111 protein-coding genes and 1 other RNA gene (1 of these 112 running past the window's edge) are annotated in these 115343 nt (G+C 43.6%); 36 read left to right on the forward strand and 76 right to left on the reverse strand.

Features of this window, described 5'->3' with window-relative positions; genetic code table 11:
• Positions 1-82: 82 nt before the first annotated feature.
• The 17 genes from A3774_RS01850 to ffh all read right to left on the reverse strand — a co-directional run bounded on the left by A3774_RS01850 (position 83) and on the right by ffh (position 16127).
• Complete coding sequence (locus A3774_RS01850) at positions 83-664, reverse strand: hypothetical protein (RefSeq protein WP_067862466.1); 582 nt, start codon at positions 662-664, stop codon at positions 83-85.
• Positions 665-731: 67 nt separating this feature from the next.
• Positions 732-1055, reverse strand: a complete 324-nt coding sequence (locus A3774_RS01855; protein ID WP_197467993.1) for a hypothetical protein — start codon at positions 1053-1055, stop codon at positions 732-734.
• A gap of 59 nt (positions 1056-1114) precedes the next feature.
• On the reverse strand, positions 1115-1426 hold the full coding sequence (locus tag A3774_RS01860; protein WP_067862468.1) for a hypothetical protein: 312 nt from the start codon (positions 1424-1426) through the stop codon (positions 1115-1117).
• Positions 1427-2013: 587 nt separating this feature from the next.
• Complete coding sequence (locus A3774_RS01865; RefSeq protein WP_067862470.1) at positions 2014-2640, reverse strand: LysE family translocator; 627 nt, start codon at positions 2638-2640, stop codon at positions 2014-2016.
• Positions 2641-3231: 591 nt separating this feature from the next.
• Positions 3232-3414 (reverse strand): hypothetical protein, encoded by a 183-nt coding sequence (locus A3774_RS01870; protein ID WP_067862474.1) that lies wholly within the window; start codon positions 3412-3414, stop codon positions 3232-3234.
• 19 nt (positions 3415-3433) lie between these two features.
• On the reverse strand, positions 3434-5173 hold the full coding sequence (gene recJ, locus A3774_RS01875) for a single-stranded-DNA-specific exonuclease RecJ (RefSeq protein ID WP_082792325.1): 1740 nt from the start codon (positions 5171-5173) through the stop codon (positions 3434-3436).
• Positions 5173-6144, reverse strand: a complete 972-nt coding sequence (locus tag A3774_RS01880) for a YdcF family protein (RefSeq protein WP_067862476.1) — start codon at positions 6142-6144, stop codon at positions 5173-5175. Before A3774_RS01880 ends, recJ begins: the two co-directional genes overlap by 1 nt.
• Before the next feature lie 100 nt (positions 6145-6244).
• Positions 6245-7639 carry a threonine synthase gene (thrC, locus tag A3774_RS01885; RefSeq protein ID WP_067862478.1) on the reverse strand — a complete coding sequence of 465 codons (1395 nt, stop codon included), beginning with the start codon at positions 7637-7639 and terminating at the stop codon, positions 6245-6247.
• A gap of 11 nt (positions 7640-7650) precedes the next feature.
• Complete coding sequence (locus A3774_RS01890) at positions 7651-8952, reverse strand: homoserine dehydrogenase (RefSeq protein WP_067863276.1); 1302 nt, start codon at positions 8950-8952, stop codon at positions 7651-7653.
• 272 nt (positions 8953-9224) lie between these two features.
• Positions 9225-9962 carry a DsbC family protein gene (locus A3774_RS01895; RefSeq protein ID WP_067862480.1) on the reverse strand — a complete coding sequence of 246 codons (738 nt, stop codon included), beginning with the start codon at positions 9960-9962 and terminating at the stop codon, positions 9225-9227.
• Between the two features lie 77 nt (positions 9963-10039).
• Entirely contained in the window at positions 10040-10966 is a 927-nt protein-coding gene (gene xerD, locus A3774_RS01900; RefSeq protein ID WP_075107887.1) for a site-specific tyrosine recombinase XerD, read from the reverse strand.
• A 47-nt stretch (positions 10967-11013) separates the two neighbouring features.
• Positions 11014-12447, reverse strand: a complete 1434-nt coding sequence (locus A3774_RS01905) for an LSm family protein (RefSeq protein WP_067862482.1) — start codon at positions 12445-12447, stop codon at positions 11014-11016.
• A gap of 185 nt (positions 12448-12632) precedes the next feature.
• Complete coding sequence (gene rplS / locus A3774_RS01910) at positions 12633-12989, reverse strand: 50S ribosomal protein L19 (RefSeq protein WP_067862484.1); 357 nt, start codon at positions 12987-12989, stop codon at positions 12633-12635.
• Positions 12990-13006: 17 nt separating this feature from the next.
• Complete coding sequence (trmD, locus tag A3774_RS01915) at positions 13007-13756, reverse strand: tRNA (guanosine(37)-N1)-methyltransferase TrmD (protein ID WP_067862486.1); 750 nt, start codon at positions 13754-13756, stop codon at positions 13007-13009.
• Positions 13757-13759: 3 nt separating this feature from the next.
• Positions 13760-14293 (reverse strand): ribosome maturation factor RimM, encoded by a 534-nt coding sequence (gene rimM / locus A3774_RS01920; protein ID WP_067862488.1) that lies wholly within the window; start codon positions 14291-14293, stop codon positions 13760-13762.
• 27 nt (positions 14294-14320) lie between these two features.
• Positions 14321-14569: a 30S ribosomal protein S16 gene (gene rpsP, locus A3774_RS01925; protein ID WP_067862491.1), complete on the reverse strand. Its 249-nt coding sequence runs from the start codon at positions 14567-14569 to the stop codon at positions 14321-14323.
• A gap of 154 nt (positions 14570-14723) precedes the next feature.
• Positions 14724-16127: a signal recognition particle protein gene (gene ffh / locus A3774_RS01930; protein WP_067862493.1), complete on the reverse strand. Its 1404-nt coding sequence runs from the start codon at positions 16125-16127 to the stop codon at positions 14724-14726.
• A gap of 238 nt (positions 16128-16365) precedes the next feature.
• Between ffh and A3774_RS01935 the strand changes: the two genes are divergently transcribed.
• Entirely contained in the window at positions 16366-17151 is a 786-nt protein-coding gene (locus A3774_RS01935) for a cytochrome C assembly family protein (protein ID WP_067862495.1), read from the forward strand.
• A 124-nt stretch (positions 17152-17275) separates the two neighbouring features.
• Positions 17276-18547 carry an HlyC/CorC family transporter gene (locus A3774_RS01940; protein WP_067862497.1) on the forward strand — a complete coding sequence of 424 codons (1272 nt, stop codon included), beginning with the start codon at positions 17276-17278 and terminating at the stop codon, positions 18545-18547.
• 58 nt (positions 18548-18605) lie between these two features.
• Here A3774_RS01940 and A3774_RS01945 read toward each other — a convergent pair whose 3' ends face one another.
• Genes A3774_RS01945 through A3774_RS01960 form a run of 4 tightly spaced genes read right to left on the reverse strand, consistent with a single transcriptional unit; the run spans position 18606 to position 20266 of the window.
• A complete protein-coding gene (locus tag A3774_RS01945; RefSeq protein ID WP_067862499.1) occupies positions 18606-18911 on the reverse strand; it encodes an MTH1187 family thiamine-binding protein in 306 nt (101 codons plus the stop codon).
• Between the two features lie 18 nt (positions 18912-18929).
• On the reverse strand, positions 18930-19121 hold the full coding sequence (locus tag A3774_RS01950) for a DUF1289 domain-containing protein (protein ID WP_067862501.1): 192 nt from the start codon (positions 19119-19121) through the stop codon (positions 18930-18932).
• A 3-nt stretch (positions 19122-19124) separates the two neighbouring features.
• Positions 19125-19649 (reverse strand): gamma carbonic anhydrase family protein, encoded by a 525-nt coding sequence (locus A3774_RS01955; protein ID WP_067862503.1) that lies wholly within the window; start codon positions 19647-19649, stop codon positions 19125-19127.
• An 11-nt stretch (positions 19650-19660) separates the two neighbouring features.
• Positions 19661-20266 (reverse strand): CoA pyrophosphatase, encoded by a 606-nt coding sequence (locus A3774_RS01960; protein ID WP_067862505.1) that lies wholly within the window; start codon positions 20264-20266, stop codon positions 19661-19663.
• A 147-nt stretch (positions 20267-20413) separates the two neighbouring features.
• Here A3774_RS01960 and A3774_RS01965 point away from each other — a divergent pair, with 147 nt between their 5' ends.
• Both A3774_RS01965 and A3774_RS01970 read left to right on the forward strand, forming a co-directional pair.
• Positions 20414-20953: an NUDIX hydrolase gene (locus tag A3774_RS01965; RefSeq protein ID WP_067862507.1), complete on the forward strand. Its 540-nt coding sequence runs from the start codon at positions 20414-20416 to the stop codon at positions 20951-20953.
• Positions 20954-21098: 145 nt separating this feature from the next.
• Positions 21099-23261, forward strand: a complete 2163-nt coding sequence (locus tag A3774_RS01970) for a TonB-dependent receptor (RefSeq protein WP_197467994.1) — start codon at positions 21099-21101, stop codon at positions 23259-23261.
• A 176-nt stretch (positions 23262-23437) separates the two neighbouring features.
• Here A3774_RS01970 and A3774_RS01975 read toward each other — a convergent pair whose 3' ends face one another.
• The 21 genes from A3774_RS01975 to grpE form a co-directional block, all read right to left on the reverse strand.
• Positions 23438-23698: a hypothetical protein gene (locus tag A3774_RS01975; protein WP_067863284.1), complete on the reverse strand. Its 261-nt coding sequence runs from the start codon at positions 23696-23698 to the stop codon at positions 23438-23440.
• Between the two features lie 465 nt (positions 23699-24163).
• A complete protein-coding gene (locus A3774_RS17105; RefSeq protein WP_067862509.1) occupies positions 24164-24868 on the reverse strand; it encodes an energy transducer TonB in 705 nt (234 codons plus the stop codon).
• Positions 24868-25269 (reverse strand): ExbD/TolR family protein, encoded by a 402-nt coding sequence (locus A3774_RS01985; RefSeq protein WP_067862511.1) that lies wholly within the window; start codon positions 25267-25269, stop codon positions 24868-24870. Before A3774_RS01985 ends, A3774_RS17105 begins: the two co-directional genes overlap by 1 nt.
• A complete protein-coding gene (locus tag A3774_RS01990; protein WP_067862513.1) occupies positions 25259-25852 on the reverse strand; it encodes a MotA/TolQ/ExbB proton channel family protein in 594 nt (197 codons plus the stop codon). The genes A3774_RS01985 and A3774_RS01990 overlap by 11 nt, the downstream gene beginning before the upstream one ends.
• A complete protein-coding gene (locus tag A3774_RS01995; RefSeq protein ID WP_231867918.1) occupies positions 25849-26568 on the reverse strand; it encodes an urease accessory protein UreH domain-containing protein in 720 nt (239 codons plus the stop codon). Before A3774_RS01995 ends, A3774_RS01990 begins: the two co-directional genes overlap by 4 nt.
• Complete coding sequence (locus A3774_RS02000; RefSeq protein ID WP_067862516.1) at positions 26565-27623, reverse strand: 4Fe-4S binding protein; 1059 nt, start codon at positions 27621-27623, stop codon at positions 26565-26567. Before A3774_RS02000 ends, A3774_RS01995 begins: the two co-directional genes overlap by 4 nt.
• On the reverse strand, positions 27620-28414 hold the full coding sequence (locus A3774_RS02005) for a hypothetical protein (protein WP_067862518.1): 795 nt from the start codon (positions 28412-28414) through the stop codon (positions 27620-27622). The genes A3774_RS02000 and A3774_RS02005 overlap by 4 nt, the downstream gene beginning before the upstream one ends.
• Before the next feature lie 142 nt (positions 28415-28556).
• On the reverse strand, positions 28557-31409 hold the full coding sequence (locus tag A3774_RS02010; protein WP_067862520.1) for a bifunctional diguanylate cyclase/phosphodiesterase: 2853 nt from the start codon (positions 31407-31409) through the stop codon (positions 28557-28559).
• Positions 31410-31596: 187 nt separating this feature from the next.
• On the reverse strand, positions 31597-33408 hold the full coding sequence (locus A3774_RS02015) for a V-type ATP synthase subunit A (RefSeq protein WP_067862522.1): 1812 nt from the start codon (positions 33406-33408) through the stop codon (positions 31597-31599).
• Entirely contained in the window at positions 33408-34097 is a 690-nt protein-coding gene (locus tag A3774_RS02020; protein ID WP_156473642.1) for a DUF2764 family protein, read from the reverse strand. The genes A3774_RS02015 and A3774_RS02020 overlap by 1 nt, the downstream gene beginning before the upstream one ends.
• Positions 34097-34780, reverse strand: a complete 684-nt coding sequence (locus A3774_RS02025; protein ID WP_067862526.1) for an ATPase — start codon at positions 34778-34780, stop codon at positions 34097-34099. The genes A3774_RS02020 and A3774_RS02025 overlap by 1 nt, the downstream gene beginning before the upstream one ends.
• 9 nt (positions 34781-34789) lie before the next feature.
• Positions 34790-35236 carry an ATP synthase subunit C gene (locus tag A3774_RS02030; RefSeq protein ID WP_067862529.1) on the reverse strand — a complete coding sequence of 149 codons (447 nt, stop codon included), beginning with the start codon at positions 35234-35236 and terminating at the stop codon, positions 34790-34792.
• Positions 35224-37020 (reverse strand): V-type ATP synthase subunit I, encoded by a 1797-nt coding sequence (locus A3774_RS02035; protein ID WP_067862531.1) that lies wholly within the window; start codon positions 37018-37020, stop codon positions 35224-35226. The genes A3774_RS02030 and A3774_RS02035 overlap by 13 nt, the downstream gene beginning before the upstream one ends.
• The gene (locus A3774_RS02040) at positions 37017-37619 is read right to left on the reverse strand and encodes a V-type ATP synthase subunit D (RefSeq protein ID WP_067862533.1); all 603 of its coding nucleotides are present in this window, start codon (positions 37617-37619) and stop codon (positions 37017-37019) included. The genes A3774_RS02035 and A3774_RS02040 overlap by 4 nt, the downstream gene beginning before the upstream one ends.
• 18 nt (positions 37620-37637) lie before the next feature.
• The gene (locus tag A3774_RS02045; protein ID WP_067862535.1) at positions 37638-39011 is read right to left on the reverse strand and encodes a V-type ATP synthase subunit B; all 1374 of its coding nucleotides are present in this window, start codon (positions 39009-39011) and stop codon (positions 37638-37640) included.
• 34 nt (positions 39012-39045) lie between these two features.
• On the reverse strand, positions 39046-39357 hold the full coding sequence (locus tag A3774_RS02050) for a Nif3-like dinuclear metal center hexameric protein (protein ID WP_067862537.1): 312 nt from the start codon (positions 39355-39357) through the stop codon (positions 39046-39048).
• A 472-nt stretch (positions 39358-39829) separates the two neighbouring features.
• On the reverse strand, positions 39830-40636 hold the full coding sequence (gene dapB / locus A3774_RS02055; protein WP_197467995.1) for a 4-hydroxy-tetrahydrodipicolinate reductase: 807 nt from the start codon (positions 40634-40636) through the stop codon (positions 39830-39832).
• Positions 40637-40648: 12 nt separating this feature from the next.
• Positions 40649-41452, reverse strand: a complete 804-nt coding sequence (cysE, locus tag A3774_RS02060; protein ID WP_067862540.1) for a serine O-acetyltransferase — start codon at positions 41450-41452, stop codon at positions 40649-40651.
• A gap of 76 nt (positions 41453-41528) precedes the next feature.
• The gene (dnaJ, locus tag A3774_RS02065; protein ID WP_067862542.1) at positions 41529-42662 is read right to left on the reverse strand and encodes a molecular chaperone DnaJ; all 1134 of its coding nucleotides are present in this window, start codon (positions 42660-42662) and stop codon (positions 41529-41531) included.
• A gap of 137 nt (positions 42663-42799) precedes the next feature.
• Positions 42800-44725, reverse strand: a complete 1926-nt coding sequence (dnaK, locus tag A3774_RS02070; RefSeq protein WP_067862544.1) for a molecular chaperone DnaK — start codon at positions 44723-44725, stop codon at positions 42800-42802.
• 154 nt (positions 44726-44879) lie between these two features.
• On the reverse strand, positions 44880-45473 hold the full coding sequence (gene grpE / locus A3774_RS02075) for a nucleotide exchange factor GrpE (protein WP_067862546.1): 594 nt from the start codon (positions 45471-45473) through the stop codon (positions 44880-44882).
• A gap of 195 nt (positions 45474-45668) precedes the next feature.
• Between grpE and recN the strand changes: the two genes are divergently transcribed.
• Positions 45669-47333: a DNA repair protein RecN gene (gene recN, locus A3774_RS02080; protein WP_067862549.1), complete on the forward strand. Its 1665-nt coding sequence runs from the start codon at positions 45669-45671 to the stop codon at positions 47331-47333.
• 87 nt (positions 47334-47420) lie between these two features.
• On the opposite strand, the gene fur is transcribed toward recN, so the two are convergent.
• Complete coding sequence (fur, locus tag A3774_RS02085) at positions 47421-47846, reverse strand: ferric iron uptake transcriptional regulator (protein WP_067862551.1); 426 nt, start codon at positions 47844-47846, stop codon at positions 47421-47423.
• A gap of 117 nt (positions 47847-47963) precedes the next feature.
• On the opposite strand from fur, the gene A3774_RS02090 reads away from it, so the two are divergent.
• Positions 47964-48311, forward strand: a complete 348-nt coding sequence (locus A3774_RS02090) for an outer membrane protein assembly factor BamE (protein ID WP_067862553.1) — start codon at positions 47964-47966, stop codon at positions 48309-48311.
• 5 nt (positions 48312-48316) lie between these two features.
• Here A3774_RS02090 and A3774_RS02095 read toward each other — a convergent pair whose 3' ends face one another.
• From A3774_RS02095 to A3774_RS02105, 3 genes are read right to left on the reverse strand one after another with little or no spacing between them, the layout of a single operon-like run.
• Positions 48317-48625 (reverse strand): RnfH family protein, encoded by a 309-nt coding sequence (locus A3774_RS02095; RefSeq protein ID WP_067862555.1) that lies wholly within the window; start codon positions 48623-48625, stop codon positions 48317-48319.
• 9 nt (positions 48626-48634) lie between these two features.
• On the reverse strand, positions 48635-49066 hold the full coding sequence (locus A3774_RS02100; RefSeq protein WP_067862557.1) for a type II toxin-antitoxin system RatA family toxin: 432 nt from the start codon (positions 49064-49066) through the stop codon (positions 48635-48637).
• Positions 49067-49081: 15 nt separating this feature from the next.
• Positions 49082-50446 carry a sodium-dependent transporter gene (locus A3774_RS02105; RefSeq protein ID WP_067862558.1) on the reverse strand — a complete coding sequence of 455 codons (1365 nt, stop codon included), beginning with the start codon at positions 50444-50446 and terminating at the stop codon, positions 49082-49084.
• A 189-nt stretch (positions 50447-50635) separates the two neighbouring features.
• Here A3774_RS02105 and smpB point away from each other — a divergent pair, with 189 nt between their 5' ends.
• From smpB to ssrA, 14 genes are all read left to right on the forward strand, one after another.
• Complete coding sequence (smpB, locus tag A3774_RS02110) at positions 50636-51109, forward strand: SsrA-binding protein SmpB (protein WP_067862561.1); 474 nt, start codon at positions 50636-50638, stop codon at positions 51107-51109.
• A gap of 304 nt (positions 51110-51413) precedes the next feature.
• Positions 51414-52541 (forward strand): hypothetical protein, encoded by a 1128-nt coding sequence (locus A3774_RS02115; protein WP_067862563.1) that lies wholly within the window; start codon positions 51414-51416, stop codon positions 52539-52541.
• Positions 52542-52545: 4 nt separating this feature from the next.
• Positions 52546-53082, forward strand: coding sequence for a hypothetical protein (locus A3774_RS02120; protein ID WP_067862564.1), 537 nt, complete (start codon positions 52546-52548; stop codon positions 53080-53082).
• 131 nt (positions 53083-53213) lie between these two features.
• Positions 53214-53843, forward strand: coding sequence for a hypothetical protein (locus A3774_RS02125; protein ID WP_197467996.1), 630 nt, complete (start codon positions 53214-53216; stop codon positions 53841-53843).
• A 14-nt stretch (positions 53844-53857) separates the two neighbouring features.
• Positions 53858-54352, forward strand: a complete 495-nt coding sequence (locus A3774_RS02130) for a hypothetical protein (RefSeq protein ID WP_067862568.1) — start codon at positions 53858-53860, stop codon at positions 54350-54352.
• Between the two features lie 27 nt (positions 54353-54379).
• Positions 54380-54952: a hypothetical protein gene (locus A3774_RS02135; RefSeq protein ID WP_075107888.1), complete on the forward strand. Its 573-nt coding sequence runs from the start codon at positions 54380-54382 to the stop codon at positions 54950-54952.
• Positions 54953-54980: 28 nt separating this feature from the next.
• The gene (locus A3774_RS02140; protein WP_067862572.1) at positions 54981-55538 is read left to right on the forward strand and encodes a hypothetical protein; all 558 of its coding nucleotides are present in this window, start codon (positions 54981-54983) and stop codon (positions 55536-55538) included.
• A gap of 13 nt (positions 55539-55551) precedes the next feature.
• The gene (locus A3774_RS02145) at positions 55552-56445 is read left to right on the forward strand and encodes a coiled-coil domain-containing protein (protein ID WP_067862574.1); all 894 of its coding nucleotides are present in this window, start codon (positions 55552-55554) and stop codon (positions 56443-56445) included.
• 27 nt (positions 56446-56472) lie between these two features.
• Positions 56473-57126, forward strand: a complete 654-nt coding sequence (locus A3774_RS02150) for a hypothetical protein (RefSeq protein ID WP_067862575.1) — start codon at positions 56473-56475, stop codon at positions 57124-57126.
• 10 nt (positions 57127-57136) lie between these two features.
• Positions 57137-58252: a PASTA domain-containing protein gene (locus A3774_RS02155; protein WP_067862577.1), complete on the forward strand. Its 1116-nt coding sequence runs from the start codon at positions 57137-57139 to the stop codon at positions 58250-58252.
• Positions 58253-58254: 2 nt separating this feature from the next.
• A complete protein-coding gene (locus A3774_RS02160) occupies positions 58255-58833 on the forward strand; it encodes a PASTA domain-containing protein (protein ID WP_067862579.1) in 579 nt (192 codons plus the stop codon).
• 12 nt (positions 58834-58845) lie between these two features.
• On the forward strand, positions 58846-59166 hold the full coding sequence (locus A3774_RS02165; RefSeq protein ID WP_067862582.1) for a hypothetical protein: 321 nt from the start codon (positions 58846-58848) through the stop codon (positions 59164-59166).
• A gap of 93 nt (positions 59167-59259) precedes the next feature.
• Positions 59260-60708 (forward strand): hypothetical protein, encoded by a 1449-nt coding sequence (locus A3774_RS02170; protein WP_067862584.1) that lies wholly within the window; start codon positions 59260-59262, stop codon positions 60706-60708.
• A 64-nt stretch (positions 60709-60772) separates the two neighbouring features.
• Positions 60773-61131, forward strand: a transfer-messenger RNA (tmRNA) gene (gene ssrA, locus A3774_RS02175).
• A gap of 872 nt (positions 61132-62003) precedes the next feature.
• Here the strand turns inward: ssrA and A3774_RS16725 are convergent.
• Both A3774_RS16725 and A3774_RS02185 read right to left on the reverse strand, forming a co-directional pair.
• Complete coding sequence (locus A3774_RS16725) at positions 62004-62642, reverse strand: heavy metal-binding domain-containing protein (protein ID WP_197467997.1); 639 nt, start codon at positions 62640-62642, stop codon at positions 62004-62006.
• Between the two features lie 365 nt (positions 62643-63007).
• The gene (locus A3774_RS02185) at positions 63008-63760 is read right to left on the reverse strand and encodes an ABC transporter substrate-binding protein (protein ID WP_231867920.1); all 753 of its coding nucleotides are present in this window, start codon (positions 63758-63760) and stop codon (positions 63008-63010) included.
• Positions 63761-63927: 167 nt separating this feature from the next.
• Between A3774_RS02185 and A3774_RS02190 the strand changes: the two genes are divergently transcribed.
• The 5 genes from A3774_RS02190 to A3774_RS02210 all read left to right on the forward strand — a co-directional run bounded on the left by A3774_RS02190 (position 63928) and on the right by A3774_RS02210 (position 70409).
• On the forward strand, positions 63928-66945 hold the full coding sequence (locus A3774_RS02190) for an EAL domain-containing protein (RefSeq protein WP_067862588.1): 3018 nt from the start codon (positions 63928-63930) through the stop codon (positions 66943-66945).
• 272 nt (positions 66946-67217) lie between these two features.
• Positions 67218-68702, forward strand: a complete 1485-nt coding sequence (locus A3774_RS02195; RefSeq protein WP_082792326.1) for a diguanylate cyclase — start codon at positions 67218-67220, stop codon at positions 68700-68702.
• A 78-nt stretch (positions 68703-68780) separates the two neighbouring features.
• Positions 68781-69608, forward strand: a complete 828-nt coding sequence (locus tag A3774_RS02200) for a polyphosphate kinase 2 family protein (protein ID WP_067862593.1) — start codon at positions 68781-68783, stop codon at positions 69606-69608.
• A gap of 70 nt (positions 69609-69678) precedes the next feature.
• Positions 69679-69882, forward strand: coding sequence for a hypothetical protein (locus A3774_RS02205; protein ID WP_067862595.1), 204 nt, complete (start codon positions 69679-69681; stop codon positions 69880-69882).
• 221 nt (positions 69883-70103) lie between these two features.
• On the forward strand, positions 70104-70409 hold the full coding sequence (locus A3774_RS02210; RefSeq protein ID WP_067862597.1) for a c-type cytochrome: 306 nt from the start codon (positions 70104-70106) through the stop codon (positions 70407-70409).
• Between the two features lie 62 nt (positions 70410-70471).
• Here A3774_RS02210 and A3774_RS02215 read toward each other — a convergent pair whose 3' ends face one another.
• The gene (locus tag A3774_RS02215) at positions 70472-71413 is read right to left on the reverse strand and encodes a flagellar motor protein MotB (protein ID WP_067862599.1); all 942 of its coding nucleotides are present in this window, start codon (positions 71411-71413) and stop codon (positions 70472-70474) included.
• 19 nt (positions 71414-71432) lie between these two features.
• Positions 71433-72191, reverse strand: a complete 759-nt coding sequence (pomA, locus tag A3774_RS02220) for a flagellar motor protein PomA (protein WP_067862601.1) — start codon at positions 72189-72191, stop codon at positions 71433-71435.
• Positions 72192-72373: 182 nt separating this feature from the next.
• On the opposite strand from pomA, the gene A3774_RS02225 reads away from it, so the two are divergent.
• The 3 genes from A3774_RS02225 to dxs are packed head-to-tail and all read left to right on the forward strand — an operon-like array spanning position 72374 to position 75288.
• Positions 72374-72616: an exodeoxyribonuclease VII small subunit gene (locus A3774_RS02225; RefSeq protein WP_067862604.1), complete on the forward strand. Its 243-nt coding sequence runs from the start codon at positions 72374-72376 to the stop codon at positions 72614-72616.
• A gap of 1 nt (position 72617) precedes the next feature.
• A complete protein-coding gene (locus tag A3774_RS02230) occupies positions 72618-73499 on the forward strand; it encodes a polyprenyl synthetase family protein (protein WP_067862606.1) in 882 nt (293 codons plus the stop codon).
• Positions 73500-73515: 16 nt separating this feature from the next.
• The gene (gene dxs / locus A3774_RS02235) at positions 73516-75288 is read left to right on the forward strand and encodes a 1-deoxy-D-xylulose-5-phosphate synthase (RefSeq protein ID WP_067862607.1); all 1773 of its coding nucleotides are present in this window, start codon (positions 73516-73518) and stop codon (positions 75286-75288) included.
• Between the two features lie 2 nt (positions 75289-75290).
• On the opposite strand, the gene A3774_RS02240 is transcribed toward dxs, so the two are convergent.
• The 9 genes from A3774_RS02240 to glyA all read right to left on the reverse strand — a co-directional run bounded on the left by A3774_RS02240 (position 75291) and on the right by glyA (position 82607).
• Entirely contained in the window at positions 75291-75767 is a 477-nt protein-coding gene (locus tag A3774_RS02240) for a phosphatidylglycerophosphatase A family protein (RefSeq protein ID WP_067862609.1), read from the reverse strand.
• Positions 75768-75780: 13 nt separating this feature from the next.
• Positions 75781-76743 carry a thiamine-phosphate kinase gene (gene thiL / locus A3774_RS02245; protein ID WP_067862612.1) on the reverse strand — a complete coding sequence of 321 codons (963 nt, stop codon included), beginning with the start codon at positions 76741-76743 and terminating at the stop codon, positions 75781-75783.
• Between the two features lie 5 nt (positions 76744-76748).
• A complete protein-coding gene (gene nusB / locus A3774_RS02250; RefSeq protein WP_067862613.1) occupies positions 76749-77234 on the reverse strand; it encodes a transcription antitermination factor NusB in 486 nt (161 codons plus the stop codon).
• Between the two features lie 6 nt (positions 77235-77240).
• Positions 77241-77714, reverse strand: a complete 474-nt coding sequence (gene ribH, locus A3774_RS02255; RefSeq protein ID WP_067862615.1) for a 6,7-dimethyl-8-ribityllumazine synthase — start codon at positions 77712-77714, stop codon at positions 77241-77243.
• 19 nt (positions 77715-77733) lie between these two features.
• The gene (gene ribBA, locus A3774_RS02260) at positions 77734-78852 is read right to left on the reverse strand and encodes a bifunctional 3,4-dihydroxy-2-butanone-4-phosphate synthase/GTP cyclohydrolase II (protein WP_067862616.1); all 1119 of its coding nucleotides are present in this window, start codon (positions 78850-78852) and stop codon (positions 77734-77736) included.
• A 16-nt stretch (positions 78853-78868) separates the two neighbouring features.
• Positions 78869-79534 (reverse strand): riboflavin synthase, encoded by a 666-nt coding sequence (locus tag A3774_RS02265; RefSeq protein WP_067862618.1) that lies wholly within the window; start codon positions 79532-79534, stop codon positions 78869-78871.
• Positions 79535-80635: a bifunctional diaminohydroxyphosphoribosylaminopyrimidine deaminase/5-amino-6-(5-phosphoribosylamino)uracil reductase RibD gene (gene ribD / locus A3774_RS02270; RefSeq protein ID WP_067863296.1), complete on the reverse strand. Its 1101-nt coding sequence runs from the start codon at positions 80633-80635 to the stop codon at positions 79535-79537.
• 45 nt (positions 80636-80680) lie between these two features.
• On the reverse strand, positions 80681-81151 hold the full coding sequence (gene nrdR / locus A3774_RS02275) for a transcriptional regulator NrdR (protein ID WP_067862620.1): 471 nt from the start codon (positions 81149-81151) through the stop codon (positions 80681-80683).
• 199 nt (positions 81152-81350) lie between these two features.
• Entirely contained in the window at positions 81351-82607 is a 1257-nt protein-coding gene (glyA, locus tag A3774_RS02280; RefSeq protein ID WP_067862623.1) for a serine hydroxymethyltransferase, read from the reverse strand.
• 322 nt (positions 82608-82929) lie between these two features.
• Between glyA and ettA the strand changes: the two genes are divergently transcribed.
• Positions 82930-84597: an energy-dependent translational throttle protein EttA gene (ettA, locus tag A3774_RS02285; RefSeq protein WP_067862625.1), complete on the forward strand. Its 1668-nt coding sequence runs from the start codon at positions 82930-82932 to the stop codon at positions 84595-84597.
• 80 nt (positions 84598-84677) lie between these two features.
• Here ettA and A3774_RS02290 read toward each other — a convergent pair whose 3' ends face one another.
• Positions 84678-85772, reverse strand: a complete 1095-nt coding sequence (locus A3774_RS02290; protein WP_067862626.1) for a GGDEF domain-containing protein — start codon at positions 85770-85772, stop codon at positions 84678-84680.
• Between the two features lie 212 nt (positions 85773-85984).
• Here A3774_RS02290 and A3774_RS02295 point away from each other — a divergent pair, with 212 nt between their 5' ends.
• Positions 85985-86365: a PilZ domain-containing protein gene (locus A3774_RS02295; RefSeq protein ID WP_067862628.1), complete on the forward strand. Its 381-nt coding sequence runs from the start codon at positions 85985-85987 to the stop codon at positions 86363-86365.
• On the opposite strand, the gene radA is transcribed toward A3774_RS02295, so the two are convergent.
• Positions 86362-87741, reverse strand: a complete 1380-nt coding sequence (gene radA, locus A3774_RS02300; RefSeq protein WP_067862630.1) for a DNA repair protein RadA — start codon at positions 87739-87741, stop codon at positions 86362-86364. The two genes, A3774_RS02295 and radA, sit on opposite strands and share 4 nt — an antisense overlap.
• A gap of 173 nt (positions 87742-87914) precedes the next feature.
• On the opposite strand from radA, the gene A3774_RS02305 reads away from it, so the two are divergent.
• Entirely contained in the window at positions 87915-89192 is a 1278-nt protein-coding gene (locus tag A3774_RS02305; RefSeq protein ID WP_067862632.1) for an O-acetylhomoserine aminocarboxypropyltransferase/cysteine synthase family protein, read from the forward strand.
• Positions 89193-89287: 95 nt separating this feature from the next.
• Here the strand turns inward: A3774_RS02305 and can are convergent, their stop codons facing one another.
• From can to hemE, 3 genes are all read right to left on the reverse strand, one after another.
• Positions 89288-90016 carry a carbonate dehydratase gene (gene can / locus A3774_RS02310; RefSeq protein WP_067862634.1) on the reverse strand — a complete coding sequence of 243 codons (729 nt, stop codon included), beginning with the start codon at positions 90014-90016 and terminating at the stop codon, positions 89288-89290.
• 62 nt (positions 90017-90078) lie between these two features.
• The gene (locus A3774_RS02315; RefSeq protein WP_067862636.1) at positions 90079-90546 is read right to left on the reverse strand and encodes an SHOCT domain-containing protein; all 468 of its coding nucleotides are present in this window, start codon (positions 90544-90546) and stop codon (positions 90079-90081) included.
• A gap of 65 nt (positions 90547-90611) precedes the next feature.
• Positions 90612-91676 (reverse strand): uroporphyrinogen decarboxylase, encoded by a 1065-nt coding sequence (gene hemE, locus A3774_RS02320; protein WP_067862638.1) that lies wholly within the window; start codon positions 91674-91676, stop codon positions 90612-90614.
• Between the two features lie 99 nt (positions 91677-91775).
• Between hemE and A3774_RS02325 the strand changes: the two genes are divergently transcribed.
• Positions 91776-92228 (forward strand): hypothetical protein, encoded by a 453-nt coding sequence (locus tag A3774_RS02325; protein WP_156473643.1) that lies wholly within the window; start codon positions 91776-91778, stop codon positions 92226-92228.
• A gap of 46 nt (positions 92229-92274) precedes the next feature.
• On the opposite strand, the gene A3774_RS02330 is transcribed toward A3774_RS02325, so the two are convergent.
• The 10 genes from A3774_RS02330 to pilM all read right to left on the reverse strand — a co-directional run bounded on the left by A3774_RS02330 (position 92275) and on the right by pilM (position 106575).
• Positions 92275-93696 carry an FAD-dependent oxidoreductase gene (locus A3774_RS02330; RefSeq protein ID WP_067862642.1) on the reverse strand — a complete coding sequence of 474 codons (1422 nt, stop codon included), beginning with the start codon at positions 93694-93696 and terminating at the stop codon, positions 92275-92277.
• An 81-nt stretch (positions 93697-93777) separates the two neighbouring features.
• On the reverse strand, positions 93778-98229 hold the full coding sequence (gltB, locus tag A3774_RS02335; RefSeq protein WP_067862644.1) for a glutamate synthase large subunit: 4452 nt from the start codon (positions 98227-98229) through the stop codon (positions 93778-93780).
• A gap of 191 nt (positions 98230-98420) precedes the next feature.
• Positions 98421-99986: an AAA family ATPase gene (locus A3774_RS02340; RefSeq protein ID WP_067862646.1), complete on the reverse strand. Its 1566-nt coding sequence runs from the start codon at positions 99984-99986 to the stop codon at positions 98421-98423.
• A gap of 41 nt (positions 99987-100027) precedes the next feature.
• The gene (gene aroB / locus A3774_RS02345) at positions 100028-101122 is read right to left on the reverse strand and encodes a 3-dehydroquinate synthase (RefSeq protein WP_067862648.1); all 1095 of its coding nucleotides are present in this window, start codon (positions 101120-101122) and stop codon (positions 100028-100030) included.
• A 12-nt stretch (positions 101123-101134) separates the two neighbouring features.
• Positions 101135-101659 (reverse strand): shikimate kinase AroK, encoded by a 525-nt coding sequence (aroK, locus tag A3774_RS02350; protein ID WP_407937488.1) that lies wholly within the window; start codon positions 101657-101659, stop codon positions 101135-101137.
• Between the two features lie 15 nt (positions 101660-101674).
• The gene (pilQ, locus tag A3774_RS02355; RefSeq protein WP_231867921.1) at positions 101675-103777 is read right to left on the reverse strand and encodes a type IV pilus secretin PilQ; all 2103 of its coding nucleotides are present in this window, start codon (positions 103775-103777) and stop codon (positions 101675-101677) included.
• An 11-nt stretch (positions 103778-103788) separates the two neighbouring features.
• On the reverse strand, positions 103789-104349 hold the full coding sequence (locus A3774_RS02360; RefSeq protein WP_067862655.1) for a pilus assembly protein PilP: 561 nt from the start codon (positions 104347-104349) through the stop codon (positions 103789-103791).
• Positions 104350-104359: 10 nt separating this feature from the next.
• Positions 104360-104956 (reverse strand): type IV pilus inner membrane component PilO, encoded by a 597-nt coding sequence (locus A3774_RS02365; RefSeq protein ID WP_067862657.1) that lies wholly within the window; start codon positions 104954-104956, stop codon positions 104360-104362.
• Positions 104956-105507: a PilN domain-containing protein gene (locus A3774_RS02370; protein ID WP_067862659.1), complete on the reverse strand. Its 552-nt coding sequence runs from the start codon at positions 105505-105507 to the stop codon at positions 104956-104958. Before A3774_RS02370 ends, A3774_RS02365 begins: the two co-directional genes overlap by 1 nt.
• A gap of 6 nt (positions 105508-105513) precedes the next feature.
• Positions 105514-106575, reverse strand: coding sequence for a type IV pilus assembly protein PilM (gene pilM, locus A3774_RS02375; protein ID WP_067862661.1), 1062 nt, complete (start codon positions 106573-106575; stop codon positions 105514-105516).
• Between the two features lie 171 nt (positions 106576-106746).
• Between pilM and A3774_RS02380 the strand changes: the two genes are divergently transcribed.
• Entirely contained in the window at positions 106747-109092 is a 2346-nt protein-coding gene (locus tag A3774_RS02380; RefSeq protein ID WP_082792328.1) for a penicillin-binding protein 1A, read from the forward strand.
• A gap of 75 nt (positions 109093-109167) precedes the next feature.
• On the opposite strand, the gene A3774_RS02385 is transcribed toward A3774_RS02380, so the two are convergent.
• Positions 109168-110415 (reverse strand): malic enzyme-like NAD(P)-binding protein, encoded by a 1248-nt coding sequence (locus tag A3774_RS02385; RefSeq protein ID WP_067862665.1) that lies wholly within the window; start codon positions 110413-110415, stop codon positions 109168-109170.
• A 339-nt stretch (positions 110416-110754) separates the two neighbouring features.
• Complete coding sequence (gene rpmE / locus A3774_RS02390) at positions 110755-110970, reverse strand: 50S ribosomal protein L31 (RefSeq protein WP_067863299.1); 216 nt, start codon at positions 110968-110970, stop codon at positions 110755-110757.
• A gap of 167 nt (positions 110971-111137) precedes the next feature.
• Here rpmE and A3774_RS02395 point away from each other — a divergent pair, with 167 nt between their 5' ends.
• The 3 genes from A3774_RS02395 to A3774_RS02405 all read left to right on the forward strand — a co-directional run.
• Positions 111138-113333, forward strand: a complete 2196-nt coding sequence (locus tag A3774_RS02395) for a primosomal protein N' (protein ID WP_067862667.1) — start codon at positions 111138-111140, stop codon at positions 113331-113333.
• Positions 113334-113502: 169 nt separating this feature from the next.
• Complete coding sequence (gene argS / locus A3774_RS02400) at positions 113503-115188, forward strand: arginine--tRNA ligase (RefSeq protein ID WP_067862669.1); 1686 nt, start codon at positions 113503-113505, stop codon at positions 115186-115188.
• Positions 115189-115192: 4 nt separating this feature from the next.
• Positions 115193-115343 carry the 5' end (the start) of an SPOR domain-containing protein gene (locus A3774_RS02405; RefSeq protein WP_067862670.1) on the forward strand. 488 nt of this gene lie beyond the right edge of the window, so 151 of the gene's 639 nt are visible here — the first part of the coding sequence; the start codon lies at positions 115193-115195; the stop codon falls past the right edge of the window.

Here is a 115343-nt window from a genome sequence, read left to right on the forward strand (position 1 = left end):
TTAATCAGGCATTATCCAATGCTTACTTAAAATCTCAGGGGCTTTATGAATTGCGCGATGGATGGATCAAGCTTCACCATTCTCAGTGAAACGCCCTGTGCGGATCCGCATGCAGGGTGTTGTGGGGGCTGAGGGTTAGAGACCCTCGGCTACCCGATTCGGCTTTAAGATCCAGAGACTGACGGCCTAGCTGAGAAGCCCCTGCTGTTAAATTCTCACAAATTTTCGATGCCTTAAAGCTAGCTTTTATAAGTTTCTCATTAAGCGCCTGCTTTTCTGTTTTTACCATGGGCAAGCGACCGGATACCAGATCAGCTAAAGTGCTACCCATCTCATCTCTTAATGCGATCAGTTGCTTATAATGAGCTTTTAGCTCTGGAGCATAGAAATCTAGAAGCATTTCTAGCTTGGCAAATGGAATATTCACGTCCGATTTGTAGCGCTCACCAGACTCTACGGAAACTATTGCGTTGAAGTAGACGCTGCTCAAAGCACTACCTACCTCCGTCGACACTTGTGCGATCAACTCTAGTTTTTCATGAACAAGCCGCGAACGTTCCCAAGCATGCTGGCGATCTATACTTCGCTGAGATGTGATGTACTGTAAGACACCACCGACGACTACACCTGCTAAACTGGCCAGTACGCCCAATAATATTTCCATGCACGAATTCTCTATTTAGCCGAACGCTCAAAGCAGCCGCGCAGTATGCGTCGGATGCCTTTTCTTGTTATACGTTGTGATGTTTGGCAAGTATTGCATTACAAGCCTCTTTTACACTTTCACGATAGAAAGCTATTAATTCCTTTAGTTCTTTATCTGAACTTTCTAACATCGAGGCTGAACAATGCTCTCTTACTTCAGTGGTAGGAAGATGGTCTGTATCTGATTCAATGACCCCAAAAACATGAAATTCAGTACCCCAACACTGCCCATATAAACTATTTCCAATTTTCCAAAGCTGAATCACCTTATCTAGATATTCGATATCTGATTCGATAAGGGCTTTAGCTAGAACACAGGCCTGTTTTTTAACATCCATATCGTCTTTCATGTGCAATTACGTATAACGCTTAAAGCAGCCGCGCAGTATGCGTCGGATGGCTTTTCTTGTTATGTTCCATCAACACAGATACCCCATTGATCTGCAATATAAAAACCGGCTATTAGGTACAGAATAGATACGATAAGTAGTGGTCGCCACAATCGTCCTTCTTCACTGAGGTTGTTGCTTGAAAATAAGATACTTACAGGCCAGAGCCAATTGAAAAGAGAGTAGCCTCTTCCTGGGGTGTTATTAGGATTATCGTCAGAAAGAATAACCATTGCACTAGAAACTAGGCATATGAATGCAACAAGGAAGCTCCAAAGAAATGCCTCTTCTATAGTTCCTTGACATGCTTCTGATGATAATGAGACTTTCATTTACAGTATCCTGAGACATAACGCTTAAAGCAGCCGCGCAGTATGCGTCGGGTGGCTTTTCTTGTTAGTTTTTATTACCAAAATGGAAATACTATTTTTTGCAAGTAACCTTGCCACTCACCATACGCATGCCTGCGCATCCGAGAATTTCACATCTTAATGCTGGAAACCTAGCTTCAGTAGTAGGAATCACTTTGAACTCTTCTAAATAGCCTGCTGGACATAGCTCACGTGCTCTTTGATGAGCAAATTCCATTACTTGAGGAATTGGATCGCCATAGCCTCCACGTGTTCCATGTGCAAAATACTCGATCCAATAGACGCCTTCACTCAGCTTTTCATCTAAATAGCCTTCTTCTTTATAACCTGGGGTGATCCATTTTCCTTCTATCCCTTCACCTGCTTTTTTTATACGGTCTTATTTTTCCACTACACCCTACGACTGATATTGCTACAACCAGAAGGATAAGAAATTTTCCATATTTCATATTGCACCTAAATTTTAAGACTGTTTAAAAACTAACGCCTAGCTCACAGGAAAAATGCGAGCGCAGCGAGTATTTTGTCCGGTGGAGCTATTTGTTAGGCTATTTTCCATATTCCAATGAAGCCATTTTGATGCCAGTTGATATCAGCGTGATACCTGCTGCCTTATTGATAAGTGTTGTGACCCACGATTGAAGTTGTTGCTTTGCTATGCGATCGCCTAACCGACTGAATACGCTGTACACAACAATATCAGCTAATAAGCAAGACGCGCCCATAAGTAGCATTTGAAACAGCACAGGCTTCGACGGATCAATGAACTGTGGAAGTAGCGCTGTAAAATACATAAGCGCTTTCGGGTTAGCTAGCTGGACTACTAATCCTTGTGAGAAGAGTTTTTTTCGAGTGCTTTCTTTTCTTTCTGCCGAAAGCTTAATTACTCCCGATTTGCTGAATAGGGCCGAGATACCAAGATAGAGCAAGTAGGCCACACCGAACCATTTAATCACTGAGAACATTAGGTTGGAAGCAAGTATTAGCGAGGCGATACCTGTAGCCGACAAAGCGAAAAATAAGACATCGGCGCATGCCACACCAAGCACACCAAAAAATGCTCGCTTAGAGTTATGCGAAGCCCCCTGGGCTGCGACTGTGATTGCAGCCGGACCGGGCACTAAAATTAGCATCACCGTAGTGACAAGAAATATTAAGTAAATGCTTATATCCACTTTTGTTCTCTTTTTAGCCTAACATTTGTATATACGGGGGTCCGTGTATCTACCTGCACCGCTATTGATTAAAAATAGATGTAATTATTTGAAAAGGAAGGAGAAACTAAAGAATTAAATCGAACTCTTCCGTGACAAAACGAGCATGCGCATTAACAATTGATATACGGGGGTCTGTATATCTACCCATGCCAGACATCCATCTGTCTGATTTATAACTATTTTTAACTTAAGCATGGCTGCAATACAAGCATCATTTTGGATAAGAAGTGCTGTAAACCAGCACAAATAGTATAAGGCTGAAAATATACTGTATATAAATACAGACATTATAGAGAGACAATAGCTTTGCTCGAGAAGATAATTTTCAACCCCAAGCGATTGATATAGTCAGCCTTTGGTGCGTCAGCCTTTATGCCCAGAACGGGTTTCTGCCCGAAGGGGTAAGTTTTTTTGGGTTGGATGCGTAATTCATTCGCTCACGGGGTGAGCGCCTACACAGGCCGATGGGCGTCGACAATAATCAGATACAGGGGCAATAGCGCGCACCCATTTGACCTGAGCGATCAGGTCAAATGGGTAGTATTGTGCTTATAGCTTACAGGCGCCGCCTAAGCAGTCGTCAAAGTCCATACTTTCTAGCTCTTGGCGGGTTTCTTGTGCGGCTTTTAAGCGTTGTAACATCTCACCTTCTGCGCCTTGATCAGTACTGATCCCCGCTTTTTCAAATACGCTTAAAAGTAGGTTTAGCTCTTCTAAGTTAAATTCATTCATAATTAGTATTCCACTCTTTTTACTGATCGGGGATTAATAAGTGATCGACTAGCATCTGTACGCTTTTGCGGCCACGGAACTCGTTTACATCTAAACGATAGATAACCCGTACATGGGTTTTCGATTCATCCGGCCATTGGTCCATATCGGCATTAAACTGTATCGCATCTACCGCTAATCCTGAAGCGGGTTCCATCAATACCATTTTCAGATGGCGATGGCCGACAATTCGTTGCTGTAGGAGTGAAAACTCACCCTCAAACAATGGCTCTGGAAATTGATGACCCCAAGGGCCTGCATCACGGAGCATTTCAGCTAACTCAATGGTCATATCATTGGCACTTAATGCACCATCGGTAATCACTTGTTGTTGTAGATCCGCATCTGATAACTGCCGTCTCACTTCGCTATCAAAGGCTTGCTGAAATAAGTCTAGATCTTTATCACTGATCGTTAATCCTGCTGCCATGGCATGACCGCCAAATTTACGCAGAAGTGCGGGGTGTTTTGCTGCGATCGCATCTAAGCCATCTCGAATATGAAAACCGGGAATTGAACGGGCCGAGCCTTTAAGTTCTCCCTCATCACCTTGAGCAAACGCGATAACAGGCCGATGGGTTTTCTCTTTGATTCTGGAGGCTAAAATACCGATCACACCTTGATGCCATTCTGGCTCATAGAGCGATAATCCGTAAGGTAAGGCTTCATCATCTAGCTGAAGGTGCGCCAACAGATCTAAGGCTTGTTGTTGCATCTCCTGCTCTATGCCTTTGCGCTCTTGGTTAAGGTCATTTAGCGTAGCAGCCAGCTCTTTTGCTTGCTGCTCAGATTCAGTCAATAGGCATTCAATACCGATCGACATATCTTCTAAACGCCCCGCAGCGTTTAAACGTGGCGCTAAAGCATAGCCTAAGTCAGAGGACGCTATTTTATGTTGTTGGCGACCTGATAGTTCAATTAAGGCTTTGATACCGGGTCGGCAGCGACCCGCTTTAATGCGTTGTAAGCCTTGATAAACCAGCACACGATTATTCTGTTCTAAAGGAACCACATCAGCCACAGTGCCTAAGGCAACAAGATCAAGAAGGCTGCCTAGGTTAGGCAGTGCTAACCCCTGCTCCTCAAACCAGTTAAGCGCTTGCAGTTTACGCCTTAGTGCGATCATCACGTAGAAGATAACACCAACGCCGCAGGTGGATTTAGCATTAAAATGGCAGTCCGGTTGGTTAGGGTTAACAATTGCGCAGGCATCCGGTAATTCGCAACCCGAAAGATGGTGGTCGGTAACAATGACATCTAAATTAGCGATATTAGCGGCGGCAACCCCTTCAATACTGGAGATACCATTATCAACAGTAATCAATAGATCAGGGGCTTGCTTTAACGCCTCCATCACAATCTCGGGACTTAGGCCGTAACCATATTCAAAACGATTAGGAACAAGGTAACAAACCTCCTCCGCTCCCATCATGCGTAAAGCCAGTATCGCCACCGCTGTACTGGTTGCGCCATCACAATCAAAGTCGCCAATAATCATGATTTTTTCACGCTTTTTAAGCGCAACCACTAAGCGCTCTATAGCAGCATCCATACCGGCTAAACCACTATCGGGCAGCAACTCTTTTAAGTTGCGTCCTAAACCGTATACATCATGAATACCGCGAGAAGCATAAATCCGTGCTAAAACAGGGTTTGTTTGACTAAATATGGGCAAGCTAGGATCAGCGTTCTTACGCTGGGTAATCACCAGTTCTTTCATTAAGTTTCTGTTGTTCCATTGAGTAAAGGCGTTACTTGTTGATGCTCCGCACTATTGGCGTCAAGTTTTGGATTTTCAGCGTTTTGTGTTTCTAAGTGACGAGTTTCGAGCATTTGCTGTTCTGTGTTTTGCAATTTACTTTGCACAGACCGATGAGCGAATGGTTTCGGCAGCAAAACCGCTGTTTTATCAGTTAAGTAATAAGCCGCAAGCCCAATCCACTCTCGGACAGCCACATTAAGTTCTGACATATTAGCGTTCAGACCGAGCTGAATTTGATTATTAAACTGTCGGTAATCAACAGGGTAAGGAATAACATCGATGCCCGCTTGACGATAAACACCCACGGAGCGTGGCATATGAAATGCAGAGGTCACAAGCAACCATTTACCGCTGGCTAGGTCGTTCTCTTGATCATTTTGTTTAAGTTCATCAATAATTTCACGGCTATACATTGCATTTTGGAAGGTATTTCGTGAATCCCTTTCGACAATAAGCCTGGCACCTAACCCTTGTTCTGTCAGCCACTGCTTAGCCACATCACCACCGCGGTATTGAGGTTTGAGTAATGAACCAGACCCACCCGTAAAAATAACTTTAGCCTGTGGATAACGCAGCATTAAAGCAGGTAACACCATCAACCTTTCCGCCGCGCTGTTGAACTGAGGCATGTCATGCACTGCTGAAAGCTCTGCTTCCTCACCTCCTCCTAAAACGATAATACCTGCTATCGGTGTTTCTATTTGAGTTAAATCAGGCTGAGGAAAGCGCTGCTCTAAAGGTTCGAGAAGATAGTTAGCCGCTGGGAATACACTTAAACAGAGAAGAGCTAACACCGAGCCCCAGACCATCACTACACTGGATGCTCTACGCCAACGCAGTAAACCGATCAGTAACACTAACAACAAAAAATGATCGGGCTGAACAATCAGCCAAAAAATTTTAGATAGGTAAAAAAACAGATCGGTCATCGAAGCGATTCCTTTCTTAACATAAAATAATCAATCGTCAGATACAAAAAACCCGACGTTAAGTACATCGGGTTTTGAGAGTATCACATTAAAAAAATAATTATTCTGTGTGAGCATGGCCCGCAATAAACTGCTGAACGGTCTTTAGATCATTATCTAATACGTCTAGCTTTTCTTCGCGCTCAAATAGGTCCGTCATATGCGCCGGTAGCTGAGGCGACTCCAAACCCGCTTTAACAACAGGCTCAGGGAACTTAACTGGATGCGCAGTCGCTAAAGTGATCATCGGTACAGACTTATCACGGTTGCATTCACGCGCGGCTTTAACACCAATCGCGGTATGCGGATCGAGTAGGTATTCTGTCTCAGCGTAGACTTGTTTAATTGTTTCACAAGTCGCGTCATCATCAACGGCACAGCTATCAAATAGCTCACGTACTTTATCCCAACGATCAGAATCGAGTTCAACCGATTCTTTCGAGAAACGCGCCATTAGATCATCAATGGCTGCGCCATCTTTGCCGTATACATCAAATAACATACGTTCAAAGTTTGATGACACCATAATATCCATAGACGGTGATAAGGTATGAACCAACTCTCCTTTGGACATATCGTTACCGGAGATAACACGGTGCAAAATATCGTTACGGTTAGTAGCAACAACCAACTGTTTGATCGGCAAACCCATCTGCTTAGCTAGATAACCGGCAAAAATATCACCGAAGTTACCTGTAGGCACAGAGAAGCTCACTTCACGTTCTGGACCACCCACCGCAAGAGAGGCAGAGAAGTAATAAACGATCTGGGACATAATACGCGCCCAGTTGATCGAGTTTACTGCACCTAGCTTCATTCCTTTAAGGAAGTCTTGATTAGCAAAGCTATCTTTAACCATCTGCTGACAATCGTCGAAGTTACCTTCTAAGGCAATATTAAACACATTGTCTTTAATAACGGTTGTCATCTGACGACGCTGCACTTCTGATACGCGGTTATGCGGATGCAGAATAAAAATATCCAGATGTTTACTATGGCAGCAGCCTTCAATCGCCGCTGAACCTGTATCGCCTGAAGTTGCACCCATGATCACTAAATGTTCACCACGCTTTTCAAGTGCGTAATCCATCAAGCGACCGAGCAACTGAAGTGCGAAGTCTTTAAATGCCAAGGTTGGGCCATGAAAAAGTTCTAGGATCCACTCATTAGTACCTAGCTCTTTCATCGGTGCGACAGCAATATGATTGAAACCCGCATAAGTCTCATCAATCATCTGCTTGAGATCTGCATCGGCTACGCAGTCATCAACAAATGGCTTTATCACTTTATAAGCCAATTCGTTATATGGTAGACCGACCCAAGAGGCGATCTCCTCTTTGCTGAAAGTAGGCAATGTTTCTGGCACATATAGGCCGCCATCACTTGCTAAACCAGCTAGAAGAACCTCTTCAAAATTCATTGCCGGAGCTTTTCCCCGGGTAGAGATATATTTCACGGGATTACTCCTTAACGGCCAAAATTTTCAACGCGAATACGAGTAACACTACCGTTAATCTCATCTAGCGCTTCGATTTTTGCAATTGCATCGTTCATCTTCTGCTCAACCACAGTTTGGGTCAAAATAATAACCGGCACCTGATCTTCGCTTGTTGCTTTCTGAATAATGGCTTCAATATTGATGCCTTCTTCACCCAGAATACTGGTAATCATTGCCAGCACACCCGGTTTCTCTTGGGCATTCATGCGTAGATAGTAGGCAGTTTCTGTCTGATCCATTGGCAGAATCGGTGCATCTGATAACTCTGATGGCTGGAAGGCCAAATGAGGTACACGGTTATCACGATCAGCGGTCAAGGTACGAACAACATCGACTATATCAGCTACAACAGCAGAAGCAGTCGGTTCAGAGCCAGCACCCGGCCCGTAATACATAGTTTGGCCAACCGCATCGCCATCAACCAAAATTGCGTTCATCACACCGTTTACATTGGCGATAAGCGCAGACTCAGGAATCAGCGTTGGATGCACTCGCAGCTCCACACCGTTATCCGTGTGGCGGCTAACACCTAAATGTTTAATGCGGTAGCCAAGCTCTTCAGCATACTGCACATCATCGCGAGTGATTTTGCTGATGCCTTCAGTAAAAGCTTTGTCGAACTGCAAAGGGATACCAAACGCGATAGAGGCTAAAATCGTTAACTTATGAGCCGCATCAGTACCTTCAACATCAAAGGTTGGATCAGCTTCTGCATAACCCAGTGCTTGAGCTTCAGCGAGCACATCGTCAAAATCGCGCCCTTTATCGCGCATTTCGGTCATAATGAAGTTGCCTGTACCATTAATAATACCGGCTAACCAATTAATCTTATTCGCAGACAAACCTTCACGGATCGCTTTGATGATCGGGATACCACCGGCAACCGATGCTTCAAATGCAACCATGACATTCTTTTTCTGCGCAGCTTCGAAAATCTCATTACCATGAACAGCGATTAAGGCTTTGTTCGCAGTTACAACATGCTTACCATGCTCTATAGCTGTCAGCACAAGTTCTTTTGCTACGTCATAACCACCGATCAACTCAACAACTACATCAATTTCTGGGTTTTTAGCCACCGCAAAAACATCATCTGTAAGCTGTATACCTTTGGTATCACAGTCCGGATTAGTGTGACGAGCACCAATTTCTTCCACTATGATTTTACGTCCTGCCCGACGAGCAATCTCTTCGGCATTTCGCTTCAGCACATTGTATGTGCCACCACCGACTGTACCTAATCCACAGATACCTACTTTGACCGGTTTCAAACTTGCACCTCGCATGCTGTTGAACAACTATTTCTCACAGTATATATACCTATTGAGTCATAACTGTGATTTAGAAATCTAACGGAAACAGATAAACCAACGTAGCCAATAAACATTGAAACATGGCAAATTGATCCACTGATATAAGTTCCGTAAAAATGAGCCGAGTATTATAGCCAAAACAATGCAATAGCTCTATCTCTGCAATCATTCTGTAGCAACAAATAAATAAGGGAGCCGAGGCTCCCTTATTATTAAGAATATAAACGTACTTATTGCAGTTTTAACGCTTTCGCTAATTGCGCCGCAGGAACATAACCTGGCAGTAAACTACCATCAGATAGAACAATGGCAGGCGTACCAGTAACACCGATTCTTTGACCTATATGAAACTGTTCCATTACAGGGCTATCACAAGTTTTAGATGCTAGGTCTCCGCTACCTTTAGCTGCATCCATCGCTTTCCGCCGGCCGTCTGCACTTTCAGCACACCAAATTGATACCATGCTTCTATAGGTCGCAGTGCCTGCTCCTTGTCGAGGAAAAGCCAGATAATTAACTTGGACACCCATAGCTGTCAATTTAGGCACTTCGGCATGCAGTTTACGGCAGTAAGGGCAATCCACATCGGTAAACACGTTGATTGTCGCTTTTAATTCGCCTTCCGCTGGGTAGACAACCATCTGTTCAGGATCAATTTTGGCAAGGGACTCTTTTCTGATGACGCTCTGCTTCTGTTCTGTCAGGTCAATAAAACCTTCAGGCTCACTAAACTGAAACAATTTACCTAATAAGAAATATTGACCCTGCTCATCGGAATAGAGGATCTCACCAGTGCTCAATACCACCTCATACATTCCATCCACTGGTGCTTTGACCACGGTCTCAACTTGGAGACTCGCATTAACCTTTTGCAGGTTCTGCGTAATCATCTCCTCAGGACTTGCTGCTTGGGCATTAATACTCAAACTGCTCATTAACAGCATGGCCGATATTAATATTTTTTTCATCATTTTCCTCTAACTATTCCAACTGCCTAATTGCGTATTATACCTAGGACTCTATTTTCCTAGTGAAGTTCCTGTAATTAACCCCGCGGATGATGGATTTGATGCAAGGACTGTAATCTTTGCTGGGCCACATGAGTATAAATTTGCGTAGTCGATAGATCACTATGCCCCAATAGCATCTGCACCACTCGAAGATCAGCCCCATGATTCAGTAGATGTGTCGCAAATGCATGTCTAATTACATGGGGTGATAACGGCTTATCAACACCCGCAACCAAGGCATAATGTTTTATACGATGCCAAAAGGTTTGCCGTGTCATCTGCTGCCCTCGCCGGCTAGGAAACAGCACATCACTCACATTCTCACCCAATAAAATAGGCCGAACCTGCACTAAATAACGCTGCACCCAACTAATCGCTTCTTCACCTAACGGGACCAAGCGCTCTTTGCCGCCCTTACCCATTACGCGAATCACACCTTGATTCAAATTCACTTCAAATAACTGCAAACTTACTAATTCAGTAACACGTAACCCTGTAGCATAAAGGACTTCTAACATAGTACGATCACGAAAGTGGATAGGATCGTTTAGTTCCGGCGCATCTAAGAGGCGCTCAACATCATCTTCCGTCAATGTTTTAGGTAGGCTTCGTCCCTTTTTCGGGCTATCTATTAAAAGCACCGGATCTTCACTAATTAGTTCTTCACGTAACAGATAACGATAAAACCCTCTCAAGCATGAGAGCATTCTCGCCGTAGAGCTGGCACGTAAGCGCTCCTTAACTCGCCAGCCTAAATACTGCTGCAACTCAGACCGCACACAGGAGATAAGGTGTCCCCCGCGCTGATTTAACCACAAACCAAACTGATTCAGATCCCGACGGTAGGAGGAAAGCGTGTTTTCACTCAAGCCTTTTTCCATCCAAATAGCATCTAAATATGTATCAATGAGCTGGCTATCTTTGTCACTTAGAACAACAGCAGCTTTAATGGAAGACGACACAATCACTCCATCCGACACAAGATAGATACACAGGACAGCAAGAGGAATTAATAATAAAGGCGCGCACTTTGAATTTTATCCCGAGAGATCGGATAAGTCGCAGTTCCGCGACCATCCACTAAACGATGCTCAACGGTAATTACATCGGGATTCACATCAATCAAACGGCCTTCAACTTTACGTCCAAAATAGGTGTACAAAATCACCGGCTCACCTAAGTGGGGCTCTAAATTCGACAGCTCAACGGGCTTAAAGGTTTTTTCATTTTTCTGCTGCTTCAATCGTTTTAGAGCATGCTGATTACGGCGCTCATAAACAGGAGAAGGCATAGCTATACTCATATCAAAATGTTCAGCATCTTCTTCAGGAAGAACGCTTGGTACCTGCTCTATCTCCGACACCTCTTCGGCGCCCATATTCAACTCATGCAGTAAGCGCTCTCCTTCAGGGTCAGGCTCACTCCAAGCAACCCCTTCCCAAGAGACCGCCTTACCATTAAATTCCATATATGGATTTAAAGCATCTAATAGATCAGTTGGCTGCTGAATTAGCGCCATTGACTGCATACCAAACCCTTGCGGAATATCAACACGTAGATAAAAAGAACCACCGGGGTTATTTAAACCATCAATCGCATCAAACAAATGTTTAGGGACTGTCCAACCTTCATAATCTAAACGTTTACTTAACATCTCAGCATAACGCTGACGATAATCTTGTACTGGTTCTTTATTTAAAGCCGCACAAAATTTGTTTTTACGAACATTATATCCACGGTCATAAAAACGAGTTTTAATCCTTTTCAACTGCGGCTGAGCAAAAGCGATTGTCTGCATATTTAACGTGTCACTAGTGACACCAACATTCAAAGAGATGCTCGCATCAGCCATTTGCGCAGTTTTACTTTGCAAATCAAAGTTAAGCTGCTTGTCTACTTTATCAAAAGCATATTGGATAGATAGATCACTGCGAATGCGGCTATAGCCCATTTTACGAATATCGGCGATCGAAAAGAAATGACGGTCACCGCAGGCTAAAGTATCGTAACTTGGGCCCACATGGCGCTGTGCATCAGCGGCCATCCGTCCCCAGTCCTGCATGTAACCACTTTGGAGATTAAGATCAATCCCAGAAATATCAATATTAAACGATTCTGGCAGTTCACCTTTTGACAGCTGCTCATCCAAACTAAGAATAAATCCCCATGAAGGTGCTTTTAAGGTCGTAGCATCAATCCCTATTTCGCCTTTCATACCCGCGGGGATAAAACTCATACCACGCAGACCAACCTCAGATTGAAAAAGATCTATATAAATATCTTGGTATTTCATATCAGCATAAGGTGATATATCGCGCGCAAAGTCATCTGCGAACTCAGAGACTTTCCACCAAACAAATCCATAAGCTCCGGCAAACAGTAAGACGGGAACAAGGATAACCAGACATAATGAAACAATGTGTTTGATGGTTTTGTTTTTCATAGGCTGACCTAAGATTAACTCCCTGTACCCAAAACTTGCAAAACTAGCCGCTTTTCAACCCTAATATTATGGGCGTGGATATTCAACTCTGTTCAACCTTTATAACAGATATTAAGATCAGGTAAACGCTAGACATAAAAAAAAGCGACCGAAGCCGCTTTTTTAATAGAAGAAAAATTAGTGCATTAACCCAACTTTTCTTTAATACGTGCAGATCTACCACTACGCTCACGCAAGTAGTAAAGCTTAGCCTGACGTACCGCACCACGACGCTTAACTTCAATGCTATCAACTGCAGCACTGAAAGTTTGAAAAGTACGCTCAACACCCACACCGTGAGAAATTTTACGTACAGTGAAAGCAGAGTTCAGACCGCGGTTACGCTTACCTAGAACTACACCTTCAAACGCCTGCAGACGAGTACGCTCGCCTTCTACAACTCTAACCTGAACTACAACAGTATCACCTGGTGCAAATTCTGGTACTTCTTTATTCATTTGTTCAGCTTCAAGCTGCTGAATAATTAGGTTTTTGCCGCTCATCGCTTGCTCCTAAACATTCAACCTTCGGACCCTTGGGTCTCCCGGATAAAATCGGTTAACAATGACTTTTGCTCAGCGTTTAACTCAAGAGATTCGAGCAGGTCAGGTCGGCGTTGCCAAGTCCTTCCCAGCTGTTGTTTCAGACGCCAGCGTCTGATCTCTTTATGGTTGCCGCTCAGCAACACTTCAGGTACCTGCATATCATCATACTGTTCCGGCCTAGTGTAGTGCGGGCAGTCTAGCAATCCATCACAAAACGAATCCTCAGTAGCTGAATCTTGATGTCCTAAAACACCAGGAACCAAACGAGAAACTGCGTCAATCATAGTCATTGCGGGTAATTCCCCGCCACTAAGCACAAAATCGCCTAGCGACCACTCTTCATCAATCTCTGCATCTATTAGGCGCTCATCAATACCTTCATAGCGCCCTGCTACCAGAATCAGCTTCTTACGAGAAGCTAGCTCCTGCATACCCTGATGATCCATACGTCGTCCCTGTGGGGATAGGTAAATAACTTTTACCTCATCGCCCGCAGCGTCTTTTGCCGCATGAATAGCATCCCTAAGCGGTTGAACTTTCATCAACATGCCTGGGCCGCCACCATAAGGGCGGTCATCTACAGTTTTATGCTTATCATGCGTGAAATCCCGAGGGTTCCAGCACTGCATCTGTATCAAACCGTTTTTTACTCCTCGTCCCGTAACGCCGTAGCAACTAATTGCATCAAACATTTCAGGAAAAAGAGTTACCACACCAAACCACATGGTTCAGAATTCCGGGTCCCAATCGACCCGCATGGTACCTGTTTCAAGGTCAATATTTTTTATCACCTGGTCAGGAAGATAGGGCAACAGTCGCTCTTTTTGATCGAGACTGTCTGCCGTTCCCTTCACAACTAACACATCATTTGAGCCAGTTTCTAACAGGTGGCTTACCTTGCCCAATAATTGATCGGACTCGGTATAAACTAATAGGTCTTGCAACTGACTCCAGTAGTACTCACCAGCGTCCAATTTAGGAAGCTGCTTTGCATCAACCGAGATTTCAAGCCCGCAATATTTACGCGCTACGTCTCGATCATCTACTCCAACCAGTTTTGCAACTAGCCCTTTACCATGGCGCTTACCGGTTTCCACCTCGAGAGGCTTCAATACACCGTTAATGTTTACCAACCACGGCTTGTAGGAAAAAATGTTTTCTATTGGATCAGTGTTAGAGTAAATTTTTACCCAACCCTTAATCCCATAGACAGCAGAAATCGTTCCGACAATGATATGTTCATTACTTGGATCACTGCTCATCTTTAACCCTGACCAAAAACCTAAAAATTACTTAGCTGCTTTAGCTTCTTTAACTAGCTTAGCAACGCGCTCAGATAGCTGTGCGCCTTTACTCTGCCAGTATTCAACACGATCAAGATCGATACGAAGACCTTCCTCTTGACCACGTGCTGTTGGGTTAAAAAAGCCCACACGCTCAATAAAGCGACCGTCACGCGCATTACGCGAGTCTGCTACTGAGATGTGATAGAACGGACGCTTCTTAGCGCCACCACGAGACAAACGAATAGTTACCATGCGTTAGATCCCTTTATTGAGTGGGTTTTAATATCGCCCACAGTTAGAAAAACAGCCTGTTTTTGAGGCAGACTGAACCATTAAAAATTAGGGCGGGAATTCTACTAGAATTACCCGCCCTAATAAAGTCTTTTCGCCGATTAATTAAAAAGGCTTACATCCCAGGGAAACCGCCAGGGCCGCCCATACCACCAGGACCACCACCCATGCCCGGCGGTAACATACCTTTCATGCCGCGCATCATTTTGGTCATACCGCCTTTGCCGCTGAATTTTTTCATCATTTTCGACATTTGCTTATGCTGTTTAAGCAGGCGATTAATATCCTGAATCTGGGTTCCAGAGCCTTTAGCTATACGTTTTTTACGCGAACCAGAAATAATATCAGGCTTACGACGTTCTAATGCGGTCATTGAATTAATGATCGCTTCCATTTGATGCATACCTTTTTCAGCATTTGCAGCACTGGCGGCTTGAGTCAGTTGCCCCATACCAGGAAGCTTATCAAGCATTCCGGCCATACCACCCATGTTTTTCATCTGGGAGATCTGCTCACGGAAATCCTCTAAATCAAAACCTTTACCTTTCTTGATTTTCTTGGCAAATTTTTCCGCTTTGACTTTATCAATCTTCTGCTCAGCTTCCTCAATTAAGGAAAGCACGTCGCCCATACCTAAGATACGGGAAGCAACACGATCAGGATGGAAAGGCTCTAAGGCATCAACTTTTTCACCAACACCTAAGAACTTAATAGGTTTACCGGTAATCTGACGTACAGATAAAGCGGCACCACCACGGGCATCACCATCGGTTTTGGTAAGGATAACACCAGTTAAAGGCAATACTTCGTTAAAAGCTTTTGCGGTATTTGCCGCATCTTGACCTGTCATCGAATCGACAACGAATAGAGTTTCTACCGGATTAACCGCTTCATGCAGACGTTTAATCTCACCCATCATATCTTCATCAACATGCAAACGACCCGCCGTATCAACCAAGACAACATCATGGTGTTGAATACGTGCATGGGCGATTGCTGCATTTGCTATATCAACAGGATCTTGGTCCGCCGATGACGGGAAGAAATCAACCTCCACCTCGGTCGCTAGCGTTTCAAGCTGCTTGATAGCCGCCGGACGATATACGTCGGCCGAAACAACTAAGACCTTTTTCTTTTCACGTTCACGCAGATGACGACCCAGTTTTGCCACCGAGGTCGTTTTACCCGCCCCCTGAAGACCCGCCATCATAACAACAGCTGGAGGTACGACCGCTAGGTTCAGCTTTTCATTCGCCTCCCCCATGACCTTGACCATCTCTTCATTGACGATCTTTACAAATACCTGACCTGGGGTCAGGCTTTTAGTAACTTCAGTCCCAACAGCACGCTCTTTAACGCTATTAACGAACTCTTTAACGACAGGGAGTGCAACATCCGCTTCGAGCAGCGCCATACGCACTTCACGCAGAGTGCTTTTAATATTATCTTCCGTCAGTTTCGCCTGACCGGTCACTGAGCGTAACGTGTGCGTAAGTCGTTCTGTTAAATTCTCAAACATGTCCTGCCTCGACTTTCCCCCTGCGAAAGCGCTTCATAAATAAGCATATTATTAAGGGAAAAAGATAAACTAAGTTAATTATCGGCACATTATACCGTACAAGAGGCATCCTGAGCAGCCCCTTTAAATTACTCTTTGTATCTCTATTGCTATTCTTTAATCCGGCGCTTATCTGTGACAAACTAGCGTTTCATGCCATAACACTGTTCTACTTGAACGCTGGACAGAAGAGACTTAGATGCTAGCTATATCCACACTTGTTGCCGTAATGCTTTATAGCGCTGCTGGAATCCTACAGTGGCAAGTTATGCGCGGTAGCCGCCAACAACCACGCTATTTCAACCAACTACTGGGTGTGTTGGGCTTATGCTCCCATACTTTGGCGCTTTACATCGTACTCCACCAGCCCGATGGAATTAACTTAAGCTTCTTTAGTGTTAGCTCACTTATCTCTTGGCTCGTCGCTAGCATCGTTCTTCTTAGTAGCTTGCGCCAAAATATAGATAATCTTTTTATTGGTGTTTTTCCTATGGCCGCCATCGCTTCATTAGCCACACTGGCTACTGGAGTATCTGATGGAAAAATCTATAGTGGCGGCGTAATCGCCCATATTTTGCTATCGATTTTGGCGTACAGTATTTTTACGGTGGCAACACTGCAAGCTATATTGCTCTCCTTCCAAATAACAGCACTGAAACAGCACCATACTCGCGGACTTGTGTCATCCCTGCCGCCACTCCAAACGATGGAATGCTTACTATTTGAGATGGTCTGGACCGGCTTAGTCTTATTGACCGCGGCAATGGTCACTGGCTTTATCGTGTTTGAAGATCTATTTGCACAACACTTAGTTCACAAAACTGCATTTTCGATCTGTGCTTGGTTTTTGTATGCAACCTTATTATTTGGTCGCATTAGCTTTGGCTGGCGTAGCAACACAGCAGTACGCTGGACTATTGCTAGCTTTATCACCCTTGCGCTTGGCTTTTTTGGTAGCAAAATGGTAATTGAATTACTCATCTAATCCCGCTTCTATCAGATAAATACCTCTATTCGTCTAAATAGACAAAATGTAGGGGTAATAGCCCTTGACAGGTAAAGGGCCACATTTGAAAATGACGCTCCATTCATAAGATAGGCATACCGTCTTGGAAGACGCATCGATAGGATTTCTCCTTGGAATACTCTGTTTCTTAATTTTATGCTCTGCATTTTTCTCCAGTTCAGAAACCGGAATGATGTCGCTCAACCGATACAGGCTGAAACATCTGGTCAAGAAAAAGCACCGTGGAGCACGTAAAGCCAGCAAATTACTTGAACGCCCCGATCGTTTGATTGGCGTTATTCTGATTGGTAACAACTTCGTTAATATCTTAGCCTCAGCAATAGCTACTGTTATATGCGTTAGATTATGGGGCGATACAGGAATTATGATCGCCACTTTCGGGCTAACATTAATCATTCTTATTTTTGCGGAAGTTTCACCAAAGACAATGGCTGCGCTCTATCCAGAAAGAATCGCTTTCCCTGCGTCTTATCTTCTTGCACCGCTATTAAAAATATCCTACCCACTGGTATGGGTGATAAACGGTATTACAAACACTTTTCTGCGCTTATTTGGGGTCAATGTAACTGGTGACAATAATCACCACCTAAGCACTGAAGAGCTTAGAACATTAGTTAATGAGGCCGGCGCCCTACTTCCACAAAACAACCAAAGCATGTTGTTAGGGGTATTAGAGCTGTCTGAAGTAACAGTAAATGACATTATGATCCCTCGCAACGAAGTAATGGGGATCGACCTAGATGATGATATTGATACGATTATTAACCGTTTGAGCAATACCGAGCATACCCGCCTACCTGTTTACCAAGGTGAGCTTAACAAGGTGGTGGGTATTCTCCATATGCGTAACCTTGCGCAGGTATTCCATGAAGGAAAAGTAACAAAAGCAGCGATTCTTCAGGTTATACGAGAACCTTACTTTGTACCTGAAAGCACGCCGCTAGAAACCCAGTTGGTCCACTTTCAATCACAAAACCGTCGTATCGGCTTAGTGGTCGATGAATATGGCGATATCCAAGGCATCGTGACCTTAGAAGATATATTAGAAGAGATTGTCGGAGAGCTATCGTCTAGCCCTAGAGAGGCCGATCAAGATATATTTCCACAAGAAGATGGCAGCTATTATATTGAAGGCAGTGCCTATATTCGCGATGTTAACAAAGCGCTGGATTGGAACTTACCTACCGATGGCCCAAAAACAATGAATGGCTTGATTACGGAAACCCTGGAATCCATTCCTGAAGCTAACGTCTGCTTGCAACTAATGCACTATCATATCGAGACGCTTCAAATCAGCGACAATGTAATCAAGACCGCTCGAATAATCGCCTTTGAAAAAGAGCAAGAAGACTAGCTCCTCTTTAATATAAGGGTTGAGCTTCGAGAGAAGCTGGTGCTCAATCCGACCTATATTATTCTCGCTCCAACCTATCCCTTACGCTTTGAACTTTATCATTCATTGTTTGCTCACGGTCGGTTCGCGTACCTAAACGCATAGAGGTTGTTATCCGTGGCGCGCCCATCTCATGTATTATTTCATGACAGCGTTTGACTGCTGCCATCACTTCATCCCAATCCCCTTCCACATTAGTGCCATAGGCATGCATCTCATGCTCCAACTGAGCATCATTTAGAACACGCTGACAGGCTGCGACATATTTTGAGACTGATACACCTACCCCTAAAGGCACAATGCAAATATCGATCATCACATTCATAACCAACAGACCCTAAAATTATTCTGAAAAATCGCCCGACTCTCGCTGTTTGATCTTTTTCCAAACATCGATCTTCTCTTCATTGGTGTAAACACCCCACTCAGCTATCTCGATACCACTACGCTGACAAGCAATACAAAGGTCATTTTCATCGAGTGCACATACGCCAACACAAGGGTTTGGGATAGGTTTGTTTATCTGTTCTGTCATTACTTAGCCTTGCCGCTCTAAACTACGATTGTAACGGCGCATATTATCAACATAATGCTCAGCATTCTTTGTTAACTCAGCTACCTGCTCTACCGATAAGCTACGCTTTATTTTTGCAGGTGATCCCACTACTAACGAATAGTCCGGAATTTGCATACCTTCAGTGACTAAAGCGTTTGCACCAATCAAACAACCTTTGCCTATTTTAGCCCCGTTCAAAACAACAGCATTAATACCGATCAAGGAACCATCTCCTACCTCACAACCATGTAACATGGCCTGATGCCCCACTGTCACATTTGAACCTATACGCAAGGTAAACCCGGGATCAGTATGTAAAACTGCACCATCCTGGATATTTGAACCTGAGCCGATGATAATGGGGTCATTATCACCACGGATCACCACATTAAACCAGACACTACTGCAATCATGCAGCTCAACATTACCGATAACCGTCGCGTTTTCTGCCACAAAATGCTCTTTACCTATTAATCTGACACTTTGCTCTTCAAGGGAATACAACATTACGGCTCCTCCTAGTCACGTAAAAAATGTCTAACTGCATATTCAGGCCTCGGTTTCATTGGAATATCAGCACCGCACCCTTCATTTAAAAGCTCAACCAACATATAAGCCGTTAAGCCCCAAATAATATGTCCTTGATACTCCCATGCGGGAACATAAAGTGATTTTCCCTTAAAGCGTATTTCATCTGTTGAGTAACGCTGATCCGCCAAGAAAAAACTTAGCGGGACACTAAATATCTCATCAAGTTCACCTAAGTTCGGTACAAGCTCAACCGTTTTAGGCACAACGCCCACCCAAGGCGTAACCTGCAAACCGTGCTTAGAAAGCACTTGCCCTAAAGGACCGATAACATCAACCAATGAAGGCTGCAAACCCACCTCTTCATGAGCTTCACGCAACGCGGTAAACAATAGATCCGTATCGGTCTCATCATATTTACCGCCCGGAAATGCTATCTCACCACTATGGGTTGAGAGTGTGGCGGCTCGTTTAGTTAGAATAACTTCTGGATCATCATCATCCGTTAATGCAATAAGGACACTGGCTTGCGGTCGGTTTGATGAAAACCGAGCGGGGGTGAATCCAGTTAAACGTTTTCGTATAGTCGTTATCATATAAATATCATTATTATTCGCTATGCTTTAATCATACCCCTAAGCACAGCGACAAATTAAGTAAGATTTTATAGACTCTCAATCTCTTTGCGATATTTATAATCTATAGATTCGCAAACTACTCAGTAGCACGCTTAAGGATGTAGGATGAAATTTTGTTCCAATTGCGCCAACCCTCTTCGCTTAGGCATCCCCGACGAAGACAATTTACCGCGTCATATTTGTGATAACTGCGAGACAATTTATTACCAAAACCCCAACGTTATCACCGGCTGTTTACCGGTTTATCAAGATAAGGTCTTACTCTGCAAACGCGCAATTGAACCCAGAAAAGGCTACTGGACACTGCCCGCAGGATTTATGGAAAACAATGAATCCACTATGGAAGGAGCATTACGGGAAACCTATGAAGAAGCCAATGCTCACGTCAACATCAGCCATCTCTATACCTTAACTTCTATTGTTCACGTTAATCAGGTGCAACTTATCTATCTCGCCCATTTAGACAAGCCAGAATATGCACCGAGCAATGAATCCCTGGAGGTTGAACTGTTTAGCGAAAAGGAGATTCCTTGGGATGACCTTGCCTTTTCCACTATTAAAAACGCCCTCAACTTCTACTTTGAAGATCAAAAACAAGGAAAGTTCCCTTTAAGAGAGCTAACTATAGATAGTAATAAAGACTAACTTCCCTTTAAGTCCGACTATAGCAACACTATTAGCGTGACAAACAGCCGCATGCGGCAGGATGCCGCGCGACACTGTGCCACATTGTTAGCGTACTAAAAATCACTTATTTTCCGCGCCAATATATATTTAGGACGGAAATCACATGTCACTATGTCAGCCCCCCTTCCCCACCAAAAAAACAGCTATTCTCATTTCGGCAATGATTGCTCCTCTCTCGGTTTTTGCCGATGAAGACTCAGCCTCAAAAGTAACGCCCGAAATACTTCCAGATAAGATTACGGTCACAGCTACCCGAGCAGAAAGAAGCTCAGCTGAAGTACCCGAAAGTATTGCGATTATTGATCAAGCTCGACTCGAACAAGAGAATATGACCAACATTGCCAATGCACTAAAAGGCACACCCGGTGTATTAATTGAATCCACTAGCGGCGGTTATAGCTCACGCATGATAGTTCGTGGCGCAGGATTAAAAGCACAGTACGGTATACGAGAGATCATGGTGCTTAGGGATGGTGTACCTATTACCGATCCTGATAGCTTCACGCGTATGGATTTTATCGACACCCAAGATATTGAACAGATCGAGGTCAGCAAAGGCCCAGGCAATATTTATGCACCGGGCTCCACCGGTGGCGCAATCCATATTATTTCAAAATCTGTTTTTGATGATAGGCGTGATCAAATAACACTGGGTACTGGTGAATTTGGACAGAGCAATCTTCATCTACGTAAATCATTTATGTCCGAGGAGGGTAATGCACTCGCCATTACTGCATCCCACCGAAAAGCAGATAATGATTGGCGCGAGCATAATGATTTTGAATCCAACCAGTTCAGTATAAAGAGCGGTTTCCTCCCATCAGACAACAGCGAATTAGAGACTGAATTCAGCTATACAAAAGCGCAGCTCAATCTGCCCGGCAGCATGAACGAAAGCCAGTTTGAAGAGTACAAACGTACAGGTAAACAAACAGACAACAGCAGCGCCTTTAAAAACTCTGCCCGCAACTCTGAGATCTTCTTTTTCAATAGCCGCCTAAATGTAGATTTGGGCGCCATCACATTGAAACCCCGTATTTACTATAACCACTGGAGTCATTTTCATCCCGTTACAGGCGTCATCAATGACACCCCCGGCGTCGATATCTGGGGAACCGATCTAGAACTTGCTTATGCTCATAACCTGATAGGTAAAGACAGTTTAGTCGGTGGGATTACCTATCGCCAAGACCGCAATATAGGCGCACAAAAATACGCTTATGCCGATATACTTACAGCAGGCCCCACTTTAATCAGCACTCTCTCGGATAGAAAGGGTGAATTACTAGAAGAACAAAATGAAATAAATACCGTTTACGGATTCTTCTTACAAGAAAACCTACGCCCCAACGACAGACTACTAATTGATGCAGGCTTCAGATTTGATCACATCAAAGTCGAACAAGAAACATGGAATAGCGATACCTCATATAACTATGGCATGGGCGGTTATCTAACCATTCCGGGCAGTGGCGGCAACAGTGAAATGCAACATAGCTTTGATCTGTTCTCACCACGCGTTGGTGTTAGTTACAAACTCAACAACAACCTCACCCTGTTCGGTAACTTAGCGCAAGGCGAGCAAGTGCCGTTTGCAAGCGAGCTAGAAAGCAATTCCGATCTTAAAAACTCAACGAGCCGCAGTTTTGAAGTGGGCTTAAAAGGTCGCGCCTCCAGATGGCAGTTTGACTTAAATGCCTATATCAGCGAAGTAGAAGATGAGATTATTAACGTCCGCACGAACGGCGAAAGCATCTACCAAAATGCAGGTAGCACAGATAAAAAGGGCATAGAGTTTAGCGGTGCATTAAACGTATTAGAGAAACAACTCCCAGGAGAATTATCACTCGGATTCAATTACGCCTATAGTGATTACACTTATAACGACTTCTCTGAAATTGTTTACATTATGGGCGTTCCTGATAACTTTGACCGCTCAGGCAATCAACTACCCTTTGTGCCAAAACACTACTACAGCATCAATGCAAACTATACACACCCATCTGGCATAAAAGCCCGGTTACAAGCCGACAGCTGGGGCGAATATTATCTAGATAACGCAAATAGCGAAAAATACGGCGGCTATGACTTTGTCACTAGCGTTAATATTGGCTACACAAAAGGTCCTCACGATGTAAGCCTAAACATCCAAAACCTATTTGATAAGCGTTACGCTGTAGAAGCACTAAAAGATACTAGTGGTGAAAAAACCTTTTCACCAGGAGCGCCTCGATCAGCCATGTTGAGCTATCGTTACCAATTCTAAATCGTACCTTTAACCCCCCACCAAAAAGTCATCGTAAAAGATGGCTTTTTTATAAGCTTTTCAGAAACAGCCCCGCTCCAACTAAAATCAACGCCAAGTAAGCACCCATTCTTCGATCTCACTTAATAATAACGTGAATAGCACCGATCCTAGTTTTCTTACAAAAACACGCCGATCTATTTAACTTTCTCCTGCCATTCCAAATCACCGATTTGAACTTTCAACCATTCAAATCCAATTCGCTTAGCGACGGCTGCCGCCCCATCTAAGCTTTTAAATTCTCGCTCTTTTTTAGAACGCTGAAGCTCAAGTGTAAAAACCTCCTCCTGTTTCGTAACAAATTTAAGCGTCCATCCCCGTGCCATAGAGATAGGCATTGCTTGGCATGAATCAAACACACCCGCCTTAAATAAAAGCCTTACTTCCTTTTCTTGCATTTTCATTTACTCCTTTTGAAGGATCATTTAACTTATATGATTATTATATATTTTATATTGATAAATCACAAATAAATTAAGATAATTATCAACATGTAACCTATTGAAATATAAGAGAAAAAAAGAAAAACAAGAAGCGCAATACTCTCTTCTTCAAAATAATGTAAGGCATTGAAATATAAGGACTTTATAGGCTTGCTTTGACTTGAAAAGATTTCAATAAAAACAGAAAAACAATGATTAAAAGTAATTACACGAATAATCATAATTAATTTATGAAAAATCAAAAATAAACTGTAAATTTATAAAAAGAGGGGTTAAATAAAGAAGTAATCACTAAAATAAGGCACAAACAGTCCGAAATAGCTGAAGCTGCTCAACTATAAAAACGTCTATCTGTTAGATGGATAAATATGAAAGGAGCAAGTATCTCAGAAGGAAGATACAAACAAAGCGCAGCCAAGGCTATCGGATAATCTTATACTGCAACGCCAACTCATAATTAAACGAGACAGCGCCATTTAACAACTCAGAAGGAATAGATATAGGTAAAGATCGCTTGATCGAAGCTAAAGTACTTTTATAAAACAAACGATTTCCATCAATCCACTCAAAACTCTGCAGGTAGCCCTCGTTATTCAAGGTTAAACGGAAGCTCACCCGCCCTTGAATCCCTCGTTTAAGTGCACGACTGGGGTACTGTTTATTTTTGTCTATGCGCCGAACCAACTCAGCAAGCAAACGATCCCGCTGCTCAGCCTTACTTATAATAGGTAGATCATTTGGCACCACGGACTCAAGCTGAGGCTGAGGCTGAGGCTGAGGCTGAGGCTGAGGCTGAGGCTGAGGCTGAGCAGCCTGATTATCCTTAGACTTTAACGGTTCGGCTGGCTTTGGCTTTGGCTTTGGCTTTGGCTTTGGCTTTTCAATTTTAGGTGGCAATTCGGCAATAGGAACTACCGATTTTTCTAACGCAGAGGTGTTAGGTACGGGGGCGGGTATAGGTTTGGAAACATTGATGCGAACAGCAGCATAACTTGGCATTAACTCCTGCGTTTGCTCCACTTTGGTATGCTGCAGTTTATAGCCAACAACCCCATGAATACCAAGTGAAAAAAGAACGCCTACGGCAAAAATAAGGCGGTGATAAGGTTTAATCGGGACAGACATTAAAGAGACTCTGTAACTATATCTATGCTAGATATTCCCACCAAGCGTGCACTATCTAATACATGAACAAGCTTGCTATAACTCACCTCTTGATCGGCTTTTAACTGCAAGATTATCTCAGGGTTTTTACCCTGTTCCACCTTCAAACGCTCGCGCAACATATGAGCATGTAAGGCTTCTCCATCAATAAAATAGATTCCCGCCGCATCAATACTCACAGTAACAATGTCCTCAACATGGGTATCCATCGCACTTTCCGCGCTAGGTAGTTGTAGCGCAATCTGCTTTTCATCAACAAAGTGCGCGGTCAGCATAAAAAACACCAGTAAAAGAAAAACTATATCTATTAATGGGGTTAAATTTAGGATCCCATGCTGTTGAACAGGAGACTTATATCGCACTAACAGCTACCTCAGGAACGCTCGACGACTCCAGGTCATGATGATCCAATACTAGCGCAGCCGCTTTTTGCAACCGCCAGTGATAGCGTGCCAGAGCAGACTCAAGAAAGTGCAGAAAGATTAATAACGGAATGGCGACAGCCAACCCAACACCCGTTGTAAGCATCGCCTCCCATATACCACCTGCTAGTGCGGTCGCATCCACCTTACCACCTGCATTTTCAATGACTTGAAACGCTTTTATCATGCCAGCAATAGTACCTAGCAAACCCAACAAAGGTGCAGTGTTTGCTAGAATAGACACAGTTTTAAGGCCCGTTTCAAATACCTTGATCTCGTTATAAATCAGATGGGTAGCGGCCGCTCGAAGCTCAGGCCCATGAGCATGCCGTTTTTGTTTCTGCTGTAATTTAACAACAACTCTTTTTTCAGCGCTCTCCTTCCACTGAGAGATAGGCTGTTCCAGCTTTACCCGTCGTGTAAATAGGAGTTGTAAGTAACGCCCTGCCAAAATAGAAAACCCAATAACGGAATAGGCAACCAAAATCCATACTATAGGTCCGCCTTTATCTATCCACATCATCCTGGAATACCTCGCCATGCCGTATTAACCGCTACTAGAACCAACATTAATGCGCCGGTGCGTGTTAATCCTGCTTGCCACTGAACCAATTGATTTCTCAACTCCTTACCCAGTAACGCCACCCCGTAACGGACTAATAAACTAGGAATCACGATGGCGCCCAAACCAAAGCTAAGAGAAATAGCGCCTCCCCAAACGAGGTCTGCACTTTGCGCAGCAGCAGCAAGCAAGCCAAGCAGTGGGATACAAGGATTTAACGCCAACGAGAAACCAAGCATACTCAACTGCCATGCGTTACGTGCATCAAGCGGCTGTGCATCAGAAGCGATAAGATTGTCACTTTTAGACCCAGTAGGTTGATGAACACCGGCACTTGAACATTTTTTTTCACCTGCCTGTCGCCACATTTTTAGTGCTAACCACAAGCTAACGACTGCAGCAAAAATGGGCACTAAGGGATGTGCAAGGTAGCTCTTTATAATACCGCCAAGCAATGCAGCACTTGTTCCCATGCATAGATAACCCAAAAGACGACCTGACATGAAAGGCAGTACCACCTCGACAAAAGGTCGCTGAGCGCCAGGCCCAAGTAAAACAGGGCCTAAATAAGGTAAGCAGCTTAGATTACATGGCCCTGTACCAAAGCTAAGGCCGATTAAAAAAGCGGAGAAAGTCGCAGCAACAAACCCTAACTGCAATAGGTCTGCGCTCATCATTTCACTTTCACCGGCTTAGCCAAAGAGTGATCAAAACCAATGAGCTTAACTTTCTCCCATTGAGTTTGGGCTTTTTTACGTCGCTTAAAATACTGAGGAGTAGCGCTAAACACCGGGATATTAAGGTAACGGATTTGCAGAACATCTTTATCTGGACAAAATTCGACACAACGACCGCATAAGGTACAGTCAGGCAAGGTGATATCTTTAGCTTTATCTGTTGCATTGTGATCTGTCTGGAGCTCTTTTATATCCATAGGGCAAGCTTCAGCGCAAAGGCCGCACTTATCACAGCGCGAAGACCCCTTCTTAACTAAACGAACAAAACCCATCTTGCGAAACACTGCATGCATCGCCAACAAAGGACAGATACGGCAAAACGGCTGACGCAAGGTCATGGACATAGCGATAACCAAACCAAAAAGAAAATCACCTAAGATAGACAGCACCATATAGCTAGGAGTCGAAATATCAACAAACAACTGCTCATCACTACCTGTAAACAGTGTTGTCAGAATACGGCTAGGGCATATTTGGCAGAAGGGGTCACCCCACTCATCACTCAGAAAACCTAAACTGGTCAATGCTGGTAGGCCAAACACTAATCCACCGAGCATAAGCCACTTAATAGGCCTTACTTTATCCACAGCACCGTGGGACAAACTTTTCACTTGGCGCAATCCCAGCTTTTGACCAATAAGCCCCATCACCTCTTGGAAAAAACCCAAAGGGCAGACCCAACCACAAAAGGCCTTGTTAAGAAGTACAAACATCATTAAAAAAGTAACGATCGTTGTACCCACCGGTAGCAACAATTTCAAATAATCACCGCTATCAACTGCAGGCCCCAAACGATGATGAAACTGATGCTGTAATGGAATAAGAGCACAGTAATCAGCGTTCATAGAATCATACGCGCAGCTTAATGATGGCAAAGCACCGGAGAGCTTATCCGCCGCATAGAAACCAACAACCGTCGACCCATAAACCAAGAAAACAAACATAAATAACTGCACAAAACGCCGCAGTACCGTTAGGTTTTTCAACGTATTCACTTCACTTTTCTCCTGCTATGCTCAGGTAAACGGCGATTAATAACAAAACCAAAAACAATGCCAGCAAGGGCAACACCTGCACCTAAACTGACACTTTTCCAACTTGTTTCGCTAGCGTGGTAAGCGGTAGTTAAACTTGCCTCATAAGTAACGCCATCTTTCTCCACCGCACTAAACATTTGCAACTCAGCAGCGGGGGTAGCACGTTTAAGCGGCACTATTTCTGGAAAATCTTCCGGTGTAAACAGCTGCACACGGCCTTCATCATCGGTATGTACCACTTTATTACTACCTAAGGTGGTAGTAGCGAGCAAAGGGTGATCAGCCAAAGGAGCGCCATCCAAAATCACATTAAAGTTATACGTCTTTAAGCTTTCATAGCGCCAATGCTCTCTTGGCAAGGGAGAGGGGATTATTTGCAAACCACCCAATTCAACAGCGAGAAGATCAGAGGGAGATGTACTAACTGGACGGCCGTTGTTATAAATATATCGAACCGCTAGACTCTGAAAATTATCACTCTTTTGACGAGCCACTAGCGCGTGATAACTATCTTTCCCAGTCGGTTTCAGTGTAACGATACTGTTCTTTTTATCTAAGGGAGCGGACACTAAATCCGAATGAATAAATTCGATAACAGAACTAAACTCAGGCTGCTCACCCATCAACTGAAACTGCTTAGCTTGACGGCCATGACCTGAAGAGTGAGTTTGCTCTACCGGTTGCCAATAGATATTAGCGACTGACGAGGTAGTTACAAAGAGAAGTAAAGAAGGTAGATATTTACTCATAGAAAAATAGCCACAAGAGTTGAATTGCGGCGATTTTAACTAAAGAGGAGTAATTATAAATGTGACCCAATGCCACATGACAATTAGTCACAGTCTGAAAATGACGGCTCTGCTATATAAGGTATAGCCCCTAAACATTTTTTTAAGAGAAGTGTTTCTGCTCAAACTCCTTAACTGGAATCGGCTTTTCATAAAGGAAACCTTGCCCCTCAACACAACCGACATCAGCCAGAAACTTCACCTGTTCGATCGTTTCAATACCTTCTGCTACGGTAACTAAACCAAAATGATGTGCCACATCAATAATCGCCGATGTGATAGCTGCATCATCTTTATCATGGGGAAGATCACTAATAAATGCGCGATCGATTTTGAGCTGATCCAGATTAAAACGTTTTAAGTAGGCCATACTTGAATAGCCCGTACCAAAATCATCTAACGACAGTTGAACACCCAGATTCTTTAGCTCTTGAAGCAACACTAAAGTCGCTTCTTCATTTTGCATCAATGTGCTCTCTGTAATTTCTATAACAAGAGCATTTGCAGCCAGACCCGACTCACTTAAAGCACTACGGACCTCATCAACCAGTTCCGGTCTAAACTGCCGTACAGATACATTTACGGACATTGTGAGCTTGGCATTATATTGTTCTGACCATTTAGCTGCTTGAAGACAGGCTTGCTCTAGCACCCAACGGCCGATTTGAATTATCAACCCCGTCTCTTCTGATAAAGGAATAAAAGCATCCGGTGAAACCAGTCCTTGTATTGGATGCTGCCAACGAATAAGAGCCTCACAACCAACCAACTGATTATCTTGCAAACAAAACTGGGGTTGATAAAACAACTCAAACTCTTTGTTCTTTATCGCTTTACGAAGCTCTGTTTCAATATGCAAACGTTGAGATGCTTGATGATTCATCTCAGCAGTAAAGAATTGATAGTTATTGCGGCCTTGAGCTTTAGCAAAATGCACAGCAGCATCAGCATTTCTTAATAGCTCATCAAAACTTAATCCATCATTAGGGTAAACAGAAATACCTATGCTTGGCGTGACCGTTAAATGACCATCATTCTCTAATGGCCTAGAGACTTCATGTAAAATACGTTCCGATAGACTAACTGCTGACTCTAAGTGGTCTAACTCTGACATAAGGATCACAAATTCATCCCCACTTAAACGACTTACGGTGTCTCCTTCTCTGAGTAAAGACTTCAGACGTTTAGCTATTTTTTGTAGGATTTCATCCCCAAAACCATGCCCTAAACTATCGTTAATATTCTTAAAATGGTCTAAATCTATATAAAGCAGCGCAAATTGTTGCTCACCTTTTTGCTTACTAACACTGATCGTTTGATCCACTCTGTGACCAACAAGTCGCCGATTAGGTAAGTTTGTCAAAGGGTCATAATCAGAGAGGTACGCTAATTTTTTCTCTACAGCTTTTCTTTCCGTCAAATCAGAAATGGAAGCTATATAGTTACGGACATTATCCATCTCATCGACAAAGGTACTAATTGCCAACCATTGCGGGAAAACTTCTCCGTTTTTCCTGCGGTTCCAAATCTCTCCACTCCACTGCCCATACTCTTTAAGCTGAGTCCACATATTGCTATAAAAGTCTTTATCATGCCGTCCTGAGCGCAAAAAGTTGGGGTTTTTATTCATAACATCAGCAGAGCTATACCCTGTGATCGCAGCGAATGCATTGTTTACTGCAATAATTCTATTGTCGGCGTTAGTCACCATAATGCCCTCACTGGCATTATGAAAAACCCGTGACGCTAACTCTAATTGATCCGCATTTTGATAAAGCTCTTTCTGCTTTTGCTCAAGATCACGATGATACTGCGTGAACTTTCTTTTCATCCACTGAGAAAAGATAAAGGATAGACTCAGCGTTATAATTGCCACAATAATAAGAAATATATATAACTGATCGCGATCTTCTTTTTGTGTTTTCGCCAATAGAGCCTTCTGCTCCTGCAGCAGATCTTCAACTTCCTTAGGATAAAAGCCTGCAATAAGGATCAAATCCAATTGCTCTATACTTCGCACTAAAGACTTTTTCGGATACGGGCCTCCTCCGTCGGGAAGAAACCAATCGTAATTAATAAAACCACCTCCTTGTTTAGCCACCCCAAGTGCTTTAGTGATGATATTTTTTTCTAGTTCATTGATCTCTTTATTGGCCGTATGGCCAGCTTGATAACTCACGCCTGATGTAGATAAAACCTTACCTTTATTATCGACGACCAATATATAGCCATACTTACCGAAATGGACTGCCTGTAAACGTTTTATTGCTTGCTGCTTCAAATCGTTTTCAATAAAGGAAAGGTAATCCCCTGTTCCAATAATCCATTCATAAGGTTCAAAGGTTTTAACAAAGGTTAGCTTTTCACGCATAGTGTCTGTTTTAGATGAGGGATACCAGCGATAACGAGAGTAACCTTCCCCCTCATCATTATCAACGGCAGCCAATAGACCACGCATAATATAGTGCCCAGTATCATCTTGGTTATTATATAACGAGCGCCCTTCGGCCGATGGTGAGGTAGGTAACAAAATGCACGTGCCATCTTTATCATCAATAAAGATATAACCACGTCCATTAAAAAAACGAAGACCCCTTAATGATTCGCGAATAAGCGCTTTTATTTCAGCGGCTGGTCTACTCCCATGCTCCCGCTCATAAATGGTTGTTGCCACCAAATGGGCTTTTAATACTTCAGCGCGTGCTTGTTCTTTTAGTACATCTTCAGCTTGAGCGATAACATAACGTATATAGTCCTCCGCACTGTCAATTTCCGAAACAACACGATCTTGTCCCTTTTTTAAAAACTCCTGTTCAAGAGCAAAAAGGCGATGACTATTGTCAGTATGATTTTTAATCAAGAAATGCGATGCAACTATAACTAATAGAGCTACAGCTATAGCTACAGTCCCAAGTAATAGAAATCGGGGAAATGCATGTATTTGATTTTGAGGCATAAATTACTGAGACACCGATCCGATATAGGCAGTTAGTTTCGTATCTACGATCACAATCCTATGAAACGCACATCATCTAAGCGTTTGGGATCTGCTTGATGCAGGCCAGATTGGCCGATTCTACCAGAAACCATTCAAACTAAGGATGAATGGTCGGTTTATTTATTGATACAGATCAACAAAACCACTAGGGTTTTGTTAAGTGTTCAATTTCTGCGTAATACCGACGAAAATCGGGACTATCTGAGCGACTATAATTTAAGTTTTTAAACAAGCTCGTCAGTTTCACAAAGTGATCCCTGACCTCCGTTTTATCTTTAAACACTGCAGGTGCAAACAAGCAAGCACGTAGCAATTGAAAGGTATCTTTCTGTCTCAATAAAGGCACGGATATATCTACATCATCAAATGCATCTTGCTGGAGGTAAACTTGATCTAAACAGATCGACTTGTGGTACAAAACATAGTCATCTAGCGTTACCCCTTCCTCCCCAGTCACTTGCATCATCTGTTGAACAGACTCGCCTTCACTTAATAAAAGCTGCATCTCTTTGACTTGATCAACCCAGCCCTCACCTAAATTCTCTTTATACCAAACAGAGATCTGATCTAAATAACGAGACCACGAAATTAAAGGATCAACCGCAGGATATGCACGTTTATAAGCACGTTCAGCACTTAAGCCAAGAAATGCTTTAACCGTTCTTAAGGTCGATTGAGTCACCGGTTCCTCAAAGTTACCGCCCGCAGGAGAGACCGTACCGATCAAAGTCAGGCTACCTAAATCACCTGCATTATTCTGAATAACACCTGCTCTTTCATAAAGTGCGCGTATAGCAGAATCCAGATACGCAGGGAAAGCCTCTTCACCTGGAATCTCCTCTAAACGACCAGAGGTTTCACGCATCGCTTGTGCCCAGCGAGAGGTGGAGTCAGCGATGACAAGCACGTTATATCCCATCTGACGATAGTATTCGCTGATGGTTATACCTGTATAAATTGATGCTTCTCGTGCAGCTACGGGCATTGACGATGTATTACAAATAATAACGGTACGATCCATAAGTGAGCCACCTTTAGGATCGGACATATTTGGAAACTCGGTGATCGTCTCAACAACCTCACCTGCACGCTCACCACAGGCAACAATAACCACTATATCTACATCAGAAAAACGAGAAATAAGGCTTTGTAGTACGGTTTTACCCGCACCAAATGGACCTGGAATACAGGCTGTACCGCCACGGGCGATAGGGAAAAAAGTATCGATTAATCGTATTGATGTTAACAGCGGCTTATCAGGATATTGGCGTACACTCTTACCACTTCTTAACAATGGCTGGCTTACCGGTACACGAACAGGCCATTTTTGCTGCATGGAGACTTCCATCTCCTCTGCATCATCAGTTACGCGAAGACGGGCAACAGGCGTATCGACTGTAAATGTTCCCTCTTGGATCCAGCTCACTTCAGCACAATCTTGTAGATCAAAAGGAGTCATGATGTGATGTTTGAAGCGCCCCTCTTGCACATGACCAATCACATCCCCCGCTTCCACTTTATCGCCAATCTTCACGCAAGGCTGAAAAGCCCAATGCTGTTGTCGATCTATCCCATCAACTTCCAAACCTCGCGGTAGGAAGAAACCATGCTTCGAGGCTATCTTCTCAAGAGGATTTTGCAAACCATCATAAACTTGCCCAAGCAGCCCAGGTCCTAAAGTAACCGACAGCATATGCCCGCTTTGCGTAACATCGTCACCTACAGCAACCCCGCGAGTATTCTCAAAAACTTGCACATCAGCCTCACCATGACGCACACGGAGAACCTCTGCCTGTAATGCTTCCTGCCGCCCCTCTTTTCCTAATCGTGTAGGGCAGATATGAACCATTTCATTCTTTAAAATAGGGAAGTAATCACCATCGTTACCTTTAAGCAATTTAATTGTAACAATGTCGTCCCTTACCGCCACAACCTGCGCTGTAATATGCTGATTCACTAATTATTCCCCTGTAATAACTGCTGATTCAAACCAGAAAGTTCTAACAACACACTGCGCGACTTATTAAACGTGTCTACGGCTTTATCACCGTCATATCGTAAACAGCGTTCGGCGATTGCCCAGCGCAAAACAAAGCAGGCGAGTGCCTCAAAGCTAAAGTGATGGCTATGCTCTGCCTGGCGTAAACTTGTCCATAATTGCTGATTATAATATTGCTCTACAAGCATTGGCTTTTCTTTGCTCATTAAACGCTGCAACTGCAATAGCTGAGGACATACACGATCTAATCCAAAACCTGGCTCAAACCAATGCTTCTTAATCAATTGAACCCAACGTCCGGCACCATGGAACTGCGAAGGATCATCTAAACCTACGGCTCGACACCTCAAAGCAGCCAGTAAGGTTTTTAGCTCCATCTGATAGTTAATCAACTCCAACATAACTGGGGACTCGACCTTGCTCATATCGGCCTTCCACTGAGCAATCAGATCTTTATCCGTCAACATAATGTAATGATCAATAATCGGATGAAATAGCGCTTCAATATTAGCCAACTGTGCGCTGCCTTCGTCTGACAACATGGTCAACCGACGATCTAAAGCAATCCGCGAAATAGGCAGCTGAGTACACTGCTCCAGTTCCGGCAGCCATGGTAGCGCCGTCATCAGCGTATAGTAATCCGACACTATCGAATCACTCCCTCAATGATCGCCCTAAATCGAGGCTGTAGATGTTTCAATAGAAGCTTAGCAACCGCCTCACTACTTAAATCAATCTCTACCTCTTGCCCACTCAAGCAGACCCTTATGCCCTTACCTTCATGCAGTTCAAAATTAACCCCTGCCCGCATCTGCTCAGCTGCTAAGGACTGGACAAACTGACTAAGCTTACCTTCGCGGTACTCTTTAGGGTTTCTGCGTAGTTCATCTAAACCGATAAAGTCTTCAGGCAGTAAAACATCAATCGCTTTCGCCTGTGAAATCCCTTGATCACTACTGACCTTAGCCACCAACTCTAAAATAAGGCTACGCATAAAAGCAGGGTTATCCATTTGAGTCGCAACTAACCGCTCAACTTGATCAGTAAAGGAGTGTGATAAAGTTTCTCTCACCTCAAGATGCATATCTCGCACAGCGATACGCAATGCATCTTCACCGGCTTGCTTAAGCTGTGCAGCCTCTTTCTTGGCCTTACTTAAAATAAGATCCGCTTCCTGCTTCGCTTGTGCAAGCAGCCAGTCCGCACGATGCTCAGCTTCTTCAACTAAGCGTTCCGCTTCATGTTGACCTTTTTGCACCCCTTGCTGACGTAGTTTTTCAATCAGATCCTCTACACCCGAAGAGGCTTGCGTTTTATGCTCGTTATTCATATTAACCACCTAGGCTGGCACACCTGCACTGATAACTAATGCAAAAATAAACGCAAACACAGCAAACCCTTCCACAATTGCAGCAGGCGCTAACGACATACCAAAGATTTCAGGACGAATTTTTGCAACATTAATTGCAGAAGCACAGCAACGCCCCTGCCAAGCAGCACTGAACAATAATGCTAAACCACAAAGCAAACCTATCGCCGCTAAACCGGGCGCATTATCAACAGTGATCTCACGGTTCAAAGCAAACATCACCACAATCCCATAAATTGACTGTGATGAAGGCATTGCAGCAATACCTATGTACCGGCCATGGCCTGTTTCTGTCTCTAATAAAGCACCACATGCGGCCTGCCCAGCAAGAGCACAGCCAATCATGCTACCAATAGCCCCTAACGCCATAGGCCCATACAAACCAGCCCAACCCAAAGCAATGATTAGGTTATCCAAGGTGAAACCTCCTGTTTAGCGAACGGCTGAAAGGCATAGCCCTCATCAGCCAAACTCCAGTTATAAAATTCAATCAAGTTAAGGCGTAAACCGTGGATAACTCCACTGATTACAGTCAGTAAAAAGTTCAAAAGATGCCCAACCAAAAGGATAAGCACTTTAAAAAGAAGACCAATGGCAGGCAAAGCAGCCGCAACATCAACAGCCAATTTGTTAAAAGTCATGGCAAGAGAGGCGCTCGCTAAACCTAATGCAAATAAGCGCAAATAACTTAAAACATCGCCAAACAGTTTAGTAATACCGGTTAAAGCTAACAAACCATCAACGAGCCTCATCCCACTCCAGCCACTACGTGCAGAAGAGAAACATAGAACAAGCATTAACCCTGCGGCAAAACACAACCAGTGCAGAACAGTAAAGCCTTGAATCCAACCGGCTAAGGCCACTGCTATACTGATTGCCCAGCCTATTGCGGCCCAGGCTTGTAGCGACTTCCTACGTACCCAAGCCATCATCAAATTGCCTAATATCAGATGGATAGCACCGACGGTAATCGAGAGCAGCATCATACTATCAAAGTCGTTAAGATCTAACATTTTAAGCCCTTGAAGCCATCCAAATGGGGCCTGAGCACCGAAATAACTACCGACAACAACACCCCATATAAATCCAGCGATGGCTAACGCACAACCCATAGCACGCAGGCGTATACCGCTTTCAGTCATACCCATACGTTGCCAATAGAAAAACAAAATTGCAGCAAGCAGTAAGGAGTAACCTGCATCCGACATAATCAATGCAAAAAATGAAACGAATGAGAAGAAAACAACACGAGAAGGGTCCCAGCTACGATAACCAGGCATTTGGAAGAAGTTGACCACCTCTTCACCACCCGCTATGGCCGTAGGGTTATCAAGTAAGGTGGGAGGAAGCTCATCCTCTTTAGGTGACTCAACTTGAAGCGCTAAGCACTGTTCTTGCGCTAATAACTGGAGTTGCGCTAAATGCTCCTCGGAGAGCCAACCTTGAACTGCGAAAATTTCATCTCTATCTAATGTTTGATTAGAGACTTCCGCTAACTGTGCAGCATCATCAGTACCCGCAATAGAGCGCTGTAACAAATATATCCACCGCGTATAACCTTCTCGTTCAGCTTCAACGGTTTCAAGTTCAATCTCAATATCTTCTAATTCTCGCTTGAGATGAACCAGCGGCACGGCACCCGTGTGGGTTCGAAGAACAGGCAGTACATTAATACCTGGCTCTTTTTCAGAGATAACTGCAATATAGCTGTGACGGTTATCTCGATGAACCACCTGCCAAGGAAGTTCAACATCTTGCAGCTCTTTCATACGGAAATTGGGTACTAAATAGAACCAAAAGCGCTGTCCATAAAGTTCATTTTCTTCCGGTAATTCAAAGCTCCCCCAAGGGGTTAAATCTTTAATTCTTTTCTGTAAGAAGTCATATCGTTCAACAAGATCGAGGCGTAATCGGCGGTTTTTCTCGACACCTTGAACTACAGATAGCAGGTCGAAATGACGTTCACTAACAACCTGTTTCCGCTTTTGTTTACAATTCAGAAGGTAATGTAAACTTTCATATAACTGCTCTGGACTAACCTTTAATGAGTTTGTTTCGGTATGCTTGGAGGGTGCCGAAGAGGATAGTTCCTGTAAAGGTATAATATGCATTACACCTAAAGACTGAAGCTGATCTAAAACCTGTGCTTTATCTTCAGTTAACCCAACTAATGTGGCTTTTTTTAACGCTAGGATACTCATAGCTGCATCCTCCTGCGTTTATTTTTTGCAATTTTTGCTCTCACAACACCGGCACGCTCGGCATCTGAGAGCGCTATTCTAATTTTACGTATATTTCTTTGTGCTTCAGGAATCAAAACCTTATCAAACAGATTTAATCGCTGTGTGGTTTTTTGTAACCCTAGCTCCAGCAATTCTAACCGTTGTTGATAGATCTTAACTTCGATCTCAGTTCGTAACGCTTTGGTCTGTAAATTTAAGAAATCATCGACCCAGTGAGGTAGCAACAATACCGAATATTTTGCTATTTCGACGTCAAACACTGCCAACTTTGGTAACTCTAATCCAACAAGGTTCACATAATTAATAGTTAGCTGTTTAACCTGTATCAGTGAGTTTAAATCAATTTTTGAATCCGCAGACATAGGTAACTGCTCAACCACTTGCTGCTGCAATAACGCCAACTGTTCTTGATTATTTTCCAAGGCAGCAACCGCTTCTTGGCGGGCCGACAATAGCTGTTTACGCTTAAGATCCAACGCAGGTACAAACTGCTTAAAAGCCTTTAAGCGCCGCCCCTCTCTATTGAGCGTGGTTTTATTAAGCGCTAACTTTGCCACTATTTATCTACCTTACTATTAAAGAGTTTCACTACTTTGAACATCGGCCTTTTTCGGGAAATACTTATCAATCAGCACTTGTTTCATTAACAACTCATGATCATGAAAGCATTCAGCTAAGGTTTCCCAGCTCAGATCCAACGCATCTTCTAAAGGCAAAGTAACGTCTATACCCATAAATCGTTGACGGAAGAGTTCACCAAATTTCAGAAGGCGCTCATCATACTCACTCAGTTCAAATGACATAGCCTGTTTCTGAACGGCATCTTGCGCTTCTGCATAAAAGCGCACCATCGTATTCATAATCTGACTGTGGTCTTCACGGGTTACTTTGCCGATAACGTGCTGCTTTAAGCGTGATAAAGAGCCAAAAGGATCAATTACGCCATTATGCAAATAGAACTGACCTTCCGTTATATAACCCGTATTATCAGGCACAGGGTGCGTTACATCATCGCCCGGCATAGTTGTTACAGAGAGAATAGTCACAGACCCTGCACCTTTATAATCACAAGCTTTCTCATAACGACGTGCAAGCTGTGAATAAAGGTCGCCGATATAACCTCGGTTAGAAGGTACATGCTCCATAGAGATACCTACCTCTTTCAAAGCATCCGCATAAGCGGTCATATCAGTTAGTAAAACAAGGACGCGTTTGCCCTCTTCTACTGCAAATCGTTCCGCTACCGCAAGCGCCATATCCGGTACTAATAAAGCTTCGACGGTAGGATCTGAACCTTGATGAACAAACATCACCGTACGAGCATGAACACCTGCCTCCTCAAACGCTTGGCGAAAAAAGTAATAATCATCAAAGATCAGCCCTATCCCACCAAACACAACCACGTCAGCATCCGCGTGTGTGCCAATCTGAGCCAACAGCTGGTTATAAGGCTCGCCTGCAACTGAAAAAATAGGTATTTTTTGGCTTTCAACTAGGCAGTTAAAAACATCAATCATCGGCACATCAGTGCGGATCATATGGGAGGCTAAGACACGACGTGCGGGATTTACTGTTGGCCCGTCGATCTCAATTTTTGGTTCTTCCGTTAACGCTGGGCCTGTATCAATCGTTCGCCCAGTGCCAGAAAAGGCACGACCAAGAATATTAGGGGAGAATGTAACTTCCATTGATCGCCCTAAAAAGCGAATAACAGAATGAGTGGACAAACCTTTAGTGCCGCTAAACACCTGAAGAGACACGGCCTCTTTATCGAGCAAAATCACTTGCGCCAAACTGGCATGCTGGCCACGATTTTCATCATTTTCAATTAATGCCAGATCACCAAAACATATAGGTGAAATACCTTCTTCAGACAGTGGCACATGAACTTTGACGATATCGCCCACTATCTCAAGAATTCGCGAATACCTAACCAGCAGCTGCGTCACAACGTTCTCCCTATAAGAATTATGCGAATATGAGTTAAAACATTTCTAATTTCCAAACTTCATAGGCAGGCTCTTCATATGGATGAGCCTGTTTTAAAGCCATGACTGCCTGCTTAATAAACTCTTCATCACAAACCAATTCAACTTTCCATTCTGAAACGGTTTCTAACTCGTTGCACTTACCTATAAAAGGGGTACTGCCTTCTAAGGCTCTAAACTGCCCACGACCCAGCACTTGCCAGCAACATTGATCGTAATTACCAATACGGCCAGCACCTGTACTAAAAATAGCCGTTTTAACAGTTTCCAAATGATCTTCAGGTACAAAAAAACTCAACTTATACACGTACTTTTACCTGTTTATATCACACCGATAAGAATCTGCCACTCATTAAGTAAGTAACAACTAAAGTAAGCAACAACGGCTAAGCTCAAAATCTAATTCTATTAATCTACCACCTAATCGATTCAAGATAGAGTCATGACTCCAGTCTGCTTTATCTAGGTAACAAACAAATTGATCTGCGGCATTGATAGTTTAAGTTATTTGGCTAATTTCTACATTTCTACTACCCAATAGAATAATACTAATCTGCTCATCAAAACTTTAGCAAGATCCAGATAGAACTTCATACAGACCATAGGCAGATTGTAATAACGGACTTAAGAACCTACGAGCCATGAGCTCAAGCAAAAGTTTGTGTCTTAAAAATAAGGCGTTACCTCTCCACACACCACGCCTATTGCACAAAATATGAATAAGCAGGCATAAAAAAACCGCTTTAAAAGCGGTTTTAGCTATCAATCATCAATATAGGTTATTTCAGACCTAAAATATCTTGCATATCAAACAGGCCAGATTTTTTACCTTCTAACCACTTACACGCACGTACCGCACCTTTAGCAAAGGTCAGACGGTTACTAGCTTTATGAGTAATTTCTATACGCTCACCTTCAGTAGCAAACAGTACCGTATGATCGCCCACCACATCACCTGCGCGAATGGTTTCAAAACCGATTTCGCCACGTGGACGCGCACCGGTAATCCCTTCACGACCATAGACTGCGCACTCTTTTAAATCTCGACCAAGTGCATCGGCTACGACTTCACCCATACGTAACGCGGTGCCGGAAGGGGAATCAACTTTATGACGGTGATGCGCTTCGATCACCTCAATATCATAATCATCATTACCTAATGCCTGAGCGGCTACTTCTAGCAGCTTAAAGCATAAGTTCACGCCGACACTCATATTCGGTGCAAAAACAATCGCCGCCTTGCTGGAACGGTCTTGCAATATCGCTTTTTGCTCATCATTTAGACCGGTGGTCCCAATGACAATTTGTTTACCGTTCTCAACACAGAAATCGACATTCTGTAAGGTCACTTCCGGCGCAGTAAAATCAATCAACACATCAAAATCATCAACGGCTTCAGACAAGGAACCTTTGATAGTAACACCGAGCTTCCCAACGCCAGCCATTTCACCTGCATCAGCGCCGATCAAGGTACTTGTAGGCTCAACAATCGCGGCCCCTAATTCTATATTTTCAGTCATTTGGATAGCTTCAATATTAGCTTTACCCATTCGACCCGCTGCACCAGTCACTGCCACTTTAATCATGCGTTTTTTCCATTAGTCTTTGTCATACAGAATATTTTGATCCATATCCAGTGCAGGTTTCTCACAGGATGGGTGTCCTACTGCTCGGGCAGGCACACCAACAACAGTCGTATGTGCAAGCACATCATCAAGGACAACACTCCCACCGCCAATTTTTGCGCCAGCGCCAATTTCTATATTGCCGAAAATTTTTGCACCTGCCGCGATCATGACACCTTCGCGGATCTTTGGATGTCTATCACCTGTAATCTTACCGGTTCCGCCTAAAGTAACTGACTGCAGAATAGATACGTCATTCTCGATCACACTCGTTTCACCCACAACAATACCTGTTGCATGATCAAACATAACCCCTTGGCCAATAACGGCACCCGGATGTATATCCACTTGGAGCACACTACTGACACGACTCTGAATATACATCGCCATGCTTTTACGCCCCTGCTTCCACATATAATGCGCTACTCGATAAGCCTGTATCGCGTGAAAACCTTTAAGGTAGAGTAAGACAGTAGAATATTTATCAATAGCAGGATCGCGTGTACGTACCGCCGCTATATCAGCACAAACTGCCGCAATAATTTCCGGCGCATCACGAAAGACCTCTTCTATGACTAAACGGAAAGTTACCGCAGGTACGGCATCGTCATAGAGCTTTCGGCTTAAAAGATAGGCCAGTGCTGAACATAAGCTTTGGTGGCCTAATATATTGGCGTGGTAATAACCCGCTAAAACTGGCTCATTAATGACTTCTTGCTCAGCTTCTGCAGTAATCTCTTGCCAAAGCCAATCTCGGCATTCTGGATTCTGGCTCATGCCATCTCCGATGATCTTGTAAATACTCAAGTTAGCAGAGACTTTCCTAACCAACCTGAGTATTTGGGACAACTTTTTAGGTCATGTCTTCAAAGAATTTCTTCACGGAATCAAAGAAGCCATGCTTTTTAGGGCTGTGTTTACGTGTACCTTGCTCCATCTCATCTTGGAACTCACGCAATAACTCTTTTTGACGACTACTTAGTTTAACCGGCGTTTCCACAACCACTTTAACCAACATATCACCAACAGAACCACCACGAACAGGCGCAATACCTTTGCCTCGTAAGCGGAACATTTTGCCCGTCTGCGTTTCAGCAGGCACTTTCAGTTTCACACGGCCATCCAAAGTCGGAACTTCAAGCTCACCACCTAGGGCTGCATCAACAAAACTGATAGGTACTTCACAATAAAGATGTTTGCCATCACGCTCAAATATTGGATGCTCTTTAACATGAACCTGAACATAAAGATCACCCGCAGGACCACCATGCGTACCTGCTTCACCTTCGCCAGATAAGCGAATACGATCACCTGTATCAACTCCTGCAGGGATTTTAACGGATAAGGTTTTGGTTTTCTCTTTACGACCCTGACCATGACAATCAGTACAGGGATCAGAGATAATTTTACCTTCACCATGACAGGTAGGACAGGTTTGCTGTACAGAGAAAAAGCCTTGTTGCATACGCACTTGGCCTTGGCCGCCGCACGTACCACATACTTTAGCTGAACTCCCAGGTTTGGCACCAGTACCGTCACACGTTTCACAGGCTACAAGCGTAGGAATCTGGATGCTTTTTTCGACACCACGAACCGCCTCTTCCAGTGTCATCTCCATGTTGTAACGTAGATCAGCACCACGCTGCACGGAGCTTCGACCGCCACGACCACCGCCGCCGCCAAAGATATCTCCAAAGACATCACCAAAGATATCTGAGAAGTTACCATCAAAGCCGCCACCTTGACCGCCACGCATGTTGGGATCTACACCCGCATGACCGTATTGATCATAAGCAGCTTTTTTCTGCGCATCCGAAAGTACTTCGTAGGCTTCATTCACCTCTTTGAACTTATCTTCAGCCTCTTTATCATCCGGATTACGGTCCGGGTGATACTTCATCGCCATACGGCGAAAAGCTTTTTTGATATCCCGATCAGATGAATCTCGGGAAACACCTAATATTTCGTAATAATCTTGTTTCGACATGGTCACAACACTTGTCAGGGCTTAATGCCGGATATGACAACGCGGGCATAAAGCCCGCGGTGCCGAGTAAATCTGCTTTCCGGCTAAAACCGGAAAGCCAATGCTAAATAGATCCTTTAAATCAGCGTCAATACGACTTATTTTTTGTCGTCTTTCACTTCTTCAAATTCTGCATCTACTGCATCATCGTTACCGCCGGTCTGTTCTTCTCCTGCAGCACCTTGAGCCGCTTCAGCTTGTTGAGCAGCTTCAGCATACATTTTTTGTGCAACAGCAGAGATCGCTTCAGTTAATGCCGCTGTTTTAGCTTCAATCGCGTCTTTATCATCCGCTTTCAAAGCTTCTTCCAACTCAGCAGTCGCTGCTTCAACAGCCGTTTTCTCTTCCTCAGTCGCTTTATCACCCGCTTCTTCCATTGTTTTCTTAGCGGAGTGAACCATGGCATCACCCTGGTTACGAGCCTGAGTTAGTTCTTCAAACTTTTTATCTTCTTCAGCATGGGCTTCAGCATCATTAACCATCTGATCAATTTCATCATCGCTTAAACCTGAAGAAGATTTAATCACGATAGATTGCTGCTTACCTGTTGCCTTATCTTGAGCGGATACATTCAAGATACCGTTTGCATCCAAGTCGAATGTTACTTCGATCTGTGGAACACCACGTGGCGCTGGTGGAATCTCAGCCAAGTCAAAACGACCTAGTGACTTGTTCTGTGTCGCTTGCTTACGCTCACCCTGAACAACATGAATTGTTACAGCATTCTGGTTGTCATCGGCAGTAGAGAAGATCTGAGACTTCTTCGTTGGAATAGTCGTGTTCTTCTCAATAACTGGAGTAGCAACGCCACCCATAGTTTCGATGCCTAGTGTTAGCGGTGTTACATCAAGAAGTAGAACGTCTTTAACGTCGCCAGCCAGTACCGCACCTTGAATCGCAGCACCCATTGCTACCGCTTCATCAGGGTTTACATCTTTACGTGGTTCTTTACCGAAGAACTCAGACACTTTCGCCTGAACCATTGGCATACGAGTCTGACCACCAACCAAGATAACTTCGTCGACTTCAGACATGCTCAAGCCAGAATCTTTAAGTGCTAGACGACAAGGCTCAAGTGAACGTTCAACCAGCTCTTCAACCAAAGATTCAAGTTTTGAACGGCTAATTTTAACATTAAGATGTTTAGGGCCTGACGCATCAGCTGTGATGTAAGGCAGGTTAACATCAGTGCTCTGTGCAGATGACAACTCAACTTTCGCTTTCTCTGCACCCTCTTTAAGACGCTGTAGCGCAAGAGGATCGTTGTGTAGATCAATACCTGTATCTTTCTTAAACTCTGCAGCCAAGAACTCAATCAAACGTAAGTCAAAGTCCTCACCACCAAGGAACGTATCACCGTTAGTCGATAACACTTCAAACTGGTGCTCGCCATCAACTTCAGCAATTTCGATGATAGAGATATCAAATGTACCACCACCTAAGTCATAAACAGCGATTGTTTTATCACCTTTAGACTTATCCATACCATAAGCCAGTGCAGCAGCTGTTGGCTCGTTGATAATACGTTTAACGTCTAGGCCTGCAATACGGCCCGCATCTTTTGTTGCTTGACGCTGAGCATCGTTAAAGTAAGCAGGTACAGTAACAACCGCTTCAGTTACCTCTTCACCGAGGTAGTCTTCAGCTGTTTTCTTCATTTTTTTCAGAATCTCAGCAGAGACCTGAGGTGCAGCTAGTTTTTCACCTTTTACTTCAACCCAAGCATCACCGTTGTCTGCTTCAATAATTTTGTACGGCACCATTTTGATGTCTTTCTGTACAACTTCATCTTTAAAGCGACGACCGATTAAACGCTTGATCGCAAATAATGTATTATTCGGGTTAGTAACTGCCTGACGCTTAGCCGGCTGACCAACCAAAATTTCACCGTCTTCTGCGTAAGCGATGATAGAAGGCGTAGTACGATCGCCTTCAGCGTTTTCAATTACTTTAGTTGTGTCACCATCTAAAACAGAAACACAAGAGTTTGTGGTTCCTAAGTCAATACCGATGATTTTACCCATTTGTATCTGCTCCAATTCGCGCTGCCCGATTACGACGGACAGTATTTAAAACTTGTAAAAGATAGCTACACTGTCGTGCTCTCAACTATCTCTCATGCTATGCAATCTATATAAGTACGTTTTATAAGGTTTCAAGGGTTACAAGTAAAAAAACTTATCCTTTTGCAACCACAACCATCGCCGGACGTACCAACCGGCCATGTAATGTGTAACCTTTCTGCATGACAGCAATAACGCTATTAGGCTCTGCATCAGGCGCATCCACCATTGACATCGCTTGATGTAATGCAGGATCAAACGCTTCACCTAAAGGACTAACCTGTTCCATCTTGAACTTCTCAAGTCCAGACAAGAACATCTTCATCGTCATCTCAACACCTTCACGCACAGGCTGCAGTGCTTCATCATCACCAAAAGCTTCAATTGCACGCTCTAAGCTATCAACAATTGGCAGCATTTCATTAGCAAATTTTTCTACACCAAATTTATGTGCTTTTTCGACATCCTGCTCAGCACGACGGCGAACATTCTGAGCTTCAGCCTGAATTCGAAGCATCTGATCTTTCAGAGATTCAACTTCTGCTACAGCAGCAGCTAACTCTTGAGCTAATGTCTCAGCATTCTGCTCTTCGCTTTCCCCATTCTCATCAACAATCTTTTCTGCTGTTTCTGTAGCAGCATCAAGTTGCTCATCATTTACAGATTCTGTTTGCTGGTTATCTTGTGGTGTCTGTTCTTCATGTGCCATTGCTACTCTCCAGCCAGCTCCGTGTTAACGTCACGGAAAGTCTAGGTATTAATTTCATTTGCAGCTTATATGGGGCCAAAGAGATACCTTTCAACACTTTAAAGCACTTTTTTTCAGATAAATTCAGATAAATATTGCATCAGCACACAAAAAAGCTTATATAAAAGTACTGTATAAAAACACATGTAATTTATTATGCTGAATCAACTGACTATTCGTGACTTTGCAATTGTTGAAAGCCTTGATCTAGAACTCAATCAAGGCATGACTGTCGTAAGCGGTGAAACTGGGGCCGGCAAGTCCATTATGCTAGACGCTTTGGGCCTCACTTTGGGCAACCGTGCCGAAGCCGGCACTGTAAGATTAGGCGCTGACAAAGCGGATATTACAGCAAGCTTCAATATTGCTGATATACCTAGCGCAGAACAGTGGCTACAAGAGAATGACCTAGATAACTGCGGAGAGTGCATTTTAAGGCGCGTAATCACTAAAGAGGGGCGCTCTCGCTGCTATATTAATGGTCGCCCTTCACCGGCTAGTTCTGTCAAATCTTTAGGTGAACACCTGATCGCTATTCATGGCCAACATGAACATCAACGCTTATTAAAAAGGGACTATCACCGCACACTACTAGATGACTTTGCGGGACTCAATAAGCTGGCCGAGCAAACACGCCATGCATTCCAACATTGGTCAAAACTGAATACAGAACTGACCCATTTATCAGAACAAAGCGCTGAGCAAACGTCACGCATTCAATTATTGAGCTATCAAATTGAAGAACTTGACCAGCTCGCTCTACAAGAAAACGAATTGAAGCAACTTGAACAAGAACAAAAAACCTTATCCAACGCCGGCGAAATACTGAGCACAGGCCATGAATTTATAGGCCTCGCCAGTGATAACGAAAATAGTAATTGTGTGCAATCACTTAACCACTGTCGTCAGCTTCTCACGGGTATCGAGTCTGAATCCCCCTCAGTCCGCCAAGCAGCCGAAATGCTTGATTCAGCCTTAATCCAAGTAGAAGAAGCTAGTACCGAAATTCGTCACTACCTAGACAGAGTGGAGATAAACCCAACACGCCAACAAGAGGTTGAAGAGCGTTTATCAACCATTTTTGAAATTGCACGCAAACATCGTATTAAACCAAACGAGATCACAACACTACATAAAGAGCTTCAACAGGAATTCAACTCGCTCAGTCGCACCGATGAAGAACTTGAACAGTTAGAAGCATCCGTTGAGAGCGCATATTCAAGGATCATCGAACTCGCAAAAAAACTCAGCGAACAACGAAACAAAGGCGCTCAAAAATTAAGCAAACTTGTCGATCAGCAACTACATAGTTTAGGCATGCCCGCAGCGTCGTTAACTGTGCAACTATCTACTTTAGAGAAACCAACCGCTAATGGACTAGAAGATATTGAGTTCTTGATCATAACCAACCAAGGCCAGCCAGCAAAACCTCTCAACAAAATAGCATCTGGCGGTGAATTATCTCGTATCAGCCTTGCTATTCAAGTAATCACGGCACAAACATCTACCACGCCCACACTTATTTTTGATGAGGTTGATGTAGGTATAGGCGGAGCTATAGCTGAGGTTGTCGGTAAACTATTAAGAACATTAGGCCAAAGCGCACAGATTCTTTGTGTCACTCACCAACCGCAAGTTGCATCACAAGGGCATCAACATCTATTTGTCAGCAAACGTAGTGATAAGCAACAGACCCATACCCAGATAGATCAATTAACAGAAGATAGACGGATAGAGGAGATAGCTCGCATGCTTGGCGGTATATCCATTACCGAACGCTCCATTGAGCATGCTAAGGAGATGTTAGACCTACAGCATTAACCTTAAAAAAACAAGGGTTATAACAAACACTAAAAGACCAGCATAATTGCTGGTCTTTTAGAATTCACCGTAGCTAAGAATTGACGCTTACTTTTTACCTATGGAATCTTTATGGATACCGTATAGATAAAGCGTTCTATCAGTAACAACAAAACCCATAGACTCAGCAATTTCGTTTAATAGAACATTCAACCGCGGATCATTAAACTCTTTTACCATACCGCTTTTAACGCAAACAATATGATCATGTGCTTCATCACGCGCCAATTCAAAAACAGAGTGCCCACCTTCAAAGTGATGACGTGTCACTAAACCTGCGGCTTCAAACTGAGTTAATACCCTATAAACTGTTGCTAAGCCTACATCCTCGCCCTTTTCCATCAGTAATTTATAAATATCTTCAGCACTGAAATGATCACCTTCACCGGCTTGCTCCAGTATTTGATAAATTTTTACACGAGGCAAGGTAACTTTAAGACCCGCTTTTCGAAGTTCCTGATTTTCAAGTGACATAATAATTCTCTAGGCTATTTGGTGTTATCAAGTAAGCATAACAAGCTTAATAACTTGTTCAAATGCGTACGAATCTTTATTATCCGCATTTACGCACAATTGTGGAAGCAAAAACAGATGCAAAAACTACTTATTATCGCAGTACTCACTATAGCACTGTCTGGTTGTTCCGGTTTTCCTGGGGTTTATAAAATTGATATTCCACAAGGCAATGTAGTTAACCAAGAGATGGTTGACCAATTACGTCCAGGAATGACGGAAAACCAAGTCCGTTTCATTATGGGCAGCCCACTAATAACCGATACCTTCCATGAAGGCCGCTGGGACTATCTATATAGCAAGAAAAGCGGGTCAGAAAACGATGAAGGTTATATTCGCGAGCGCATATCCCTCTACTTTAAAGACGGCAAGCTATCCGGCCTAAATGGCGATTTCCGTCCAGGCGGTGGTAAAAGCGACAATTAAACCTGTTAGCGCGCAGCAGCTTCAGCTTCTTTTTTTGCTTTCATTTTAGCAGCGCGCTTTGCTCTAACCTCTTTAGGGTCTGCGATCAAAGGTCGATAGATCTCTACTCTCTGACCTTCACGCAAAACTGTTTCCTTAGGGTTTTTAATCGCTTTAGAAAAAATCCCCATGGGTGCTGTTTCTGGATCAATTTCCGGAAAGATCTCGACGATACCAGATTTGATCACGGCTTCATAAGCTGTACATTCATCTGGTACATTCAATGAAATGATTTTCTGTTCTGTGGGTAATGCAAACGCAACTTCGACAATCATATCGTGCTCTTAATCATAAATTTCATCAGCGCGACTTACGAAAGCATCAACTAAAGTCGTCGCGACTTGGTTAAATACTTTACTCATCGCAAGAGATGCAATTTTACCAGAAAACTCAAACTTAAGATTAAGGCTCACTTTGCATGCCTCATCACTGAGAATTTTAAAATCCCAAATACCAGCTAAAGAGGAAAAAGGACCCTCTACTAATTCAAGCGTCATTTGGTTAGGACGTTTTAAGTCATTACGTGTAGTAAAACTGTATTTTAGACCTGCTTTAGACAAATACAGAGTTGCGATCAACTCCTGATCCGAACGGCTAACAACTTCAGTTTTAGAGCACCAAGGCAAAAACTCAGGATAACGCTCTACATCATTAATAAGATCAAACATCTGTTCTGCAGTGTGCAACACCAATGCACTGCGATCTACCTGAGCCATACCAAAAAAATGCCCCTACTTAAGCTTCTCAATTAAATTGAGAACAAAAATCACTGACACGCCTATAGGCGCAATAAAACGCAACGCAATATACCATGCATTAAACAGCAGAGGGGAAGAGATTGCCAACTCATTGGCCACCATATCCCGCGTGATAATCCAGCCTGCAAAGATAGCAATAAACAAACCACCCAGCGGCAACATTATATTAGCCGTCATGAAATCGAGGAAATCGAATACATTAAATCCAAGTAATTTCACATCAGAGATAAAGTTGAACGAACCTAAGGCGGCAACTCCCATACCCCAAACAATCAAACCCAAAACAATACAGGCGGGAATACGATGCCAATTAAACTTTTCGACTAACCAAGCAGCCGCTGGTTCCATTAGAGATATCGCCGAAGTCCAAGCGGCGATACCCACCAGCAAGAAGAACACAAAACCAAAAACCTGTCCGCCAGGCATCTGACCAAACGCAACAGGCAGAGTCACAAACATCAAACCAGGCCCCGCTCCTGGATCCATGCCATTAGAAAAAACGATAGGAAAAATAACCAACCCAGCAATCAGGGCAACCAAGGTATCCATGATTGCGATCCAAATAACCGCACCACCGATAGACGTTTTCTTCGGCATATATGACCCATAGGCCATAATTGCTCCCATCCCCAAAGATAAAGTAAAGAATGAATGTCCTAAAGCCACTAGAACAGAATCCCAACTTAATTCAGATGGGTCATAATGAAACAAAAAATCCCAGCCCGCCGTAAACCCTTCCGTTTGCGAAGAGTATCCCAACATAACAAGCAATAAGAGAAACAATGCGGGCATAAGAAATTTAACCGCATTTTCCAATCCCTTTTTAACGCCGCCAACAATAACTAGCATGACCATCATGACAAAAATCGAGTGCCAGATAATCAATGTCTGCGGGTCATCTAATAGGTTATTAAACACAGCACCTGCGTCCGCACTGCCTATAGCAATAAAGTCGCCAACCCCCATTCCCGCGATATAAAACAACACCCAACCCGCGACAACTGAGTAGAAAGAAAAAATCATAAACCCTGCAAGAACGCCCGTCCAACCGACAAGCGACCAGTACTGAGAGCGCCCTGCTTCAAGCGCCACACTTTTCATCGCATTAATAGGACTTTGACGGCCCCGACGCCCGATGAGTACTTCGGCTATCATGATCGGCACCCCAACAAGCAAAATGCAGCAGAGGTATACCAAGACAAACGCCCCTCCCCCGTTTTCACCCGTTATATAGGGAAACTTCCAGATATTACCTAAGCCTACAGCTGATCCTGTAGCCGCTAATATAAAGATCCAACGCGATGTCCAAGCACCATGAATAGATGTTTTGTCTTGCATAAGCTGATAGCTCTCTATTTATTCTTATGATCAACAGATAGCGAAATTCTTTCATCTATACTTCAAAAGCACAACGAAAAATAATCACTTTCCAACCATTAAAAAAGTACGGCAACGCCATTTCACACAACGGTAAATATTATTAGAACTGCTTTCTTTGCTTTGATCTGCACTATATAATCGCCCGCCATGGCTAAAAAGAAAAAAGCCCCATCAGGCAACACCATCTGTCAAAACAAAAAAGCACGTCACGAGTTCCTTATTGAGGATAAATTCGAGGCGGGCTTAGTGCTGACCGGATGGGAAGTAAAAAGTTTACGCGAAGGTCGCGCACAGCTCGTTGAATCTTATGTGAATATTCATAAGGGAGAAGCGTGGCTTGTGGGCGCCCATTTCACACCATTAAAGACAGCCTGCACCCACGTGGTCGCAGACCCTACACGTCAAAGAAAACTACTCTTAAATCATCGAGAGCTAGTTAAAATCATTAGCGCGATCAATGCTAAAGGTCTTACCTGCGTCCCACTTGCGCTCTATTGGAAAGGTAATCACATTAAATGTGAAATAGCCTTAGCCAAAGGTAAAAAACAGCATGACAAACGTGCTGCTGATAAAGATAAAGACTGGGCACTACAAAAACAGCGTTTAATGGCAGCTAGATAAATTGAGCAGCGACACTTGCCTAAGTGTCGCCCTCCCCCCTTGAATATGTTTTCTCATGTCATCGCTCAATTAAATGAACTTTAATCACGCTGCGCTGCAACGTAAAAATTAACAACCATTCGTAGAATCAACAACTTATTAAGTACTCAGGTAATTCCCTTAACACCCTATTTTATCCTCAGATAAACAAGCGTTTAAAATATACGTTTTCACCTCTTGATTTTGATCATTTCTAGTGCAATAGTTTACTCCAAAAAGCACATCACAGCGTGTTTTATGCAGCAGGGCGTTCAGGGAGAATAACGTGCAGTCACAGGGATATCAGTTACAAGTCAACAGCATAGGTGACGCAAATGCATTGACTATTAGTGCAGCTCATCAACATTTCGGGCTTTCTAAACAAGAGTGTGTTCAACGAATACTTACCTCGCCTTCTATACTTCAGTCTAATCTCAGCCAAGAGCGAGCGTCACAATTGAAAGCTGCGCTCAGCGACTTCAAGCTACCTTGTGAAATTGTTGGCAATGATGTCGTTATAGATACCGATACAACACAATACGAACTAGCCGCTCACATAAAAAGATTTGATCACGCAGCCGAATTTGCTGCTGAAATTGCAGCATTTACAGGGCAGACCGGCGAAGAAATTATCAAAAGTCTGACCCAAGTTCCCGCCATACTTTTAGGGCGCTTATCCAAAACGGTTGCCGCAGACCTTATCAGACGCTTTAGTAAACCTGGTATAGAGTTAGTTGCCTCAGCACCGGCAACTGCGCTTTATACTGTAATGGCATTTATGCCTAGTTATAATGAATCAATCCGAAGCCAATACATTAGCCTAGGCCTTAAACCCAATACTAATGAAGTCACCTGTAAACAGTGGTCAGCTAACAACTTAAGTTACAGCGCAGCACAAGATATATGGCAAAAAGCAACATCACTTCATCTTCCTGTAATTATCCAGAATCATGATTATTTCAGGTTTAACCTCGCCCTTGACACTGTACCTTCAGAATTAGATTTCGACTCTTTTTCAAACTGGTTAACTGAGCAATTCTCAATACCCGAAAAGATCCATAGGAAACTAATCAACTCCCTACCCATTGTATTAGAACGCTCTATTCCACTTGAGGATACCCAAAAACATCTAGCTGTAATGTATGAATTGGGTTGCCAAGGGAGTGCAATATCAGTAGCGGGAGAGAAATATAATATCGAATTCAAAAACATAACCCCAAACACCCAACAAGCTCTAAGTAACCTGCTTAACAGTATTATGGGAAGAACAATACTGCTACCAACACCTAAAGATGGCATAAGCACAACCCCCTTAGCCGCTAATATCCATCAAGCATTGTGGATTACACACGAAGCAAAGAAAGCTGGATTGCTCGCACGCCTTATTCCAACAACCGAATCAAAAGGCCAATAAAGTCATGGATGCTGAACAAATCAGTTTTGGCGGAGCCTTAGAAGAGATCGCTTCCCTGCTAAAACGGCGACAATATGAACCCGCAGTTCAAGCTATCCACGTGCTAAGTCAGGCAGCTATGCGGCAAAATATTCAACTGATATTACAGCGCTATTTAGCCGAGTTAAGCATGGAATGCTTAGAGTTATGCGGGCAACTTAATACAGCACTCGATATTTGCGAACACAGCCTCGAACAATATGCAGAAGCTGCAGACAGTTTATCGACAGAAGCGAAAAAAGATCAGATCACACTAGAGATGAGAAAGCTCTGTTTGTTAGTCAAACTTGATATGCGCGATCAACTCGTCGCTCAGAACAAACACCTCATTTCACTCTGTACAGCCCAACAACAAGCAACATTGCAACCCATATTAAACCGTATAAATAGGTATAGCAGCGCTTCATCTGGCCGCTTAACTCAAGAACAACAAGGCTTAGGGTTATTTCATCTATCTGACCGACTTGTTCGAGAGGGCGCTAAAGCCATTGGCTTAGCTTAAAACTGAGCGCCAATACAAATTTATACATTGCTGTAGAAAGGAATTCTCTTACTGCATAAGTGCAGTAATAAACGCAATAGATCTGTGCATAGGTCAACCGATTAGCTCAGGCTAATCAACAAAGGGAGAGTATGATGAATTTTGATAACGAAGTCGCCGGAATGACACCGGGTCAGGCACTCATGGATGTGCCCATCCCTAAGCTTATCGAAAACACCGCGAAAGCAATCGCCTCCGCACAATATGAACTCGATGCGACCTCAGTGCGTGCAGCTACGCTACTCAGTGAGACACAAGTAACCTTCAATGATGCGCAAGGCGTACCTCGAGATAGGAGCTTACTTGAACTTGGTTTTATCCCACAGTTCTATCACTTTACTGAAACGGAGATGGAGTTCAAAGTTACCATTTCCGTACGGGTTGAATCAGGCATAGATATTGGCGGTGAACTAGAAGCCGGAACACCAGAAAACTCAAGCTTTCCTGTCGCATTTGCTGGCAGTATCTCTTTCGACCTACACCACAAATATGAGTTTGATATGGAAGCCGTCTCCCGTATCAAAACCACTATGCGCTCAGTTCCACCACCGCAAGCATTTTTAGATGCTATAAAGACCCATGCTGCAAACGGCGGCGGGCGCATTGCTTCCGATCCAAATCCCGCACCATTAGTTGATACACCTGCAGATCCTATCAACATTGACACGCCTGCGGATAACGACACACCGACCGACAATGGCGATACGGACACCGACGGCTAACCTGGAGCACTAAAATGTCACATAACAAAGTGATGGCAAGTTTAGAGCAATCCCCACTGCCAGGGCTTCTTAATCAGCTGGGTACCGCCATTGCCTCAGCGCAACGTGAGCTCGATATCAACTCTATCAATATGGCGATGCAGCTCGGTGATGCGGAAGGGCATGGAGTCGATGTAGGGGATGGTGAAAAACAATCGCTAATTAGCCTTGGATTTGCGCCTGTTTTTTATCACTTCACAGAAGCAACCATCGATCTAAAAGTCTCCTTATCGTCCTCAACCAGCAGAGAAGCCAGTTTTGGCACCTCAGTCATGGCTGGCGGCACCGCCTACTTCGTTATGTTTGCCGCGACGGTCAGCGCATCTTTCAGTAGTAAATATAGTTTCTCATCTGAAGCGAGCAGCTCAATAACAGCCAGAATTTCATCCATTCCACCCCCTAATGCTTTTCAAAACTGGCTCGCCAGTCGGCAACCAACCTCAACCAATAATAACGATACTAACGAATAAATTAGCAATATTTACAGGAGTTAACTCATGTCAAACATAGGAAGAGATCTACTAAATGTCCCCATGGGGGAGATGATCCGAGAGATGGCGTTTGCTATCGCCGACGCCCAATATGAATTGGACCAAGCCAGTGTACATGTAGCCCAAATGATGGGCGGGCGATTACCTATACTCGATGACAGCGGCAATATCACTGGTACTGAAGATACACGGGTATATTTTGGTAAAGATGAAGAGGGGAAATCACAAAAGCTCAGCATGATGGAATTAGGCTTTTCACCTACGTTCTACCAATTCACTAATAACATTATTGAAGTGAAAATTGCGATAAAAATGTCTCGTGAAATTGAACGTACAACCACAACCAATAGCACCCGCGACAACTACAAACGAAGCTCAAGCTTCTTTGGCCGTTTATTTGGCAGCAAAACAAAAGTAGGAACAACCACCGTCGACGCCACCTACTCAAGCAAATATAACTACAGTGCTGAAGGGGCCAGCTTATTACGCTGTAACTTAGTTCCGATTCCTGCACCGGCAATGTTTGAAGAACGGGTTCGAGCATTACTTGAAAATGACAATCCATCCGATGAAACCTAATGTCAAACTAAAATAGGAGCAACAGATTATGCCTCGTAGAAGCATTGGACGTGAACTAAGTGATGTCCCTTTTGGTGAAATGATAACCGGCATGGGGATGGCCATTGCAGAAGCTCAGTATGCAATGGATGAAAGCGGTCTACGCCTCGCCCAGATGATGAGCGGTGAATATGAAGTCACCGAAGTAGACCCCATTACAGGCGCTACATCGGTCACAAAAAAAGAATCTCTTGTTCATTTTGATGGCCAAAAAATGTCCTTAATTGAACTGGGCTTCACACCCACATTTTATCAATTTACCGATACAACTATTGAGATAAAAATCTCTATCAGTTTTACCGAGCAATCTGAGTTCGAACGCAAAAGCTCGAGTAAATCCGTCAGCGCAACTGCGACCGGTTTTATCATAGGTGCACATGCCAAAGTTAGAACCACATCCGTAAGCGCTCGCTATGCCAATAAATACAACTACTCGGCCGAAGGTTCTAGCTTAATGCGAAGCCGTATTATGCCTACGCCTCCACCGGCAGTTTTAGAAGAGCGCATTAGAGCTATTGTTGAGAGAAACCAACCTGACTCAGAATAAAAAAACCTAAGTGATGAGTGACTACCTTGACTGGAGCGACCTACTGGAAGAAGAGGATTCAAACGATTCACCTCAGTCTTCCACTACGCCGCTATTTGAAAGCGAAAAAAAATCACTAGCTGATCTACTGCAAATGGATCAAGTCTCAGATGAGCTTAAACATCTGATAGCGCACCATCAAGCTCTTGAACAGGAGATGGATCAATTATTAGGACGAACAAAGGCAGAAGAGAATAGCTGGGATAACCTACGTTTCCCGATGCCCGTTCACACTGCCAAATCGCGCCTACAAGATAAACAAGCAGCCAAAGCTGAACTTCTGTTGGCAGAACAAAAGAAAAGATGGCTAGAACAATCAAAACTAAAACGTAAACAAGAACAACAAAAAGAAGAACAAGCAAAAGCGTTAAAAACGGCGCAGCTTATTCGCAAAAAAATTGACACCAAAAACAAATTACAGCGCCAACAAAAGCTCGACCAATTAAAACGCGAGGCTTTAAATCAACAACTATTACAGCGTCAACGCAACGAAACATTACAACGCGAACGCCAAGAACGTTTAGCAATACAAAGACAGGAAGCATTAACACGTTTAGCGGCTGAACAGCAACGAATAGAACTACAAAGACAACAAGCACAGAAAATAGCTTTAGAAAACAAACAACGCCAAACCGAATACTTACTGCGGGAAGAAAGGCTAAAGAAAAAGCCTACCGACCCAGAGCAGGAAAATAGAGAAGCTGCAGCGGAAAAAGAGCTAGAACAACGACAAAACAGACTTCAAACACTCTTAGCTCGCAGAAAAGAAGAAGCGCGCCAACAGCAGTTAAACGATGAGAAACGGCGACAGCGCGCACTGCAAAAAAAAATGGACAGACGAGCAGAAAATGCCCGCTGGGGATTTTAGATCCAATGAATAGGTGGAGTAGATAACATGTCGAATCAGGTTGCCCAAGGGCAAAATTTAGATGACTTCCTGATCAATCTGGCTGATGGCCTGACCCAAGCACAAAGTCGGCTTAACAAAACGCCTGTACTCAATGCATATGGCCAAGAAGCGCTTGTTTACCATATCCCTAAAATGGAATTTGAGCTAAAGCTTGATATGACGTCAACATCCTCTTCCGAGGGTAGTAAGCAAGGTCGTTACACTAAAAAATTAGCATTTAAGCCATCCTCTGCAACGAATCAGACCCAAAGCGCCAGCAGCGTAATTCGAGGCGTAATGGTCGCCACACCGATTGATTCTGGACGGCCGACACCGATCATCACCCTGTCAGCTACAAAAAAATCGGCTACCCAAGTAACTATTGAGATACGCGGCCAAGACAGTCTAGGCACGCCCCTGAATAACAGTGTTGTTGAGGTAAATATCGACCGAGAACTATCCGAGAAGCTTAATAAACAAGAAAGAAGAGGCGCCTTACACAAAAGCACAAAACTTACTTTATCGACCTTAGAGCTTGACGATACAGGCTATGCCTCCTGCCAACTCAGCATCGCAAAAACAGAAAGTAAAAATCAGATTATCGCGATCAGTGCCGATCTGTTTTCACAAACCGAAACTCTGCTATATCGGCATCAATAGGAGATAACCAATGGCACTGTCAATTACAGCCAAGCTTCTTGATAACAATGGCAAAGCCCTAAAAAATGCCTTTGTAGATGTCTGTTTCTACGCTGCAAATGGTCGAATACAACGTATTGCTTCGGGTAGAACACTCGCAAGCGGTCTATTCAAAGCACAAGGCAGTGTAAACCTTACAGGATATTTACCGCGCGTCTTGCTACGAACTCAACACAAAAATAACTGGCTCAACCTAACCAACACACCAAAAAGCTATAGCAGCGCAAAATTGGATTTTGGCAACGTAAAAGTCAGTTTTAGTCCTGTTCTAACCGTTGCTAACACCATCTTCCATACAATTCCAACATCAATTACTGGGATTCCAGCAGCAGCCAGTAACACCGAAAGCGTAAAACAATTAAACACTCTTAAAGTTTCTAATCAAACACTAGAAAAACAGCTACAAGCCAGTAAAAAAGCGGAATCAACGCTAAAGCTTGAGATTGACCAGTTACGAAAAGTCACTCAGACAGCCAAGGTAGATCCTGCCATAACCAAGCAACTGTCGACGCTTCAGCTACATAATAAAAACCTAACCGAGCAACTAAAAGGCAAAGAGAAGCGTATAAAGGAACTCGAAAGAATAGATCCAAATGCCAAAATAAGCTTACAAACAGAAGAGCTTAATAAGGATGAAATGATCTCATCAGCTATGGCTGCGCTTAACAAAGCCGATACTGCCAACAATGGCCGCTTCCAACTAAAAAGTGCTCGTATGGATCTAAAAGTGCTGCCCGGTAGCAGTAAAGATAAAATACGACTCGTCAAAGATGCCAATAGCCTAACCTTAATTGATCCCGCCATGCTCTCGACACTGATACTCGACTTAGATGTCTCAGGCACTCAAGAAACAACCACAACTGAAAAACTAAAAATGCCCGACCTCATCGGCTATACCCGCAGCTTAGCTAATCGAAGACTCGATGAGATGCAGCTCGATGCCCAGTGGTACAACCAACAACTAACAAAAGAACAGCAAAGTGAAACCGGCAAAATTATTAGCCAATCACCTAAAGCTGGCACAGCAATCGATAGCGACACTGAAATCATGTTAATTATCGGGGTTTCCCCCAGTACAGGAGCTTAAACATGTCACAAAAGAATATCTTTCAGGATGTGTTAGCAGCACCCCTTGGTGATATGGTCGCCGAAATCGGTACAGGCATAGCTAATGCTCAGTACGCCATCGACGCTAAAACCATCGAAAACATGAAGGAAATCTACCGCAGTGATGATGAAACCATCACCGAGTTAAGAAACATCGGTTACCGCCCTACTTGGTATGTTATCCCAGAGGCTACTGCTGAGATCAATATGGCCCTCTCATTGAGACAAACCTTAGACAACAATGGCAAACGAACCACTGAACTACAAGGCACGACCGTCGATGCTAGCTACCAAAATCAGTACGATTTTAATGTACAGGCCAGTAGCAAGCTGACCCTTAAGTTTTTACCTGTACCGGCACCTACACAGATCGATGATCTTAATATTGTCCCGAACATAACAGGACAACCTTTAGCTACTGCAAAAGTGCTACTCCAACGCTTAGGTATCAGTTTCAACCTCAGCCCTAAAAACGTATCTGATAGCAAAATCGTCACCGCCACAGATCCACAGGCAGGCGAACTGATAGAGGCTGATCAAGTCTTAACCATAAAGGTTTAACGGGTGAAGATTATGAATATTTCAGCTACCCAACTCGCTAATATGCTGCGAACCCTTGTCAATCAGTCATCACAACAAAGACAAAACGAGCAGCCAACTCCTGAGCAATCCCTACAGCAAGCATTAAATCCCGAACAATTACTAAGCTCACTAGGAAGCTCTTTATCATCACCTGGACAAAACGATCTACTGGGTAGCTCTGGATTACAAAACTCTCTTCGGCAACTAAGTAATCAATCCAACTTAGACGCCTCAAAGTTAAATGCACTATCGGAGCAATTAACACCCCATATAGAAAACGCGATCAAAAATGGGGATTTCTCCGACCAATAAAAAAAGACACTGTTTTAAAGCACAACATTGATGGATCAAATGCAGTAAATACCTATATAAAAAATTGGCTATAAATCGCCAGAAGGAGGCAACATGTGCAATCCAGGACAAGACGTTTCGACCGCGCTCTCGCGCGCTGGCAGAGATGGCTTAAACAACCGAATTACGCCCCAACAATCTCTGACGATTAATGCATTTGATCGTATTGTCGCCACACTTAGTGCACACCCTATTGATGAAGGTTACTTCTGGGATTCGGTTAACAGCCTTGAACACTACGTCGACCATACCGATTCATTTAACCGAGCACTTCGCGCCCAAGCATTTAGAACCTTTGCGGCTAGCCACACTCAAGACCAAGTAAACAATAATATCTGGAATGCCATCGGACGCCGCTACGCTAACATGAGTCAAGACCATCGAGGCACCCTTAATGTATTCCTGCGCGATAAAGTTAGAGACTCGTTAAGCGGTCAACTAGCCTGGGAAACCCACTCCCAAGCCGTCAGCATGATGGATCAAGCAGTTAGATCACTCAATGCGCTGGCCTCTAACGACACGCAACTACAAGAATGGAAAGCACGCTTACAAGCAATGCTATCCTCACCCGACCAAACCATTCAACGTGCAGGGCAGCAAGTCATGGACGGTCTAGGTATAGAATCGGTTGTCGCACTCGATAGCACCGAAAGAATGGCGAGCAGTATTCGCGCTACCAGCCGCTTAATCACAGACACCCTAGAAAACTTTCGCATTATCGCCCCACAAAATCTATTTAAAACCATCTCCCAACTTCCCGGAGCAAAAGAGAGCCTTATCCGCTCACTCGGCGCTAGTCAAAGCAGCTTTATTGTTCTCTGTATCAATCAAGCCGTCAGCCGAGGTGAATCACAACTTAGTACCGAAAGCTGGGTACGGTCAATATCTGGTATCACTGCCGGCATAGCGGTCAGCATCATTACCGGAGGGGCAGGCACCCCCGCAGTACTTGGCTTCCTTGCCGGTGCTAGCACTAGTGCCGTTATGGGCCTCCCGGGTTTACTTCAATCGATCCGTGCCGTTGATGAAGCGCGTATAGGCGAAGCATCCGGCGTTATGGATGATCAAGCTATTGAACGAGCAAGCTCAGCCCAAAACTGGTCGACCGGCACCTACATTGCTGGGATATTGATACCTAATGGTGCAGGTAGTTACGTTAGTAGCCGAATAATTGACTCTAATACCGCTTTAGCAGCAGGAGTAGCCGTTGGTGCGGGACTATCAACTATATTAGAAATCATTGGCGCGCTTGCCCCTTCCAGCCGCGAAAGCGCAGGTTTTACGGCCCTATGGGAAAAACTTAACTCGATGACGCCAGAAGCACGGGAAGAGTACTCAACAGCTTTCGATACGGTTATGGAACAGAAAAATATTCCACAAAGCGCCAGACCTGCGGTACTTGCCGCCTTTGTTGAAAATAACTTAGCATCGTTAGATAAAACCGCATCAAAAGCAAGTAAAGATCTAGAAAGTTATTGTGATCAATTGGGCCGTCAGCAATAGATAAAAAATTTATTACAGAAAGACTTAGGCACAAAGGAAAACAAACGCTATAATACGCCCATCTGGGGATGACTTGGCTTCGACGCTGATTACAAAACCTTAGGTGCATGTCGAGAATGTAGTGATTCTCGTAAATCCCTCACTACACAGTTATAGTTGCAAACGACGATAACTACGCTCTAGCCGCATAAGTCGGCTTGTGCCGCTCCTTCAGGTGTCTGTAACTAGAGGATTTTGCGGTATCATTCGAGACAGAATCGCCCGGACGCTTTGCCTCAAGCTGAACGGTTAAAACTAAAGAGGCTCGCCCATAACACCCTGGCTCTCGGGTCGTGACGGGTTAATTAAATAGAGAAGCCTAAACATGTAGATCTTGAGGCGGAGGATTGACGGACGCGGGTTCGACCCCCGCCATCTCCACCAAATTGATAAACGAAGACGTCCTAGGGCGTCTTTTTTTATGCCTGAACCCCTTGAATCTCCTCACTTCCACACCTAACATCATTCTTAGGGGTTCCGAACATATCCTCAAAAAGCCCCCACCCTTGGGGGCTTTACTGGGGGCCTTTGCATTCCCACGCAGGAGCATGGGAACGAGTTTACAACCTTAACCCCATGCGAGGGCGTAGACCCGCCAAGCGGATACAGTCAGTAATTTATAATACATTATGACATCCACCAGCGAATTCATTTTTTAAAAAGAAAGCAGCTAATAAGTAGGTAGCCATACAAAGCTGGGGGTACAAGAGCAACAAAAAATAAACATATCTATTTTAAAACAGTTAGTTATATAGTTTATTCGTTAGACGCCATCCACCAAATACCGCAAAAAGCCCCGTTAATCGGGGCTTTTTGTTATTTAGCCTATCTCAAACACTCACACACGACCTAGCTCCCATGCTCTGCGTGGTGGCCGATGCTGATTTGCATTCCCACGCAGGAGCATAGGAACGAGCTGAAACCAATCTCACACACTTCGTTCTACGCTTAATGCGGTTCGGCCATCACCTTTTAATCATTTACAACAATTTCACTCAAACCATGCTTTTTAGCAAACTCTGTTAGTTTGCCGGTTTGCTTCATAGTTAACAGAAAGTCATCGATCTCTTGCAACCAATCTAGCTCCCCTTTAGGTACAGCATAGGCATATTCCGTAGGTGCAAGTGATTCCTTATCTCGCCTATCTCAAACACGACCTAGCTCCCACGCTCTGGGTGGTAGCCGATGCTGACTTGCATTCCCACGCATGAGCATGGGAACGAGGTGAAACCAACCTCACACACTGCGTTAGTTCATTACGGGCTTAGCTTAACAGCAGTCCCAGTGGCTACTAAAAATAGCATTGACTTACCACTTCCACTAATTTCAGAATAATTCAGTGATACGCCAATCACAGCATTAGCATTTAAAGAAACTGCAATTTTCCTGAGTTCCATCAAACACTCCTGTTTAGCTTCACCTAATGCGTTTTGATAAGCTTTACTTCTTCCTCCTACCATATCTCTAACAGCCACAAACACATCTTTAAAAACATTCATACCGATTACACATTCAGCAGAAACTATATCGAGCGTTTCAACCACTGGGCGTGTTTCGACGTATGGCGCTGTTGTTAAAATCACCTCCAACAAATGTGGCTCTGCTTTTAAAGCATCTTGTCGACTAGCAACCTTCTCCAATAGCCCGTCTACTATCTCAGGAACTAGGTTAATACCCAACGTTCCAGCCTCGATAACTTTGGAGACAACGATTTGCCCTCTCAACAGCTCAACATTAACTAAGGTTCCAGCCTTTTCAGTCATCAACTCTATTAATTGATCAACTGTTTCAATATTTTCACCATCAACGCCAATGATGAAATCATCTTTATATATACCCGCTTTCTGCCCAGCACTGCCCTCTGCTGGAACAGCTACAACCTGCAATCCAATCATTATTTAAATCCATTTTGGTAAAAATTCAGTCAGATTTCGCATAAAACAATGCACCTATAAACAGCCCACACTCAATGCGTAGCTGCAGAAATCGAATACTGGCTAATTGCGATTAATTTAACCTAGTGTAAACACAAACGGCAGCATCCATTCTGACGGAGCGCGGTTAGCACAAGCTTCAGCTAAAGAATGGCAAAGCTGGAAGTGACAAGCACTCCCCCACTTGGCTCCCACGCTCTGCGTGGTAGCCGATAGCGTCGCCGTATCGAACAGCCTGACTTGCATTCCCACGCAAGAGCATGGGAATGAGGTGATCCTATCTCACACACTTCGTTCTACGCTTAATGCGGTTAGACCATCACCTTTTAATCATTCACAACAATTTCACTCAAACCATGCTTTTCAGCAAATTCTGTTAGTTTGCCGGTTTGCTTCATGGTTAAAAGGAAATCATTTATCTCTTGTAACCAGTCCAGTTCGCCTTTGGGAACTGCATAGGCATATTCCGTAGGTGCGAGTGATTCTTGAGGTTTAAAAAGCACCGCCCATGAGGTGAGCTGTGTCATGCGTTTTCCGTAGGGGTAGTCCGCCATAAATACATCCGCTCGGCCACTTAGCACTTCCTGTTCTCGGGCTTTAAAGCTGTCCACTACTGTGACTTTAGCGTTTTTAATATAACCCTTAAGCACAGGTTCCATAAACGTCCCCCGCTGTACAACAACGATATTGCCGTATTCATCAATCTCCTCCCAGCTGGTGATATACTGGTTATCTTTTGTACTTACCGCATAAATATCACTTTTTAAATAAGGAGAAGAGAATTCCATATAAGTTTTACGATCGTCTCTTATTCCAACTGCATGCATTGCGATATCGCAGGCATCATTGGATAAATTCTCAACTAAGCTGGAGAAAGAACTCTCCACAAATCTTAGTGTTACACCCATAAAAGTAGATAACTCCCGAGCCATATCTATGTCGATGCCTTCGAGGCGGCCAGTTCTGGGGTTTTTGTAACTTATGGCAAAATAATCAGGCCAATAACACACTTTAAGCTCACCTAATTCACGTACTTTTTCACCTCTTAAACTTGAAGCAGCAGATTGATTTATAAGCAATATCAGACACAATGCTATAAGTTGAATTAGCCTACATTTATACTTAGTTGCTCTCATTTAGATAATCCATTACGTCCAAGTTTTTTCCGCTTCATTACTGATAACAAACACAATTAGATAATTCTTCGTTATACTCAGCATGATCGATACTACCGAGCCAAATCTGCATGAAAGATTATAGCGCTATTAAATCCCGATCCATCACAAGATGGATATTTTCAGGTGTAATAAGCTCCATACTCTTAATCGCTAGTGTCTTATGGTTTAGCCTTATTCAAAACATAACAGAACGTACCGAGCGATCGGCGCTCTATGCAAGAATGATTGAGGCGACGGTCACCCGAACATTAGAAGCACTAGAGATCAGCCTTCTCTCTTTATCAGATGAGTTAGAAGCTCACGAAGCAAGCCCTGCTCATTTCAACGATGTGCGCGAAAGAGCATTAAATGTTCTCAATTTTGCCCCCCAATTAAGACAAATCGTCATAATAAAAAACAATAAAACGATTGTTAATACTAATACTGACAATAGCGAAAACCCAATAAATAATATTAACTTAGAGATATTAGGCTTTAAAAAAACACCGTCTAATGCCTATAGTCTTGGTCTTAATATAGGGACAACGATCAAAGGACGTTACTTACCAACCACCTACGAATACCCCGATGAATCCGCACGGCTTGAGCTTATTCCGATCGGCTTTTCGACCCGCACACATTCAGGGGAGGATCTGCTGATTATTGCCGCATTTAATTCCAATTACCTAATTCGATATATTAAAGACCTCGATATAGAAAAAAATGATGATGTTTATTTGATTGATTTTCATGGCAACGCGCTTATTCAAACAGGTTTGTTTGGCCCCAACAGAGAGAGCATTACCCAGCATCTATCAACCGTTTTAGATAATGGAGAAGATGAGGATATCAGTATCAACGCATCATCCTATTTCCCCACTTACACCACCACTACGCGACTCTCAACAAAATACCCCTTAGCGGTCGCCATTGTCACCAATTTTGAAGATACCTTTTTTCTTTGGGTAAAACGGAAAAGCACCTTCCTCTTAGTTATTGGCTTAGCCATTGTCACGCTCATTGTTGGTGCTATTTATATCGTTAGAATGAATAAAAAAGCATTCGCGATGAGGGAAAATGTCCACTTATTATCTGAAGTCGTCGAAAAGAACCCGACCGCTATTATCATTACCGACAATACCGGTGATATTCAGTATGTGAACAGAAGTTTTGAGCAGATCACTGGATATAAGAAGAATGATGTATTAGGGCAAACCCCACGCATTCTCAAATCAGGCCATATGCCTGAACCACAATATGACGATATGTGGCAAAAGCTTAAAAGAGGTAAAAGCTGGTATGGGGAATTTCATAATAGACGTAAAAACGGTTTACTCTATTGGGAAAGAGCATCCATCAGCCCGCTCATTAATGATGATAATGAGATCACCCACTATATTGCCCTGAAGCAAGAGATTACAGAGGAGCGCAAAGCTCAAAACAAACTGCGTTTAGCTTCAGCAGTCTTTAATGCAGCTGCCGAAGCTATATTGGTAACCGATGCAAAAAACCGTATACAAATGGTGAACCCATCCTTTCAAAAGATCACGGGTTACTCTGAAGCAGAAATTATTGGCCAAACCCCTGCGATATTAAAATCGGGTAAACATAGCCCTCAGTTCTATAAAGACATCTATGAGCAACTCAACAGCAAGCATAAGTGGGAAGGTGAGATCTGGAATAAACGAAAAAATGGGGAGCTTTATCCTCAGTGGATCGTGATCTCCTGTCGCTTAGACTTAGATAAAAACATTGAAGGATATGTCGCACTGTTTAGCGATATTACAAAAAGAAAAAGTGATGAGGCAATTATTCTTCATCAAGCAAATTATGACGCATTAACAGGTTTGCCTAACAGGCATTTATTTGAAGATCGCTTAAAACAATCTCAAAAACTTTGCCAAAGAAACAAGACAGAAGCCGCGCTCTTTTTTATCGACTTAGATCGCTTTAAATATGTAAACGATACATTTGGTCACCTCGCAGGGGATCTATTGCTGAAATCAGTCTCTACACGACTAGAAGCCTGCATTCGCAAAAGTGATACCGTAGCGCGCTTAGGAGGGGATGAGTTTGCAATCATCATTTCTGAGATAAACCACACAAACGTTGTTGAAAAAATCGCTAAGAAAATTCTAGCCAGCTTAACTCAGCCTTTTATATTGGAAGGTAATCAAGCCTATATTTCTTGCAGTATTGGTATAGTAACGCATAGCTGTGATGCCACGACTTCAGAACAGCTTATCGCCAACGCAGATAGCGCTATGTACAAGGCGAAAACGAAAGGACGCAATCGGTACGAGTTTTTTGATAAAGACCTAAGCACTAAAAACAAAGAACGTAACTTGCTAGAAAATGATATTTATAATGCCATTGAACGTAACGAATTCTATCTAACTTACCAACCTATATGGAGCATTGATGGTAAACATATACGTTCAATAGAAGCATTAATAAGATGGCAGCATCCCCAGAAAGGCCTTATACCACCCTCTCATTTTATCCCTATTGCTGAAGAATCAGGACAAATCTTAGCTATAGGTGAATGGGTAATTAAAGAGGCTTGCAAGTTTGCTCAGATACTCAGAAAAGAGGCAACGCATCCTCCCTCAGTGAGCGTCAACATTTCCAGTGTTCAATTTATGGAAGGCCGTGTAGCCGAGATAATACAAAGGGAGTTAGCTGCCAATAACCTGCCAGGGTCAAGCTTAGTCGCAGAAATTACAGAAAGCGTTCTTTTATCAGAGAAAGAAAATATTTATACGCAGCTTAAAGAGATTGTCGCTGTAGGCGTAGACCTTGCGATAGATGACTTTGGTACAGGATACTCATCCCTTAGCTATCTGAAAAAGTATCCCATTAAAAGACTAAAAGTTGATAAAATATTTATCGATGAAATTGCTTCGGATATGGATGATCAAGCGTTAGTATCGGGCATCTTATCTCTAGCTGAATCTTTATCACTATTAACGATAATTGAAGGGATCGAGACAGAGAGTCAATTAGCTATAATAAGAGGCTTAGGTTCCCCTATGATACAAGGTTATTTGTTTTCCAAACCAATTAAAGGGGAACAAATACTTGAGTTATTAGACAACAACGCATAAATTGATTTTTTGATAATATGATTACCTCTTGGTAAGAAAAATATTCAATATATGCTCTAATTCTAAACCCCGTGCTGACATTTAAGGTAATACAGTACAATTACAAACACTTTCCGCAGAGCATCACGAGAATAAACAAGCCACACACCTATAGTTTTAATTGAGGATAGTTGTTGAATCGCCTCTGCAGTATGATTTGTTGTAGTTCAATAAGAGATACAGGATCTGTATCTCATTAAGTGGTAACGATACGCTAACAAACTGGTCGAAACATGGATAGCAGACAGACTTTGAACTTTATACTCATCCTTATTAGCGCCTCCATGGTTATGGCTGGGTTATACCTCAACTTTAATAATCACGAAAATTTCATCGCATTAATCTTAATTAGTGCGGGTGCGAGTAGTCTTATTCCCCATTATTATTTTTCCAGTAAAGCTAAACAATTACATACCGTTAATTCATCAAGCCATACAGCACAAAGCTTTCAAGATACATTTGAAAAAGCCGCTATTGGATTAGCCCATGTAGATCTACAAGGTAAGTTTATTCGTGTAAACAGTAACCTATGCCAGTTTTTAGGTTACCCAGAACAGGAACTCCTCGAAACCACTTTTCAATCCCTCTCCCTTCCCGACGACTTGGAAGAAAGCTTTAGATGGATCAGAGCTGTTTTAGCAGGCGAAGAGGTTGAAGATTTCTCTAAGATCAAACGTTACTATCATAAAGATGGTCGTTTAGTTTGGGCAAAACTTACAACAACACTAGTTAAAAATGAGCTCAACGAGCCTGATTACTTCGTCTCTTCCATTCAAGATATATCAGACCTAAAAAATACAGAGATGCTTCTTCGTCAATCAGAAGAGAAATTTAAAACAATTATAGAAGCGGTATCTGATGAAGTTGTTATATGGATGTCGACACTAGGTATGCAAGAGATGCTCTATGTAAACCAAGGGTTCGAAAAACAATGGGGACGCTCGGTTGACACATTATATGAAAACCCAAAAAGCTTTTTAGATATTATCCATCCCGATGACAAAGACGCAGTTGAACAAATATTTACACTAAGCCCCGATAGCAACTGGAATATAGACTTTCGCATCATCCGAGATGATGGCGAAATACGTCATATTCATAACGTCGGCTTTGGTATCCTTGAAAACGGTGAACCTCTTTATCTTGTCGGCTCGGCTGTTGACCGTACCGATATAATGAATCGTCAGCAGCAGTTAGACGAATCTATTATCAAGCTTGAAGCGGCTTATAAATCGTTAGAGCAGCTGTCACAAAAAGACGGACTGACCGGTGTCTTCAATCGCACAACCTTTTTAGAACATCTCAGCGATGCTCATGAACGCTATAAGCGTTATAAAACACCCGCAACATTAATTTTTATCGACCTTAATCAATTCAAAGCGATTAATGACAATCATGGTCATATCACCGGTGATAATACGCTAATAGCGCTCGCTAATAAGCTATCAGACAATATTAGACAAACCGATGTTCTCGGCCGCTATGGTGGAGATGAGTTTGTAGTTCTGCTTAACAATAGTTCAATTGAACATGCTCAAGAGTTTTTTAACCGCGTAGGTAATAGCATTCAGGTCGATTGCAACTTATCCGGCAAGCCCCTGAGAATTGGTATCTCTTATGGTGCATATGAAATTGATCCTACCGTGGAGACTCTTCAGCAATGGATATCCCATGCCGATATTTCGATGTATAAAGATAAAGGAACGCACTCCAGTTAGCCAAAACGCCTAACCTATACAATTGATGTTTTATCCCGCTTCACATAAGCTCATCTCATACCTTGCTGGAGTCGGAACATGCATCAACCTAGCCCTATCATCTTACAGAACAATCCTCCATTTTTAGATGAAATAGATCTAACAAACACTCAGCTAGCCGAAAAAAGTGTTTACTTAAAAACACTTAAGAAATCACAAAAAAAGATACTCAGTGTCCAGCAAGCTTATTACCACCAAAAGCGTCGAGCTATTTTGGTCTTTGAAGGTTGGGATGCCAGCGGTAAAGGGGGGGCTATAAGGCGCTTAACTGAAAAATTAGATCCTCGTGGCGTAAACGTTCACCCAATAGGTACGCCAACCCCTGAAGAACAAAGTAAGCATTACCTATATCGCTTCCAAACTCGCTTGCCCAAAGCGGGGACGCTCGCACTTTTTGATCGCTCTTGGTATGGCCGAGTTTTAGTAGAGCGGGTTGAAGGTTTCGCTTCAGAACAGGAGTGGCAACGCGCTTATCAAGAGATCAACGAATTTGAACGTAGCCTTATTGATGACGGTGTAAAGATCATAAAGATCTTTATGCACATTAGCCCAGAAGAACAACTTAAGCGATTTGAAGAGCGATTAAATAATCCGGTAAAACGCTGGAAGCTAACCAGTGAAGATATTAGAAATCGTGCAAAATGGACAGACTATCATCAAGCCATTAATGATATGTTTAAATATACTTCTACAGAAGCTGCGCCTTGGCACATCATTCCGGCAAATCATAAATGGTATGCCCGCACTGATGTCCTAAAAATCATAGAGGCACAACTATCTGAAGGCATGGATATAAGCCCACCTCCCTTAGATCCAGCGATGATTCAAGAAGCCTATGAAGCTTTAGGTATAAAAATTTCTGATTAATCTCTCTTTGCAACAATTCTGAAATAATTAGTCGTCATTATTAGTCTCAATTACAAAGAGGCTAATAAATATGACAGAAAATACTTTAAAAACTCAGCTGAAACAGTTGCTGAATCGTGGTTACTCAGAGATTGACGTTTTAAACTTAGGCATTGCACCTAAGCATCTAATTGATCAAGCTATTTCCGAATACAAAGCTGATCAACGTATTCAAGACCAAACACTAAGTACTCAACATAATCAGGCAAGCTTCGCTATGCGCTTAGGTGGTTAATTTAGCCACCTCCCCTCCTTTTGAATCATTTTCCTATTATCTTTAGCAATATTCATTTCTTCTATTGATTTCATTCAGATACAATTCACCTCGTTTGGTGTATTAATGTTAGCTACTTGAGGAGAGTAATGACTCACCTCCAAGGGTGGCAGGCTGATTTTTGTGGGGGAAGGCCCGTTAGTCCCAATAACAAATTGATGAGCACTTATAGGAAAATTACAATGAAAAAAGTACTTATTGCAGCAGCAGCTGCTACTTTGATGTTACCTACTGCAGCTATGGCTGAGCGTGATGGCCTAACTGTATACAACACCAAATGTGGTGTATGCCATGCTTCAGGCGCCGCTGGCGCACCTAAAGTAGGTGACGCGGCAGATTGGGGCGCACGTGCAACACAAGGTATGGATACCCTATTAGCGACTGCTAAAAAAGGTAAAGGGGCTATGCCTCCTTCAGGTCTATGTATGGATTGTAACGATAACGAACTTAAGTCCGCTATCCAATACATGATAGACAACTCAAAATAAGCACCGAATTCACATAAAAAAACCGCCATATTAAGGCGGTTTTTTTTGTCTCAAGCCACTCGCTAAAATATTTCCGTCGGCGAAAGGTTACGTAGCTCACCTGTAGGATCACCCTCCTCTCTCGCTTGAATTTTCTCTAACAACTCCTGATCTTTACCCTTTTGCACAATAATTTCTACACGGCGGTTTTTAATTCTATTCGCCGGCGTTGTGTTAGGAACGAGGGGTTTAGTATCAGCATAACCTAATACCCTAAAGCGTGACTGCTCAATACGCGGATCACCAAACAACTCGTGGGCAACCGCCAATGCACGCGCTACCGAAAGATCCCAGTTAGATTCAAAACGGCGTCCAGCATAAGGAATGTTATCACTATGCCCTTCAATCGCTACGTTACCTTTCACATCTAACAGCACGTCTCTAATCTTGGCTAACACTGGGATAGATTCATATTTCAACTCTGCAGAACCTGAATCGAAAGAGCCTTTCTCTTTAATACGAATAATAATTTTTTTACCATCCGTTTCAACTTCGACGCTGCCATCACCGATCTCTTCTGCCAACGCTGCGGCAAACTCAACCGCCTCCTCTTTTGCCTGCTGTTCTTGCTCTTTTTGCAATGCCTGATCAATACCGGCTTCTAGATCCGGTGTATCACTCTCACCTTCTTTTGAACGGACATCTAATGTATTCATGTCATTATTGACCGTCATCTGACGGACTTCGTTCAAGGGAGTAGGTTCGGGACGACCTGGACTAAACTCTTGGGCAATAATAGAGGTGCCTTTAGGTATATCTTCAACCTTAATCTGGTTTTGCACACCAAAGGCTTCACGCATTGAACCCGCAAGCTGCTTAAACTTCAGCACATCCATCTCTGAAAAAGATAGAAGCAAAACAAAGAAACACATCAACAGCGACATTAAATCGCCAAAAGTTGCTAACCAACCAGGTAACCCTGCAGGACAGGGGGGGCATTCATGTTCTTCGGTATCATCACTCATTGCTCAGCTCCTTACCGAATTAACCTTCAGCCGCTGCACGTTTTTTCTCTGGCAGATAGTTTCTCAACATCTGTTCGATCACACGTGGATTTTGACCTGCTTGAATAGCCAATAAACCATCAATAACTAAAGACGCATTGAGCGCCTCTTCATCTTTTCTGACATTAAGTTTATCTGCCATAGGTAGAGCAATCATCGTTGCAAGCATGGCGCCATAAAGCGTTGTCAGAAGTGCTACGGCCATGGCTGGACCAATAGACTTTGGATCGCTCATGTTAGAAAGCATCTGCACTAAACCAACCAAAGTACCTATCATACCCATTGAAGGGCCGACATCCCCCACAGCAGAAAAAACTGATGCGCCGAATTCATGACGGTCACTGGTTAATTTCGCTTCTTTCTTCAGCAGCGTTTTGACCACTTCAGGATCATGGCCATCAACCAATAACTGAATCCCCCGTTGCATAAAGTCACTACTAACCGTTTTATCCTCTAAAGAAAGCAACCCCCCTTTACGTGCGGCATCCGCTAACTCAACGGTCTCGGCAATAATATCCTCAGGGTTTAAAGACTTATACATGAAGGCTTTGGCAGCCACTTTACCTGCACCAAGAAACTGACCTAAGGTAAACTTCATCAATACAACAAAAATACTACCGCCAATAACAATCAATAATGACGGCGGATTGACAAAAACACCTGGATCACCACCCGTTACAATTGCGGCGACGACAATACCAAAACCGCCTAATAAACCGACGAGCGTAGCTATATCCACTCAGGACTCCTTAATACCAGCCAATAAACACTGTTCAAGCCTTACCTAACGAACTGCTTATCATAGCAAAAAAGTCTCAACAATCACCCACTCTTCATAGGTTTAACGGTTATTCTTTAGGTATAATTGATTCTAGGCCGATGCTTCGGTAAGTTTAGCCCTTTCAATGTGGATTTATTCCCATGCCTCGTAAAAACAAAACAACCGATTTTGAGCAATCCTTGCAGGAACTCGAATCAATAGTCACACAAATGGAACAGGGAGACCTATCTTTAGAGGACTCTCTTAAAGCATTTGAAGAGGGCGTCAGCCTCACTCGCGAATGCCAAAATATCCTTGCACAAGCAGAGCAGAAAGTGCAGCTGTTAATCGAATCAGGCGGTGAGCTAAAAACAGAGCCATTTGAGCCTGAAGAGGATCGCTGATTTGGAGATTCAGAGCCTGCTCAACCAATACAGCGAACGTGTCGATAGTTATCTTAAAACATGCATAGTACAAAAAAGTATCGATCCGATTTTACAAGAGTCGATGCTCTATTCGCTTTTTAATGGCGGCAAGCGTGTCAGACCCACCTTAGTATATATGGTTAATACTATGCTGGGTGGTGAGATGTCCTATGCTGACAGCGTAGCTGCGGCAATAGAGTGTATTCATAGCTATTCGTTAGTACACGATGACTTACCGGCCATGGACGATGACGACCTAAGACGGGGCAAACCAACTTGTCATATCGCCTATAATGAAGCAACCGCAATATTGGCTGGCGATGCGTTGCAAAGCCTAGCCTTTGAACTGATCGCTGTAGATAAGTATCTTTCTGCCGACGCTAAAGTTCAGCTCGTAAAAGAGATCAGCATCGCTTCCGGCTATCAAGGTATGGCCGTGGGTCAATCCTTTGATCTACGCAATGTAGGAAAACCTTTAACCATCGCGCAGTTAGAAACTATGCATCAACATAAAACAGGAGCTCTTCTAAAATGCTCTGTCATTATGGGTGCAATCACTAGCGGTAAAGCTGATCAAGACCAGCTCATTGCATTAACCGATTATGCGCGAGCCATAGGCTTAGCTTTCCAAGTTCAAGATGACATTCTAGATATTGAGGGTGACTCTACTGTGATAGGAAAGCCCCAAGGCTCGGATATGGCGCAAAACAAACCCACCTATCCTGCACTATTAGGCCTTGAAGGTGCTAAGCTGAAGCTACAACAACTACACGAAGATGCTAAACAAGCTTTAGCCCCATTTGGTTCAGAAGCATCTGAACTCAAAGCCTTGGCTGATTTTATCGTTCATCGCGATCATTAACTGTAAAAGACCCTTTATGTTTCTCACAATTCCCCCATCTCGTCCTAGTACCCCCCTGCTAGATCAGATTAATGATCCGGACCAATTACGGCAGTTGTCCGCTGAAAAGCTACCTGAACTGGCTGAACAGCTTAGAGCGTTTTTACTCTATAGCGTTGGACAGAGTGGTGGGCATTTTGGCGCAGGACTTGGGGTTGTAGAGTTAACCATCGCTTTACACTATCTATTAAACACCCCTGAGGATCATCTGGTTTGGGATGTAGGTCATCAATCTTATCCCCATAAAATTTTGACTGGACGCCGAGATAGCATGCTAAAAATCCGTCAAAAAGGCGGGCCATCGCCCTTCCCTAAACGCGCTGAAAGTATCTATGATGATTTCGGCGTGGGGCACTCCAGTACCTCAATAAGCGCTGCATTAGGCATGGCGATAGCCGATAAGTTAAAGGGCTTAAAGAACAAGACAGTTGCCGTCATTGGTGATGGTGCTATGACAGCAGGTATGGCTTTTGAAGCGCTCAACCATGCCGCGCATACCGACACTAACCTGCTTGTAATTCTAAATGATAACGATATGTCGATCTCTCAAAACGAGGGTGGTCTGGCAACCTATTTAGCTAAAAATATAAAACACAAAACTGAAGGCGAAACGACCGCCGCACTTTTTGAAGCCTTAGATTTTGAATACACAGGCCCTATAGATGGCCATGACCTACCCTTACTATTAGCAAAACTTTCAGACGTATTAGCCAAATCAGGTCCGCAATTCCTTCACCTTATTACGAAAAAGGGCAAAGGGTTTAAACCTGCAGAAGAAGACCCTGTGGGCTACCATGCGATCACCAAGATAAACCCGATCCACCAGCCAAAAGAAAAGAAGGTTACGTATTCTAATATTTTTGGCCGCTGGATCTGCCATATGGCAGAGTCTCATCCCGACCTAACAGCAATAACCCCCGCAATGAAAGAAGGCTCCGATCTCGTTGAATTTGCCAACCGCTTCCCTGCTCGATTTTTTGATGTCGCTATCGCAGAACAACACGCACTAACCCTTGCGGCGGGAATGGCTTGCCAGAAGATAAAACCGGTCGTTGCTATCTACTCCACCTTTTTACAACGAGCCTATGACCAGCTTGTTCATGATATATCAATCCAGGAGCTCGACATTCTACTGGCAATAGATCGCGCAGGACTTGTTGGTGAGGATGGTTCGACCCATAGCGGCGTACTTGATATTAGTATGCTTCGCTGCTTACCTAAGACCGTCATTATGACGCCCTCGAACGCTCAAGAGCTGCGTAACATGCTCTACACGGGCTACCTTTATAAAGGGCTAGCGAGTGTAAGGTACCCAAGAGGGTCAGCGATTGCCCATGTAGATGGTGAGATGGAAGCGCTCGATATTGGCCGCAGCCAGCTAATCACTACAGGTAAAAAAGTGGCGCTACTAAACTTTGGACCACTCCTAGAAACAGCACAAGCTGTTTCTGACAAACATGGCTACAGCTTAGTAGATATGCGTTTTGTGAAGCCGATTGACAGTGAAATGATTACAGAATTGGCAAATTCACACCAACTACTCGTCACTATAGAAGATCACAGCATTATTGGTGGCGCAGGATCAGAAGTAAGCGAGTATTTACACCGAACTAAAAGTAGCACACAACTCTTAACTTTAGGCATTCCTGATAAATGGATAGGCCATGCCACTAGATCGGAGCAACTTACTCAATGTGGATTAGATGAAGCAGGCATAGAACAGGCTATAGCGCATGCACTCAGCCATTAAATTTATAACCTGAGAAACGCAATAAACTGCAAAACTATTGCCGCAAACACCCCAGCAATAACATCATCCAGCATCACTCCTAGCCCCCCGGAAACTTTTTGATCGGCCCATTTTATCGGCCAAGGTTTCCAAATATCAAAGATTCGAAACAGGACAAAACCTATAATAATCCACCAAAAGCCAGCGGGTGCTAAGGTCATCGTAATCCAGAAACCAACGAACTCATCCCAGACAATACCACCATGATCATGTACACCAATATCTTTACTGGTACGGTCACACAGCCAAATCCCAATCAATGTTGTTACGACCAACATTAAAAGATACCAAGGCAAGCTCAATTGCTGAAACCAGAAATAAGGAATGACAGCAGCCAGTGTACCAAACGTGCCCGGCGCCCATGGCGCTGCCCCACTCCCTAAACCGAAGGCTAAAAAGTGGATAGGGTTTTTCCAAACACTTGCCGGTACTTTATTCACGTACACTCCTCACTTAGTCATCTGTTCGCTGAAAATGATCGTAACCGGAGCCCTGTATCTGACAAGGTTCTCCTCGAAGAAATAGCTCGATATCCGCCCGATCTGTCACTTTGCCTATAACAGCCACAGGAACGGATAACTGCGATAAAAGAGCAAGATAATTAGGTGGGAGCGTAAAACACAACTCAAAGTCCTCCCCTCCCGTCAGTGCCCATTGACGAGCATTCTCCTCGCCAAACGTGGAAATGAGCTGGGATGAGATTGGCACCGCTTCTAACTGTAAACGTGCTCCTAAACCACCACTCGCTTTTAGAATATGCGAAAGGTCGGACAATAAGCCATCGGATATATCAATACAGCTACTGGCTTTACCTAACAACATTTTACCGAGCTCAATACGTGGCGTCGGCGCATAAAAGCGTTCGAGTAGATAGTCAGCATAGCTATGATCCTCAAAGCCATTCAGCAAACCTTCTAAACCACCTCGACTATCACCTAAGCAACCACTGACACAGATAAGATCATCGACTTTAGCCCCTGCACGCGTTAAACAATGATCATGCGGTAGGAAACCATGTACTTGTGCAGAGAGTGCTAACGGCCCTTTTGTAGTATCACCCCCTACAAGCGAAACACTGTATTCAGCACACAACTGCGCCAAGCGACGGCTAAACAACAGTAGCCAATCATCTTCTGCTTTTGGCACTGTAAGCGCTAAAGTAATCCACGCAGGCGTTGCCCCCATTGCAGCTAAATCACTTAACGCCGAGCCAAAAATTCGACTAGCGAGTAGATCAGCAGGGGTACCTTCAAGAAAGTGTGTACCCTGAACAAGCGTATCAATAGATACAGCTAACTGATAACCGGCAGGCACAGAAAGTACAGCACAATCATCACCTATGCCTAGTGCAACAGAAGCATCCGTAGATGCTTCTGCAAAGTAGCGCTGAATCAGCTCAAACTCACCTAGTGACATGGAGTTTAAGACTTGCGCTGACGTTGATCTCGGATCTCAGCCATACGGACGCGCTGAGCCAATTTATCTAATACACCATTAACATAACGATGACTGTCAGTCGCACCAAACTTCTTAGCTAACTCAACACTCTCATTAATGGCCACACGGTAAGGTACCTCAATACGCTGGGCAAGCTCAAAGGCACCAATACGAAGAACTGTCAGCTCAATTGGATCAAGCTCTTCAACTTGGCGATCAAGGAAATCAAGATAAGACTTATCTAGATCACTTTTTGCACCGGCAATACCATGCAGAAGCTCAGAAAATAGTTTGATATCCGTATCACGCATATCATTATCAACTCTAAACTGTGCTTCTATCTCGTTCACCGGTTGTCCAGCGATTTCCCACTGATACAAGGCTTGCAGCGCATAACTACGTGCATTACGACGCTGTGTGGTTAAAGATAGTTTTTTCTTAGTCGCTGGTTTATTTTCGTTGTCACTCATCTAAAATCAAACCTCAAGTTGCTTAAGCAAACTAACCATCTCTATTGCAGATAGTGCAGCTTCAGCCCCTTTATTGCCCATTTTAGTGCCTGAGCGTTCAACGGCTTGCTCAATACTGTTAACCGTTAAAATACCGTTAGCAACAGGCACATCATAGTCCAAAGAGACCTGAGCTACGCCTTTAGAGCTTTCACCGGATACATATTCAAAATGTGGTGTGCCACCACGAATCACTGCACCCAATGCGATAATCGCATCATCTTTTTTCTGGGCAGCAAGACGTTTCACAGCCAACGGAATTTCAAAAGCACCCGGCACACGGATAACACGAATATTTTCTTCGTTGATACCATGGCGTTTAAGGGTATCAATTGCACCCTCTAATAAGCTTTCTACAACAAATGCGTTAAAACGACCGACTACGATAGCGTAGTTGCCGTCAGCGTTCACAAAATCACCTTCGATGGTTTTCACAGCCATGATTCAAGTACCGGTCTAATTAGTCTTCACAAGGAATATATTTTTCAATCTCAAGGTCAAACCCAGAGATCGCATTAAACTTCATTGGTGCACTGAGTAAGTTCATTTTACCTACACCCAGGTCACGCAGTATTTGTGAGCCTGTTCCTACCGTTAGGTAGGCACCTGATGCACTCACGTTTACTTTTGATTTCTGATGACTATTAAGCATAAGCTCCAATGAGTCACCTATATCAATTTTTTCGCCATTATCTAACAGTAGAACAACACCTTGGCCTTCTTTCGCAACACGCTCTAAGGCTTTACGCATTGTCCACTTCGGCTCTTCACCCGACATAACGGCACCTACTACATCACGTAGGACCTCATTACGATTATGTACACGTACATAAGTGGGCTCATCTTCTTTAATCTCACCCAACGTCATCGCTAGATGAGTGCAGTTCTGAATCTCATCTTTGTAGGTAATATAGTTGAACTCACCATACTCAGTAGACATCACACCCGCATTTTCGCGCTGTACTGTATGCTCATTGGCCGTCCGGTAGTGGATCAAATCCGCAATCGTACCGATCTTTAGATTATGCTTTTGAGCAAACTCTTCTAAGTCTGGACGGCGCGCCATCGTGCCATCATCATTCATTACTTCAACGATTGCAGCCGCTGGGGTGAAACCTGCCATACGCGCTAGATCACAACCTGCTTCAGTATGTCCCGCTCGGCTCAATACACCACCGGGCTGGGCCATCAAAGGAAAGATATGGCCCGGCTGAACAATATCGTCAGCTGTAGCATCCGCTTTAACCGCTGTTCGAACTGTATGTGCACGATCCGCAGCAGAAATACCCGTTGTTACCCCTTCTGCCGCCTCAATAGACAACGTAAAGTTGGTCGCAAACTGAGCACCATTACTTTGAACCATCAACGGCAGCTTCAATTGTTCGCAGCGCTCTCGGGTCAACGTTAAGCAGATAAGGCCGCGGGCGTGCGTTGCCATGAAATTAATATCATCAGCACGAACCATTTCCGCCGCAATGATTAGATCACCTTCATTTTCACGATCTTCATCATCCATCAAGATAACCATCTTACCTTGACGAATATCTTCCAATAATTCTTCTGGTGTATTTAGTTTCATCAAATTTATACCATCGTTAGCGGTTAAAGCCGCAAGCCATCAACGTTTCCATTGTTAAACCTTGATCACTTTGTTCATTATTAATATCTTGAGTATGACCCAATAGACGCTCTAAATAGCGAGCAATAATATCCACTTCTAAATGGATCAAACGCCCGGGCACATACTCCATCATAATTGTTTCTTGCGCTGTATGAGGCACAATATTCAACTCAAAGCACTCACCGTCAATAGCATTCAGCGTCAAGCTAATACCATCAACCGTCACTGATCCTTTAGCTGCTAAATAACGCTGTAAGTTTTTCGGCGCTTTAACACTAAAACGTATAGAGCGTGCATCTTCTTGCCGAGAGACAATCTCACCTAAACCATCTACATGCCCAGTGACAATATGCCCACCTAAGCGACTGGTCGGCATCAATGCTTTTTCAAGATTAACACGTTCACCTATACTCAATGTATGAAAACGAGTATGAGCTAATGTCTCACGCGAGACATCCGCAATAAAGCCATCACCCGGTAATTCAACAGCGGTCAAACAGACCCCGTTAGTTGCAATACTGTCACCTAGCTTAACATCGCCAAGATCTAAATTTCCGGTACGCACATACAGACGCATATCGCCTGACTGCTCCTCGATTGAGGCAATGGAACCCACTGCTTCAATTATTCCGGTAAACATCTACTGTTCTCCATACACTGGTGTTAATACCAGCTTTAGATCGCTACCCATCATCCGACTATCGATCTGCTTTAATTGGATCTGCTCAGCCATTTTCGTCAACGGCAAACTGAAGGTTGGTCTGGCATCACTGCCAAGTAGTTTCATCGCTATATAAAGATGTAATTCATCCACTAGACCTTGTGCCATAAAAGCACCGGCCAACATTGCCCCCGTCTCAACGAGAAGGTCATTACATTGTTCATTTTTTACCAGCCACTCAAGCAATGCATTCAATGAGACTCGATCTTGTTCGTCAGGTAAAAGCACTATTTCAGCGCCTTCACTTTCTAATGCTCGATGTAATCCTTGATCGGTAGAACAGGTCGCTATTAGCGTACGCCCAGGCTGTTTTAGAATTTTAGCTGTTGTTGGGGTACGTAAAGATGAATCTAACACAACCCTTAGTGGCTGTTGCTTTATGATCTCCGCCGCGTCAGGTAAACCTAACTGCTCTTCACGTACCGTTAGAGCCGAATCATCATGGATAATCGATTCCACACCGGTAACAATAACTGAACTTTGCGCTCGTAATTTTTGTACATCTCGACGCGCAGCCGGCCCTGTTATCCATTGAGATTCCCCAGAGGACATAGCGGTACGACCATCAAGGCTTGAAGCCAACTTTACCCTAACAAACGGTTTGCCTGTCTCCATACGCTTGATAAAACCTGGGTTCAGCGCTCGGGCTTCAGCTTCAAGCAAACCCGATGAGGCTTGGATTCCAGCCTTGTACAGCATCTCTATACCTCGACCAGCTACTTGGGGGTTTGGGTCAACCATCGCGGATACAACACGAACAACCCCAGCCTTAATTAAACCCTCTGCACAAGGAGGCGTTCTACCGTAATGACTACAAGGCTCAAGCGTAACATAAGCCGTAGCGCCCTTAGCATCATTACCCGCTTGAGCAAGGGCATTCACTTCAGCATGTCCCTCACCGGCTCTAAAATGAAAGCCCTCACCGACAATCACATCATTTTTAACTAAAACACAGCCTACCCGTGGGTTGGGGTGGGTGGTATATAAGCCTTTACGCGCTAATTGAATGGCCCGTGCCATATACTCACGATCAGCAATAGACCACTGTGGATCGATAAGAGACACTTAATTTCCACCCTCTTTATGCTGTTCAGATAAGCGTTCAATCTCTTCTTTAAACTCATTTATATCTTGAAAGCTTCGATAGACTGAAGCAAAGCGAACATAAGCAACTTCGTCTAATTTACGGAGCTCCGACATCACCTCTTCGCCCACCTGCCTAGAGGGCAACTCCCGCTCACCCGTCGCTCTTAAACACTGCTTAATACGACTTATTGATGCTTCAACTTCTTCAATAGATACAGGACGTTTTTCTAGCGCACGATGAATACCTGCACGTAACTTTTCATCATCGAAAGGTTGACGAGATCCATCGGCTTTAATTAAACGAGGCATAAGAAGCTCGGCAGCTTCATAGGTAGTAAAACGTTCAGTACAATTTACACATTCACGGCGACGACGTACCTGCTGGCCTTCTGCCACCAGCCGGGAGTCGACTACTTTGGTTTCAGTGGCATTACAAAATGGACAATGCATCAACCTTTCCTGCGTAAAGAGCGAGGGATATCAGCGCTGAATTAATCAACTAACATCCCGAATATTGGGGTATTTTTCTGTTCTTACATATAGAAAATAAAGAGAACAAAAAGGGCTGTCTAAAGAACTTGCAAGCAAGTTCGGGACAGCCCCGCGATTGTACATTTTTCCGGCTATAAGTTATAGCCGGTTATAGAGATTACTTATATACAGGGTAGCGTGCACAGATCTCTTTAACTTGAGATTTAACCCGTGTAATAACCTCTTCATTGTTGATATCGTCAAGAATATCGCAGATCCAGTTTGTAAGATCTGTAACTTCAGCTTCTTTAAAGCCGCGACGAGTAACAGCAGGTGTACCTATACGTAAGCCAGAAGTCACAAAAGGTGAACGTGGATCATTAGGCACTGAGTTTTTGTTAACAGTGATATTGGCACGACCTAACGCCGCATCAGCATCTTTACCAGTAAACTCTTTATCGATCAGATCAACAAGGAAAAGATGATCATCTGTTCCTTCAGAAACGATTTTAATGCCGCGTTTCATAAATGCACCAGCCATCGCCTGTGCATTCTTAACCACTTGAGCTTGATACTCTTTCCACTCAGGCTCCATCGCTTCTTTAAAGCAAACCGCTTTACCCGCGATAACGTGCATCAGAGGACCACCCTGAGACTCAGGGAAGACAGCGAAGTTTAGCTTTTTCTGCAACTCCTCATCCGCACGCGCGGATAAGATCAAACCACCACGAGGACCACCTAAGGTTTTATGCGTTGTTGTTGTAACAACATCAGCGATACCTATAGGAGAAGGATAAACACCCGCAGCGACTAAACCGGCAACATGGGCCATATCAACAAACAGAGACGCACCCACTTTATCCGCGATATCACGAAAACGCTGCCAATCAACTACACGTGAATAAGCAGAGAAGCCCGCAACAATCATTGTTGGCTTATGCTCAAGCGCTAGACGCTCAACGTCATCGTAGTCGATTTCACCTGTTTCTGGGTTCAAACCGTACTGAACCGCATTATAGATACGACCAGAGAAAGAAACGGCTGCACCGTGAGTCAAGTGACCACCGTGCGCTAAGCTCATACCTAAAACGGTATCACCTGGCTTACAAAGCGCCATATAAACAGCCGCATTTGCCTGCGAACCTGAATGAGGCTGAACATTGGCATATGTCGCACCAAACAATTCTTTAGCACGATCAATCGCCAACTGCTCTACAACATCGACATGTTCACAGCCGCCATAGTAACGCTTGTTGGGATAACCTTCTGCGTACTTATTGGTCAGCGCAGAACCCTGAGCCTCCATTACGCGTGGGCTAGTATAGTTTTCTGACGCAATCAGTTCGATGTGCTCTTCCTGACGTACAGTTTCAGCCTGCATTGCAGACCATAGGTCCGCGTCAAAATCAGCGATTGTCATATCTTTGCTAAACATTGTATTTTCTGTCCCCTCAATACAATATGGGCTCTGTTCAACTGAAAACAGCAACGGTTAAACCGCTGATCAATTAGCAGCAACGAACAACTTAAGAATTGGGAAAGGCGGTATTATAACGAAACATTTGCGGGGTTACACTTGAAACAGACTCAAAAACTCTTCAATTGTACTCAACATGCAAACTTCTAGGATTTTTCCTCTTTAAAGAGGAAAAATAATCTCTACTTTTATCGATTGATTTACTCAGGCGATAGCCTTCTACCTGCTATTTCCGTTAAAATTACTGCATTAATTTCTGACAAAACAGACAGGTTACTGCATGGCTCAGTTCGTTTATTCAATGAACCGCGTAGGCAAAGTTGTACCGCCAAAACGCGAAATTCTGAAAGATATCTCCCTCTCTTTTTTTCCTGGCGCTAAAATCGGCGTATTAGGGCTTAACGGCTCAGGTAAATCTACTCTTTTAAAAATTATGGCAGGGCTTGATACTGAAATTATTGGTGAAGCCCATCCAATGCCAGGTCTAAACATCGGCTACCTTCCTCAAGAACCTGAATTAGACGATACGAAAACAGTTCGTGAAGTTATCGAAGAGTCAGTCGCTGATGTAAAAGAAGCACTTGATGGCTTAGAGGCAGTCTATGCTGCTTATGCTGAACCGGATGCAGACTTCGATGAACTCGCCAAAAAACAGGCACAATTTGAAGACCTTATTCAAGCCAAAGATGGTCACAACCTAGACACCGCACTTGAACGTGCTGCCGATGCGATGCGCCTTCCCCCTTGGGATGCTGAAGTTAAAAACCTATCCGGTGGTGAACGTCGCCGTGTTGCTTTATGCCGTTTATTGTTAGATAAGCCTGACATGCTACTACTAGACGAGCCTACCAACCATCTGGATGCTGAGTCTGTTGCATGGATTGAACGCTTCCTGCAAGAATACCCAGGCACGGTTGTTGCGATCACCCATGACCGCTACTTCCTTGATAACGCTGCAGGCTGGATATTGGAGCTTGACCGTGGACGCGGGATTCCTTATGAGGGCAACTACTCCTCTTGGCTAGAACAAAAAGAGCAACGCCTCGCGCAAGAAGCCAAACAGGAAGCTGCCCATCAAAAAGCCGTTTCTTCTGAGTTAGAGTGGGTTCGTCAAGGGCAAAAAGGGCGTCAATCTAAATCAAAAGCACGCTTAAAACAGTTTGAAGAGATGAACTCAAAAGAGTTCCAAACGCGCAATGAAACCCAAGAGATCTACATTCCACCTGGACCACGTCTTGGTGATAAGGTTATCGATGCCGTTAATATCTCTAAAGCTTATGGTGACAAAGTGCTGTTTGAAAACCTTAGCTTCTCCATTCCTCAAGGCGCTATTGTCGGCATCATTGGTGGTAACGGCGCAGGTAAATCAACACTCTTTAAAATGATCAGCGGCGAAGAGAAACCAGATTCCGGTGAGATTGAAATTGGTTCAACCGTCGAACTCGCTTACGTTAACCAATCCCGTGACCTTAATGGTGATAAGACCGTTTTTGAAGAACTTTCTGATGGCCAAGATATTATTACTGTAGGTAATTACCAAACACCATCACGCGCTTATTGCGGTCGCTTTAACTTTAAAGGTGGCGATCAGCAGAAATTTGTCAAGGATCTATCCGGTGGTGAGCGTAACCGCTTACATATGGCGAAACTACTTAAAGAGGGCGGCAACGTTCTTCTTCTTGATGAGCCGACCAACGATTTAGATATAGAGACACTACGTGCCTTGGAGGAAGCTATACTTGCCTTCCCTGGCTGTGCGGTTGTTATCTCCCATGACCGTTGGTTCCTAGACCGTATCTGTACACATATGCTGGCCTACGAAGGCGACTCTAAGGTTGAGTTCTTTGAGGGCAACTACACTGAATATCAGGACGATTACAAACGTCGTTATGGTAAAGAGCATCAGCCTGAGCGTATCAAATACAAACGTATGGTCGATCTAGGTTAAACGATTACGACTAACAAAAAACCGAGGCAGTGCCTCGGTTTTTTTATAACGACAGAATAAATACGAGATTATGAAAAACCTCAAACAGCCACATAAAGCTGATCTCTTCCCGCATTTTTTGCTGCATAAAGCCCATCATCTGAACGTTTCAACAGGGACTCTATATCATCACTGCTATTCAGCTCAGCAATGCCTATACTCGCAGTAAAACCAATTTTATCACCATTTGGCGCAGTCACTTTTTCAGTATGACAAGCTAAGCGAATAACCTCCGCCACCTCTTTAGCTTCTATAACATTCATCCTTGGCAGCACCATCAAAAACTCTTCCCCCCCATACCGACATACCAGATCTATACGTTTACGGGCGTGTTTTCGCATGACTTTAGCAAAAGACTTTAAGACAAGATCACCCGCTGCATGACCATAACTATCATTTAAGTTTTTAAACTTATCTAAATCGAACAACAATACGCTTAATGCTTGCCCCCGCTCGCGAGCCTGAAGTATATCAAGTGATAACTGATCCATTGCTTGACGACGATTAGACAACCCAGTCAAAGGATCTCGCGTCGCCTGTCGATATAAACCTAGTAACATATTCAACTGATTAACCGCAGCCCAACCAGCAATCAAACCAAGAACAGCTAACAGCCATAAACTATTGATCGCCTCAACATCCCCTACCGTTCCTCTTAACAGCTGCGTGACAAATTCAATTAAAAGCACGCCCAAGGAAAAACATAAAGCTTCACTAATGGCGAGCGGGAAAATAGCCATCATCGTAATAATCATAAAAGGGAAAAAATGATACCCAGCCACATTAGAATCATAGCCTTGTATCAACAGAAGTGTACTAGAGGCTGTTTGGAATCCTGACAACAATATCACCAGAATCACCAAACGCAGCTGCGCGAATTTCAAACTGTAGCGTTTAAAACTCCACAACGAGAGAAACAAACAGCCTAATGCTCCGACAACACGCGCAAGCGCTATGGAGTCCAGCATATCTTCAGGCAATAGAAAATAATCAACTAAAAACCACGCAGGCTGAATAAGGGCTAATAGAAAAGCAATTATTCGTATCCGGCGAAACAAATAATAGCTACGCGTTTGATTAAAATATCGCGAATGACGACTGCCGCTAGACACATCCAACAAAGTTTCTAAAAACATAATAACCCTTACTCATTAAAGGTTTTTGTTGCGAAGCTTAAGGACAAGCATGCAGAACAACCATGATATAGCTCAGTTTATAGGCAATTATTCAAAAACCCAGCACATCAAACATCGTGAGAAACAACGATCCGTCAAACACAGCTATTTATTTTATATGCACGTCTATACTAAGATAACATCATCATAGGGACCATAGGGAAACCAATATTGTGACTACACCTAATACTGAGCGCCGCCGTTTTACTCGCATTGATTTTGATGCAAGAACGGAACTACAGCAAGGTGATCATATCTACGAGGTAACCCTAATTGATATATCGTTTAACGGTATATTAATAAAAAGCGCTCGCCCCCTTAACTTATCTTTAGGCGATGAAGCGTTCGCTACCATCCATATACAAGGGGATAGCCTGAGTATACGCACCCCTGTGAGCCTGACCCACAAACACGAAGATGAGTATGGTTTTTTAATAGAAAACTTAGATCTAGATTCACTGACTTTACTACGCCGGTTAGTCGAGCTAAATCTAGGTGAGCCCTCTTTACTAGAGCGGGAACTCGACCACCTTTTTACTACAGAAACAGATTAAAGCGCCTCAAGCGCTTCGGTCAACTTAGTAACAGGAACAATCTCCATTCCAGCTAAAGCCTCTTTAGGTACATTGCCTTTAGGCACAATCGCCCGTTTAAAACCATGTTTTGCCGCTTCTCTTATTCGCTCCTGCCCGTTAGGTACAGGTCGTATTTCCCCAGATAAGCCTACTTCCCCAAATACCATTAAATCATGAGGTAAAGCCTGATCCTTAAAGCTAGATACAACTGCAAGCAATAACGCCAGATCTGCACTTGTTTCCAATACCTTTACCCCGCCGACAACGTTTACAAATACGTCTTGATCACCCGTCATCAAGCCACCATGACGATGTAATACCGCCAACAACATCGCCATTCGGTTTTGCTCCAAACCCACAGCAACCCGTCGTGGGTTATTCATATGGGATTGGTCAACCAGTGCTTGAATCTCAACAAGCAAAGGCCGTGTTCCTTCCCAAACGACCATAACCACACTACCAGGGCTAGGACCCTCTTCGCGGCTTAAGAAAATTGAGCTTGGATTTTTAACCTCTTTAAGACCCGTTTCCAACATGGCAAACACACCCAGTTCATTCACCGCCCCAAAACGGTTTTTATGCGAACGAAGTGTCCGGAAACGAGAATCAGCTGAACCTTCCAGTTGCAACGAGCAATCAATCATATGCTCCAAGACTTTAGGGCCTGCCAATGAACCATCCTTAGTAACATGTCCAACCAAAAACAGTACGGTACCTGTCTGCTTTGCAAAACGAGTTAAGTAAGCCGCAGACTCTCTTACCTGCGATACGGAGCCTGGCGCAGATTGCACATCTGCCATATGCATTACCTGTATAGAATCAATTACCATCACTTTTGGCTTGAGTGTTTGCGCCACATCACAGATAGTTTCCACACTGGTTTCCGAGAGCATTTTTAACTGCCCCGTCGGTAAATTTAAACGGCTCGCACGCATAGCAACCTGCTGCAATGACTCCTCACCTGTTACATATAGGGCTGGCATCTGCTCAGCCAGATAACACATGGTTTGCAACAATAAAGTACTTTTACCTGCTCCCGGATGACCGCCCATTAGCACCGCAGAACCAGGCACTAAACCACCGCCTAACACACGATCCAATTCACCCGCTCCAGATGAAAAACGCGGCATCTCCTCCAAAGCGACCTCAGAAAGGTTAACGACACTCTGCTGCTTTGCCCCACCAGCATAACCATCAAAGCGAACATTACGTGTTTCATTTGCATTTGATTTTGCAGTCGACAACCGGACTTCCGTCAAAGTATTCCACGCATGGCACTCCGTACATTGGCCTTGCCACTTTGTGTAATCCGCTCCACAGTCATTACAGACGTAAGCCGTTTTCTGACGTGCCATTAGGCCTCTCCAAATTGCTGTAAATTTTTTAGAATTTTACCCAACCTAAATCCTATAACCTACTGATCTTTACGTTGATCTTGATAAATACCGAAAACAGCCTTCATTTATTCAATAGATGCACTACAATCAGTTGCCTAACAATAATGCAGGCCTGCCCTTAGGAGATAAACATGAAATTGGAAACTGTAGCGATACATGGCGGATATGAAATAGACCCAACCACTAAATCTGCCGCGGTTCCTATTTACCAAACCACATCTTATGCCTTTGATGATGCTCAACACGGCGCAGACCTCTTTGACTTAAAAGTACCCGGTAATATATACACCCGCATTACGAATCCCACCAACGATATATTAGAAAAGCGTGTTGCAGAAATGGAAGGCGGCGTTGCCGCGCTTGCCGTTGCATCTGGTATGGCGGCTATTACATACACCATACAAACACTTGCAGAAACCGGCGATAACTTCATCTCTACCAGCGAACTCTACGGTGGTACATACAACCTATTTGCTCATACTTTGCCCCGCCAAGGCATTGAATGCCGCTTTGTAAATAAAGACGATGCAGCGGCTATCGAAGCGCAAATAGATGAGCGAACTAAAGGTATTTACTGTGAATCCGTCGGCAACCCATCTGGTGGCATCGCCGATATTGAAACGTTAGCAGAGATCGCCCATCGTAACGGCATCCCACTTATCGTTGACAATACAGTGCCTAGCCCTGCCATGTGGCGCCCGATCGAACACGGCGCAGACATTATTGTACAAGCAGCAACCAAATATATTGGTGGACATGGTAACTCAATCGGTGGCGTCATCATCGATTCTGGTAACTTCTCTTGGGCTGATAACGCTGAACGCTTCCCTTTATTAAACACGCCTGATATTTCCTACCACGGCGTGGTATATACTGAAGCCTTTGGTCCTGCTGCATTTATTGGACGCTGCCGCGTGGTACCGCTTCGCAATATGGGAGCCGCACTTAGTCCCATGAATGCTTTCTTATTACTACAAGGACTAGAAACACTTAGTCTACGCATGGAACGCGTAAATGAAAACACACGTAAAGTCGCTAACTTTTTAGAAAACCACGATGCGGTTGGCTGGGTTAAATACGCGGGGCTCGAAAGCCACAAAGACTATGCACTCGCTCAAAAGTACATGAACGGCCAAGCCTCTGGCATTCTAAGCTTTGGCGTAAAAGCAGGCAGAGAAGGCACACGTAAATTCTATGACGCACTGCAAATTTTCTTACGTTTAGTAAACATCGGCGACTGCAAATCACTCGCTTCGATTCCTGCTGAAACGACCCATCGTCAGTTGAATGATGAAGAGTTAGCATCTGCGGGTGTCTCGCCAGAAATGATTCGCTTATCTATAGGTATAGAGCATATTGATGACCTCATTGCCGATCTAGATCAGGCATTAGCAGCGATCAACAACTAAAGCCTGAGCATTAAACTCAGAGCATTGAATTCAGAACAAAAAACGGTTGGTAGCGAAAGCTCCAACCGTTTTTTATAGGCAGACCAAAAACACACTTAATTAAATAACGCGCGTAATTTGTTCCACAATGAGCGTGCATTTTGGTTGTCTTTATCAGAAGCTTGAGCCAGCTCCTTTAGTTTTTCAATTTTTCTGATGGCTAAACCATATTGTTCATCAACTTCATCGAGAGACGATGCGTTAAATTCAAGGTCGTTAACAAGACCATCATTAAGACCATAGATCCAGCCGTGAACAGTGAGCTCCTGCTCATTAGTCCAAGCTTTCTGAACTATAGTGGTTTCGCAGACGTTGCTTGCTTGCTCAATCACATTCAACTCACACAAACGGTCTAACTGCTGATGAGAGTGATCCCAAACAGATAAAAGTTCACGATGCTTTTTATATACATCGCGAATATGCCTCAACCAGTTATCGATTAAACCGTGTGGTTCAGTCTCGATTGCAGCTTTAACCCCTCCACAACCATAATGACCAACAACCATAATATGCTTAACTTTGAGAACTTCGACCGCATACTGAATAACAGACATACAATTCATATCAGTATGAATGACTAAATTCGAAACATTACGATGCACAAAAAGCTCACCAGGCAACATATCCACAATTTCATTAGCGGGAACACGGCTATCAGAACACCCAATCCATAAATACTCTGGAGCCTGCTGCTGTGCTAACGTCTCAAAAAAAAGAGGATCTTCCTTGTTAATCTTATCCGCCCATTGGCGGTTACTTTCTAGTAATTCAGTTAGCCGTTTCATATTAGTTTCTGATAACAAAAAGCGAGCTTGTAGCCCGCTTCTTTTGGTTAAAGATATACTCTTTAAGTCCTAGATAAAGCCTTTTTTCTAGACTGGTTATACTCTTCTTCTGTAATCAAATCTTTTTCACGCAAACTTTTTAGTTCTTGTAACCTTAATTCAAGACTCTTTTCAGCTTCGACTAACTGATCCTCACTGCACGTTTTTTCTTGACGCAAACTATCAATACGCATTAAACGAGTATTAGCAGCATTGATTGCTGAATTATAGTTATTACTCTTTGCAATCAAGTTAAATGGAAACCATAAAAGCCCATCCAACATATCTTTGCCTGTAACATCATCCTTATCCTGATTCACGGCATTAATAATCGCCTGAACTCGCACCTGCTCTGCCGTCAGCTGCTCACAATTCATGACTTCATCCGAAGCGCTATACGCAGAAACAACTTCATGATCTGCGCTACCAGCACATCCTCCAAGCGTTAAAACAGAGCCTAAAACAGCAATAGACACACTACGTTTAATCATAAACATCTTCCTTGATAAGAAATTAATAAAAAAATAGAGAAGCACCTTAGCTCCTCACAAAAAAATCATGCGTGATACTTAGCACTTAACTCATGCACCGCATCAACAAACGCTTTAGGCTGTTTCGGATCAACAAACTGGTGAATACCATGGCCAAGGTTAAATACATGCCCAGATCCATTACCATACTGGCCTAAAATAAATTCAACCTCTTGCTCGATACGGCTTGCCGGTGCATATAAGACACTTGGATCCATATTTCCTTGCAGCGCAACTTTATCGCCCACTCGAGCGCGTGCATTGCCAATATCTGTCGTCCAATCCAAACCTAAGGCATCCGCACCGGTTTCCGCCATTACTTCAAGCCACTGCCCACCATTTTTAGTAAACAGAATAACCGGCACTTTGCGTCCATCATGCTCACGAATCAAACCATCAACGATCTGCTTCATGTACTTTAACGAAAACTCTTGGTAGCAAGGACCACTTAATGCGCCACCCCAAGTATCAAATATCTGTACGGCTTGCGCACCAGAACGAATCTGCTCATTCAAGTATGTAGTGACAGATTGAGCTAACTTATCCAAAAGAGTATGCATAACTTCAGGTGTTGCATACATCATCTGTTTAACGTGGCGAAAATCTTTACTAGAACCACCTTCAACCATGTATGTGGCTAAGGTCCATGGGCTGCCAGAAAAACCGATAAGAGGAACACGCCCATTTAATTCGCGACGAATCTCTTTCACTGCATTCATCACATAATCAAGGTCTGTTGCAGCATCAGGTACCGGTAGGTCTGCAACATCTTTCTCTGTACGAACAATTTTCTTAAACCGTGGACCTTCACCTACTTCAAAGTAAAGTCCCAATCCCATTGCGTCTGGGATCGTTAAAATGTCAGAGAATAGAATTGCGGCATCAAGATCATAACGCTCTAATGGCTGAATAGTTACTTCACAAGCAAGCTCTTTATTTTTGCAAAGGCTTAAGAAATCACCTGCTTTAGCACGCGTTTCTCTATATTCTGGAAGGTAACGTCCCGCCTGACGCATCATCCATACGGGTGTTGCATCTACAGGTTCATTAAGAAGAGCACGTAAAAAACGATCATTTTTGAGTTCAGCCATTTGTGTCAGCCACTTATATCTTGTAAATTCGAATTGGCCGATATTCTAACGATTTCTGACAGGAATTACCTGTAAATGTATAAACAATTTTAATAACTGATGATACAGATTAAATCAGCACTTTATTTTTTACTGCTCTTAGGCATATTGACTGGCTGCCAAAGCCATTCTGTAAAAGAGCTGCCACTGACACCTCAACCTTTGGCCGTTTTCGAACACGAAATAGTTTGGTTAACAACGTCAACCTCCAGTACCTCTCAAGAGCAACAAGTTAATAGCTTTAACCTTAAACTAAAAGATCGTCTGAAAATGTATGGTGCCAATAATATACAGACCACCAATAAGTCTGGGTCATCAAATAAGGGGTTAATTATTATTAGTAAAATCAATACGGATAACGAGGAAGGTGCTTACCAGCTATCTATCTTACGCGAGAACAGGGAACTCATTCACGGCTCTTACCCTAATACACTGAAAGGCGAAGAGGTCGCTATTAATAAGTTCTTAATGTCTATTCACCAAAAAATAGTCAACGCTGATAAGTACTTCTAATAAAAAAGGCCGCGAATGCGGCCTTTTTTCAAGATAATCTAAAAGCTTAAACTTCTAAATAATCCAAGATTCCTTCAGCCGCTTTACGACCTTCAGCAATCGCCGTCACAACGAGATCAGATCCACGTACCATATCACCACCCGCGAACACCTTTTCATTGGTAGTCTGGAATGGGTACGCATGCTGCTCAGGTGCCTTGACTCGACCATCTTCATGCAGATCGATACCGAAGTCAGCAAACCAAGGCGCTGGACTTGGACGGAAGCCAAAAGCCACTAATACTGCATCAGTTGGAATAACTTCCTCAGATCCAGATACCACCTCAGCACGACGGCGACCATTTTCATCAGGCTCACCCATTTGAGTGCTAACAACTTTAATCCCGGTCACTTTACCGTTTTCACCAACAACTTCTATAGGTTGACGGTTAAACTGAAATTGAACACCCTCTTCTCGGGCATTCTCAACTTCGCGTTTAGAACCAGGCATGTTTGCCTCATCACGACGATAAGCACAGATAACAGATTCTGCACCTTGACGGATAGAAGTACGGTTACAGTCCATGGCTGTATCACCACCGCCCAACACTACAACCTTCTTACCTTTAAGGTCGATAAAGTCGGCTGGATCTTTCTCAAAACCCAGACAGTGATTAACATTAGAGATCAAAAATGGAAGTGCATCATAAACACCCTCCAAATCTTCACCTGGAAAACCACCTTTCATGTAGGTATAGGTACCCATACCTAGGAACACCGCATCATATTGATCGACAAGGTCTTGCATAAATACATCTTTACCAACTTCGGTATTTAACTGGAATTCAATACCCATCTCAGTAAAGATTTCACGGCGACGAGACATAACATTTTTTTCCAGCTTAAACTCTGGAATACCAAATGTTAACAAGCCGCCAATCTCTGGATTGCGGTCAAAGACAACAGCTTCCACGCCATTACGTGCAAGTATATCCGCAGCTGCAAGGCCCGCAGGACCTGCACCAATAACGGCCACTTTTTTATCAGTCGCTGAAACCTTAGACATATCAGGTTTCCAGCCCATCGCAAAAGCGGTGTCTGTAATATATTTTTCAACCGAGCCAATAGTTACCGCACCAAAACCATCATTAAGAGTACAAGCCCCTTCACATAAACGGTCCTGAGGACAAACACGACCACACACTTCAGGTAATGAGTTTGTTTGGTGGCTAAGCTCAGCCGCCTCAATAATATTTCCTTCCGAAATCAGCTTTAACCAATCAGGGATATGGTTGTGTACTGGACACTTCCATGAGCAATACGGGTTACCGCACTCTAAGCATCGATGCGACTGTTCTGATGCATCGGGTTTATCAAAAGGCTCGTATATTTCACCGAATCCTTCTTTACGCACATCAGCATCAATTTTCTGAGGCCCTTTACGGCCTACATCGAGGAACTGAAAATCGTTATTTAAACGGCCAGCCATAATCCTCACCTCTTAAAAGCAATCTCCCGACAAATTAGGAGATTGCAGATTATTCTTCATATACCAAATGGTACGTAGCACTTATTCTGGGCGTGTACGAATACTAGTCAGTAAATCATTTAAACTAGCCGCTTTCGGTTTAACCAACCAAAATCGACCAATATAGTCATCAAGATTATCAATAATCTCTCGACCCCAAGCACTGCCAGTTTCTTTGGTAAATTCAATAATGACTGAGCGTAGATGGTTTTTGTATGCTTCCATACTTTCAGTATGGATACGCTGAATCTCAACTAACTCATGGTTATACTTATCCACAAAGTTATTATCGACATCCAATACATACGCAAAACCACCCGTCATACCTGCACCAAAGTTATACCCCGTTGCACCAAGAACTGTGACTAAACCGCCTGTCATATATTCACAACAGTGGTCGCCTGCACCTTCAACAACCGCGTGAACACCAGAGTTACGAACACCAAAACGTTCACCAGCTTGACCTGCAGCAAACAATTTACCGCCTGTGGCACCGTATAAACAGGTGTTACCCATAATGGCAGTTTCATTTGATTTAAAGGTCACTTCAGCAAATGGTCGGATAACAATCTTGCCGCCCGCCATGCCTTTACCAACATAATCGTTAGCATCACCTTCTAGGTACAAGTTCTGGCCACCGGCATTCCATACACCGAAAGACTGCCCCGCATGTCCTTTAAAGTTAAAGGTCATTGGCTTGTCAGACATACCAAGGTTGCCATGCTTCTTAGCAATAGCACCCGATGTACGAGCACCAACAGAGCGATCGCAGTTGGTAATCGTCAGCGCCCATTCACCGCCCTGCTTCATATCAATCGCTGACTGAGTTAACTCAATCATCTGGTTATTCAACTGGGCAGTATCGTAAGGCTCGTTACGCTCAACTTGACACGTGTTCGGGAATTCATCACCAGCTGAAGCCAAAATAGGACTTAGATCTAAGTTCTTCTGACGTGGCGTATCACCATCCAAGGCTTCCAAAAGATCTACTCGACCAACAAGCTCTTCCATAGTGCGAACACCAAGTTGTGCCATAAGTTGACGAGTTTCTTCTGCAATAAACCTGAAGAAATTTTTAACCATTTCAACGGTGCCGCGGAAGTGATCTTCACGTAGCTTTTCATTCTGCGTTGCCACACCGGTCGCACAGTTATTTAGGTGACAGATACGAAGGTATTTACAACCTAGAGCAACCATCGGCATAGTACCAAAGCCAAAGCTTTCAGCACCTAATATTGCACCTTTAATTACATCCAAGCCAGTCTTAAGACCGCCATCTGTCTGCAACCGAATATTGCCGCGCAGTTGATTCCCACGAAGTGACTGATGAGCATCCGCTAAACCTAACTCCCAAGGGGAGCCTGCATAATGGATAGAAGTTATCGGTGATGCCGCTGTACCACCATCATAACCAGAGATAGTAATCAGATCAGCGTAAGCCTTAGCCACACCACAAGCGATAGTACCTACACCTGGGCGCGATACTAATTTTACTGAAACAAGAGCTTCTGGATTCACTTGTTTTAGATCAAAAATCAACTGAGCCAAATCTTCGATAGAGTAAATATCGTGATGAGGCGGTGGTGAAATTAGAGTAACACCCGGTACGGAGAAACGTAGGCGAGCAATAAGGTCGTTGACCTTACCACCTGGTAATTGTCCACCTTCACCCGGTTTTGCACCTTGAGCGACTTTAATCTGTAGTACTTCAGCATTCGACAAGTATTCAGGCGTTACACCGAAACGTCCTGAAGCAACCTGTTTAATTTTAGAGCGTTTCATGGTGCCATGACGAGCAGGGTCTTCACCACCTTCGCCAGAGTTAGAGCGACCTCCTAATTCGTTCATGGCAACAGCTAAAGCTTCATGAGCTTCAGGGGATAGCGCACCAAGAGACATTGCTGCCGAGTCAAAACGTTTAAAGATATTTTCTATCGGCTCCACTTCGTCAATGGAGATAGATTGCACACCTTTACGCAGCCCCAACATATCACGTAAGGTTGCATAACCACGGTTATTCACTAACGCAGCATAACGCTGATATGCTTCTGGGTTACCGGTCTGAACAGCTTCATGGATAGTACGAACCACATCAGGGTTGTATGCGTGATACTCACCGTCATGCTTATACTTCAGCAATCCACCCGCCTGGATAGGCTTACGCGCAACCCATGCTTCTTTAGCTAATAAGCCCTGCTCAAATTGAAAATCCTCAAAACGAGCACCTTCAATACGACTAGTAACACCCTTGAAACAAAGATCAACAATCTCTGAACTCAAACCAATCGCTTCAAATAATTGCGCGCCACGGTAAGAAGCAACGGTTGATATACCCATCTTCGACAGGATCTTCATCAAACCTTTGTTAATACCTTTGCGGTAATTTTCATGGGAATGCAAAGTTTCCATCTGGATCTCTCCAGTAGAACACAAGTCATTCAACACACGATAGGCAAGGTACGGGTAAACAGCAGTGGCACCAAAGCCAAACAAAACAGCAAAATGATGCGGATCGCGTACTGTACCACTCTCAATCACAAGATTAGCGTCGCAACGCAAACCTTTGTCGACCAAACGGTGGTGTACAGCGCCTGTTGCTAATGCAGCATGAACAGGTAAAAGACCACGTGTAATATTAGCATCCGTGAGGATCAGAATAACTTTACCATCACGTACACTTTGTTCTGCTTTATCTGCGATCCCTTGAATAGCTTCTTTTAAAGAAAATTTCTCAGGGTCGTAGTTCAGATCAATTTGAATAACGTCAAAGCCTGGCTCACTGTTATCGCGCAAACGGTTAAACTTACTGGCCGACAGAACAGGGGTGGTTAAAATTACACGATGTGCATGTTCCGGCGTTTCTTCAAATACGTTTCGCTCAGCACCAATACATGTCTCTAAGGACATAACAATCGCTTCACGAAGAGGATCGATCGGTGGATTGGTAACTTGGGCAAACTGTTGACGGAAATAATCATATACAGAGCGCACCCTATGGGACAGCACAGCCATCGGCTTGTCGTCGCCCATAGAACCTATGGCTTCCATTCCGCTTTCGCCTAATGGTCGCAAAATCTGTTCACGCTCTTCAAATGTAACTTGGAACATTTTCATATGAGTCTTAACTTCATCCGCAGACATCTCTACAAATGATTTAGACTCTTCATCCAAGTTCATGGTCTGCTCTAGACGCAGTGCGTTCTCTTTCAGCCACGCTTTATAGGGTTTAGCAGCTTTCAGACGGTTATCGACATCTTGCGTATGTAAAACATCGCCAGTTGCCGTATCAATCGCCAGAATTTGGCCTGGTCCTACACGACCTTGAGCAACAATATCTTCAGGCTTATAACTGAACACACCTATTTCTGATGCTGTACAGATGTACCCTTGCTTAGTCATTACCCAACGAGATGGACGTAAGCCATTACGGTCCAACATACAGACAGCAAAGCGACCATCGGTCATTACCATACCTGCAGGACCATCCCAAGGCTCCATATGCATAGAGTTAAAATCATAGAATGCACGTAAATCAGCATCCATTGTTTCAACATTCTGCCACGCAGGCGGCACTATCATGCGTACAGCACGATAAATATCCATACCGCCAACCAACAAGAATTCCAGCATATTATCCATACTTGATGAATCTGAGCCGGTCGTATTTACAATCGGCTGTAGCTCATCCAAGTTGGGTAATAGATCAGTTGCAAATTTACTTGCACGCGCCTTCGCCCAGTTACGGTTACCTTCAACTGTGTTAATTTCACCATTATGCGCCAAGAATCGGAATGGCTGCGCCAAAGGCCAGCGAGGTGCTGTATTTGTAGAAAAGCGTTGATGATAAGTACATACCGCTGTTTCTAATCGCGGATCTGCTAGATCCTGATAAAACACAGGTAGATCCACCGGCATAGTTAATCCTTTATAGGAGATAACTTTGTCAGAGAAACTACAGATGTAAAAATCTTCATCTGCCGCCATAGCAATTTCAGATTTACGGCGAGCGATAAACAAACTAATAGCAAGCTCCCTCTCACTCTTGCTTCCAGCAGTAATAAAAACCTGCTCGATAAGAGGTAGAGTATCTTTTGCTATAGGGCCAAGGCATGAATCATCCGTTGGCACCACTCGCCAACCTGCAACACCTAGACCTTCATTAGTAATCGCAGTATTAACTGCAACACGTGCCGCTTCTGCTTTGGCAGCTTCGCACGGTAAAAACACCATACCCACTGCATAAAATTCGCCTAGTTCGGTGCCTAACTCTTCCTGTGCGACTGTGCGCAAGAAGCTATCAGGTTTCTGCATTAACAGGCCACAACCGTCACCTGTCTTACCATCTGCAGCTATACCCCCACGGTGCGTCATGCAGGCAAGCGCTTCGATTGCTTTATCTAGCAAATCGTGACTAGCTTGACCCTGCATGTGTGCCATAAGGCCAAAACCGCAGTTATCTTTAAATTCACCGGGGCAATAAAGAGCTTTGCTCATAAGCCATTCCCACTTAAAAATACTTCGAAATCAATGTCTTAATAATCTTTCTGCTGCAATATATACGCCAGTCAGCAAAAAGGGACAGCTATTCTACACGCGAAGTCTGTTCGGAACAAATTCCAAACAGCATAAAGGAAGGTTTAAATCACTAAAAGCAGGTATAAAACTAAATATATCTTATTGTTTCATCAAGGTTTTTTCTTTCTTATATCAAGTTGAACGCCTTGCACACTTCTTGCCCAAGGTTTCACATTTTGCAGCGTTTTAGGCAGTTTTCGGATAGCAGCATTAGCAATATCACGGTTAGGATATTGCCCATAAACAACCACATGCCAGGGCAAGCCCTTATAAATAGTCTCAAAATGGTGAAATTTGCTAGGATTAGACTGAGCTGCGATAAACTCCAAAGCACTCTGCTTTGATCTCGCCCCAGTCATTTGTAAAGTATATCCAGATGATTTCCACGTGAGTAGAACGCTCTCACTTGGTGCAATATCGGCCACTTTATTTTGCGACGCAAGCGCTTTCTTCGTCTGCGGCACAGAGGGAACAGTTTTCTTTTCCTGCGCTTCAGATGCTGAAGGGGATTGCTCCTTCACAGCAACAGGAACACTGTTAGCAGATGGGGTGTTTTGCTTCACTACAGCTCTTAACTCTTCTTCCAACGGAGAAGGCTTAACCTTCACTGGAGATGGTTTTGTTTCTTCCACCACTAAATTTTCATTATTAAGTTTTGCTTCTTGCTGCTGCAATCGGAGCGCTAGATCACTTTTAACAGCAGATATAGGAGTATCCGTTTCAACGACCTGTGTATCATTAACAACAGGTACTTGCTCTATCAACTCATCTCCAGCACCTACAGCAGGTTCTACAGAAACTGTATCAGCCTTTTCGCCTTCAACTGACGCGGTAACAGCAAGAGAAAGAGGTACTGAAACCCGCTCATCGGTCACTACTTCAGAAAGAGGTTCTGTGCTTTCTGGCAAAAACTGCCACAAAGAGACGGCAACAATAGCAATTAAAAGCACTCCAACGCCCAGCATATGTAACGCTGGCAGAGGGAAGGATGATCGCTGTGCAGGTAGAGATGACAGGGATACCTTACCTCCAGCCAATAAAGTTTCGACCCTTCCAGGCATCCCTTCAGACAATTTAATTAGTTCGTTTTTTTTCTTTTCCGATAAAGTCGAAACAGCGGGGTGACATAATTCAATATATTCTGCGGTTTCCGCAACGCTCATACGTTCGATATTAAGATGATGAACTCGCCCCTCAAGATGTTTAACATCATTACTGGCGAATAATTTCTCTGCAAAATCGTTATTCGATACAAGCAACACTTGCGCATCAGCAGCATGTAAATTCAACAATAACGCCAGCGCCCCTTCTGACAGATATTCTGCATCATCAACAGTAATCAGACATTTCTGGCCCGCAGCTTGTATAGATTTTAATTGGAGATGAAAGGCACTTAATTGATCAGCAAAGCTAGCTCCACTTTGCTCATGCGAAGGAAATTGCTGCATTAACAATGCTAGCAGTTGCTGCTCACCTAACTCAATCTCGGGGCGAACTGAACAATAATATAAGGTACTGTCTTCTGTATCTGGCTTTAACTGGGCAAGCAATGTACTTTTACCTGCACCATGCTCACCTGAAACCAGCAAAAGAAAGTCAGAGAAACGAATAAAATGCTTCAATTTATCTAATAATTGAAGACGACTTGACGGCTCAAAATATATATTTTTCTTCATTTTACCCGTTCGAAACCCATGACATTAGCGCCTAATTCAGACTAGCAAAACGTTGCTAATTTTTTACCAGCACTTAACGTTTCCAACAAAATGGAAGGAGGGAAATCGGAAGTCACTACAGCTTTACCAATTTCTTTTAGGAGCACTAAGCGAATACTGCCATCAATAACTTTTTTATCGACACCCATAAGCTCCACAAAACGTTCCGGCGTCATTGCCTCAGGTGGGTATAATGGAAGATTTGCAGCCTCCAAAATAGACTTCACCCGAGCCACATCAGTAGCGGATATATTCCCTAAGCGAAAAGACATATCAGCAGCCATCATAGTACCGGCACCGACGGCTTCACCATGCAACCATTCACCGTAACCTTGATCCGCCTCGATGGCATGCCCGAAAGTATGGCCTAGATTTAATAAAGCTCGAATCCCCTCTTCTCGCTCATCCAAAGCAACAACTTCAGCCTTAATCTCACAAGAACGTAGTATTGCTTGCTCAAGAAGGTCCGGCTGCAATCCCATCAAGCCATCAATATGATCTTCTAAATAGCATAAGAAGGCCTCGTCATAGATTAGACCGTATTTAATAACTTCTGCCATTCCAGCGGAAAGCTCTTTTTCAGGCAAAGTATTTAGTGCATCTGTATCTATAACGACACATTGAGGTTGATGGAACGCACCAACCATATTCTTCCCTTGAGGATGGTTGACGCCCGTTTTACCACCAACAGAAGAATCAACTTGCGACAAAAGTGTTGTGGGAACCTGAATAAAATCAACACCTCGCTGATAACATGCAGCGGCAAACCCTGTCATATCACCAATAACGCCGCCACCTAATGCAATCAAAGTTGTTGTCCGATTATGACGTTTATCAAGCAGGGCAGTAAAAATATTATTTATCTGCTCCAAGTTTTTATACTGCTCTCCATCAGGCAATATAACTTCATCAACCTGAAACTTTTTATTCAAAGTGGCTTTAAGTCGTTCAAGATACAGAGGCGCGATAGTTTCATTAGTAACAATTAAAACTTGCTTACCTGAAATATAAGGCACCATCAGGCCCTTATCTAACAACCCTTGGCCAATAAAAATAGGGTAGCTACGCTCCCCTAGGTCTACTTTCAACGTTTGCATACTACCTACTTATTACTCTACTTCGAGAGGAGACTTGGCCTTTAACTGCCTAATAATTTCTGTAACAACTGTTTTAGGATGGCGTTTATCTGTAACTACAACAATATCAGCTGTATCAAGATATAAAGGGTGCCGAATAGACATTAACTCTTCCAAAACAGCCTGTGGATTTTCCGTCTGCAACAAAGGACGGTTTTTATCCCTAGACGTGCGGTCTAATTGCTGCTCAACGGATGTTTCTAAGTACACTACCGTACCATTAGCTTGAAGCATTACTCTATTTTCAGGCCTTAAAATAGCCCCCCCGCCCGTAGACAAAACAATATCCTTACGTAAAGAGAGCGCTTCAATAACACCCTCTTCTCTATCCCTAAAGCCCGACTCACCTTCGACATCAAAGATCCAAGGTATATCAGCACCCGCTCGCTTCTCAATCTCACGATCAGAATCCACGAATTCAAGCTTCAATTCTTGGGATAACAAACGACCTATGGTACTTTTCCCAGCCCCCATAGGCCCAATCAAAAATATATTCAATTCACACAACCATAACTACTGAGATAAGGAATTACGCACCAATTTCGGTGTAATAAAAATCAATAATTCTGTTTTCTCAGAAGTGCTCTCTTTATTCCGAAATAGTGCGCCCATGATAGGTAAGTCACCAAGTAATGGGACCTTGTTAACACTATCACTTGTTTCATGTTTAAACACACCGCCAAGAACAATTGTTTGCCCATCAGGCACAACCACTGTTGTCTGCAGCTCATTATTGTCAATACTCAATTCACCATTAGCCAAAACTTGGCCTATAGAATCTTGTTTGATGAGTAGTTCCATTGCTATACGATCACCCGGATTTATGCGCGGCGTCACATCCAAACTCAGCACTACATCTTTAAATTCAATATTAACTTCCCCATCTTCAACTGTTTGATAAGGAATTTCGGAACCCGACTGAATTAAAGCTTTTTTACCGTTCGTCGTCAGAATCTTAGGTTGGGAAACAATTTCAGCTTTACCGTCTGCTTCTAAAGCACTCAATTCTAGACCGATCAATGTACTCGCACCCGGCGCAAAACCAATTGCTATCTGCCCAACATTAGTAGCTGTAGCACCCAGATCCACGTTCAAACCACTGGTTGGGGATGTACTAGAGAAATCGATAGAACTCTGATCTTGGCTGACAATCCAGCCTTTACCATTATCCACATCGTTATAGCCAAATCCCCATTTAATACCTAAGTCTTTAGTTACATTTGACGTAGCATTAACGAGGCGCGCTTCAATCAATACCTGCTCCACTTCTACATCAAAACGCTGCAAAGTTTCACGAATTTCTTGAATCGCATTGGCCGTTTCACGCACCATCAAAACATTAGTTTCATCATCCGCCATAATAAAGCCACGCTCAGAAACCAGTTTAGCGCCCTGAACCGTGCCCATCATTTCCGATGCTTTTCGATAATCTACCTGGATAAACTCCGTACGTAGGGGCGCAAGCTGTTCCACTTTCTGTGAGCTTTCCAACTCTGCCTGTTCCCTCTGCGCGATCTCATCGGCAGGTGCAATAAGCAATACATTACCTACGGTGCGTTGATCAAGACCTTCTGTTTTCAAAACAATATCCAGCGCTTGATCCCAAGGAACATTTTTAAGACGCAAAGTGATATTACCGCCAACACTATCGCTCACCACCAAATTTAACTCGGCAACTTCAGCAATAATTTGCAGAACAGAACGTAACTCAACATTTTGGAAATTAAGATCTATCTGCTCACCGGTAAACTCAAATAACTCTTTAGTTCTTTCATCTTTTTCCGCTTGGCTCAACGGTTTAAAATCAAGAATCAATTGATTATCTGTTTGATAAGCTAAATATTCATAAGGCTCGGCACTTGGCTTAATCAAAATACTAGTATTGCCACCATTAGCCATCGAATCGATAAACATAACAGGCGTCACAAAATCTTGTACATCAACCCGCTGCTCCAACGCTCGTGACAGATCGGCGCCCACCAAGTTAACGACAACATTATTACCTTCTTCCTGAATATCGACACCGGCTTTATCATCAGACATGGTAATGGTAACTCGACCAACACCACCCTCAACTCGTTCAAAATCCATGCCTTGAACTTTAGAACGGGCATCGACAAACGCTGTAGCACTCCCAGAATCAGATGCTTTTGATACTACATTTTCTGATGCTTCTGACGTTGAAGGAAGCCCTGAGTTATTACTTTGCACAACAACAAACAAACTATTACCTTCGGAGAAGGTTTTATAACTAGAGGGCTCGTAAAGATTAGCCACGATCCTTAACCGGCCTTCCGTTTGAGCAAAGTTAATTCCATCTACTTGACCTGTTTTAACATCCAGGGAACGGCTTGTTAAATCACTCTCAACTCCCCATAAATCCATTACTATACGAGCAGGTTGATTGATCATATAAGCTTGCGGAGAAGGTGGTGCAGAATCGAAGTCAAAACGAATTTCTACTTTCCCTCCTGGCAGGGCCACAAAGTTAGCATTTTTCATTAAAACGTCTGCTGCCGCCCACTCCGACAATAAAAGACTGACCAAAGCTATGCTCAACCAACGGAGATTCGTATACACACGTACTTTAGTCATCATGGGGACCCAAATTTTCACAATAATATCCCTTATTCCTGCTCAGCCAAGGCAAGGTTTCGTGATCGTTTCATCCAACCACCACGCCCATTCGTTACAATTTCAACTAACTCGATTTTACGTTCATCTAGCGAAACAATTTCGCCAAAATTTAAACCCATATAGCTACCGACCGTAACCCGATGAATCTCGAAATTAGGATCTCGAATCAAAGCCCATAGCGTATTATCCGCTTTTTGATTGATTGTTCCGACCATATTCAACTGATCCAAAGCAAAAGATTCAAGATAATCTTTATCTCTTGCATCATCAGGTTTAATCCCATTATCTGGTTCTGCATTGACCTCTTCATCCACATTATCACTAACAGAGAGCGGAATCAGAGGAACAAAAGGCTCTCTCATAGAGGCACCTTTATACACAAAACTATGGTAAGGCTTAAATTCCGGAAGGGGTTCAATTGAACCTGCAGGCCTAGCTTGCACCTTAGCAATAAATTCCTTTAAATCACTCGTATCTTCAACCCACTCAACACACCCAGTAAGCAAAGAAAACAATAGTGGCAAGATAATAATCCTACTATGATGAGTCATCCCTACCCCCTTACTTAGTTTCATCATAACGATAAGTCTTAGCACTAATCTGCATAGAGACCTTACCGGCTGAGGGTTTTATTGTGTAGTCATGCAGGGTCACGATACGTGGTAAACCAGCGATTCCACTTACAAACTGCCCTAACTGATGATATGAACCGGAAACATTAATATTAATAGGCAACTCAATGTAGAATTCTTTTTTTGATTCTGCCGCAAGCTTGATCGATCCAATATCCAAACCGCTATCAGTACCTAGATTAGTAATATCATCCAAAAGCCCCGGTACTTCTTTCTCTGTAGGGAGTTGTTTTTTTAGTTCACTAAACTTTTCCTCTACATCTTCCATCTGTTTTCGAAGAGCATCAAGATTAGCCACTTGAAAAGCCTTTTCTTCGTAAACGGCCTTTAACCCTTGTTCTTTAGATATCTCTTTCTTCAAAGCACTTTGTTTATCTGTAATATAAAAATGCCAGCCTGCAGCACAGATAGCTACAACTACAATTAGATAACAGACAATCTTAACGCCTATAGGCCAGTTCCCCGCCGCATTGAAGTCCATATCATTAGGATCGAATCCTTTAAACGCATTCCTTAACGCACTCATTAATTAGCCTCATCCGCTTTAGGTTTAGTAACAGGCACAGAAAGATTAAACGTATTCAAACTATCTTTACCTTTACCTACCCCACTAAGATTGGGTTCACCAAACCAAATCGACGTATCCAAATTTCTCATCAACGTCGAAACATCTAAGTTATCTTGGGCCAACCCTGCTATAACAACACTGTTAGCTTTACGTGACAAAGATGAATAGTAAAGCCCATCAGGCATGACACGCACCAACTCATCAAAATTTCTAACAATAAGAGGTCTTGAACCTTGTAACTCTTGAATTGCAGTAAGGCGCTCAAGCAATTTCGCCCGTTTTTCCTTTAATTCTTTAATGGCTGCTAAGTCACGATCTAGTTTCTTCGTTTCAGTTTTCAAATAACCATTTCGGTCACTTTGACGATCTTTCATAAAATCAAAATAGTAACCGACTGCAAACACTATAAGGCCAGCAAATAATGCTGCTCCTAATAAGTTCATCAAGAAGTTTTTCTTTCTTTCTTCAGCGCGCTCTTCACGCCAGGGTCTTAAATTGATAGTTGCCATCTGTCCCTAACCCTCAAATCCACGCATCGCTAACCCACACGCCTTCACTAATGAAGGCGCATCCCGTTCAAGTCTAGATCGATTAACTCTCGAATTAATAGCCATTGAGACGAAAGGGTTAGCCATTTTAGTTGTTATACCCAGTTCCTCGGATAATTGATCAGCAAGCCCATCAATCGTCGCTGTACCACCTGAAAGGTAAAGCGCGGAAAGTTCACTATGTGCGCCAGAAGAATAGAAAAACTGCAATGATCGAGAGACTTGCTGCGCAACCGTTCCTCTAAAGGGAAGGACAACCATCTCATTAATTTCGGGGGACAGATCGTTAAGGCGTAATGATTGCTCCACCTCTTCTATACTCATACCATACTGCTGATGAATAGAGTTCGTAAGATCATTACCGCCAAATGCTTGCTCTCGGCTATAAACAATCTCTTTTCCCTTGAAAACGTTCAAGGTTAAGGTTGCCGCACCAATATCAACAACACCGATCAGGTAATCAGCGCTCCTTTGTTCAGAAGAGATCAGAGGAAATGTGCGCTCGACTGCGTATGTGTCTACATCGACCACTTGGCACTGCAAACCAGCACTATTAATCGCATCTTCACGCTGTTCTACATCACCTTTACGACAAGCAACGAGCAGCACTCGATTTAGATTATCATTATTCTCAACAGGCCCTTGCACCTCAAAGTCCAAGGCGACCTCATCTAAAGAATAAGGGATAAACTGATCGGCCTCTACTTTTATTTGATCTTCCAATTCAAATTCAGAAAAGGCATTGCTCATTTCTATACGTTTAGTGATGACTGCAGAGGCTGGTACGGCAGCAATTGCCGAGGACATCCTCCCTCCAGCAACCTTGATTGCTTTTTCAATCGTAGAGGCAACCTCCCCTACGTCTTGAATATTCCCATCAATGACGGCAGTAGGAGGCAAAGACACCACAGCATAAGCTTCTAACGAATAGCTCTGTCCACTCTTAGACAAGGCTACTAGCTTAACCGAAGAAGAGCCTATATCTAGCCCTACTAAGCTTCCCGATTTATTCCCCAATAAGCCAAACACAAATATATTCCCTAACTTAATACTGCGTTAATGTGTGTTTACTACTCTATTACCTAACTCTAACTCGTATTAAAACAAATTAAAATTCAATATACGCTAGAGCAAAGTGGTAAGCTGTCTATATAATAGACCTTTACTAAAACCCTCAATTATCAGATTAGCATGTCACCTATGTTTTCGCTTTTCAAACTTTTGTTTAAATTAGGTATTTTTTGTTTCCTCATCGGACTAATATCCGCTGCGGGCGCCTATTATTATTTTTCGCCGCAACTCCCGAATGTCGAAACATTACGGGATATACGTTTTCAGACCCCCCTGCGTATATATTCTCAAGATCAAAAACTCATCGCAGAGTTTGGCGAAAAACGCAGAACACCAATCACATTCGAGGAAATCCCACCTCAATTTACCCAAGCCCTCACCGCAGCAGAAGACAGTCGTTTCTTTGATCACCACGGCATAGACATAAAAGGCCTTTTTCGCGCAGCCTTTCAATTAGCAACCACCGGCCACATCCAAAGCGGTGGTTCGACAATAACAATGCAAGTCGCTAAAAACTTCTTCCTTACTCGCGAACGTACATTTAGCCGAAAATTTATGGAGATCTTGCTAGCACTCCGAATAGAGCAAGAACTATCCAAAGAAGAAATCCTTGAACTCTATATTAATAAAATTTATCTAGGACATCGCTCATACGGTATCCAAGCAGCAGCTAATGTATATTACGGCACCGACATCAAAAACTTGAGCCTTGCTCAACACGCTATGATAGCAGGCTTACCTAAAGCACCATCTGCATACAATCCAATTACAAATTCAGATAGAGCAATTGAACGCCGAAACTGGATTCTTAGGCGCATGCATTCCTTAAGCTTCATTAACGATCAGCAATTGGAAAATGCTACTAACGAACCTGTAAGCGCCAAGTATCATACAAGCGACATTGAGCTTAGAGCCTTCTATGTAGCAGAGATGGTTAGACAGCAACTCTACGAACAATATGGAGAATCGCTCTATACTGACGGCTATGTAGTATATACAACTTTACAGAGCAATCTTCAAACCACAGCAAATGATGCCGTCTCAAATGGTTTAATTGCTTATTCTGAAAGGCATGGTTATTTCGGTGCAGAAGACAACTGGGACACTACAGAACCACAAGAAACCTTACAAAAACGCTTAAATAAAATCATCAGCTACGGTGTACTCAAGCCAGCGCTAGTGCTTAATGTTTCCGAAAAAGGTGCTGAGCTACTTTTAAAAAACAACCAAACCACCACCTTAGAATGGGAAGGCATGTCATGGGCAAAACCTTATAAAAGCGTTAACCGCACAGGCAAAACCCCAAAAGCAGCAACAGATATCTTGAAAATAGGCGACCTAATTCGAGTAAGAGAGAAAGAAGGGAAACTCCATCTTTCACAAATACCAAAAGTGCAAGGCTCTCTCGTTGCCCTTAATCCAAAAACGGGGGCCATTCTATCCCTTGTTGGCGGTTTCAATTTCACTCATAATAAATTCAATCGCAGCACCCAAGCTGTGCGGCAACCAGGATCCAACTTCAAACCGTTCATTTATGCTGCAGCACTCAACAAAGGCTACTCACCCGCCTCACTTATAAATGATGCTCCCATTGTTTTTCATGATACATCACTTGAAGGAAACTGGAGACCTCAAAACTCAAGCCGAAAATTTTATGGGCCTACACGCCTTCGTCAGGCCCTCTACAAGTCTAGAAACTTAGTATCCATTAGATTATTAAGAGCTATAGGTATTCCCACAGCACAAGACTACCTGGAGCTTGCGGGCTTTGACCGCAGCAAACTACCTAGCAACCTGTCGCTATCCTTAGGTAGCGCCGACGTTACACCACTGACCTTAGCAACAGGCTACGCCGCTTTTGCAAACGGCGGCTTTAAGGTTGAGCCTTTCTTTATCGAACGAATTGAAGACGCTTTCGGCAAAAGCCTTTTCACAGCACAACCTAAAATAGCCTGTAACACCTGCGTAGATACCGAAAACCCTCAACAACAACTAGCACCAAAAATATATGACGAGAAAGTAACTTTTCTTATTTACAACATGTTACAAGATGTTATTCGTAGAGGGACAGGAAGAAAGGCTTTAGTACTCGATCGCCGAGATATTGCAGGAAAAACAGGCACAACTAACGATCAAAAAGACGCATGGTTTTCTGGCTTCAACCAAGAGTACATAGCAACAGCATGGGTAGGGTTTGACCAACCTAAAACATTAGGTAGAAGGGAGTTTGGCGGGACAGCCGCATTACCTATATGGATCGATTTTATGCGCGAAGCTCTTAAAGGCACACCTGAAAACCCACCGACACCACCGGAAGGCATTGTTAGCGTGAAGATAGATCCTAAAAGCGGGAAACGTGCTTATCCAGGCCAAAGCGATGCTATTTATGAATTCTTCCGTAAGGAAAACGTTCCTGCCAACTATGCAGCCCCATCAAGCATACAAAGAACTAATTCAACGGAAGAACTTTTCTAAATCCAATTTTAGTATCAAAAATTTAGATAAAAAAACCGGCGTATGCCGGTTTTTTTTTATGCCCAACAATCAAACTTAAGAAAGTGGGTAATTATCAGGTAAAGGCAAACGAGCTACACCTGAATCAATTGCCGCCTGAGCAACTGCTGTAGATACAGCACCCAATAAACGAGAATCTGTTGCTTTAGGGATGATATATTCAGGACCAAGCTCCAACGAATCTAATCCATATGCATCCAACACATCCTGTGGAACAGGCTGTTTTGTCAAATCAACTAACGCACGAACTGCGGCAGCTTTCATCTCTTCATTAATCGCAGATGCACGAACATCTAAAGCACCACGGAAAATAAATGGGAAACCGATAACGTTGTTAACCTGGTTCGGATAATCAGAACGACCTGTCGCCATAATCACGTCATCGCGTGTTGCATGAGCAAGCTCTGGACGAATTTCAGGATCAGGGTTCGCGCATGCAAACACAACTGGGTTTGCTGCCATTTTAGCTAACTGCTCAGCAGAAAGTAGATTTGGACCTGACAGACCAACAAAAACATCGGCGCCATCAATTGCGTCATCCAGCGTACGTTTATCAGTTTCTGAAGCAAAAGCTGCTTTTTCTGGCGTTAGATTTTCACGACCAGAATGAATAACACCCGTACGGTCAATCATAAAGATGTTTTCGATCTTAGCGCCCATGCTTACAAGTAGCTTCATGCAAGCATTTGCAGCAGCGCCCGCACCTAGACAAACGATCTGAGCTTCCTCAAGCGTTTTACCTGCAATTTCCAGCGCTGTGATCATACCAGCAGCCGTAACAATCGCTGTACCGTGCTGATCATCATGGAAAACTGGGATATTACAGCGTTCAATAAGCACACGCTCAATTTCAAAACACTCTGGTGCTTTAATATCTTCTAGGTTAATGCCACCAAACGTTTCAGCAATGCGAGCAACCGTATCAATAAATGCCTGCGGGCTTTCTGCATCAACTTCAATATCAATGGAGTCTATACCGGCAAAACGTTTAAACAGTAATGATTTACCTTCCATTACAGGCTTAGACGCTAACGGACCTAGATCACCAAGACCTAAGATTGCTGAACCGTTTGTAATAACCGCTACCAAGTTACCTTTAGCCGTATAACGGTATGCATTATCAGGGTCTTTCGCGATTTCACGAACCGGCTCAGCTACACCTGGGCTATATGCCAAAGAAAGATCAAGCTGAGATTCAGCTGGTGTAGATAGCTCAACGCTGATCTTACCTGGACGTGGAAACTCATGGTAATCAAGAGCTGCTTGTTTCATATCATCAGACATAGCTGCTGTTCCAATCTAGTTAAAATTTCGAACCCCTAACTATATAGAAAACCCCCGTATCGAACAACCTTAAGGGGTACTCTATTGGCCTTTTTTCACTCAGCCAAACCTAAAGAACCAAACTCGACATGCGACTTATGATCAAGCATCACGCACAAAATAAGTAAAAATAGCAAAATAAAAAAAGATATTGTTATCTAGTCACCCGTCACTACAACATCAGCGTAAACTTAAACGCTAAACAAGATTATAAGCAGTCGATAACCAAATTAAAGACAACAAAAAAGGCGCCCCATAATGGAAGCGCCTTTTTTTAGAATTCTCGTAGACTATGCAGTCTTATTTTTTCACGCCGCGAGCACCGAAACGCTTGTTGAAGCGATCGATACGACCACCAGAAGTTGCTTCTTTCTGCTTGCCTGTGTAGAACGGGTGACAAGAAGAGCAAACATCTAAGTGAAGGTCTTTACCAAGAGTAGACTTGGTTTTAATAACATTTCCGCAAGAACAAGTAGCAGAAATTTCAACGTAATTAGGATGGATATCCGCTTTCATGGTAAACCTCATGTATTCATGCCGCCACTTGATCTTCTGCCAAGCACCGCATTGATTTAAACTACCAGCGAAAATCACCGGTACGTTAAGTAGGCGGCGGATTATACGCATGCAGATACAGCTTATCAACTTAAAAGCGTTTAAAAAGTGAGCAACGATAAACAATTATGATCATATTACGCCTTGCCATACCTAGCCCACTCCGCAAACTGTTTGATTATCTGCCTCCCGCAGGATCAGAACAACCTTCATTCGAGCCTGGACTAAGAGTACTCGTCCCTTTTGGCAACCGCGACTTAATTGGCATTTTAGTTGAGACAACCACTGAAACACAGTTCGAGATAAGCAAACTCAAGCGCGCAAAAAAAGTATTAGACGAAACCCCTCCCCTTCCCGCCCACCTTTTCAAACTAGCGCGCTGGGCGGCATCCTATTACCAACACCCCGAAGGTGATGCCTTACAGCAAGCACTGCCGGTACTACTAAGAAAAGGGCAAGCCTGCGAATATCAACACGAACTACTTTGGCGAACCACTACTAATGCTCAGATTAGCACGTTAAAAACCAACGCAGTCCGTCAGATCGAATTATTTAAGCTACTTAAGGAACACCCTTCAGGCATTAGCCTAGACGCAATCAAAGCAGAAGGCGGGACCCTCAACACACTACGCTCCCTTGAAGAAAAAAAGCTAGCAGAGTCTTTCCATCGCCCTCATAAGTCACATCACGATCAAGTTTTACATGAAGCCCCACTAACACTAAATGAAGAGCAGCAATCCACCCTAACTCAGCTCAACAAACGATCCGGTTTTACCGCCAGCTTAATCGAAGGTGTTACCGGCTCAGGTAAAACAGAAGTTTATCTACAAGCAATTGAAAAGGCCCTTAGCGAAGGTAAGCAGGCCCTAGTATTGGTACCTGAAATAGGTCTAACCCCGCAGACTGTTATGCGCTTTAAGCAGCGATTCAATCTACCTATGGCGGTACTACACTCAAACCTTTCCGACCGACAAAGACTCGACGCATGGCTACAAGCCAGAGAGGGAGTCGCAAAAATAGTTATAGGGACACGCTCCGCTATTTTCACGCCACTCAAACATCCGGGCATTATCATTATTGACGAAGAACACGATGCCTCATTTAAACAACAGGATGGCTTTCGCTATTCAGCCAGAGATCTCGCAGTGATGCGTGCCCGCGCAGAAGATATTCCTATCATCCTAGGTAGCGCAACGCCCTCCTTAGAGACATTACATAATGCAAAAGAAGGCCGCTACCAATGGCTAAAAATGACACAGCGCGCAGGCACATCGCAAGCACCTACATTTAAACTATTAGATATACGCCAAGAGAAATTAAGCGAAGGGCTTTCAGCACAATTAATTAGCGCAATCGGCCAACATTTAAATAACGGCACCCAAGTGCTCGTATTCTTAAATCGCCGCGGCTATTCTCCCACTTTAAGCTGTAACGACTGTGGCTGGATAGCCGACTGTAGTCGTTGCGATGCCCATATGACATTACACAGAGAACCGCCACATCTTCACTGCCATCATTGCGACAAACAACAAGGCATCCCACGGGTTTGCCCCGAGTGTAACAGCGATCAATTACAGCCAGTAGGCGTAGGTACCGAGCGTAGTGAACAAGCATTACAAAAGCTTTTCCCTGACTTCCCCGTCATTCGCGTTGACCGAGATAGCACTCAGCGAAAAAATGCCATGCATGACATTATGGACAAAGTTAACTCCGGCGATCCATGCATCCTTGTCGGCACGCAAATGCTCGCTAAAGGCCACCACTTTCCAAAAGTAACATTAGTTGCAATTATTAATGCCGACAGCGGTCTATTTAGTGCTGATTTTCGCGGCATGGAAAGAACCGCACAACTCATACTCCAAGTAGCTGGGCGCGCTGGTAGGGCTGAAGATCCTGGTACAGTTTTAATGCAAACCTATCATGCCGACCATCCTATTTTACAAACGCTTGTCGAGCATGGCTACAGCGCCTTTGCACTGGAAGAACTTCAGAATCGCAAAGCAGCGAAACTTCCACCTTATACTCACTATGCTTTGCTTCGCGCAGAAACAACAACCCAGTATCGAGCAGAATCATTTTTAGCCGCGCTAAGACAACAACTGGAAGATGACCTTCTTCTCCCTGAAAACGTTCACTGGATAGGCCCCTTCCCTTCACCTATGGAAAAACGAGCAGGCATGCACCGTGCCCAGCTTATGATCTATGCTGAAAACAGAAAAATACTCCACCAACTTTTAGCTAATTTATGCTGGTATTTGGAACAAAACAAAGAGTCCAGAAAGGTCCGCTGGTCCATAGATGTAGATCCTGCAGATACTTTTTAAACCAAAGAGCCCTTCTACCTCTTAACAAAATTCTGATTTACAGGGATAATACGCGGTTCTTTAGAGGCCTAACTTCGATGATGATAGCCGCAAGAGCGTAATACTCACCTTGCTAAAATCAAAACCGCCTTCAGGCCCACCGATTCATCCAAACGGTATATGTACGCTAATGAAACAAGTTATTGCAGGACTTATCGATTCTGCCCTAAAAACACTGATTGAAAATGGCACTTTGCCGGAAGATGTACAACCAAATATCATGGTTGAAAACACACGTGACAAATCACATGGTGATTACGCATCTAACATTGCCCTAACCCTAGCTAAACCTGCGCGTAGCAACCCTCGCCAATTAGCAGAAAAGCTGGTTGATGCCCTGCCTCAATCTGACAACCTAACGCGTACCGAGATAGCAGGACCAGGCTTTATTAACTTTTTCATTAGTGAAGCTTCAACCAACAGCTTGCTGACCACAATTTTGGATCAAAAAGAGAGCTATGGCCGCAACGCTGATGGTGCGGGACGTAAAGTTCAGGTCGAGTTCGTCTCAGCAAACCCAACCGGCCCTTTACATATAGGTCATGGTCGTGGCGCCGCTGTAGGCGATTGCCTTTGCCGCCTCATGGAAGCCAATGGCTGGGATGTGACCCGTGAATTTTATTACAATGACGCGGGCCAACAGATCAACAACCTAGCTCTCTCTGTGCAAGCTCGTTGCAAAGGACTAACGCCTGATGACGCAAGCTGGCCTGAAGATGGCTACCGTGGCGATTACATTATCGATTTGGCCGAAAGCTTTATGCGCGGCGATACCGTTAAATCTGAAGACCAATCCTTTACCGGGACAAAAAATTCTGAAGATTTAGAAGCAATTCGCCATTTCGCTGTTGCCTATTTAAGACGCGAACAAGACCTCGATCTAAAAGCATTTGCGGTAGATTTTGATGTTTACTTCCTTGAATCCTCCCTTTATGAGGAAGGAAAAGTAGAACATACGGTACAAAAACTGATAAAAAATGGCTATACCTACGAAGACGGTGGCGCACTTTGGTTACGTACAACCGATTTTGGTGATGACAAAGACCGAGTAATGCGCAAAAAAGATGGCGGCTACACCTACTTTGTACCAGATGTTGCTTATCACTTGGACAAATGGCAACGTGGGTTTGAATGCGTATTAAATGAACAAGGTGCCGATCATCACAGCACGATTACTCGCGTCCGCGCAGGCCTTCAAGCACTTAAAGCAGACATTCCTAAAGGCTGGCCTGATTACGTACTTCACCAGATGGTTACCGTCATGCGCGGTGGAGAAGAGGTAAAAATATCCAAACGTGCAGGCAGCTACCTAACCCTGCGAGACCTAATCGATGAAGTCGGCCGTGACGCTACTCGTTACTTCTTGGCAGCGCGTAAATCAGATAGTCATTTAACGTTTGATATAGATCTTGCCCGCTCTCAATCCGCAGACAATCCGGTTTACTATATTCAATACGCCCACGCCCGTGTTTGCTCCATTTTCCGCAAACTCGCCGAGAACAATTTAGACTGGGATCTTGAAACAGGTAAAGCAGCTCTATCTTGCTTAGAACTAGAATCTGAAAAGAACTTGGTTATCAACCTTGGACGCTATCCAGAAGTGGTAAAAAATGCAGCTAGCGCCCGCGAGCCTCACCAGATCGCCAACTACTTACGTGATCTAGCCGGTGATTTCCATACTTACTATAATTCAGAAAAAACCTTAGTCGATGATGAAAACCTACGTAATGCACGCCTAACTCTGGCCGTTGCCGTGCGTCATGTTTTAGCAAACGGCTTAGATCTACTTGGCGTTACCGCACCGGAGCAGATGTAACACTATGGCCTCCCGTAAGGACTATGCAAAAAACAAACGCGGCGCAGCTTCGGCTAGCCGCTCTAGACCCTCTACTAAAAAAGCGCCCGCTAAAGCCAAAAAGCGCTTTCCTACAGGTCTACTTGCAATCACCCTTATCTTACTGGGAGGCCTAG

The organism is Neptuniibacter marinus (assembly GCF_001597725.1).
GTDB lineage: Bacteria > Pseudomonadota > Gammaproteobacteria > Pseudomonadales > Balneatricaceae > Neptuniibacter > Neptuniibacter marinus.

Coding starts and splice junctions, on each gene's coding strand:
- A3774_RS01850 (WP_067862466.1), bottom strand. CDS start 664: ATGGAAATATTATTGGGCGTACTGGCCAGTTTAGCAGGTGTAGTCGTC.
- A3774_RS01855 (WP_197467993.1), bottom strand. CDS start 1,055: ATGAAAGACGATATGGATGTTAAAAAACAGGCCTGTGTTCTAGCTAAA.
- A3774_RS01860 (WP_067862468.1), bottom strand. CDS start 1,426: ATGAAAGTCTCATTATCATCAGAAGCATGTCAAGGAACTATAGAAGAG.
- A3774_RS01870 (WP_067862474.1), bottom strand. CDS start 3,414: ATGAATGAATTTAACTTAGAAGAGCTAAACCTACTTTTAAGCGTATTT.
- recJ (WP_082792325.1), bottom strand. CDS start 5,173: ATGAAAGAACTGGTGATTACCCAGCGTAAGAACGCTGATCCTAGCTTG.
- A3774_RS01880 (WP_067862476.1), bottom strand. CDS start 6,144: ATGACCGATCTGTTTTTTTACCTATCTAAAATTTTTTGGCTGATTGTT.
- A3774_RS01895 (WP_067862480.1), bottom strand. CDS start 9,962: ATGAAAAAAATATTAATATCGGCCATGCTGTTAATGAGCAGTTTGAGT.
- A3774_RS01905 (WP_067862482.1), bottom strand. CDS start 12,447: ATGAAAAACAAAACCATCAAACACATTGTTTCATTATGTCTGGTTATC.
- rplS (WP_067862484.1), bottom strand. CDS start 12,989: ATGAGCGGCAAAAACCTAATTATTCAGCAGCTTGAAGCTGAACAAATG.
- trmD (WP_067862486.1), bottom strand. CDS start 13,756: ATGTGGTTTGGTGTGGTAACTCTTTTTCCTGAAATGTTTGATGCAATT.
- rimM (WP_067862488.1), bottom strand. CDS start 14,293: ATGAGCAGTGATCCAAGTAATGAACATATCATTGTCGGAACGATTTCT.
- rpsP (WP_067862491.1), bottom strand. CDS start 14,569: ATGGTAACTATTCGTTTGTCTCGTGGTGGCGCTAAGAAGCGTCCGTTC.
- ffh (WP_067862493.1), bottom strand. CDS start 16,127: ATGTTTGAGAATTTAACAGAACGACTTACGCACACGTTACGCTCAGTG.
- A3774_RS01935 (WP_067862495.1), top strand. CDS start 16,366: ATGCTAGCTATATCCACACTTGTTGCCGTAATGCTTTATAGCGCTGCT.
- A3774_RS01945 (WP_067862499.1), bottom strand. CDS start 18,911: ATGAATGTGATGATCGATATTTGCATTGTGCCTTTAGGGGTAGGTGTA.
- A3774_RS01950 (WP_067862501.1), bottom strand. CDS start 19,121: ATGACAGAACAGATAAACAAACCTATCCCAAACCCTTGTGTTGGCGTA.
- A3774_RS01955 (WP_067862503.1), bottom strand. CDS start 19,649: ATGTTGTATTCCCTTGAAGAGCAAAGTGTCAGATTAATAGGTAAAGAG.
- A3774_RS01960 (WP_067862505.1), bottom strand. CDS start 20,266: ATGATAACGACTATACGAAAACGTTTAACTGGATTCACCCCCGCTCGG.
- A3774_RS01965 (WP_067862507.1), top strand. CDS start 20,414: ATGAAATTTTGTTCCAATTGCGCCAACCCTCTTCGCTTAGGCATCCCC.
- A3774_RS01970 (WP_197467994.1), top strand. CDS start 21,099: ATGTCACTATGTCAGCCCCCCTTCCCCACCAAAAAAACAGCTATTCTC.
- A3774_RS01975 (WP_067863284.1), bottom strand. CDS start 23,698: ATGCAAGAAAAGGAAGTAAGGCTTTTATTTAAGGCGGGTGTGTTTGAT.
- A3774_RS17105 (WP_067862509.1), bottom strand. CDS start 24,868: ATGTCTGTCCCGATTAAACCTTATCACCGCCTTATTTTTGCCGTAGGC.
- A3774_RS01990 (WP_067862513.1), bottom strand. CDS start 25,852: ATGATGTGGATAGATAAAGGCGGACCTATAGTATGGATTTTGGTTGCC.
- A3774_RS01995 (WP_231867918.1), bottom strand. CDS start 26,568: ATGATGAGCGCAGACCTATTGCAGTTAGGGTTTGTTGCTGCGACTTTC.
- A3774_RS02005 (WP_067862518.1), bottom strand. CDS start 28,414: ATGAGTAAATATCTACCTTCTTTACTTCTCTTTGTAACTACCTCGTCA.
- A3774_RS02010 (WP_067862520.1), bottom strand. CDS start 31,409: ATGCCTCAAAATCAAATACATGCATTTCCCCGATTTCTATTACTTGGG.
- A3774_RS02025 (WP_067862526.1), bottom strand. CDS start 34,780: ATGAATAACGAGCATAAAACGCAAGCCTCTTCGGGTGTAGAGGATCTG.
- A3774_RS02035 (WP_067862531.1), bottom strand. CDS start 37,020: ATGAGTATCCTAGCGTTAAAAAAAGCCACATTAGTTGGGTTAACTGAA.
- dapB (WP_197467995.1), bottom strand. CDS start 40,636: ATGATTAAAGTGGCAGTGACTGGTGCAGCGGGTCGAATGGGTAAAGCT.
- cysE (WP_067862540.1), bottom strand. CDS start 41,452: ATGAGCCAGAATCCAGAATGCCGAGATTGGCTTTGGCAAGAGATTACT.
- dnaJ (WP_067862542.1), bottom strand. CDS start 42,662: ATGTCGAAACAAGATTATTACGAAATATTAGGTGTTTCCCGAGATTCA.
- dnaK (WP_067862544.1), bottom strand. CDS start 44,725: ATGGGTAAAATCATCGGTATTGACTTAGGAACCACAAACTCTTGTGTT.
- grpE (WP_067862546.1), bottom strand. CDS start 45,473: ATGGCACATGAAGAACAGACACCACAAGATAACCAGCAAACAGAATCT.
- recN (WP_067862549.1), top strand. CDS start 45,669: ATGCTGAATCAACTGACTATTCGTGACTTTGCAATTGTTGAAAGCCTT.
- fur (WP_067862551.1), bottom strand. CDS start 47,846: ATGTCACTTGAAAATCAGGAACTTCGAAAAGCGGGTCTTAAAGTTACC.
- A3774_RS02090 (WP_067862553.1), top strand. CDS start 47,964: ATGCAAAAACTACTTATTATCGCAGTACTCACTATAGCACTGTCTGGT.
- A3774_RS02095 (WP_067862555.1), bottom strand. CDS start 48,625: ATGATTGTCGAAGTTGCGTTTGCATTACCCACAGAACAGAAAATCATT.
- A3774_RS02100 (WP_067862557.1), bottom strand. CDS start 49,066: ATGGCTCAGGTAGATCGCAGTGCATTGGTGTTGCACACTGCAGAACAG.
- A3774_RS02105 (WP_067862558.1), bottom strand. CDS start 50,446: ATGCAAGACAAAACATCTATTCATGGTGCTTGGACATCGCGTTGGATC.
- smpB (WP_067862561.1), top strand. CDS start 50,636: ATGGCTAAAAAGAAAAAAGCCCCATCAGGCAACACCATCTGTCAAAAC.
- A3774_RS02120 (WP_067862564.1), top strand. CDS start 52,546: ATGGATGCTGAACAAATCAGTTTTGGCGGAGCCTTAGAAGAGATCGCT.
- A3774_RS02125 (WP_197467996.1), top strand. CDS start 53,214: ATGATGAATTTTGATAACGAAGTCGCCGGAATGACACCGGGTCAGGCA.
- A3774_RS02130 (WP_067862568.1), top strand. CDS start 53,858: ATGTCACATAACAAAGTGATGGCAAGTTTAGAGCAATCCCCACTGCCA.
- A3774_RS02135 (WP_075107888.1), top strand. CDS start 54,380: ATGTCAAACATAGGAAGAGATCTACTAAATGTCCCCATGGGGGAGATG.
- A3774_RS02140 (WP_067862572.1), top strand. CDS start 54,981: ATGCCTCGTAGAAGCATTGGACGTGAACTAAGTGATGTCCCTTTTGGT.
- A3774_RS02145 (WP_067862574.1), top strand. CDS start 55,552: ATGAGTGACTACCTTGACTGGAGCGACCTACTGGAAGAAGAGGATTCA.
- A3774_RS02150 (WP_067862575.1), top strand. CDS start 56,473: ATGTCGAATCAGGTTGCCCAAGGGCAAAATTTAGATGACTTCCTGATC.
- A3774_RS02155 (WP_067862577.1), top strand. CDS start 57,137: ATGGCACTGTCAATTACAGCCAAGCTTCTTGATAACAATGGCAAAGCC.
- A3774_RS02160 (WP_067862579.1), top strand. CDS start 58,255: ATGTCACAAAAGAATATCTTTCAGGATGTGTTAGCAGCACCCCTTGGT.
- A3774_RS02165 (WP_067862582.1), top strand. CDS start 58,846: ATGAATATTTCAGCTACCCAACTCGCTAATATGCTGCGAACCCTTGTC.
- A3774_RS02170 (WP_067862584.1), top strand. CDS start 59,260: ATGTGCAATCCAGGACAAGACGTTTCGACCGCGCTCTCGCGCGCTGGC.
- A3774_RS16725 (WP_197467997.1), bottom strand. CDS start 62,642: ATGATTGGATTGCAGGTTGTAGCTGTTCCAGCAGAGGGCAGTGCTGGG.
- A3774_RS02190 (WP_067862588.1), top strand. CDS start 63,928: ATGAAAGATTATAGCGCTATTAAATCCCGATCCATCACAAGATGGATA.
- A3774_RS02195 (WP_082792326.1), top strand. CDS start 67,218: ATGGATAGCAGACAGACTTTGAACTTTATACTCATCCTTATTAGCGCC.
- A3774_RS02200 (WP_067862593.1), top strand. CDS start 68,781: ATGCATCAACCTAGCCCTATCATCTTACAGAACAATCCTCCATTTTTA.
- A3774_RS02205 (WP_067862595.1), top strand. CDS start 69,679: ATGACAGAAAATACTTTAAAAACTCAGCTGAAACAGTTGCTGAATCGT.
- A3774_RS02210 (WP_067862597.1), top strand. CDS start 70,104: ATGAAAAAAGTACTTATTGCAGCAGCAGCTGCTACTTTGATGTTACCT.
- A3774_RS02215 (WP_067862599.1), bottom strand. CDS start 71,413: ATGAGTGATGATACCGAAGAACATGAATGCCCCCCCTGTCCTGCAGGG.
- A3774_RS02225 (WP_067862604.1), top strand. CDS start 72,374: ATGCCTCGTAAAAACAAAACAACCGATTTTGAGCAATCCTTGCAGGAA.
- dxs (WP_067862607.1), top strand. CDS start 73,516: ATGTTTCTCACAATTCCCCCATCTCGTCCTAGTACCCCCCTGCTAGAT.
- thiL (WP_067862612.1), bottom strand. CDS start 76,743: ATGTCACTAGGTGAGTTTGAGCTGATTCAGCGCTACTTTGCAGAAGCA.
- nusB (WP_067862613.1), bottom strand. CDS start 77,234: ATGAGTGACAACGAAAATAAACCAGCGACTAAGAAAAAACTATCTTTA.
- ribH (WP_067862615.1), bottom strand. CDS start 77,714: ATGGCTGTGAAAACCATCGAAGGTGATTTTGTGAACGCTGACGGCAAC.
- ribBA (WP_067862616.1), bottom strand. CDS start 78,852: ATGAAACTAAATACACCAGAAGAATTATTGGAAGATATTCGTCAAGGT.
- A3774_RS02265 (WP_067862618.1), bottom strand. CDS start 79,534: ATGTTTACCGGAATAATTGAAGCAGTGGGTTCCATTGCCTCAATCGAG.
- ribD (WP_067863296.1), bottom strand. CDS start 80,635: ATGGCACGGGCCATTCAATTAGCGCGTAAAGGCTTATATACCACCCAC.
- nrdR (WP_067862620.1), bottom strand. CDS start 81,151: ATGCATTGTCCATTTTGTAATGCCACTGAAACCAAAGTAGTCGACTCC.
- glyA (WP_067862623.1), bottom strand. CDS start 82,607: ATGTTTAGCAAAGATATGACAATCGCTGATTTTGACGCGGACCTATGG.
- ettA (WP_067862625.1), top strand. CDS start 82,930: ATGGCTCAGTTCGTTTATTCAATGAACCGCGTAGGCAAAGTTGTACCG.
- A3774_RS02290 (WP_067862626.1), bottom strand. CDS start 85,772: ATGTTTTTAGAAACTTTGTTGGATGTGTCTAGCGGCAGTCGTCATTCG.
- radA (WP_067862630.1), bottom strand. CDS start 87,741: ATGGCACGTCAGAAAACGGCTTACGTCTGTAATGACTGTGGAGCGGAT.
- A3774_RS02305 (WP_067862632.1), top strand. CDS start 87,915: ATGAAATTGGAAACTGTAGCGATACATGGCGGATATGAAATAGACCCA.
- can (WP_067862634.1), bottom strand. CDS start 90,016: ATGAAACGGCTAACTGAATTACTAGAAAGTAACCGCCAATGGGCGGAT.
- A3774_RS02315 (WP_067862636.1), bottom strand. CDS start 90,546: ATGATTAAACGTAGTGTGTCTATTGCTGTTTTAGGCTCTGTTTTAACG.
- hemE (WP_067862638.1), bottom strand. CDS start 91,676: ATGGCTGAACTCAAAAATGATCGTTTTTTACGTGCTCTTCTTAATGAA.
- A3774_RS02325 (WP_156473643.1), top strand. CDS start 91,776: ATGATACAGATTAAATCAGCACTTTATTTTTTACTGCTCTTAGGCATA.
- A3774_RS02330 (WP_067862642.1), bottom strand. CDS start 93,696: ATGGCTGGCCGTTTAAATAACGATTTTCAGTTCCTCGATGTAGGCCGT.
- gltB (WP_067862644.1), bottom strand. CDS start 98,229: ATGAGCAAAGCTCTTTATTGCCCCGGTGAATTTAAAGATAACTGCGGT.
- A3774_RS02340 (WP_067862646.1), bottom strand. CDS start 99,986: ATGAAGAAAAATATATATTTTGAGCCGTCAAGTCGTCTTCAATTATTA.
- aroB (WP_067862648.1), bottom strand. CDS start 101,122: ATGCAAACGTTGAAAGTAGACCTAGGGGAGCGTAGCTACCCTATTTTT.
- A3774_RS02360 (WP_067862655.1), bottom strand. CDS start 104,349: ATGACTCATCATAGTAGGATTATTATCTTGCCACTATTGTTTTCTTTG.
- A3774_RS02365 (WP_067862657.1), bottom strand. CDS start 104,956: ATGAGTGCGTTAAGGAATGCGTTTAAAGGATTCGATCCTAATGATATG.
- A3774_RS02370 (WP_067862659.1), bottom strand. CDS start 105,507: ATGGCAACTATCAATTTAAGACCCTGGCGTGAAGAGCGCGCTGAAGAA.
- A3774_RS02380 (WP_082792328.1), top strand. CDS start 106,747: ATGTTTTCGCTTTTCAAACTTTTGTTTAAATTAGGTATTTTTTGTTTC.
- A3774_RS02385 (WP_067862665.1), bottom strand. CDS start 110,415: ATGTCTGATGATATGAAACAAGCAGCTCTTGATTACCATGAGTTTCCA.
- rpmE (WP_067863299.1), bottom strand. CDS start 110,970: ATGAAAGCGGATATCCATCCTAATTACGTTGAAATTTCTGCTACTTGT.
- A3774_RS02395 (WP_067862667.1), top strand. CDS start 111,138: ATGATCATATTACGCCTTGCCATACCTAGCCCACTCCGCAAACTGTTT.
- argS (WP_067862669.1), top strand. CDS start 113,503: ATGAAACAAGTTATTGCAGGACTTATCGATTCTGCCCTAAAAACACTG.